The sequence below is a fragment of the Arcicella gelida genome, from assembly GCF_034931025.1.
Taxonomy (GTDB): Bacteria; Bacteroidota; Bacteroidia; order Cytophagales; family Spirosomataceae; genus Arcicella; species Arcicella gelida.
Genome location: NZ_JAYGIL010000002.1, coordinates 1 through 115,343 on the forward strand (window position 1 = coordinate 1; position 115,343 = coordinate 115,343).

The window sequence follows — 115,343 nt, forward strand, 5'->3', positions numbered from 1 at the left end:
ATCGGTTATCGGTTATCGGTTATCGGTTATCGGTTATCGGTTATCGGTTATCGGTTATCGGTTATCGGTTATCGGTTATCGGTTATCGGTTATCGGTTATCGGTTATCGGTTATCGGTTATCGGTTAAAATGAAGCTAATTCTTAGAAAATTAGTTCGAGTAAATTCAAGTTTTTTTGAAATTCTTTGAATTATTTAGACAAGAATAGATTTAAACAAATAACGGATAACGATTAACTGATAACAGTTAACAAAATTACAATTCATTCATCATCATTTAACTAACAAATCAATGAAAAAACATTTCTTACTTTTATTAATACTCTGTTCCATCAGTTCTTTTGCCCAAGAAAAGACTGAATCAAAACTTAATACTCCCCTTCTCCCTCCTCCTGCTCCAGTTATTACTAAACATCAAACGGTTATTAATGGTCAAACAATTTCATATACTGCCACTACGGGTTATATGGTTTTAAAAGATGAAGCTGGCAAGGCAAAAGGCAATGTATTCTTTATTGCATATACCAAAGATGGCATTACTGATATTACAAAACGACCTGTTACTTATACTTTCAATGGTGGGCCGGGTTCTGCTTCGGTTTGGTTGCACATGGGTGCGATTGGCCCTAAAAGAATTTTGATGTCCGACAAAGGCGATGCTTTAGCTCCTCCTTATAAGTACATTAATAACGAATATTCTTGGTTAGATAAAACTGATTTGGTATTTATCGACCCAATTAATACGGGTTACAGCCGTGCTGTGCAAGGTGAAGACCCAAAACAGTTTTTAGGTTATGTAGAAGACATTGAATCTGTTGGTGAATTCATCAGATTATATACTGTAAAGTACGGTCGTTGGTCGTCTCCTAAGTTTTTGGCTGGCGAAAGTTATGGTACTACTCGCTCAGCGGGACTTTCTGGTTACTTACAAGATAAATTCAATATGTATATCAATGGTATTTCTTTGATTTCTTCGGTATTGAATTTTCAAACCATTCTTTTTGATAAAGGAAATGATTTACCGAACATTCTTTATGTGCCGACTTATACCGCAATGGCTTGGTATCACAAGAAAATCGCTAAAGAATATCAAGGTGACTTACAAAAAACCTTGCGTGAAGCAGAAAGTTTTGCCTTAAATGAATATGCTACGGCTTTAATGAAAGGTGATTTGTTACCAGAAGATGAAAAACAGAAGATTGTACAGAAACTAAGTAAGCTTACGGGTATTTCAGAAACTTTTATTAAAAATGCGAACCTTCGTATTGAAATTAGCCGATTCACTAAGGAATTATTGCGTGATGAAGGCAAAACTGCTGGACGTTTGGACGGTCGTTTTACTGGTATTGACTATGATAATGTTGGTGAACGCTATGAATTCGACCCAAGTTTAGATGCTACCATCTCTGGTCCTTATTCTACGACTGTTAACAACTATTTACGTCAGGAGTTGAAATATGAAAATGATTTGGCTTATTTAATGTTGACGGGACGTGTGCAACCTTGGAATTATAATAATGTACAAAACAAGTACTTAAATGTAGCAGAAACCTTGAGACAAGCGATGGCAAAAAACCCTTATTTAAAAGTATGGATTCCTTCGGCTTATTACGATTTGGCAACGCCATATTTTGCGGCAGAATATGTAGTTTCACACATGGGATTGCGACCAGAACAACGTAAAAACGTTAAGTTTACTTACTTTGAATCTGGACACATGATGTATATTCACAAAGCTTCGTTGATAAAACTGAAAAAAGAAGCCGATGAGTTTTATGATGAGACTTTAAAGTAAAAATTAAAAAGCCTTGACAGAGATATTTGTCAAGGCTTTTTAATTTTTTAGTAAGCAATCCTTTCATTTAAAGGATTGTATTGTTTTTAATTTTCCAATCCCGAAGGGATGAAAGGATTATAGTAATAAATTAAACCTTCTTTGCAAATCACAAACTCCAATAATTGCTTTTTAACCTAAAACTATGAACTGGTGAAAAGATTAGAAATGTTGTTTGGAAAACCCTAAAAGGATGAAATAACACATTCAGTATACCTTTCTTATAATGACAAACAAATAAAACCATTAATCAGAATTATACATTTTTTTCTTGAATGTTAAAATTATTTTATTGTCTGCAAATTTTTTATCTCTAACATTTTCAATATCTTGTCCGTTTATAAACTGAACTTTTCCATTATTGAGTTTCATCATTCTGTTTATTTGCCACATTCCAATACCATCTCCATTTAATTTATACTCTTTAGCAGCTTTTCCAGAGTATCCTTCTATGAAGATTTTCTCAACCTCATCATTATCCACATATAAACTTTTCATTTTAAAATGTACTTCTATTTCATTAACAATTTCTTCAAAGCTTATTTCTACACTAGTATTTGACATAGTATATTTTGAAGCATTTTCAATTAAATGATATAATGCAACTTGTATGCTTTCATAATCTATAAGTACTCTTTCATTAAATGAAGATACATTCACATAAATATTTTGATTTGTAAAATCTACAAAAAAGGTATGCAAAACATTCAGAATTACTTTTCTTATTGGATGTAGAGTAAATTCAAGAGCAGCATCTAATCTATCTAATTTTTTATAAATAGAAAATTCAGTTTTCATGTGTACGTTATGTTTTGCTATACGCAAAAACATAGTTGCTGTATTCTTGATATTCTTCTTAATTTCTACTTGAATAAATTCTAATAATCTTTGATAATTGGTTCCAAGTAATTCTTGTGGAATAAAATCATCTATTTCTTGAATATTATGTGCATTAAGCGATGTTAAATTATGTATGAGTCTATTAACACGCTGTTGTTCTATCTGTTTAGCTTCTATTTCAAATTGCTTTCTTGGTATAAGTAAATCATAAAAAGCATAAGATAAACCTTCTAATTTATCTCTAAATAACTTAGTAGTTTTTGTTTCATCACATAAAAAAGTTATTCCGTTGTTATTTACTACTTTACCTTGACGTCTAATTCCACCATATTTAGGACAATTTTGAACAAGACTACCTCTAGAGTTACAATTTAAGTAACACTCTTTGCATTCAATACCAAGGTTATCGCTTATCAACTCATTGTCATGAGAAGTAATTGAGTAATGTTTTTTCATTAGACTTTCATTAAATTTTCTATTAGGTTTATAAATTGATAAGCATCAGCATTTTTTGGTAAACAATGATCAACTTCTCTTAAAGCTTGATGGAATCTATCGCCTGTAGTTTCAGCGGAATAAATTACAATTTTCTTTTTTGGATATTTCTTTTTTAGTGCAGATGCTAAACCCAGACCTTGATCTTCAAACAATTCTAACCCAACACCATTAATATCAACAAAAATTATATCGCTTTCTCTGACGATTGCAACATCTAAATTGTTTATATCTTTAACAGATTTGGTAAATATCCATCCTGCCTTTTTGAGAATTGAAACAATTTTGTATTCAGTGTGATTATCATCAATAAATAATATTTTTGTTGTTGCTTTCATATTCTCATCACTATTATTTGAGTTCAAAGAACCATTATGTTGTTTTTCGTTATTATTTATGATGTTTGTAATATTTACAGGAACATTAGTTTTATTTGAAAATGTCGAACTGTTATTAAAGCTATTATTACTAAAATTTCCATCATCTTTCTTCTCCTGAGGTTTTTTTTTATAATTTTTATAAGCAATTGTTATACTTACAAAAGTTGCTGATAATGCTACTAAATAATACCAATTAACTGTCCAAAAATTAGAAGTATCCATTTTAATTTGAAAAAACATTATTATTTTATTTTAAAACATACTAACATTAAACAAAATTGTTTTCTGGGAATATGTTAATGTTTCACAAAACACTCCTTTCTCAACTGCAAATCAAAATTTTTCTTAAAAAACTTTTTACTTTTTTATTTTACGGTAAAAACAAAAGCTTAATCAACTAATAATAAACCATTTATAAAAAACAACAATTACCAAAAGATAAAACAATACACTCTCCAATAGCCAACAATAAAAATCGCCAGCCATTGGAAAGGTTCTATAAACAAATTATAAATTTACTCTTTCAGCACTACCAAAAGCTTATTCACAACCCCTCTTTTTACTAGGTAATTCTGTTCTGTGTGGCTTTGATAACCTGTTGCTTGTACGTTTACTTGATATTTGCCGTAACTAATGGGCTTGAAGTTGAAGTTTCCTTCGTCGTCGCTTGTGGCTGAGTAGGTTGTTTTGCCTGTAAGGGTAATCTTGACACCTTGTATGACTGTTCCGTCTTTTGCTGCACTGATATTTCCTTTAATTTGTGTAGTTGTTTTGGTCGGAGCATCTACATGTCGGATACTTTTGTAAGCATTTACAAACTCAGGATGTGCTTTGGTAAAAAATGCCAACAATTTATCTAATCGGTTCTTTAATAGCTCATCGGTTTCCTTAAAGAGATTATTAAGTGAAATAACCACACTTGATTTTTCTGATTTTGTCATTTTTGTTGAGGGCAAAGCATTGGTATAAGCACTCATAGCATCGGCAAATTCTTGTAATTTGGTGGCATCTATGCCATAACTGCCCAAAGAGGCTAAATTTGCCTGTGTGGCATTGAAGATAATTTTAACAGTTGGGATAATTAAATCTTCTCTGAGCCTCCTAAGCTCATTGTAAGTATAATTTACCTCCTGTTTTAATACCTCATTTTTAACAACATTGGCATAAGCAAAAACAAATCCTGCGATTTCGGAAGCAACAGTGCAAAGATTGTGTTTGATTACCGTTTTGTCATTTGTAATGCCACTGGTATGCTTTATATCTGTGGAGACAAAATTGAGGATGTCGCTAATTTTAGCATTTAATTCGTTGAGTCCTTCTGTAAAGGCAGCGTTGCCTGCGGTAATTGTAGGATTGTTTGCACACAACAGTTGTACGCTTTGGTACATACTTAGTTTGGATTCTTGTAACGAGGTCATAAGAAATGGGGTTTAAATGTTAAAAAAAATTGTAGTGTTTATTGTTATTGTTTATTTATCTTTTTTAAAATATTGTAGCGTTAATTTCCTTTAATCCCTTCTTTTCTTTATGTAGCCTGTCTATCTCATTAAAAGGTAAAACTGTTGTATCACATTAGCTCTAAAATTCTAAATAAAGCTTTCCATTAATAGATTTTAAATTGGGTTTTGCATAGTTATTAGGTGGTTTAGCAGAATATTCTTTACTCATTACAAAATCATTTGAGGGCTTCACAAAATATTTTCCCATCATTTCACAACCATCTGAGAGCTTCACAAAATATTTTCCCATCATTTCAAAATCATCTGAGTGCTTCACAAAATATTTTCCCGTCTTTGCACAATCATCTGAGGGATTCACAAAATATTTTCTCATCATTGCACAATCATTTGAGGGACTCACAAAATATTTTCCCATCATTTCAAAATCATCTGAGGACTCACAAAATATTTTCCCATCATTTCAAAATCATCTGAGGACTCCACAAAATATTTTCTCATCATTTCAAAATCATTTGAGGGCTTCACAAAATATTTTCCCGTCTTTGCACAATCATTTGATGCTTTGCTCCATTATTAGCGGACTTCGCAAGTTTACCTCCCGCCTTTGCTTTATCATTAGCGAGCTTCACAAGATTACTTCCCGCTCTTGCTTCATCACTAGTGGGCTTCGCAAGTTTATTTCCCGCCTTTGCTTCATCATTAGCGGGCATCACAAGATTATTTCCCGCTTTTGCTTCATCATTAGCGGGCTTCGCAAGTTTATTTCCCGCTTTTGCTTCACTATCAGCGGGCTTCGCAAGTTTATTTCCCGCTCTTGCTTCATCATTAGCGGGCTTCACAAGATTGTTTTGATGTAATTTTTCTCAATCATTGGGCTTTATTGAGTCGTTATATAGGCTTTTAACATTCTCTTTTTAAGGTATAAATTCTGTTGGATTATCATTTATTTTTCATCTATTTCAAACTTAATTAATAGAAAGGTAAACTCAAAGTAATACTCAGAAAACTTATTAAACGGTAAATCTTGTGAGGGGATTTCAGGAAGAAAACAACCTCATCCCCCAGCCCCTTCTCTTGTAGAGAAGGGGAGCAGACTTTGGTGTTTAAAAAACTCCCTTCTCAACAGGAGAAGAGCTGGGGATGAGGTTGTATTGACAACAAAAAAATACCCTCCTCAGCACGAGAAGGGTAATAGTTACAACAGGTTATTGATAAGAGATAATGCTTGCTATGTTATTCTAATTACTTTTAATGGTTCTAATTTTTTTAGTAGTATTCACAATTAAAAATCTCCGAATTCCTCTACTAAATACCGCTGAACAATGGTAATATCTCCTTTTGATGTTAAATCTGGCACGTTTTCTTCAACGGGAACAGTAATTACTTTTTTCTGATTTTCTCTAGCCATCTTCATTACGGCACTTGGTAATTCACGTTCGTTACGTACTGGATTAAAAGGCTCTTTACTAACATATTCCAGAATATCATCATAATTAAAATGAAATACATTCATGTTTACACCAATCTTTCCGTTTTTATCTCTAGCAGATTCTATCTGTTCATCATTTGGTTTCTCAATGATTTCTACCAAATAGCCTTCTTCATCGGCTTTAATCACAGCAAATGCTTTTACTCTTTCTGGGGCTACGCCCAAAGCGATACTTTCATAAGATACTACTGCATTTTGTACAGGGTTTTCTCTTAATAAAGTAAGTACTTTTACAGAATAAAGATTATCTGAATTGCAAACAGTAAATCTTTCTCCTTTCCATTCAGGTGTTTGCTCTAAAGCTTGTTGAATGGCGTCGGCAGTACCAGCGGGTTTCTCACGGTCGGGAGCAATTTGCTGAGTAGCATATTTAAAAGTAATTCCCCAAGCCTTGTTTTCAGCAACCAATTGATCGTAATAAGGTTTGGTAACGTGGTCTTTAGGGTTCTTTAAAATCAAAACTTCTGTATAACCTGCACGATGTGCGTTATAAATTAAATAATCCATAAATGGGCGACCATCTTTTCCTACACCAATCATTCCTTTCGGAAGTGTATTTGCTTGTTCAATCAATGTAGAATCTAAGGTTTCATTGCCTTCTGCTTTTTTCATTCTTGACGACATACCGCCCGCCATGATTAATAATTTTGCCATTTAAAGATTTTTGTTTTGCTGGTTTGGTTAATTGTCAAAACTTGTGCCTTCGTCGATTTGAATGACATAAGCCTTACCTCCTTCATTTTCAATACTTTTAGCAACTTCTTCAGGGTTTTCTGGTGCATATACAAACATACATCCACCACCACCAGAACCATTTATTTTACCTCCAAATGCTCCTGATGCTTTTGCTGCTGCTAACATCCTATCAATTTTAGGAGTTGATATTTTTAATAATGCTTGTAAATTTAACTGATGTTGATTTAATAATTCACCAAATCTTTGATGATTCAATGTTTTAGCCTTTAACAATGCCAATGCTTCAATCAAAATCTCTCTATTATCAATATTGGCTTTGATTAAATCTAATTCTTCTTTGGTAATCAAAGAGGCAAATTCTTTCGTGTCTTCTTGCTGAACGCTAAATAAAGAAAAATCAGGATAAGCTATTTTAATTTTTTCTACAGCTTCTAAAACACCATATTTTACTCTTTTTAAAATACCTACTGTATCTTTTGGTTCTAAAGAATCTCCTAAAACAAAGCTTCCAAATGTTGGTTTTAGGGTCTCAACCTTAATTACTGGCGTTGATTCCAGATAAATAACATTTCCAACTGCGGTTGAATAATGATCCATCATCCCTCCTGCTTCATTAAACTCTACGACTTCGGCTCTATAAGCAATTTCCGCTATTTCGTTAGCAGTAAGCGGATTAGGTTCATCAGCTATTCTTGATAAAAAATGAATCCAGTTGGCTAATAATGCAGAAGAACTTGATGTTCCTGAATTAATGGGAATATTTCCTTGAACAGTACATTCTAAACCTTTTTTAAAAGTATAGCCTTGTCTTTGTAAAATATTCAAAGCCGAACGAAAATAATCTCTTTTGTGTAAATAAGGTAATTCTGGATAGATTTCGAAACTGATTTCCTCCTCTATATCGGGTAAATGTATAATTGCCTTTCCATCATTTCTATTTTCTCCAGTAATACTTACTCTTTTAGAAATAGCTGCGGCAATTACAGGTAATCCTAGATAATCTTGATGTTCGCCAAAAAGACAAATTCTTCCTGGTGTTGATACTTTAATTTTATTACTCATTAATGTCGGTAATTAATTACTGCAAAAATAGTGAATTGATTTGAAAGTGAGGTTTTTTGATTTGAAAATTTGAAATTATTTGCGTGAAAAGACCTCACCCCCAGCCCCTCTTCGTCAGAGAGGGGAGCTTTCAGTACCAAAGTCATTCCTTTTAGCTAAGGTGAAATAAATTTGAAGAAACATTACTATAAGCACTTGATAATCAACATCAAAACCCTCCAACCACTCCCCTTCTCTACAGGAGAAGGGGCTGGGGGATGAGGTTCTAAACTTAGAATATCTCCTATTGTCAATGGATAAAAAAAACACTTAAACCCATTTTCAAATCTTCAAATTACCAAATTTTCAAATTAGAATCTAATACTCATCCGTTAATCCAAAAATACGTTTATTGGTTTTCCATTTCCCTCTGGTAAAGTCTGGAATTTCTACTGAAGCGGAGTTTTTAGCGATTGAAAGCTCTGATAATGGACTAATTGCTGACCAAACCGCTGCATCATATACATCAATCGGTGGTGCTACCTTTCTTTTGATAGATTCTACAAAAGCTCTTAACACAAAATAATCAATTCCGCCATGACCAGCGTTTTCTGCATCTTTGGCGTGGGCTTTCCAAAGTGGATGGTCGTATTTATCTTGATATTCTTTGAATGGCTCCCAACGGTCGTGGTTTTTGGCTAAACTTTCTAAGTAAATCGATTTGTTATCTTCTGTCCAGATACCTTCTGTGCCTTGTACTCTGAAACCAAGTGAGTATGGACGAGGTAAATTGGTATCATGTGTAATTAAAATACTTTCTCCGTTGGCACATTTTATAACTGTTGTTACCACATCACCTAATTTGAATTTTACTTTGGCATTTGGATGGTCGGCTCCGCCTTTTTTAACGATATAATCATGCAAACCTCTTGCTTTTGTAGCAGTTGAAGTAAGCGAAAGGAATCTATTTCCACGGTTAATATCAATCATTTCTGCCACTGGGCCTAATCCGTGCGTCGGATAGACATCTCCATTTCTATCAACTGAGTGTTGAGTTCGCCATTTTGCTTCTGAGAAACCTTTTTCGCCAAATTCTACTCCTCCACCATAAGCTTGCTTACCATCATTGAATTTTACCCCTCTTAAATCATGTTGGTAGCCACATTGCAAGTGAATTAATTCGCCAAAAAGATTCTGACGCACCATGTTTAAGACCGCCAACACATCACGACGATAACAAACATTTTCCAGAATCATACAATGCGAACCTGTTTTCTCGAAAGTATTCACCAAATCCCAAGATTCTTGCAAAGTAACCGTCGCCGACACTTCAACACCAGCATATTTTCCAGCCTTCATCGTAGCAAGCGACATCGGAACGTGCCATTCCCAAGGCGTAGCGATAATAATACCGTCTAAATCATCTCTTTTAACCATGTTTTCAAAGTCACGGTCATTTTTTTGATAAACTGCAGGTTCTTTTCTTCCTTTATCTTTTATCATTTTCAAAGAAATAGCAATAGCATTTGGGTCTATATCACAAATAGCGTTGATTTCAACGTCGTCACGGTACATTGCCATTTCGAGATGATTTCTTCCACGAAGTCCAACACCAATAAACCCAAGGCGAACCTTTTTTTCTTCTTGTTTAGCACCGAAAATAAAATTAGGAATTGTAAGAGCAGCAGTACTAGCCAGCGCAGTGGATTGAATAAATTGACGTCTTTGCATAGTTGGAGTTTGATGAATTCATTAACAGATAATTATTTGACATCTATTCTAGTTTTTTGAACCTAGATAGCTGAAATTATGTTGTAACCTAAGAAAATATTTTGAGAAAAAGAACCATATTTTCTTACATCAATTAAGTTTAACAGATATTATTTGTCAAATCATCCTCAATAAGTAATTGATTACTGATTAATTTTGTTTTTCTTAATGATGAAGCATGATAACTCAACACACAAATACATTTGTTTAATTATTTTATAAATTACTTAAACAAAACTTTTATTCAACGTGTTGATAGTAGTGAGTAAGATAAACGCTGATTTAGTTTAATAGTGTTGCTGACAACCTTTCAGACGGCTTTTAAACTTTGAGACTAAATTCCGCATAATTGTCTCCAACTTTTAAATGATTTGTGATACTTTTTCACCCATTCAAAAGTTGAAATTTATTTAATCAACAAAAACATGATGCCAAAAAGAGTGTCGGTGTTTAGAAAAGAGCATTTTAATGCTGCACACCGACTGAATAATCCGAATTGGTCGGATGAAAAAAATGAACGTGTCTATGGAAAATGTAATAATTTCAATTATCACGGTCATAATTATGAACTAATTGTACAAGTAACGGGAGAAATAGATGCTGAGACGGGTTATGTGATTGATATGAAAGTATTAAGCGAACTTATTAAGGTAGAAATCCTCGATAGATTTGATCATAAGAACTTAAATCTGGACACAGAGGAATTTAAAGACCTCAATCCATCTGCTGAAAATATCGCAATTGTGATTCATGACAAACTAAAAACCAAAATCAACTCAAATTTTGACCTTAAAATTAGACTATATGAAACCGAACGAAACTTTGTTGAATACCCTGTTAGTTGATAACAATAATAAGATTAGGTTTACGGATGATGAAATCGGTGATGAGCATATCATGACATCGGTGGATACTCCCATGCGTGAAGATGCTTTTGATATGAGCGATGAAGAGAAAATGGCTCAGATTGAATACCATTTCAAACAAATCATGGAAACATTGGGTCTTGATTTGACGGATGATTCATTAAAAGGTACACCTAAAAGAGTAGCAAAAATGTATGTAAAGGAAATTTTCAGTGGTCTTGACCCTAAAAATATGCCTTCAGTTGCTCTGTTTGAGAATAAATATCAATACAATGAAATGTTGGTAGAAAAAAACATTTCATTTTACTCGAATTGCGAACATCACTTTGTACCAATATTCGGAAAAGCACACGTTGCCTATATTGCAAACGGACAAGTAATTGGTTTATCTAAATTAAACCGAATTGTTCAGCACTTTGCGAAGCGTCCACAAGTCCAAGAAAGACTTACGATGCAAATTGCCAAAGAATTACAAAAGCTTTTAGGAACTGAAGACGTAGCCATTATGATTGATGCCAAACATCTTTGTGTTGCTTCAAGAGGCGTAAAAGATGATACTTCATCAACCATAACAAGTTTTTATGGCGGTAAATTCGCAGAAGAAGCTACAAAAGCTGAATTCTTGAAATACATCACAGCATAAATCAAATAATTGGTTTAACAAAAATCCATTCAGTTTTTGAGTGGATTTTTTGTTTTAAGAGTAGCTTGAAAAGCTTTTTTTAGGTTTAGCTGAAATTCAATAAAGCTAAATACAATTCGCTTTACATTTAGTTTTTATGCAAAAATTAAAGAACATTCAGCCCCGATAAACGTTTTAAGTATATCGGGCTTTTTTATGCAAACTATAATTCAATGATAGAATCACTTATCTTTGCATTGAACAATTCACAAATCCATGTCAACTACTCAAACTTTAAATAACCTGATTGAAAATGGCAATCGTTATGCCAATTCTTTAACTGAATATTCTCGTAGAAAAACGATTACTGTCAATGTTGGCGATGTACCAATGGGTTCTCATTATCCTATCAGAGTACAATCAATGACAACCATTGATACTTTAGATACAATAGGCTCAGTTGAACAGACCATTAGAATGGTTGAATCTGGTTGTGAATATGTACGTATTACTGCACCATCTGTCAAAGAAGCTCAAAATTTAGATAATATCCGTAAAGAATTAAGAGTAAGAGGTTATAGCGTTCCATTAGTGGCAGATATTCACTTTACGCCCAATGCAGCAGAATTAGCAGCAAGGTTGGTAGAAAAAGTAAGAATCAATCCCGGAAATTATGCTGATAAAAAACGTTTCGAAACGATAGATTATACAGAAATTGGTTATCAAGTAGAATTAGATAGAATCAGAGATAAGTTTTTGCCTTTGGTAAATATCTGTAAAGAGTATGGCACTGCCATGCGAATTGGTACAAATCATGGTTCTTTGAGTGATAGAATTTTAAGTAGATATGGCGATACTCCGCTAGGAATGGTAGAATCGGCTTTAGAGTTTTTAAGAATCTGCGAAGACGAAAATTACTTCAATATCGTACTTTCAATGAAAGCTTCAAATACCCAAGTAATGGTGGAAGCTTACAGATTATTATGTAAAAAACTGAATGAAGAAGGTTTAAAAGCATATCCATTACATTTGGGCGTAACCGAAGCAGGTGAAGGCGAAGACGGAAGAATAAAATCAGCCGTTGGCATTGGTACTTTATTAGAAGATGGTTTGGGCGATACTGTTAGGGTTTCTCTAACAGAAGATCCTGAATTTGAAGCACCAGTAGCCAAAGCTTTGATTGATAGATATTCAAACAGAAAAGAAAAATCAACAATTATTCCCAATTTCATTCAGCACTCACAACTCATAACTCACAACTCCTTCGATTCTCCTATTAACCCATTCCAGTATTTCAGAAGAAGTACGCATGAAGTAGCAAATTTTGGCGGACATAATGTGCCAAGAGTCATTGCAGATTATTCACAAATTGAAGTTTCAGAACATGAAGATTTAAAGACGATTGGTCATTTTTATTTGCCTTTGCCAGATAAATGGACGATGAATGATTTGGGTGCAGATTATATTTATACTGCTAAAAATCCTGCTAAATATATGCTCCCAATGGGTTTAAAAGAAATTTTAGACGCATCAGTTTGGGCAGAACAAAGCGATAAAGTGAATAAATTTCCATTATTCAATATTGAAGCTTATCAAGCTAACACAGAAAAACATGAAACGTTAAACTTTTTAAGTATCAGTTTAACAGATTTGACGGAGGAATTAATTCAAACAATAAAAACAGACAAAAGATTAGTATTAGTGGTAGAAACAAGTAATGAACACGCCATGCCAGCATTGCGTCGTTTATTTTTTGAATTGATAAACCAAGAAATTACAACACCAGCAGTGATTTTAAGAAAATATGAAAATCTACCAGAAAGTGATTTTCAATTATTTTCTGCAACCGATTGTGGAGGATTATTGATTGATGGTTTTGGTGATGGAATCTTACTAAAATTACCAGATTTATCAGAAAAAGCTGAACTAATCGCTAAATCAAAAAGTTACAATTCAACAGCTTTTGGTATTTTACAGGCTGCTCGTACACGTATGAGTAAGACTGAATATATCTCTTGTCCTTCGTGTGGAAGAACACTTTTCGATTTGCAAGAAACCACTGCCTTAATTCGTAAAAGAACAGAACATTTGAAAGGAGTAAAAATAGGCATTATGGGTTGTATCGTAAATGGTCCAGGCGAAATGGCTGATGCAGACTATGGTTATGTTGGTGTTGGGAAAGACAAAATCGCATTGTATCGTGGACAAAACGTAGTAAAAAAATCTGTTCATGCTGATAATGCAGTTAATGAATTAATAGAAATCATTAAAGAAGACGGTGTTTGGTTTGAACCAGCAAATATTTGAGTTATGAATTTTGAATTATGAGTGATGAATTAAAGGCAGTAATTCTTGTGCGATTTCTTAATCATTATTCATGGAAAGTAAAAAAGCTTATGGCTTAAAGCCATTCAATTATAAACAAATACAACCATGTCAAAATTGAAAGAACAGTTTAAATTAGGAGAAGCTTTTGGATACTTCTTTAGAATATTCAGCAAACCTGATCCAACAAAGCCGACTAATTTTAACATCAAAACCATGCACATCATCAATAAAATATCAATTTTGATGTTTTTAATGTGTTTGATTGTAATGATTTACAGAGCTTTTTTTAGATGATACACAGATTTGACAACTTTCAGAAAGTTGTCAAATCTATAATACTTAATACCATGAATATTGAAGAATTTAGAGATTTCTGCCTTTCTATGAAAGGTGTAACCGAAGAATTACCTTTCGGACCAGATACTTTGGTTTACAAAGTAATGGGCAAAATATTTGCCTTGACAGGTCTTGATTCTGAAATGTTTACGATTAATCTTAAATGCGATCCAGATAGAGCAATTCAATTGCGTGAAGAATTTCATTACATTATTCCGGGTTATCACATGAACAAAAAACATTGGAATACCGTCAATGCGGACATTGCTTCAACAACACAAATAAAAGAATTAACGGAACATTCTTATCAATTAGTGGTTTCAAGCTTACCCAAAAAAGTACAAGCAGAATTTCAAAATTTATAAGTGTTATGGAATGGATTTTATTATTTTTCTTCCTACCATTTGTGCTGACCATGATGTTTTTCAATTGGTTGGAAGAGAAGCTATTTAACTTTCGTGACCGTGAAAAGTTAGGAGAAGGCGAAAGGTTACTTCATGAAAGCAAATTTGTAGAAGCACAAGCATTCTTTACAGAAAAACTAAAGTACTTCCCAAAATCTTCAAAAGCCTATTTTCATAGAAGCAAAGCAAACTACATGCTTAAAAATTACTTTTCGGCATTGTATGACATCGAACAATCTATTTCGTTTGATAATACCGTTGGAGAAGCCTACGTCATCAAAGGAAAAGTACTTTATCAATTAAAAGAATATGACAAAGCTTTTTTAGAGTTTGATAAAGCAGATTGGTATTTCAGAAGTGAAAATCCAGAAACTTTACGTTGGCGTGGAATGGCTCGTTATTGTATCGGTCAAATAGAAAATGCCATCAATGATTTCAACAGAGCTGTTGATTTAGGTGATGAAGATGCTTCTTACATACTTAGAACAAAATTTGAATATTTAAAAAAGAAGTATTAATCCTATCAGCGATAGATTAAATACTTCTTTCTCATTTCTTTATATTCAGATAATTGAGGTTCCCAAGAATCTTGAATTTCTTTCACTGATTTGCCTTCAATAATTTGCTGCTTAAATGTTGCATTTCCTGCTAAAACATCAATATTAAGCATTTGGTCACTTTGTGATTTATCAAAGAATTTATCTTTGAACGGATAAGCCTGATAAAAATCTATCATCCATTGAATATTAATTCTCTTACTTTTCCTAAGTACTTCAATATCAAAATTTCTAAAATCTATTCCAAAACATTCTTGATTCAAATGTAAAGGTGTTTCGCTCATGCCTTTTATACTTTTGGGCGTAAACGAAAAATCATATTTACCTTTCAAAGCAGGGCTTCCTAAAACGGTAAAAGGAAAATAAGTTCCTCTCCCCTGACTAATAATCGTTCCTTCAAACAAACAAGTAATTGGATACAACATCACACTCTGTTGTGTATTCAAATTTGGTGAAGGTTTTACGGGCAAAGTATAAGGAGTATCATGCGTATAATTTTTTACTGGAATGATTTTGAGCTTACAAATCATTTTATTGGCTAACCAGCCTTCTCCATTAATCATTTGTGCGAATTCTGCAATCGTCATTCCGTGAGCTATTGGAATCGGAAATTTACCAACACCTGACTTATAACGCATATCCAAGATTGGTCCATCCACTAAATAACCATTTGGGTTTGGTCTATCTAAAATCAATAATTCTTTGTTATTTTCAGCGCAAGCCTCCATTACATCTCTCAGAACATTGATATAAGTATAAAATCTACAACCCACATCTTGAATATCAAAAATCATTAAATCGACATCTTTTAAATCATCTGCAGAAGGTTTTCTTTTTGAACCGTACAATGAAATTACTTTAATGCCAGTACTTGGGTCTTTTTCATCGTTGATTTTAACACCAGCACTTGCATTTCCTCTAAAACCATGTTCTGGACCAAATACTTTTAACACATTAATTCCAGAAGCTAATAAACTATCCACCAAATGTCTTTTACCAATAATACTGGTTGGATTAGCTAAAATTCCAATCCGCTTACCTTTTAAATAAGGGAAATATTGATTAGTTAGCTCAGCTGCGGTTTGAACAGGTTTGGGTTTAAATAGCAAAGAAAAGTTGTCTTTCTGAATGGAATTAATTTCTATCCCTGAAAAAAGATTAAGCGTTGAAATAAGGAATATTATTGAAAATATTTTCATAGTTTTTGATGAAGTTGGAAAACAAAATATATTTAGGTCTTATTAAAAGATTATGTAGTTTAAACTTCCTCATTTTTTCAATTAGCTGGTGAATTAATTCACCAGCTAATTGAAATGTATTATTTCTCAAGGTTAAGTAGCCCAAATACTTACCTTTCCATAAAGCAAACACTTCCTCCCACCCAATCAAAATCTTTATTGAAGCGTACCCCAATCATTTCTCCTCTTGAAAGTCTTGCTAAATTGCTTAATAAAATTGGTCTTATTTCGTCTTTTTGCCAGATGTATAACATTCTGATTTCACATTTTACTGAACTCCCATCTGTTGTTTGTATCACAGGTTCATATTTAACCTTTTTCTGCAAAATATAATTTTCAGGGTCGGGAATTGATGTTAAATCACTTTTATCAATATTGATTTTCACGCCTGTTCCTGCAAATGAAAATAAAGGTTTTAGCACATATTCTGCTAAATTTTCAGGAAATTCTCCATCGTAATCACTCAGAAACCTACATTCAGGAATATAAGGATTTTTCAAAAATGGCATCATATATTTACTAATTCTGAAAAACCAATTCGGATGTCCAATCCATTCTACTTCAACATCATCAGTTAAATTAAAATCAGTTTTTAAGTCAGGAAAGTTGGTTAAATCATCAAATATCAAACGATTATAAATTCTATCAATTGGCGTTTTTACACCTTCATTGATATAAAAAAGCTTTTTCCCTTCTTTGATAATTTTGGTAAGACAAACGGCTTTTACACCAATTAATTTTTCAGTTACTTCAAAATCGACTCTTGTTTTTTGTTTTTCAGGATAAATCTCTAAAATAATAACATTTTTAGGTTTTGAATCGCCAACAATTAATTCATGAAGTGCTTTTATATATGCTTTCCTATCAACATCGTTGAATAAAAAATCATAATTTTCAGGAAGTTGATAATGCTTTTGAAAAGTTTCTGAAAGTAAATATTGAAAACCAAAAAGTGAAGGAAAACCTTGTAATTCAATTAATTGAGGAACAAATTCGCCTTGTTCATTTTGACAAACAGCAAAATCTATCGCCAAAAAAGAAGTATGTTTATTTTCATTTGGCACATTTTGATGAACAGGAATCGCTTTCTCTGTTTTAGCCTTAAAATCGTCTTGGGCAATCACCTCTATAATACTTTCACAAGTACTAATAAGCTTATCTTTCAGACTTTTAGGCACAAAAACTGGCGTTTCAGCGACTCTGAATTCTATTGAATCTTGAGTCGCTGTATTCAAATCTGCTAAAAAATCTTGATATTTTTCTTGAGAAAAAGATTGGTTAAATGAAGCTCTAATGTCTTTTTGCATAAAAAGAGTAAGTTTAAAACAATTTATGCCATTTCCCCCAGAATTAATTGTTGACTAATGGTAGAATAGGCTTTTTCAAGAAATGTTGGAATGATGATAGATTCTGTCAACATGATTTTATCTGGGTCATCAAGCTTTGTAATCATGTCGTTATACTTCTCAATTCCATGCGTTTTTATTACTGCTTTGCGTTTTTCATCAGATAACAGCAATTTTAACATTCCTTGTGCATCAGCTTCTGGATGAAATTGCGTTCCAAATACTTCTTCTGAAAAACGAATTGCCATAATGGCACGCTCTAAATTTATGTGCGGACGTTCTTTTTCCATCCGTAAAATCTGTACTCCTAATTCTTTAATAATTTTCAAATTCGGACTAACCAATTGATAATCACGAGAATCAACTACAAAAAATGGGTCTGGCAAACCTTCAAATAATATTTCTTTATTTGTCGTGTCAATTGGATGCACTGGAAAAACACCAAATGAAGTACTTCTTCGTTTGGTTACTTTTCCAATTTCTAAATGACGAGCCACTAATTGAAATGAATGGCAAATCAAAAATAGGAATTTAGGAGTACTTTCTCCGCTTGAAACCTCTTCTGATTTATTATGTTCAAAAATTGAATCAATCAAGACAAAATAAGGTTTTTCCCAAGCTTCATCTGAAGGAAGAGGACTTCCCGGCCCGCCCGAAGAAATATAAATATCGTGTTCCAAACTTGGAATTTCAGTATTGGCACGAACATTAAAAACCTCCGTAATTACGTCAATATTCTTTTGTGTTTTGAATTCGTTTATCAAATTAATGATACAACGCATGCCTTCTCCGGCTACGTTGTCGTACATATCTAAAACGGCTATTTTTAGTGGTTTTTCAAGCGAAATATTTTGCATCGTAAATTTGTTGATGTGGAAATTTATCAAAGATTTAATCTTTAATTAATCATAAAAACATCGCAATTTACAAAAAACAGCCTTTAAATCAATCAATTACAAAAAACAACGATAAATTTAACATTGGAATTAGAAGACCTTAAATCCCAAATTTTGTTTCCTGAACGATATAATCTACCACACTTTTCAAATCGTTGGTTTCATCAAAAACAGCCAATTGGCGGTCGGCACCAGTTCCATTTTTTAGAATTTCTTTGATATAAGCTACTTCATGACGGCTACCTAATTCGTCTAGTACATCATCGACAAAATCTAATAGCTCATCGCATAAATCGCTATATGGTACCTCTTCTTGTTTTCCGAAATCAATCAATTTTGCTTGGATTCCGTAACGAGCCGCTCGCCATTTATTTTCGTTAATTAGTACTTTACGATACGACCTAAAATTGAGATTTTGTTTCATCAATTTATAAATCTTAGCGACCAAAGCCTGCATTAATGCTGCCAAACAAATGGTTTCATCCACTCGCATCGGAATATCACAAATCCTAAATTCAATCGTATTAAAATGGGGATGTAAACGAATATCCCACCAGATTTTCTTGCCACTATCAATACATTTTGTTTTCACTAATAAATCAATGTATTCGTCGTACTCATTGGCAGAAGCAAAAAATTCAGGAATACCAGTTCTTGGAAATTTATCAAATACTTTCGAACGATATGATTTAAAACCTGTATTTCTACCACACCAAAAAGGTGAATTCGTAGAAAGGGCATAAATATGTGGTAAAAAGTAACGAACGGCATTTAAAATTTGAATGCCTTCATTACGGGTTTGGATACCTACGTGAACGTGCAAACCAAAAATTAAATTTCCACGAGCCACATCTCGCATTTCATCAATTAATGAATCATAATGCGGACTTGGCGTAATGAGTTGGTCTTGCCAATCTGAAAATGGGTGTGTTCCTGCGGCAGCGACTAGAAGGTTATTTTGGTCTGCGAGGTCAATAATATGTCGTCTTAATTCGGTTACTTCAGCCCTTGCCTCTTGAATATTATGACAAATATTCGTTCCAACCTCCACAACAGCTTGGTGCATTTCTGCTTTTACTCTTTCTTGTAGGATAATCTGACCACCCTCAACAATCTTACTCATGTGCGAGCGCAATTCACGGGTTACGGGGTCAATTGTTTGAAACTCCTCTTCAATTCCAATGGTAAATAATGGCATAATTTAGAAGGTTTAAGGGCTTTAAAGGGAATCACAATGATTCCCTTCTTCAACATGATTATTTTTTGCTTTCAATGATGCTTGTTCTTAGACTTCCTGCAATCGACGAAGTGAGAAATGTTCCCCAAGTAAGATTGTCTTTACCAGGTTTATGCTTTTTAGCACGGTCAATCGCAACTTTTGCAGCAGTTTCTACTACCCAATCAAAGTTTTCTTGCCCTACAGAATTAATATCTGCATCTGGAGCAGGATTACAAAAATCAATGGCATAAGGAATTCCATCTTTTATCGCAAATTCAACGGTATTGAAATCATAGCCAAGTGCTTTATTTAATCGAATTACATAATCTTTCACCGTTGCCAATAATTTCTTGGCGGCTGGTCCAGAAGGCATATCAGCAACATAGCGTAAATGATGTGGATTTCTGGGTTCATAAGGCATTATTCTTACTTCTTTTCCACCAATACAATAGCAACGGAAGTAATCAGTAAAAGTAATTTCTTCTTGCAAAAGCATCACCAATTGGTCGGTTTCGTCGTAAGCTGAAAATAATTCATCTGGATTTCTTACTTTATAAACACTTTTCCAGCCTCCGCCAGAATGCGGTTTCATATAAGCTGGGAAACCGATATAATCAAACATTTCACCCCAAGGTAAAGGAAATTTCAGGTTTCTAAATGAAGATTCAGCGGTATCTGTCGGGCGTTCTTTGGAAGGTAATAATACTGTTTTAGGAACTGGAACACCCACACTCAATGCCAAGGCATTATTGAAAAACTTCTCATCAGCCGACCACCAGAAAGGATTGTTGATAACTGCTGTTCCTGTCAGGGCTGTATTTTTAAGCATCGCTCTATAAAAAGGAACATCTTGAGAAATACGGTCGATAATTACATCATATCCGCTAGATTCCCCTTGTATTACTTTTTCTACCACCATTCGCTCTGCCATAATGCCCGTAGGTGCAATTTGATTGACTCTTTCCACAAACGCTTCTGGAAAGGAAGATTCCATTCCGTGAAGGATACCAATTTTTTTCATAATGTTTAAATTCAATTTTACAGGTTTGATGAATGAAATTAGTTGAGCGATTTCATCACTCTGATAATTATTAATTAAATTCTGTTTAAATATTCTGGAAACATTTCTCGCCAAATATCCCAATCGTGTGTGCCATGCCAACGAATATCTAACCAATGATTGATTTTCTTATTACTCAAAATTTTAGAAAGACGCTCTGTTTCAGGTTTACAAAAATCTGCATTACAAGTTCCTAAAACGATGTTCATTTGCCATAAATCAGCTTGAGTTGCATTAGGTAAATAATCAGGCGGATTATTGAAATATACGTTTTCGTTGTAAAAGCCATTTAAAAATGAGCGAATATCAAAAGCAGCTCCCATCGTAAAAAGATGAGAAACTTTATCAGGATGACGAAAAGCAAAATTTGCAGCATGAAAACCACCAAAACTACAACCCGCAACCGCTACTTTTGAAGTATTGCATTCACGCATGATAGCAGGAATCAATTCCTCATTCAAATATTGATCATAATAAATATGGTTTTGAATACGCTCTGAAGGGTGCAGATGCTTGCCATACCAAGAGTATTTGTCGATACTGTCTGGACAATAAATTTTTACTTTTCCCTCTTCTATTTGCCTTCTTGCCGATTCTATCAGTTTAAAATCTTTTGCTTCATAGTATCGTCCCATAGTGGTAGGGAAAACGATTACTGGATAGCCCCAATTGCCAAAAATCAATAATTCATTATCTGCTCCGAGATGATGAGAATAATACTTGATATAACGTTCTTGCATTTTGATGGTGAGGGTTTTGCATGATGTTAAAAAATATTCACAGCTAGATTTAGAGTATTTTCATATAGCTGTAAAATTACCATTTGTCAAAAATTATCTCTACTTCGGCATTTTACAAAGATTTCCATCTTTATGTAGAATCTTTACTCTAAAATAGAAACTGTTTTTAACTTTCAAAACAAAAATTAGAATAATTTCTCTGTGAAATATTTAACAATTTGTTTATTTTCGAGAATAATCCTAAAATTGGTAATCCTGAAATGACGATATATTCACAAAATACTTCCCCTGAAATCATTCAAATTGAGGATAATATTTATTCTGGCTATTTGAATAGAACAGTTAAGCTCACTTTGATATATCCTAAAAAAAATAATTTACTTCAACTTGTAATTTTTAACGATGGACAAGATTTTGAATCTTTAAAAATCAAACAATGGATTGCTTCATTAAGCGATGAAAACAAAATTTCTCCGATTCTTTGTGTAGGAATTCATGCCAACGAAGAAAGATTGCAAGAATATGGAACAGCTTCGCAAGCAGATTATAAAAATAGAGGAAATAAAGCTCATCAACATTCAAACTTCGTTTTGAAAGAATTGTTACCTTATTTAGAAAATACTTTTTTAGTTTCTCCTGAAAATAAAGTGATGGCAGGCTTTTCTTTGGGTGGACTTTCGGCGATGGATATTGCTTGGAATTCACCAAAAGTATTTACCAAAGTAGGGGTATTTTCAGGTGCTTTGTGGTGGCGACAAAAATCTGAAGAAGATGGATATACCGACGAAAATGATAGAATTATTCACAATATCGTCAGAAAAGGGAATTATCATCAAAATCAACAATTTTGGTTTGAAGCTGGTACAAATGATGAAACTTCAGATAGAAATCATAATGGTATTATTGACGCCATCGACGATACTTTAGATTTGATGAAAGAATTAGAAAAACACGGTTATCAAAAAAACAAAGACATCGTTTACAGACAAGTAGAAGGCGGTGAGCATAATCAACAAACTTGGAGTAAAGTAATGCCTGAATTTCTTACTTGGGCAATCGGCGTGTAAAATCTTTAGTCTAAATCATCAATATGATAAGTATTGATGATTTTTTTTAAACGACTGATGTATTGCGATTTTGGAAGCGTTGTGTAACCTAAATCAACTAAATGTCCCATAAATTTTTCGACTGCCTCCGCTTCTTCCATCCCCTTTTTCATGTTTTCTTGATAAGTCTTAACTGCTGGCGAATAATCATTTCGCCATTTTCCAGTTTTGTGCATCAAAAGTTCTTCCATAAAGAAATCAAAACACTCTTCTCTTGAATTGAATTTTTTGTACCAATTTCCTACTTCACCAGCATAAGCTTGTCGGGTATATTGATAAGCTTGCGTGGGGTCTTTAGTCCAATCTTTCAAGCCAAAAAAGTTATTCGCATTCATTGCTAATTCACTTTTTCCGTAACCACTTTCTAAAGCTGCCATCGCAATGACAACACTGGTCGGAAGATTATTCTTTTTGCAACGTTCAACAAGGTATAATGAAATTTCATTGATAAAAATTTGTGCATCCGAAATTACAGGTTTAGTTGGTTTTACTACTTTTTTACTTTTCACAACAGACTTTTTTGCCACCGTCGTTGGAATACTCTTTTGAGGAATCACCACCACAACTAAACCTTTGATTTTTTTCGTTTGCTTGTTCCCATCTTTCTCCCCAATAAAAACCAATTCTTTTTCTCCTTTGGTAGAAAATTTAATTTTTATAATTGCCTTTTTATTGACAAACTTGGCAGTTCCTAACAAAATATCGTCGTAAAGCACTTTTACTTGGTTTAATTTTTCAAAGGCTTGAAACTGAAATTGAGCAGAATCGCCAAGGTTTACAACGTCTTTATAATTTACCTTGAAATCGCTATTTTCGTTAGCGTACTTCACTATTGTATGCCGATGACAGCTTTGTATCAATAAACCCAATAATAAACTCAATGAAGTATAAACTAAGATTTTTGTACGCATTATTTTTAAATTTAAAATCAACCCATAAAATAACATTTTAATAATTCTGAGGTTAACTACGATAAAACAAGGATTTAAGATTTTTTAAGAAAGCATTTTATACCTTAGCCAAGCTTTTCTTTTAACTTGCATTTTTATAATATAATTAATTCACCTCAAATTGCTGATTATGAACAAGTTTATTAAAAACCTCTCGACTACTTTATTCATTTCGCTCTTTTTCTGCTCCTTTGCATGGAGTGCAGGTATCAAAGGAACCGTTAAAAATACTAAAAATGAATTACTTTCCTTTGCTTCAATCATTATTAAAGAATCTGGTAAAGGCACAATGGCAAATGAAGATGGCAAGTACGAACTTACTTTACCCGCTGGCACATACACCATCATCTTCCAATTTTTAGGGCATAAAACACTTGAAAAGAAAGTAACCGTTGCCAATGAAATTATTAATATTGATGCCGTTTTAGAAGAGCAATCCATCAGTCTAAAAGAAGTAGAGTTTTCTGCAAAAAGCGAAGACCCAGCTTATACTATTATGCGAAAAGCCATTTCGATGGCACGTTTCAAAATTCTTGAAATTAACGAATTTTCTGCTAGAACTTATGTAAAAGGCACTGGACAAGTAAGCGAAGTATCTGCTTTGATGAAGGCTATCGCAGGAAAAAAGATTGAAAAAGAATCTGGTTTGAAAATCGGACAAGTTTATGTACTGGAATCAATTAATGATATTACTGTTAAACAACCTTCAGTAGTGAAGGAAAAAGTAGTTTCTACCAGAAATAATTTACCGAAGCAATTACAAAGCCAAGGTACAAACTTCATTCCTGTTTCTCGGACAAATTTCTATCAACCAAAACCTTTTGGCGATATGATTTCGCCACTCTCTCCTGTGGCATTAGCGTATTATAAATTCAAATACGAAGGTTTTTTTACTGAAAATGGACAAACTGTTAATAAAATAAGAGTAACACCTAAATCAAGAGATGGAAATGTGTTTGAGGGAATTATCAACATCATCGAAGATTCTTGGTACATCCATAGTTTAGATTTACGCTTTAGCGATGATAATACTTCAAACACCGTAAAAATGATTTATGCACCCAACAAAGAAATTTGGTTGCCTATTAATTATACTTTCCGTTCAGATTTTGATGCTTTTGGTTTCAAGGGATTCTTTAATTATGTAACCAACGTTAGAAATTATACGGTGACAGTAAATGAAAAATATCATCAAAGACCAGTTGTAATTGACGAGAAAATTGATAAAGCCGAAGCAAAGTCTTTGAAAGGTGAAAAAGTAAATAGTAAAATCGCACTCAGCCAAAAACAAGTAACTCGAAAACAACTGAATAAATTCTTGAAAGAAGCTGAAAAAGAAGACAAAAAAGATAGAAAGAAAAAGGGCGAAGATGTTGATTTGGTTCGTTCTTATAACATTGAAATTGATAGTCTTCATAATAAAAGAAATGCTGATTTCTGGAATGAAGAAAGACAAATACCTCTCACTCCTTTGGAAATAAAAGGCTACGCTCAGGCTGATAGCATCGCAACAACTAATGAAGACCAATTCAAAAAAGATTCGGTTAGAAATCTACCCGCTTTCAAATTTTCTCATTTGATTTTTGGCAAAACTTATAATTATGGTAAAAGAGATAATCTATTCGGTTTTCATCAGAAATCTCTTACTTATAGTTCTCCACTAAATCAGCTTCCTGCTTTAGATTTTGTGAATACCGTTGATGGATATTTCCTACAAGGTTCTTTGAGATACGACATTCGTGAAAAACTAACCAGAAGAGAATCCTTTTATGGAGATTTAAGATACGCTTTGGGCAGAAAAGCTTTAAACTGGAATCTTGGATATTATTATCTAAAAAATCAACATACCATCGAAATCAAAACGGGTAGATATATTCAACAATTTAATAACGAAAATCCTATTTCTACGCCCGCAAATACCATTTATACAATGTTGGCTGAGAGAAACTATCAGAAAATTTACCAGAAAGATTATATCAGTGCTGAATACAGAAATCGACTTTCTGAAAAAATAACAATCGTAGCAAGTGGAGAATATGCTGAAAGGAAGGCTTTAGAAAACCTAAGTACTTTCAAGCCTTGGATTGATGTAAAAGATAGAGATTTCAGTCCGAACAATCCCACAAATACTGAATTGACTAATACTGCTTTCAATACGCACAAAAGCTTTTTGGCAGAAGGAATTATTGCCTGGAGACCTTTTGCGAAGAAACGCAAGTTCAATGACAGAGAATACACAATCAATGAAGGGAATCCTATTTTCAGAGTAAAATCAACCAATGGTTTATTGACAGAAAGTAAATTTTCTCGTTTACAAGGTTCTTATGAACAGTTTTTTGATTTAGAGAAATTAGGAAATTTACATATCCTTGCCAATTATGGCGGATACTTACAAAAGCCAACCTATTTTATCGATTATCGTCATTTTAATGGAAATCAAACTATTCTTCGTTCTTTTAGATTTGATGCTTACAGAAATTTAGATTATTACTTGCACAGCACTACTGGCAATTATTTAGAAGTGTTTGCTCAACAAGATTTTAATAAATTATTGCTGACACAAATTACTCCTTTAAGAATTTACGGGTTGAAAGAATCAATCTTTGCGAATTATTTAAAAGTACCTAATCAGCAATTTGAATACTTAGAAGTTGGTTATGGCTTGTTGGGGCTTGGAAAATTATTTGGATTAGAAGTAGTTGGTAATTTTGTGAATGGGAAATATGATGCTACTGTATTGAGAATTAAGTTTAATAGATAGTTGTCAGCGATGAGTAAAGAGCTTTGAGATTCAACATGAAGTATTGCAAATAGTAAAACCTCAAAAAGCGGTCAAAAAACTAATTTTGACCGCTTTTTTATTGCTAAAATTCGGGATGATTAGTATTAGTAAATTACAGATACAAGAAACGGTAACCGTAAAGGCTACCGCTACACTTTTTTTTATTAACATGAATATGACTAAAATATCACAGCTAAAAAGCTATTGTAAAATTAATTGTCCACGGATTTCGCCTCCTGGTTTTGAAGCACTGTGGATGTTTACATAATAATTACCTGCCATTAAATCTGTTTCTTGTTCTGCTGTTAATGCAGCTGTTTTGCTACTAAAAGCAGTATTGAATGTTGTTCCCAAAGCAAAGATTACTCCTCCATTTACTCCAACCGCACCTTTATGAATATGCCAAGCAGTTGGCGTAATTCCGTTGTAGTTTATCGTGTAAGAAATAACTTTTGTTGTTTTATTATAAGTACCAACAAACGAACCTGTGGCTGTAGAAGTATTGGCGGGTACTTCTAATGAGCCATTGAGACTTACATTGAATTTTACTTCTGGGGAAACTTCGTCTTCGCTTTTACAAGATGAAACTAGGAAAAAACTTGAAAGCAAAAGAGATAAGAGAATTCTTTTCATTTTAATAAGAGTTTAAGTGTTTGTAAAGCATTTAGTCTTCACAAACACTTACGACTCTTATTAAACTTTAGTTGCGTCTTCAAAAAATTATTTACCCGCTGAAATCAAATTAGCAAATAATCTGTACGCTCCAGATACACCCGCTGGCAATTGACGAAAGAAAGCATATCCTGTAAAAATATAATTCCCTTTTCCATATTTTGCATATAATAAACCGCCATTTGCTGGTGCTTCATTCGGGTCGTTTGATGAAAGAATGGCATCGTATTTTCCATCCCATTCGTTTGAGAAATACAAACCTCTTTCTTGAATCCAACCATCAAAATCTTTTGAAGTAATCTTATTTGGACTATTCAATAAAATGCTTTCTGGTTTTAAGAAACGAACCTCCGCTTCTTCCACAGTTACTCTATCTCTTGATAATTTGAAAGGATATGGACCAATGCCCATTTCTAATTTTTGCAAATTGCTATTCACTTGGTATTGAACAACCATGTTTCCACCTTTCTCAACATATTCCATCAGTTTTTTCTGATAATAAGTAATGCGTTCTTCGGTATTATAAGCTCTTACACCAACAACGATGGCATCAAACTTTGATAAATCTTCGTTTAATTCTTTCTCTGTTAAAATCGTTACATTATAACCAATTTGGCGTAATGCCATTGGTACATCATCTCCTGCTCCTACGATATAACCAATGTTTTTACCTTTCGTTTTAATATCTAATTTTACTACTTTAGCTTCTGCCACAGGGAAGAGTGTTTGCGGAGGAATGTGGTCATAAGCAACAGTTAAAATTCCTCTATCATAAGTTCCATTGGCTGTTTTTACAATGGCTTTTACTGTTCCTTCTGGTGTTGTGCTTGAAGGAGTAACTTTAAATACCAATTTCATTTCTTGATACTTATTTGCCAAATTAAAATCTATATTGGCAGGATTTGCTTTCCAACCTGTTGGTAAATCTAAACTTACTGTACCTGAAGTTTTACTCTTTCCAGCTTTTAAAGTTACTTCTACTTCTTTGGCTTGGTCATTCGCAAAAACATATACTTTATCTGAAATATTCGCCGTTACTTCTGGACGAATTTCAAAAGTACGATAAAGCTCTCCACGAGTTTCATCTGTATATTTATAAATCACTGGCGTGCTAAAAGTGAAAGACTGATTATCAATCACGAAAGTAAATTCTGCTTGTAAATCTGCTGGTTTTTCTGGTAAACCAATCAAAGTTTGCTCATCTACACGATACATTCCTTTTCCCATTTTCTTTTCAGCCAACCAAAAAGGTTGTGTCAATGGCTGATTCTTAGGAATTTCTACTGAGAAATTAATGCGTTGCAATTCATTATTGGCTAAACTAACATTGAAAGTGCTGTCTTTTCCCAAACCAACTAATTTGATTTTCTGTAAGTTTATAGCAAAATCCGAACGTTTTACGGCTGTAGCAAGAATATTGATTTTCTCTCCCGAAGAAGCAGAATATTCATTTGGATTGGCTTCAAAATACAAACCTGTACAAGCAATAATCAGGTTTTCTATTTCTTTTTTCTTCTGTGTTTTCCAATACTCATCGCCAATTTTATCAAGCGTTTTGTAAGCTTCTAACAAAGAAGGAACAATCGTTGAAGGATTTTCTGGATTAAAGCTATTGATTGCAAGATTAATCCAAGATTCTACTTCTTTTCCGCCTTTTACTCTACTCCAAGTTAAATCAACGCCATCAAAAACATCTTTTTGAGCAAGTTCACCGAATTTATGAACAAAATACTCTGGACGTAAACCACGAGTACGAGGAACACCGAAACCTTGAGATTTATGTTGTGAACGGCTTTCAGCAGCAATTTCAGAATAAGCTTTTCCCAATAAAGGATTATATCCGCCAATTTCCACTTGAATAAAAGTACCTTCTGTAGGCTTTTGTGATACTGCTCCGAAATTGAAAGTATTCCAAACTACTCTTTTCGCTTGCCAAGGTTTTACGTATTTTAATTGTTCTGGAAATTTAGTTGGGTCGCCAGAAAGTTTGAAAGCTTCTTCTGCTAAAGCTGCCGAAGCAGAATGATTTCCATGCCCTGCACGAGCATCAGGAGGGAAACGGCAAATGATTACATCTGGACGAAGATTTCTGATTCTCCATACCACATCAGCTAAAACAGCATCTTTTCCCCAAATCTGAAGAGTTTCTTCGGTGTTTTTAGAAAAACCAAAGTCGTTGGCACGAGTAAAATATTGTTCTGGTCCATCAATGGCACGTGCCGCCAATAATTCTTGTGTACGAATCAAGCCTAATAAATCACCTAATTCTGAACCTATTAAATTTTGTCCGCCATCTCCACGAGTAATTGATAGATAAGCAGTTCTTACTTTACGCTCTTTGGCAAGCCAAGAAAGCATCACCGTATTTTCATCGTCTGGGTGAGCAGCTATGTACATGGCTGTACCAAGAACATTTAATTTTTTGAGATTCAATAAAAGCTCACCAGTCGGCATGGGTTTAATGGGCTGAGCATTACTATTGAAAAAACAACCAAGCAGTATTAGGAATAGGAAAATGTTTTTATTCGATTTGATATTCATTGGAGAAATTTTATAGTTCAACGTGAAATTAATGGAAAACATTAAGAATATTAAAGAGAGAAAAATAATGGATTTAACGTCAGGAATAAAATTAATTCGCTGAATGACGTTAATGGCATTGAAAAAGGCAAAAAATACAACAAATCTATATTCTCAATATTTTACAATTATGCTACATCAATACTCCAATTCAACAGCTTCTCTTATTTACCTAAAAATATTTTAATATTTTACATATATTGCCGATTACAAAATAAAAGTTAAGTATTCTTGCTTATTTTAAACGAAATCTTACAATAAAGTACAATAATCCAAAATATTTTGTATTAAATTTAGCACATCATTCATCAGCAATGAAGAAGGCTTGGCTTTTATCATAAACGTCGAGCAACTGAGTACTTCTAAAAATATTAATAATTTTCATTCTTACTATGTCCAATTTTTTAAAACTAAATCTCAAGCAATTTCATCTTATTTTGATGTTATTGTTTGTCCAACAAATCCAAGCACAAAATCAGTACGAACTGAATAGTGCTTGGAAATGTAATCCCATTAAAAGCACCAAAGAAAGTGGTGAAGTAATCTCCTCTCCTAGCTTTTCACTTAATAATTGGAAACCTGCCGTTGTGCCTGGAACAGTGCTTACAAGTATGCTGGCTAATAAAGAAGTGCCAGATCCTTTTTATGGCATGAACAACGAGAAAATTCCAGATATTTATAATACTGGTCGTGATTATTACACTTATTGGTTTGCCAAAGATTTTAAAGAAAGTATTCCTGCCGATGGCTCTGAAGTTTGGTTAAAGTTCAGAGGTATTAATTACGCTTGTGATGTTTTCTTGAATGGTAAAAAAGTAAACCAAAAAGTATTTGAAGGAATGTTTTTGCGTCAGTCTTTCAACATTACAAAATTCTTGGCAAAAGATGGCAACAATCGTTTAGCTGTAATTGTTTATCCTCCTTACACTGTCGGAAATGCCAATGGTGGACAAGGCGGTGATGGAACTATCGCCAAGAACGTTTCGCTACAATATACTGCTGGTTGGGACTGGATTCGCCCAATCCGTGATAGAAATACAGGTATTTGGGATAAAGTTTATATCGAAAAAACAGGAAAAGTAAACTTAAAAGACCCGCATATCATTACGCTAGTTCCTGAAAAAAGAATGCCTGATGCCATTCAAAAACCTGCCATCATCAAAGCTTCTGCCGATTTAGAGAATCCTTCTAGCCAAAAAGTGGAAGGTACTTTGGTTTATACAATGGATGGAATGAAAGTATCAAAAAAAGTAATTCTTCCTCCGAATAGCACAACTACTGTTTCTTTAGCTGATTTATCTTTAAAGAATCCCCGTTTATGGTGGCCTGCTGGTTATGGAAAACAAGAATTGTATGATACCAAATTTGAATTTATCGTCAACAATAAAGTATCTGACCAAGAAGCTGTAAAAGTGGGTGTCCGTGAAATTCAGACTGATTGGAATGCACATACGGCTAGTCGCCAGATTTATGTAAATGGACAAAAAGTGTTTATCAAAGGTGGTAACTGGATTATCTCTGATGCGATGTTACGTTTTACCGACGAGCGTTATGATGCAGAAATTCGTTTTCATCGTGATATGAACTTGAATCTTATTCGTATTTGGGGCGGAGCTTTGGTAGAACGTCCTGAGTTTTATGCAGCTTGTGATAAATATGGCATGTTGGTTTTTCAAGATTTCTGGATGTCGGGCGATTGTAATGGTCGTTGGGTTGACCCAATGAAGAAAGAAGACCAATGGACTAGAAGAAATTATCCTGATAATCATCAATTATTCTTAGAATCTGCCGCCGACATGATTAAAATGGTAAGAAATCATGCTTCTTTGGCAATATGGTGCGGTGGAAATGAGATTACTCCGCCTGAAGACATCCTTGTTCCTTTAAGAGATGAGATTTTGCCTAAACTAGACGGTACTCGTTGGTTTATAGATTATTCCAATTCTGATGAAATGTCATTTAATTCATTAGGTGGTAATGGCGATGGTCCTTATGGTATTCAACCGCTTGATGTTTTCTGGAATCAGCGTACTTTTCCTTTCAATTCAGAAGTTGGTTCAGTAGGTACGGGTGATTATGAATCTTTGAAACGCTTTATTCCTAAAGAAAACCTTGTTGTTCCTTATCATGATGCTAATCAAAAACCTGATTCTGTTTGGACATATCATACTTATACAGGCGTTGGTTACAATGAATTTATTAATCCTTATGGAAAACCTAAAGACATTAAAGATTTTGGTTTGAAAGCACAATTAGTCAATTATGATCAATATCGTGGCCTGATTGAAGGTTTCTCTTCTCATATTTGGGATTGGTACACAGGCGTAATCATTTGGAAAACACAAAATCCTTGGACAGCCATGCGTGGACAAATGTATGATTACTATTTAGATCCTAACGCTTGTTTGTATGGTTTAAGAAATGGTAGCGAATTGGTACACATCATGGCAAATCCTGTAGATGGAATGTTGATGATGGTAAACAATGATTTCAAAGCTCGTAGAAATTTAATGCTAGTAGCTAAAGCGTATAAGATAGACGGTACTGTAAAAGAAATAACCCAAGTGTTTACTTATATTGAAGCAAGTTCTGTGAAAAAGATACTTTCTGTAAAAAAGGTTTTAGATGAAATTGGTGCTGAAGATGGTTCGTTTTTGTCTTTACAATTATTAGACGAAAATAAACAAATAGTGAGTGATAATATATACTGGTATCCAAACGCAAAAGGAGAATATTCTGGTTTACAAAAAATGAAAGCTGCTGAAAATTTAAAAGTATCCGTAAAAAGTATTGCATCAGGTAAAATAGAAGTAAGATTAACCAACCCAGCGAATAATCCAATTGCTTTCTTTAACAGAGTATCTTTAGTAGATGCCACGAGTAAAGAGAGAATCTTACCAGTATTTTATAATGATAATTATGTTTCGATTGCCCCTGGTGCTGAGAAAACCATTATCATCGACAACGTTCCTTTACAAACAAAACCACAAGTATCTATTGAAGGCTGGAATTACGCTTTGAAGTATTTCAATGTTAATTAATGTCTATGAGGTTATGAGTTTAAAGTTGATGAGAAGAGTTTTTTGTTTGATGTTAAGTATTCTTATAAATCGTTAGCTTTTATCAATGAATATTTTTCTATTAGCAGGCGAATTAATTCGCCTGCTAATAGAAAAATAACTCCGCTGTTGTCCGTGTCTCACGGACAATTGCAGAGAATACTTCTCATAAACCTTAAACTCATAAACTCAAAATCAACTCCTACACATCTTCTTTATCTCTAAGTTTACTAAGTACTTCAGTCATTTCTCTGGTATAAATATCTAATCTTTCCGCAGCGTGTTTAATGGCATTGATAAAAGTAGCATGGTCTTCTTGTGAAAGAGAAGTATCATCATATAAATTACAGATTCCCAACATCAACGTAACTGGATGACGTACTTCATGCGAAATCTTAAATAAAAGCCCTTCTAAATCCTTAATACGCTGTTCTCTATCTTCCTCTGCTTTTTTACGTTCATCAATAGGAATTCTGATAGAAAAATATTGAATAATATTACGACTTTCATCAAAAACAGGAAGAATGATACTATCCTGCCAGAAATAAGTACCATCCTTAGCAATACTTTTCACCTCACTTCTCCACATTTCTCCCGCAGAAATTGTTTGCCACATTTCTTTAAAGAATGCTTTAGGATGATAATTAGCACTTAAAATCCTATGATTTTGCCCCAACAACTCTTCTTCCTGATATTTACTTACCTCACAAAACTTTTTATTTACATAAACAATAACTCCATTTGTATCAGTAACAGAGCAAATGATACTTTCGTTAATTGCCATTTGATATGCCTCCAGAAATCGTAATAACTCCCGTTTAGACTTATCCTTAAAAGTATAATTATCTGCCATAATGTGTGTCACCTTTAGATAGATTTAAAAAACAAAATTAAGTATTTGAACTACAAAGCCTAAAAAACTGATAAAAAGCAGTTTTTCGAATTGATAAATCTAATTTTCAGCAATTTAAAATTTATCAAGTTACGTTAAAAGTATTTTATAACCAGTCATTTTAATAAATGACATTTATCATTTTTATGAGCAATTATACTCACAAAAGTATCTGGTAATTGTCATTCAGTTGCCTTCACAAAAGTTATAATTTTGAATATGAAATTTGATAAGGCATTAGCAATCAAGCTCATGAACATTGCAAGTAGTATTCATTACCGCCAATAATTTATATTACTTGCTGTTTCTTAAAGAATACAAGCACATTAAAACCGCCACTAATAACTCATAACCACTATTTCTTAATAAAACAACCTCATACATTTACGACCGCCATCGTATTGTATGAAGGTTGTTTACTTTTTTAGGCTTGTTTATTATCTTTAACAAAGGCGAAACGCTTAATGAAATCATCGTAGCGGTAACTCTTCTAGTTACCGTTTTTTATTCCAAGCAATAAAGACAACCGCAAGGAATTGCCTCTACAACAAACTAACTACTTCTAAAAATTGTAAAATAATGAAGAAATTAAAGCCAAATAATTATCTTTATCAATTACATAAGTACTAAGAATAAATTAATTGAGGATATAAACCTATAATGATTTGAGGTTAAAGCTCTTATTATTAGTCAATCATATAAATCCTTATAGGTTAATTAAAAACTTCTGAATACATACAAACAAATAAACTGCACAAAACAATGACAACAATTTCAACACAAAGACATCTGTATAGATTTTACATCATCCTTACCACAACCTGTGCTTTCTTCCTTTTCTATGGTTCAACAATCTTACTATCCACAATTGATAAGCTCATAGATGATGAGCTAGAAGGGGCTAATTGGATATTCTTTCTCTTAGGATTAGGAATGGTTGCATTCTCAATTCATCACACATTTATTTATTTCAAAAAAACGCCTGTAGTTACTATCAAAAATGATGTTATTACTTTTGGCGATAGTGAATCATTCCTTATCAAAGACATTACAGACATTACTTTTTCTACAAAAATACCTTTTAGTAGCACCTATACCTATAGAAATGAAATGGAAGGGATGATTATTGAGTTTAAAAACGGAACAGAGAAAGTACTCTATGATGATTTATATGAGAATTTATGGGAAATAAAATCTTTCCTTTATCAAGTGGTAGAACAACAACAAGCCTATCAATCGTTTGAAGTAAATCAGTATGAATTTATTGATTTAACATCAACAGAAACGAAGGTTTTTGATGGAAATCAATTTACGAGTTTCAGAGGAATCATACTTTGGTTTTTTGTTGCCTATTTTGTTTATTCAATCTATTCAATGACGAGCAATTCTTACTCGCCCACAATAATATACAGTGTATTATTTTTAATAGCAGGCATTTTATTTTTTTCTTGGATGATGAATTACATCATCATTACCAACGATTATTTGGTTATTAAAAATCATAATATCTGGTTTTGGCAAAATATTTATGCTCTAAAAGACATCGAAGAAATAGTCTTTGAAACTGCCAGAAAAAGCCCTAATGCTATCAGAATCATCACTAAAGACTTTAAATCGAATTCATACAAAGCATCCACACTAAGCGATACTACTTGGCTACAATTAAAAGAGCAATTAAACATAAAAGGTATTGAAGTAAGGAATGAAATTATTTGAAATGAATGAGCTGACTTAAAAATCTCTTGTCAACATAGATAAATTTTCATTAAAATCATTGTAACAGTAACGCTTGCAGTTACCGTTTACTATTCAAAACTATAATAAAAATGCAAAGTGTAAGAAAGGAATTATTTGATATTCTTAAACCCTATTTCAATGACAGGAAATATAAATTGATGAATAATATGGGCGCTCCTCAGTTTATAAGATTTGTAGAAAGTGATTATGTAATACATTTTTATATGAATTTCTTTTCTACAAATACAATCTTTTTTACAAGATTCAATATTTCTCATTGGGATGTGGAGAATGTTATTCTTGAAATAGGTTTACCCAATATTGGCTTGGACTCATATATAAATAAAGACAGATATTTTTTACCTACAATTGTAGATAGAAGTGTAATTAATATTAATGAAGACCGACCTTTAGAAACCAAAAAACAAGTACAAGAATATGCCAAAGCTATTAAACAATATACCGAAACCAATGGTAAGGCTTTTCTTGATAAATATAGTTATTTGCCTAATTTGCTACTTTTGATGAACGCATTAGAATCAGAAGATCTGAACTGGAATAATAGAGAAAAAGGAGGATTACATGGTAGTTTAGATGCTTATTTTAGAGGATTAATTATTTCAAAATTATGCAATGACCCAGACTTCGAAAGTAAACTAAATAGAATGGACAAAAAATTTAATGACCCATCAAATGAAGAATGGCAACCCTATTACGAGCAACTCAAATTAAAGCTATCAGCATTAAGTCCAAAATATAATTTATAAAACAAATAAAGACTTATTTGCCTTTGTTGAAACGATCCCCTCCTTGATTATTTTTAACAAAATCAGAATGCTTATTAAAATCATTGTAACGGTAACGCTTGCAGTTACCGTTTTTTTTTTTGACACTTTCTCGTATTTTGTGTAAGTCTATTTTATAGTTTTTACATCTTACAATTAGCTATTGTTATATCAAAATACAATTTTAACGTATAACAATTAGTCATTGTTATACTACAATAAAGTTGATATGTATTACAATAAGCCAATGTTATACTACAATGCAATTTTTACGTATCACAATTACTGATTGTTATACTAAAAGATATTTTTTGCGTGTAACAATAAATCATTGTTATACTATTTTATAATTTTTACGTGTAACAATAAATCATTGTTACACTACAACAAAATTTTGTAAACAAGCAAAAAAGAGAAATTACTAAGAGATAAGCCTTTGTTGAAAAATTATCAATCAATTTTCTAAAGAAAAATTTTAGCTAAATATTCAAAAAAAACTTATCTTTAAACAAATATTTCAAGATTAAGTCACTACAAATCAGCACTTTAATCATCTACTTTATTTCATACATGTTCAACATTTAAAACACCCATTGATATGCCTAAAATTACTATCCTCAGAAGTTTTAAAAGATGCAGAGAAGATGAATTAAACATCAAGACTTTAGCAATTATTCAAAGCTTAACATCAAACGCTCATTTTCCAGCTCCGCAACCCAGTTTAGAAGAAATTAATCAAAGCAGAATCGCTTTTCTGGATGCTTTGATTTCTTCAAGAACTGGAAGTAAACAAGCAACGCTCTATAAAAAAGAATGTAGAAGTATTTTAGAAGAACAATTGGAATTATTGGGTTTGTATGTAAATATGAATTGTTTTGATAATGAAGCAATAGCCCAAAGTTCAGGATTTGAGGTTAAAAAGAAAGGAAAGCCTGTTGGTATTTTAGCCAAACCCAGCAATTTGACAGTAGTCAACAGTCCAGTAAAAGGTACTTTAATCGCCAATATAGACAAAATACACAGAGCCAAAAGCTATATTTATCAGATTACGACTGCTCCCATCACAGAAACAAGTATTTGGGAAACACATATTAGCAGTCGCAAAAAAATGGTATTTGAAAACCTACAATCAGGCACAGAATACGCCATCAAAGTAACCGCAAAAGGCAAAGAATCTGTTTTGGTGTATTCAGATGTGGTGTTTAGTTATGTTTTGTGAGACTTCAAACACATATAATTAAAAAAGGGATTGATGAAAAAACTTTCATCAATCCCTTTTTGGTATGCTTGTATATTTTCTTTTATCGCCAAATAGTTACTTTAAATTCATATTTCATTAAATTTCTGCCCTTGTTGGAATTATTTCCAACAAGACAGGCGTCAGCAACGCATCATTTCGTCTATAATTGATTTTGTCTGTCTTGTTGGTGAAAAAACACCAACAAAGTCAGAGTGCCTTCAATCCAGTAAGGTTTTAAAAACCTTATTAGGATTATACTTAGCTCTCATAATAAAAATTTCTTATAATTCAATCGTAAAAGTAGCACTTACACTCAAGATTTAATTATCTTTATCAAACCAATTAATATTTCTAAACATTTCAATAAAATACACAAAACATGAAAAAATTACTACTCACCGTTTTTGCCTCTTTTGCACTCTCAAGTACTTTTGCTCAACAAACAGAATTACATTTCGCCTTAAATTCTGGACTTTTTTCATTTCATGGCGATGCGACTAATGCTAATTCAAATATTAACTACAGTGCAGATATTAAAAGAGGGTACACCAATAATCCTTATGGCACGAAATCGGCACTTTCGTATGGTTTCTCTGGGAATTTAAAGAGAGTTACCAAAAAGAATTTTATTCTTGGTCTTGACCTTGGCTATGAAAGTCTGAGAAGTAAAGTAAATCTTCTTGGAGTATATGGAAGTCCTCAATCTCCTGGTAATCTTCTTACAACCGAAGGGAGTACAATTTTAAGTGCAGATTTTATCAATATCTTTCCATCTCTGGGTCATCGCTTTCATACTAAGAAATTAGCCCTTGATTTAACTGGAGGCTTTGATATTGGTACCAATCTTAAAACGCATGAAAACGGAAAAGCAACAGCTGTGGACGGTACAGTATTTACTACTGATATTGAAAGAAAAACCATCAATACTGAAGTTAGACCAAGAATTCAACTTGCAGTAAATTATAACAAAATGGGCGTTTATGCAGGTTATTCTTATGGCTTTATGAGTTATAAAGCAGGTTATGTTGGTGGTTCAACAGAATGCGTTTCAAGACTAATACGCTTTGGAGTAACTTACAGGTTTTTGTAAGGAAAAGACATACAATAAAAAAGCGTCTTGAAATTGAATTTTCAAGACGCTTTTTTATGTGTTTATGTGCTAACTTATTTACTCTTTGCATCCCAAAGAGCGGCTTTTGCTAGAGCTGCTTTATCGGAGCTTCTGGCTTTAATCCAGTTGCTCAAGAATTTGTATGATTTCTTATCAGTTGTAGCATCCACTAAGCTATCTAACACAGCAAGAGCTTTAGGCACTTGTCCTTCACGGAAATAAGCTGTTGATTCTTCTCTCCACACCCTGCCATTAATTGACTTTTTATCAACGCCTAGTTTAGCCAAATTTGCTCTGACTTTGTTGATTTTTGCCACAGAATACTTACTACCACGACTACTATACAAAGAATACATGATAATATTTTCAGCTGTTTGTTTTACCAAGTTTTTATCATATTTGGCATTAAATTCTCCTAAATGGCTAATCATGTATTCAAAAATATCATTCTCATCATCCATGATTACTTTCTGTAATAATAAAAAGCTGGTATTATTGCCATATTGTGTTGCAGGAACGATTTTAGCATAATTATTCATCACATTGATGTTATCAAGTGTATCACGCATGATTCTCGCCATAAAACCATATTCTATCAAAAAGTTGGCATCACGATTCCCCGAACGATAGCTTGCTTTGTAATTACTGGTGCGTTGTTTAGGGTCAAGAGCTTTGTTGGCTGCTTCAATTAATGCTTGTGGAGTATTGTAGTTTTCGCCCAAAACGGTGATGTGCATTAATTTTACATCTTTATCAAAAAACAAAAGCGTTGGTGTTGAAGGAATCCAAATACCTTGTTTGTTCAAAAAAGCTGCACCTTCAGCAGAAGTAATATCTAGCTTGTAATTGACAAAGTTTTGATTGTAGAGACTTCCTACTTGAGCATTTTCAAAAGTAGGTTTAAAGGCATTACAAACATGACATGTGGGTGCATACACTTCTAAATGAACAGGTTTGTTTTGAGCTTTAGCTAAATCGAAAACCGTTTTTAGATTACCACTTTGTAAAAAAGCTGTTCCTTTTTGTGCAGTAACTAAATGCGTGAGGAATACAAAAAGAGAGAGAATAAAGAATTTTTTCATGGTTAAAAATGGGGATTGAAATAAGAACCTCACCCCCTGCCCCCTCTCCTGTTGAGAGGGGAGAAAACTCTATGAATAAAAGCTCCCCTTCTCAACAGGAGAAGGGGCTGGGGGATGAGGTTTTTCTTACTGCTGTTGTTCAGCAGCCTTAATTTCTTCTTGTAGGTTTTTAGTTAAAGTTCTACAAAGGTTATCAATTAAAGTTGACATCTTTTGGTCGCCAGTGGCATCTACTAAGGTATTTCCAATACTTCCGATTACTTCAATGTAAAAACGTTTCATTTCTAAAACGTCCATATCTTTTGTCCAAAGTGGTAAAGCTAACGTTCCTTTGTGGTAATGATCCCAAACACCTACAAAGATTGATTTTGTTTCTTCAATACCTTCATTTGGGTTGTCTGTTGCAGACCATTGAATTTGTTCAGGGATACTTTGGTCGTCTAATGTTACTTTAAAATTAATTTCAGAATGTTTCATTATAAAAGATGGGTACTTTTTGTATAATTGTTTTAAAAATTGAATCGTCTCAAAAACTGATAGCTAATAGACTATTGATTTGCAAAGACTTTTTTCAATAAATCCGATACACGAGCAGCAGGATTTTCTCTGATTTTCTGTTCTTCTTGAGCGACTAAAAGGAATAACCCATCAATTGCTTTTTGAGTTGCATATTGTTTTAAATCTGGGTTTACTTTTTTTGTAAAAGGAATTTTATTGTACGTTGTAGCAATATCTCCATACAATTTTGTAGCACCTGTCGAATTGATAGATTCCTCCATTACTGGTGCAAAAGCATTGGTTAAAGCCACAGAAGAAGTTCTTTTCAAATAATTGGTTGCGGCATCTTTATCGCCTTTCAAAATACTCAAAGCATCTTGAATCGTCATTTTAGTAATAGCATCCACAAAGATAGGAACAGCTTTTTCTGCTGCTTTTTCTGCTCCACGGTTTAATGCAGTAATAAATTTATCGCATTGTGCACCCAAACCAATCTGACGAAGCTTCTGTTCTACATTTTGTGCCTCTGGTGGAAACAATAATTTAATCGTTTGATTTCCAAGATAGCCATCTAATGCAGAAGCTTTTGATGAACTGTTTTTAATACCAACAGTTAAAGCCTCTTTCAAACCTTTACCGATTTCATCTGTTGTTAAAGCACCTGGTGTTCCGCTCAAAACATCATTTGCTTGTTTGAGGATATTACCAATATTCTGTGAATTACAACTACTCACAGAAAACAATAATGATAGGCCTAAGAAAATTCTTTTCATTTTTTTAAATTTCAATGTTTAACAATATGAAAACTGACAAAATTTTATGGAAAGTCATTGCCATTTAAACGCCAAAACACTTGAATTTGTGTAATTTTGAACAAAAATAATCAATTAGGACTAAGCCTTTAGCTAAAAGGTAAAAATAAAAATGATTCGAGCAGAGATAATTACCATTGGTGACGAGATATTATATGGACAAATTACCGATACTAATACGCAGTGGATTAGTGCTGAACTTGATAAAATAGGGATTCGCACCGTTAGAAAATCATCCGTTGGCGATACAGAAGAAGCCATTTTACAAATCTTTCAAGAAGCGACAGAAAGAGCAGATTTAGTGATTGTAACGGGTGGACTTGGACCAACAAAAGATGATATTACCAAAAAGACATTCTGTAAATACTTCAATACAAATCTTGAAGTACATCAAGAAGCTTTGACTGATTTAACAGAATTCTTCAGAAAAAGAGGAAGAGAAGTAACAGGCTTAAATCTTGGTCAGGCAGAATTACCAGCCAATGCTACTTATATCAAAAATACCATGGGAACAGCTCCCGGCATGTGGTTTGAACAAAATGGAGTAGTTTATATTTCAATGCCAGGCGTACCTTTCGAAATGAAAGGTTTGATGACAATCTCATTATTACCTAAAATTCAAGAGTACTTTAAAACACCTGTAATTTTCCATAAAGTAATTCGTACTGTTGGTATTGGTGAATCATTATTAGCAGAAATGATTGATGCTTGGGAAGATGCACTTCCTCCGCACATTAAATTAGCTTATTTACCTTCAATGGGAAGTGTGAAGCTCAGACTTACTGGTTTCGGCGAAGACATTAAAGCACTTGAAAAAGAAGTAGAAGACGAATTTGAAAAAGTATTGCCCATCATCAAAGACTATGTATATGGTTTTGGAAACGAAGAACTAGAAGAAGCCATCGGTCGTTTATTAAAAGAAAAAGGCTTTACAGTTTCTACTGCTGAAAGTTGTACTGGTGGCTATTTAGGGCATCAGTTCACTAAAGTATCAGGAAGTTCAGCCTATTTTATGGGTGGAATTATATCGTATGACAATGCTGTTAAAATCAATCAATTAGGTGTAAAAGCTGAAACATTAACACAATTCGGAGCAGTTTCAGAGCAAACAGTTATCGAAATGTCAGAAAATATTCGCAAATTATGCCATACAACTTTTGGATTAGCAACTAGCGGAATAGCTGGTCCAGATGGAGGAACAGCTGACAAACCAGTAGGCACTATCTGGATTGCCATCGCTTCAGAACAACAAACAATCACAAAGAAATTGCAATTGGGTGGATTTCGTGAACAAAATATTCATCTTACAGCAATCAACATCCTGAATTTATTAAGAACAACATGGCTTTAATCAAAGTAATTATGCCCAAAATGGGCGAGAGTATCATGGAAGCTACTATTTTAAAGTGGCTTAAAGGCATAGGCGAAAAAATTGAAGCCGATGAATATTTATTAGAAGTAGCTACTGATAAAATTGATACAGAAGTACCTTGCACTGAATCGGGTATCATAACTGAAATTTTGGTTCAAGAAGGAGAAATTGCAGAAATCGGAAAACCTATTTGTATCATTAATACTGAAGGTGAAGAAGTAGATTCTTTACCAAAAGTAGAAGTTATTTCAGATAAACTTGCTCAAGAAATTGAAGAAATCAAAACCTTGACAGGTATTAATCTTGATCCAACGGCTCAAGAAACAGTTTCAAATACAGGTGCTAGATTCTATTCTCCTTTGGTATTAAGTATTTCTAAAGAAGAAAACATTTCAACGGCTGAACTAGACACAATCGTAGGTTCGGGAGCAGACGGAAGAGTAACCAAACATGATATTTTAGCTTATTTAGAACATAGAAAAACGGCTAAAGTAAATATCCCAGCAGTAAAAGCTCCTGAAAAAATTGTTACAAGCCCTACTCCTGTTTTAACTTCTGGTACAGATGAAATTATTCAGATGGACAGAATGCGAAAAATGATTGCAGAACGTATGATAGAATCTAAAAGGGTTGCTCCACACGTTACTTCATTCGTTGAAACAGATATGACGAATGTGGCAATTTGGAGAAACAACGCTAAAGATGCTTTCAAAAAACAATATGGCGAAAACATTACTTACACACCAATTTTGGTGGAAGCCATTGTAAATGCTATTAAAGATTTCCCACAAATTAATGCTTCTGTGGATGGTGATAAAATCATCTATAAAAAGAATATCAACGTTGGAATGGCTGTTGCTTTGCCGAATGGCAATTTAATCGTTCCAGTGATTCACAATGCTGATTCTTATAATTTGATTGGTCTAACAAAGAAAATCAATGATTTAACCAAAAGAGCGAGAGAAAATAAACTAAAGCCAGAGGATTTAGAAGGTGGTACTTATACTTTCTCTAATATCGGTACTTTCGGAAACATTATGGGTACTCCTATTATCGTTCAGCCACAAGTAGCAATTATGGCATTTGGAGCAATCCAGAAAAAACCAGCGGTAATTGAAACACCTCAAGGAGATTTATTAGGTATTCGTCACAAAATGTTTATTTCTCATTCTTACGACCATAGAATTGTTGATGGTTCATTAGGCGGGCAATTTGTAAAAAGAGTGTCTGATTATTTAGAGGCTTTTGAGATTGAGAGAAAGCTTTAGTAATTATTATCGGTTATCGGTTATCGGTTATCGGTTATCGGTTATCGGTTATCGGTTATCGGTTATCGGTTATCGGTTAAAATGAAATAGATTAAGAAAGTAATAGTTCATAATATTTTAAAATCTTATGAACATAAAAAAACCTGATTGAAATAATTCAATCAGGTTTTTTATTGATTATATCAAATATTGAGAATCACTCATTCATTAATTCACTCAATATCTAAAACTCAGCATCAGCAGGTTTGCTTAAATTTGGTTTGATAATTCTTAACCAGATTAATAATTTAATCATTGGGTAAGTTGGGTCAAATTCATACCATTTTGAAGCAAAATTCATGCTATTAGGTAATTTATGATGATTATTTTGGAATAACTCTCCCATCATCAAAAAGTCAAATATTAAAGAATTTCTAGATTTATCTTTATTATCATGATTTTGATAACCATATTTATGTCCTGACCAATTTACAATTGCACCATGAACAGGTCCCATCAAAAAGTGAATAGGCAATAAAAAAAAGAATGCCCAGTGCATGTCAAAATAAACAAAAGCTACTATATACATCACAACATAAGCAATACCCCAACCAATTCTTGAAATCCAGTGATCTCCCAATTTCTCTATAGTCTTTGAAAAAGGATAATTATGGTCAAAACGCTCTTCTATCTTAGAACTGTTATTTAACAGAGCATTATAAATATCTTTTGTCTTCCACATCATTGCAAATACATTATCCGAAAAATGTGGTGAATGTGGGTCTTTTTCAGTATCACTGAAAGCATGGTGCATACGGTGTAAGATTGCGTAAGCACGTGGACTTAAATAAGATGAACCTTGAGAAACGTAAGTGAGGAAATAGAAAAATTTCTCCCAAAACTTATTCATGGTAAACATCTTGTGTGCCGAATAACGGTGTAAAAAAAACGTTTGGCTAAATAAAGATAAGTACCAATGAATGATAAAAGCGGGCAATACCAACTGCATGATTATATTATTATTTTAATTTGTTCTTGTGATTGAGAATTAAAAAGACAGCTACTGTATAAGTTATTTAAAACTTATACAGTAAAACCTTAACAAAGTTACCGAATGTTTATTAAAAAGGGTTTAAATATTTTTTATTCTGACATTTGCAAGCTTTAGAAGGAAGTAAGCGAGTAAGCCAATAGATTTGCACCCATCTGTAAAGCTTTCAAACGAATAGTTTCTGGGTCTTTATAAACAGCTTGATCTTCCCAACCATTTCCTAAATCGCATTCAAAACTATAAAAACAGACTAATCTACCTTCATAAATCAAACCAAAACCTTGTGGTGGTTTATTGTCATGTTCGTGTATTTTGGGTAAACCATTGGGAAATTTGAATTTCTGATTGTAAATAGGATGATTAAAAGGCAACTCTACAAAACTTAATTCTGGAAAAACCTTTTTCATTTCTCTACGAATAAATTTATCTAAACCATAATTATCATCAACATGCAAAAAACCTCCCCCTATTAAATATTTTCTAAGATTAGCCACATCTCCATCACTAAACAGCACATTTCCATGTCCTGTTAAATGCACGAAGGGATAAGTAAATAATTCAGGGCTTGAAGGTTCTACAATATCTTCTTCGGGAGCAATATTCGTTCTAAGGTTACTATTGCAGAACTTGATTAGGTTCGTCAATGAAGTCTTGTTACAATACCAATCTCCACCTCCACCATACTTCATTTTGGCAATTTTAAATGAATATTGAGCAATACTTTGATGATTAAAAACCAAGAAAAAAATTAACAATAAAATACTAGCAATACTTTTACGGATATTCTTCATTGTTGAATTACTTGATTGATTAAATACTTCATTATTGATTAATTAAATTCAAGGTAAAACAAGCTGCTAAACCAGCGGTTTCAGTTCTTAATCTACTTTTCCCTAGAGTAACAGGTTGAAAACCTTTTTTCAAGGCTTGTTCTATTTCATCTGTATTAAAATCACCTTCTGGCCCAATTAATACTGCATAATTCCCTTTTGGAGTAGCTAAATCTTGAATTAATTTTCTATCTCCTTCTTCCAAATGAGCAATCATTTTCTGAGATTCAGCTACTTCTTTTTGCAAAAAAGCTTTCCAAGTAATCATTTCGTTGATTTTTGGCAAAAATGCTTTTAAAGATTGCTTCATCGCTCCTATCGCAATTTTCTCAATTCTAGCCGTTTTAATTTCCTTACGTTCTGAATAACGAGTTTGAATAAAAGAAATTTCATGAATGCCCATTTCTACACATTTTTCAACCATCCATTCAATTCTATCCATGTTTTTGGTTGGAGCAATAATTAAATGAATGTAAAAATCATGGCGTTCATAATTTTGTTGTTCTTCAACAATTTTTACTTCACACTTTTTTTCGTGTGCAACCCTAATTTCACATGTATAAAAACCACCTTTACCATCTACAACATACAATTTACTCCCGACCGACAAACGAAGTACTTTTATGGCATGGCGAGATTCTTCTTCATTCAACAGTAAAGTTTGCTTGATATTCGGTTCGTAAAATATATTCATGGAATTTGTCTTCTTATAATTCTGAAAATCATTTAATGTTCTCAGCAGAAGTGTTTGAATTGCGATAAAAAAAGTAAATAAATGCAATACCAAGTATTACAATGGGTAAAGCAACGATTGAACCTTCAAAGCCAAAAGCTCCGCCAGTCCATATAATGTCGCCCTGTACGTTTTGAGAAACGATTCCTTGAATATCATGTCCAGATACTTCAAAGCCAAAGACTGCTCCTTGAAAGAAATTCCACGTAAAATGTAGCCCAATCGGAAACATTAAGTTTTTTTGGAAGATGAAATAAATTCCCAATAAACAACCAGCTAAAGTAAGATTGACAAGAGGAATGAAGCCAATGTGATTGTTCATCAAATGTAAACCTGCAAAAATAAATGCAGAAGTACTCAGAGCAATATACTTATTGGTGCCTTCCATTAAAGTACTCAGCACGTATCCACGAGCCATAAGTTCTTCTGAAACGGCAACTGCTAGAAAAAAGAAAGTATATGAAACGAAAATTATGGGATTAAATTCAAGCTTTACAACTTGAACGAATCCCATAATTTTCAATATAATAAATCCAGTACTTATTAAAAAAATGCCAATAATACATCCAAAGGCAAAATCTTTACTTTTGTTTTTCCAATCTAACCCCAAACTTTTGAGTGAAATCCTTTTCCCAAGCATTCTTGGATAAAGCCAAACGGCTAATATTTCAAAGAATAGTCCCCCTATTTCATACACTAATAATTTATCATAGTGCTGAGGCAAAATAATTATTTCATAAAGCTTGTCGAAGTCGATTTGATAAACGAAAGTCAACAGAAATACAGTGAAAGTTCTTCCAAGTCCAACAAAAAAGATGAAGAACAACAGAAATCCAAAGACTTTAATAAGTGACTTAAACCAAATTGGAGAATTACTAAACATTTATAAACGAAATTAGTCTTCAGCTTCAGTTTTGAAAGAAAACAAAGTTGGGTTTAATTTGAAGTTCCCAGACAAGTAATCGTCCACAAATTTAGTAACTACTTTATCATTTACTTCTTCAACATTCAAGCATACTTCTAATCCGATTCCGAATTCAAAATCTTCATCAATTTCCAAATGCTCTGAAAGTTTAATTTCTTCGTTTTCTTCAATTTCTTCAATCAATTCAGTAATGAACAATTCTACTTCTTCATCCATTGCCTCATTTGAAGTATAAGTCTCATCTCGGTTCTCTACAGGAACATATAAAGGAAAAGACTTCATCGCTTGTCGCTCGGCAGTTTCATAAACAATACTGTTGTAATGCAAACGAAGTGAGTAAATAACAGCATCAAAAATTGCTTCTTGACCTTTGTATTCACCTACAAACTGAACGTGAACAAATTCTTCAACGTTATCAGGTTCATCATTCAGTTCGTCTTCAAAATAAACGAACTTCTTTCCTGCTTCTTTGCATTCCTTTTTTAACTGTTCAATTTCTTTAGGGTCTAGTCCCGGATTCGATTTTAATGACATATTACAATAGATTAATTTATGACTCAAAGATAACAAAAATGCCCACTAACACAAAAGTGCTGTGGGCATTTTCAGGCTTATTGTTTACTTATCTTATCAATAGTAATTCTCTATATTTTGGTAAAGGCCATTCATCATCATCAACGATAAGTTCTAATTTATCTACACAATAACGAATTTCCTCTAAGTAATTCTTCACTTTAGTACTGTAAAGTCTTGCTCTTTCAGCGGTATCTTCAACATTATTAGCTTCTTTTCTAGCTTCTGTCATTTCATCAACTAAGTTGTTGATTTTGGCAGTATAGATAGATATTTTCTTGATGATTTCAATTGTCGGAGCATAATACTGAGGATCAATACCAATCTCTTTTTGTCCACGAACATTATCAACTAATTGAGTTTGATACTTCAAAGAAGTTGAAACAATGTGGTTGATAGCTAAATCTCCAACAACTCTTGATTCAATTTGGATTTTCTTAATATAATTTTCAATCTCGATTTCATAGCGTGCGTGCATTTCAATTTCATTGAAAATACCATGTTTCGAGAATAAATCAATCGCCGATTTATCCAAATATTTTCTAAGTGCCTCAGGAGCAGTTTTTAGATTTGATAATCCTCTTTCAGCCGCTTCCGCTGCCCACTCTTCCGAATAACCATTTCCTTCAAAAAGAATTTTTCTTGATTGTTTTACATACTTTTTCAATACTTCAACAATTGCTAATTCTTTTTTGATGCCCTTTTCCAAGTAAACATCCACTTCTTCACGGAATTGTAATAATTGGTTAGCCACAATCGTGTTAAGGATTGTCATTGGTGCTGCTGAATTAGCAGAAGAACCAACTGCTCTAAACTCAAATTTATTACCCGTAAAAGCAAAAGGTGATGTTCTATTTCTATCAGTATTATCTAATAAAAGTGCTGGAATTTTATTGATTCCCAATCTTAGATAAACGTTATCTCCTTTTTCTAATTTAATATCGTGCATTTCTGAAAGGTTTTCTAAATCATTCAATACACGAGTCATTTCTGTTCCGATGAAAATTGAAACAATGGCTGGAGGAGCTTCATTAGCACCTAAGCGATGTTCGTTCCCAGCTGTTGCGATAGAAGCACGCAATAAATCAGCATAATCATGAACAGCTTTAATAGTGTTCACAAAGAAAGTAAGGAAACGTAAATTTTCTTTTGGTTTAGTTGATGGACCTAAAAGATTTACACCTGTATCTGTAGCCAAAGACCAGTTATTATGCTTACCAGAACCGTTGATACCAGAAAATGGTTTTTCATGAAAAAGTACACGCATTTTATGTTTTGCAGCTACTTTATTCATCAAATCCATTAAAAGAGCATTGTGGTCGCAAGCTAAATTTGCTTCTTCAAATGTTGGAGCAACCTCAAATTGAGCTGGAGCAACTTCATTATGACGAGTACGCACTGGCATGCCTAATTTCAAAGCTTCTAATTCAAAATCAACCATGAAAGCATTAACTCTTGAAGGAATTGACCCAAAGTAATGATCTTCCAATTGTTGCCCTTTAGCAGGCGAATGTCCAAAAACTGTTCTTCCAGACATCATCAAATCTGGACGAGCATTGTACAATGCTTCATCTACCAAGAAATACTCTTGTTCAATCCCAACAGAAGCCGACACTTTTGATACTTCACGACTAAAGTATTCATTCATTACTTTAGTTGCAGCTTTATCAATCAATTCACTTGATTTCAATAAAGGTGTTTTATAATCTAAAGCCTCGCCAGTATAAGAAACAAAAACCGAAGGAATACACAAAGTAGCAGTTCCTGCAACATTTTCCATAATGAAGGCTGGAGAAGAAGGATCCCAAGCTGTATAACCACGGGCTTCAAAAGTAGAACGAATACCACCATTTGGGAAAGATGAAGCATCAGGTTCTTGTTGAACTAATGCTGAACCTTTAAATTTTTCAACTGCTTTACCTTTACCAGTAATGTCAAAGAAAGCATCATGCTTTTCAGCAGTAGTACCCGTCAATGGCTGAAACCAGTGTGTATAATGTGTTACTCCTTTCGACAAAGCCCATGATTTCATCGCAGCTGCAACTTCATCAGCGGCTTCTCTATCAATTTTCTTACCATCTTCAATCGCATTTGTAATTTTCAGATAAGCTTCAGGACTTAATAAGGAACGCATTACTTCATCATTAAAAGTATTACTTCCGTAATAATCGGTTACTTTTTCTGTCGGTATTTTTACCGGTACAGTCGGACGTGACTGAGCTAACTCAAGTGCTTTAAATCTTGCAATTGCCATATAAAATTTTTCAGATTATTTTTTTAATGTTAATGGATATTTCACTCAGGGTTTTGACTGAAGCCTCAAGCAAACTACTTATTACATTTCAATCTCTACCTTTTAATTCCACTAAATAATAAACTCACGCATAAATGTAATTGAAATTTATTTTTTATTAATTAATCCCTCTTAAAATTTAAAAAAATAGCCCAAAATCAACTTTTTCATTAAAAATCAATAACCTTCAAATATCACAATTTTATCAACATTAAAATAACTAAAGAAAAAATTTAACTATTTCAAGAACTTTATATTTTATTCTGCAAAAATTTTGATTTACAAAATAAAGTATTGTAATTTTGATAATAACAAAATATAATTTCATCAATTGAAATATGGCAATTGTTTAACGCATTAGAATAGTTCAAATCAATCGAAAAAACATAGCCATGTTTAAAAATTTCATAAAAATCATTTTTTTCTTGTGAAATTCAACTTTTGAAGTATAAATTTGTAGCAAGAAATAAGGAAATTAACCAAATAAATAAAAATCCAATAACAAAATCATGGCAAAAGCTAAACTTGAGTACATTTGGTTGGACGGTTACAAACCAACTCAGAGCCTTCGTAGTAAAACTAAAATTGAAAATAATTTTAGCGGTAAATTAGAGGATTGCGATATGTGGTCATTTGATGGTTCATCAACAGAGCAAGCTCCAGGTGGTTCTTCTGACTGTCAATTGAAACCTGTTTTCATTTGCAAAGATCCTGAACGTTCTTTATTGGGAACTCCATCATATCTTGTAATGTGCGAAGTTTTAGATTCTGAAGGTAATCCACACGAGTCTAACGGTCGTGCTACGATTGAAGATGATGATAATGATTTCTGGTTTGGTTTTGAACAAGAATACTTCTTATACGATTTAGCTACAAATCTTCCTTTAGGTTTCCCTTCAAACGGATACCCTCGTCCACAAGGACCATATTATTGTTCAGTTGGAGCTAAAAATGCTTACGGACGTAACATCGTTGAAGAACACTTAGAATATTGTCTTCAAGCTGGTTTAAACGTAGAAGGTATCAACGCTGAAGTTGCTGCTGGTCAATGGGAATTCCAATGTTTCTCTAAAGGTGCAAAACAAGCTGGTGATGAAATCTGGGTTGCTCGTTATTTATTAGAAAGAACTTGTGAGAAATACGGTGTTTGGGTTAACTACCACTGTAAACCTCTTGGTAATACTGACTGGAATGGTTCAGGTATGCACGCTAACTTCTCTAACACTGCTCTTAGAACAGCTGGTAAAAAAGAAACTTACGACATCATCTGCCAAGCATTCGCTCCTTTCGTGAAAGAACACATCGAAGTATATGGTGCTGATAACCACTTACGTTTGACTGGTAAACACGAAACTCAATCTATCGATCAATTCTCTTATGGAGTTTCTGACCGTGGTGCTTCAATCCGTATTCCAATCGCTGCAGTACAAAAAGGATGGAAAGGATGGTTGGAAGATCGTCGTCCAAACTCTGCTGCTGATCCATACAAAGTGGCTGCTCGTATCATTAAAACTGTTAAAACTGCAGTTATCTAATTTTGATACAGCATATAATATCAAGGAAGCTCGACTAATTTAGTCGAGCTTTTTTATTGTTATATCAGATAATCAGCTAATTATGAATCTAATATCTAGCTAGTTTTACTTTTTTAGCTACAAATTTCAATCTTGATAACTATCTTTGCAGTATGAAAAAAGTAGCATTTTATACATTAGGCTGTAAACTTAACTATTCTGAGACCTCAACTATCTCAAGAATGTTTGAGCAAAAAGGTTATCAAAAAGTTGAGTTCAATCAAAAGCCAGACATATTCATCATCAATACTTGTTCAGTAACCGAAAATGCTGACAAGAAGTGTAAGAAAATTGTAAAAGAAGCCAATAAAATAAATCCTGATGGTTATGTAACAATCATTGGTTGTTATGCACAATTAAAACCTCAGGAAATTGCCAATATTGAAGGAGTAGATGCGGTATTGGGTGCAGCAGAAAAATTTCAATTGATAGATTTATTAGACGGTTTTGTAAAAGAACCTTCAGGCAATAAAGCCAAAGTTTATAATCAAAATATTGAAGAAGCTGTAGAATACCATACTTCGTATTCATTAAACGATAGAACCCGTACTTTCTTAAAAGTACAAGATGGCTGTGATTATCCATGTGCTTACTGTACAATTCCTTTAGCTAGAGGAGGAAGTCGTTCTGACACTATAGAAAACGTATTAAAAGCGGCTCGTGAAATCGCTGAAAGTGGTGTAAAAGAAATCGTTTTAACTGGCGTAAACATCGGTGATTTTGGTCTTCAAAATGGAAAAAGAGAAAATACGTTTTTAGATTTAGTAAAAGCCTTAGACGAAGTTGAAGGTATTGAACGTTTTAGAATTTCTTCAATTGAACCTAATTTATTGACTGATGAAATTATCGCTTTCGTAGCAAGCTCAAAACGTTTTGTACCTCATTTTCATATTCCATTACAATCGGGTTCAAATAAGGTATTGGCTTTAATGAAAAGACGCTATAAAAGAGAGCTTTATGTAGATAGAGTAAATAAAATAAAGGAATTAATGCCTAATTGTTGCATTGGCGTTGATGTAATTGTAGGTCATCCAGGAGAAACGGACGAAGAATTTTTAGAAACTTATAATTTTTTGAACGAATTACCAATTAGTTATTTACACGTTTTTACTTATTCAGAAAGAGAAAACACCTCAGCATTGGCTATCAAACCTGTAGTGTCAATGAGTAAAAGAGCTGAACGCTCGAAAATGCTTCATATTTTATCTGATAAAAAAAGAAGATTTTTTTACGAAGAACATCTTGAAGATTCATTTACAGTACTTTTTGAAGAAGATGTTGAAAATGGACAAATGCAGGGTTTCACTGAAAATTATATCAGAGTAACAGCCAAATATGACCCAATCTTGATTAATGAAATAAAAAAAATAAAGCTTTCGAATATCAACGAAAACATGCTTGTAGAAGTTGAAGAAGTTGAGGTTTATGAAACACATTAATATTCATTGATATTACAATATTTTAGCGAGGCTATTCTTAAAAGGATGGTCTCGTTTTCATTTTACTCCTAAACTGCTGACAAACAAAGCCTATAATTGTTTCTAACTCATAAAAAATGACAAAAAGCATTTTTGGAAATTAGAAATTTCTGCGTCAAAACTCCCCTTTTTCGTATCTTTGCACTCGCTTATTCGTTTTAGTATCTCTTATCAAATATTTTAGGTCACGAATAAGTTTTTTTGATAAGAATACATTCACGCTGTAAACTCATGTTGAAGATGAAGCCATACAGAGTAATTCTTTATTATAATTACACTCCTATCCCCGATGCGGATATTTACCGAGAAAAGCATCATTTATTTTGTTTAGAAAATCGTTTATTAGGTCGTATCATTGTTGCTTCTGAAGGACTAAATGGTACTGTTTCTGGTTTGGCTGAAGACTGTGAACGCTATATGAATTGGTTAGAAAATGACCCAATTTTTGCAGGTTCTGATTTCGATTTTAAAGTTGAAGAGCATGAGGAACACGCTTTTGCTAAGCTTCATGTAAGAGTAAAAGAAGAAATTGTCAATTCTGATTTACCCGTTGACCCAAGAGTGAGAACAGGAAAGCATTTAGAGCCAGCAGATTTCAAAGAAATGTTGAAAAATGACCCTGATGTTGTTTTGGTTGATATGCGTTCTAACTATGAACACAGTATCGGAAAATTCAAAGGAGCAGTAACATTTGATATGGAAACGCTTCGTGAATTGCCAGAACACGTGCAAGAAATTGAACATTTGAAAGATAAAAAAATCATTACTTATTGTACTGGTGGAATAAAATGCGAAAAAGCTTCTGCTTATTTAATTGAACGTGGTTTCGAAAATGTTTATCAATTGCACGGTGGAATTATTAAATATGGTTTAGAAGAAGGTGGTGAAGACTTTGAAGGAAAATGCTACGTGTTTGATAACAGAGTAAAAACAGAAGTAAATACTGTAAACCCTGTCATCATTTCAAAATGCCATATTTGTAAAACAGATACTGAAGATATGGTAAACTGTGCTAACCCAGAATGTAACGAACATTTACCAATTTGTGCTACTTGTTTGTTAGAAATGGACGGAGCTTGTTCTGAAGAATGTAAAAATCATCCACGCAAACGTCCTTACAATTTAAAAGGATATTACTCTAAGCAGTCGGATAATTATACTCCAGAATTTGGTTTCAAAAGTAGAAAATTAACAAAAAGTCCTTTGGAACAAAACGCTTAATTTATATATTTGACGGATATATGCAACTAGAGGTATTGTAGTAATTACAATACCTCTAGTTTTTTCATTTAAAATCATTCAGACTATGTCCATTTCACCAACCGATTTAATTACAAATGCTGATGGAAGTATATATCATTTGAATCTTCGTCCAGACGATATTTCTGATACTATCATTACAGTTGGTGACCCCGAAAGAGTAGAAAAAATTTCTAAATATTTCGATAGCGTTGAAGTAAAAATTAGTAAACGAGAATTTGTTACTCATACTGGCTATCTTGGCAAAAAACGTCTTAGCGTTATTTCTAGTGGAATTGGTACTGATAATATCGAAATTTTAATGAATGAACTCGATGCCTTAGCGAACATCGATTTAGCAACAAGAACACCATTTAACGAGCATAAATCATTAAATATTATTAGATTAGGCACCTCTGGAAGCTTACAAAAAGAGATTTCTCTGGAAAGTATCGTAGTTTCTAAACTAGGTATTGGCTTTGATGCACTAGGTTATTTTTATACTTCGCAAAATAATTCTATCACCGAATCTATCAAAAAGTATTTTGCTTTAGATTTTATGCCTTATGCTAATGCAGGAAGTGAGTCTTTGTATAATCTGTTTATGGAAGATTCTCCAGTCGATTGGTTTGAAGGCAATACCGTTACTTGTCCAGGATTTTATGCTCCACAAGGTAGAGTTTTGAGATATAGTCCTAAAGTTGAAAATCTGTTAGAAAATTTTAATTCATTCAGACATGATAATTTATCATTGACTAATCTTGAAATGGAAACGGCTGGCTATTATTTAATGGGAAAAGTACTAGGTCATGAAGTATTATCAATCAGTGCTATTCTAGCCAGTAGAATGACGAACGAATTTGCTAAAAACCCTGAAAAGTCGGTTGATAATTTAATCAAACTAGCGTTAGAAAAGCTCTCAAAATAACATAAAAAAGCTGTTTCTATCAAAATTTTGAAGAAACAGCCTCTTTATAAAATCTATCAGTGAATTGAGTAATTAACTATGAGTTAATTTTTCCTCTTAAAGCACGTGGGATGTCAATTGTAGCAACTGGAGCCGAAGGATTATTTAAAATCGCAACGTTTTCAGCTTTCAATTTAGCAACTTTCAATGTTTGTCCTAAGTCTAAGCCAGTAATGTCAGCTTCGATAAAGTCAGGAATGTTATCTGATAAACCTTTCAATGTTACTTTACGTAATTTTTGAACCATTTTACCCCCTTTACGAACGCCTGGTGCATCACCAATAACTTTCACAGGAACGTCAATTTTGATTTCTTTACCTTCAACGATTTCTAAGAAATCGACATGAAGAAGAAGTTCTGATACTGGGTGGAATTGTGAATCTTGAACGATAGCGTGGTGAATTTCACCTTCGATATTTAAAATTACTTCTGATACTTCTGGAGTATATAATAATTCACGGAAAAGAATCATTGGTACAGCAAAGTGAATTTGTTTTTCACCACCGTACAATACACATGGAGCTAAAGATTCGTTACGAAGATCTTTTGCTGATTTTGTTCCAAGGGTTTCTCTGTTATACCCTACGATTTCAATCTTTCTCATTTTTGAGTGATTTGTGTTGAAAGCCTGTCGATTTCAAGGAAATCATTCCTTGTCATTCCTTGAGCACTATCCTCAATCAACCGTTTAAATTAATTTTTTATAAATAATGAACTGATAGACTCATGGTCACGAATTCTGCCAATTGCTTTGGCGAATAATTCTGCTACTGATAATACTTTAATTTTATCACTAGCTTCTTTTAATGGAATTGTGTCTGTTACAACCAATTCAGTCAATACTGAATTGTTGATATTTTCATACGCTTTTCCAGAAAGTACTGGGTGTGTTACGATGGCTCTTACAGATTTAGCACCTTTGTCCATGATTAACTGAGCGGCTTTACACATTGTTCCTCCAGTATCAATTAAATCATCGACTAAAACGACATCTGCACCAGTAACATCACCAATTAATTGCATTGTTGCTACTTCGTTAGCACGTTTACGTTGCTTATCGCAAATTACCATTTCTGCATTGAAGAACTTAGCAACATTACGAGTACGAACCACACCACCAACATCTGGCGAAGCAAACAAAATATTATCTAATCCTAATGATTTTAAATATGGAACGAAAATAGCTGTTCCTTCTAAGTGATCTACAGGAAAATCGAAGAAACCTTGAATTTGTCCAGCATGTAAATCTAAAGTCATTAATCTATCAGCACCCGCAGCAGTTAATAAATTAGCTATCAATTTTGCTCCGATACCTACTCTTGGCTTGTCTTTTCTATCCTGACGAGAATAGCCAAAATAAGGCATAACAACCGTAACATAGTGAGCAGAAGCACGACGAGCACCATCAATCATTAACAAAAGCTCCAGCATATTATCCGCTGGTGGGAAAGTTGATTGAATGATGAATACATCACATCCTCTGATAGATTCGTTAAAACTTGGTGACATTTCACCATCTGAGAAACGTTGAACAGAAGACAAACCTAAATCTTTTCCGTAAAAGCGAGCAATTTCTTTTGCTAAATATTCGGAAGATGATCCTGTGAAAATCTTAACTTGATTGATAGCAGCCATTTTTTTGGAGAGTTTTCTAAAGCTCTCTTAATTCAAAATTATCTTGGAAATACTTTTTCTGAAATTTACCGCAAAAGTACGAAAAATCATTTGCTTAAACAGCACTCAACATACGATTTTTCGAACAATAAATAATTACAACCAAATCACCAAAACAAAATACAATATTTTATTGGTAAATCACCTTTTTGGCTGAAAGTAAAGTATTTTTCATCAACGAAACGATAGTCATTGGACCAACTCCTTTAGGAACTGGCGTGATGAAAGAACACTTCGGAGCTACCTCATCAAATTTCACATCTCCCTTCAAAGCAAATCCAGACTTCTTAGTTGGGTCTTCTACTCTAGTCAAACCTACATCTATTACTACTGCACCTTCTTTTACATATTCAGCCGTGATAAACTCTGCACGACCCAAAGCTGCAATTAAAATATCGGCACTAGCACAAACAGCTGGTAAATCTTTAGTTTTTGAATGTGTAAGCGTTACTGTACAGTTACCAATTTTAGTATTGCGTTGCATCAAAATTGACATCGGTAAGCCTACAATCTGGCTACGTCCCACCACGACACAATGTTTCCCTGAAGTTTCAATATTATAATACGCCAATAAGTCTAATACTCCTTGAGGCGTTGCAGAAATATAAGCAGGAAGACCTTTTGCCATTCTACCAATATTGATTGGATGAAAACCATCAACATCTTTACTTGGTGCAATCGTTTCCATTACTTTATCAGGATTGATATGGTCTGGAAGTGGTAATTGAACAATCAATCCATCCATATCATCATTATCATTTACTTTTTGTACTTCAGCTAATAATTCAGCTTCAGTGATACTTGGGTCGAAACGAAGTAATGTTGAATTAAATCCTAATTCTTGACAAGATTTTACTTTGTTGGCAACATAGGTTTCAGAAGCACCATTATTTCCCACCAAAATGGCTACTAAATGTGGTGTTTTACCACCAGATGCTTTGATTTCAGCTACTTCCAATGCGATTTCTTTCTTGATTTCGTCAGCAACTGCTTTCCCGTCTATAATTTGCATGGTTCTGTTTTTTGTAATTTTGAAGCCACAAAATTACGGCTAGTTTTTGGTTAAGCAAAAGAATTTGGTTTATCTGTACACTACATCTCAATCATTTACTAGAATATCCCACAATTTAGCCAAGCCAACACTGCCTATATATTCAATAAAAGCCATGTTTTTTCTAGTGGCTGTTTCTGGTTTTTTGGGGTCGATAATATAAATAGGTACAAAACCAGCGACATAATTTACCAAGCCAGCCGCAGGATATACTTGTAAAGAAGTCCCTACAACCACAAAAACATCTGCACTTTCAACGATTTCAATGGCATTATGTATTAAAGGAACGTCTTCGTGAAACCAAACAATATGTGGACGAAGCTGAGAACCCTTTTCACATTTATCACCTAAATTGATTGCTTTTGTGCCAATTTCATAGACCAAGCTACTATCAAGCGTTGAACGAGCTTTGGTCAATTCACCATGCAAATGCAATACTTTTTTTGAACCCGCTCTTTCATGAAGATTATCTACATTTTGTGTGATGATTTGAACATCATAATATTTTTCTAAACGAGCCAAAATTTTATGCCCTTCATTTGGTTCTACATGATCTAATTTAGCTCTTCGTTCGTTATAAAAACGCAATACAAGTTCAGGATTTTTCTTAAAGCCTTCAGGAGTAGCCACATCTTCAATGGCATGATTTTCCCAAAGCCCATCCGATGCTCTGAAAGTAGGAATGCCACTTTCTGCTGAAATACCAGCACCAGTTAATACAACTAATTTCTTTTGGGTAGATTTCATCTTAGATTTTAAATTTAATTTTCAAATCAAAAAACATGAGTCATCCCGAATTTTCTCCTAAAATAGCGAGTTTAGAAGATTTAAAAGCTTTTTGGATTTGTTCTAGTCCTTACTTTTTGTCTTGATACAAAAAGTAACAAAAAAATCAAGACTTCCTAAACTCGCTTCGCTCAAACAGTAGGAATTCGTTACCCATCAATCACAAAAAAGCGGTCGAAATTAGTTTTTCGACCGCTTTTTTGTGATTTTAAAATTCGGGATAACTCATGTTTCTTAATAATTATATAAACTATAATTGTTTCAATGAACTGAGTTATCTAAATAATGATAATTCAAAATTCAAAACTCATATTTATTTCTTCTTTCCTCTCGCAGAAGGAGCTGGGGCTTCCTCTCCTAGTTTGATACAATCCTCTAATGTTAAATCTTCAGGTTTTGTATCTTTTGGAATTTTGATATTTCGTTTACCAATCTGAATATATGGTCCATACATTCCATTAACTACTTTTATAGAATCATTTTCAGGGAATTCTTTCAAATACTTATTGGCTTCACTATCACGTTTCTTGATAATAATCTCAATCGCTCTTTCTCCAGTAATGGTATCAATATTTTCGCCTCTTCCCAACGAATAGAATTTACCATTATGTTTTACATAAGGACCAAATCTACCTTTCCCAGTTGTGATTGGTTCTCCTTCAAAAGTACCGATAGCACTTCCCACATCCGCTTGACGTTTTTCCAAAATCAATTCAATAGCTCTTTCTTCTGAAACAGTAAAAGGATCTTCGTTAGGCGGAAGACTTGTGTATTTATCATCATGACGAATATAAGGACCCATTTTACCAGCACCAATCACCATTGGTTTATCTTCAAAGAAACCAACTTCTCTTGGTAGTTTTGGTAATTCCATCAAAGCCAAAGCCTCTTCTAAAGTAATGGTTGTTACCAATTGGTCTTTTTTTAGATTGAAGTAAACCGGTTTTTCGTCGTCTTTAGTTTTGGCTTCTCCTAATTGAACATAAGGACCAAATTTGCCTAATCTTACAGAAACAGGCTTTCCTGTTTTTGGGTCAATTCCTAAATCACGAGATGAACCTACTGTATTTCTATCAACGTTCTTACTATCTTCTATTGTTTGATGGAAACCTTGATAAAAATTATCAATCATTTTCGACCATTCTACTTTCCCTTTGGCAATTTCATCGAATTCATCTTCCATATCAGCAGTAAATTTAAAATCTACTACTTCCTTGAAATTTTCAACTAAGAAATCATTTACTACCATTCCTACAGAAGTAGGGAAAAGTTTAGCTTTTTCTGTCCCGTAAGTTTCTTTACTTGTCTTTTCAGAAATTTTATTATCTTTCAACACAATCTCTTTGAAACTACGCTCCTTGCCTTCTCTATCTTCTTTTACAACATACTCTCGCTTAATAATCGTTGAAATCGTTGGAGCATAAGTAGAAGGACGACCAACCCCTTTGTCTTCCAAAGCTTTTACCAAACTTGCTTCGGTGTAGCGTGCAGGAGGACGAGAAAAACGTTCTGTTGCTTTTAAAGTATCTAAATTCAGAATTTGACCAATATTTAAAGGAGGCAACATTTTTGAATTATCCTCATCTTCTTCATCGTCTTTACTTTCTAAATATACTTTCAAGAAACCGTCGAATTTAATGACTTCTCCTTGAGCAATTAATTCTTCCGCAGTAGTTGAAATTCCGACAGTAGCCGTAGTTCTTTCCAATTGTGCATCCGACATTTGCGAAGCAATAGCACGTTTCCAAATTAATTCATACAAACGTCTTTCTTTGGCATCACCAACGATAGTACTCTCAGCAAAATCAGTCGGACGAATGGCTTCGTGAGCTTCCTGAGCCGATTCATCTTTGGTTTTATACTGACGGGTTTGTACATAATCAACGCCATACGCATTGGTGATGGCTTCTTTTGCTTTGCCTATTGCTTCATCAGAAAGACTGGTTGAGTCGGTTCTCATGTAAGAAATCTTACCTGCTTCGTACAACTTCTGAGCGTACATCATCGTTGAAGCTACAGAATAGCCTAATTTACGAGAAGCTTCTTGTTGTAACGTAGAGGTGGTAAAAGGAGCCGTTGGAGATTTCTTGGCAGGTTTAGTTTCTAAATTCTTAATCTTGAATTCAGCACCAATACATTTCTCTAAAAATGCTTTCGCCAAAGCTTCTGTTTCAAAGTTTTTAGGTAATTCAGCCTGTAAAACTCTTCCACCTGCTAAGGGAAATAAAGCAACGATTTTGAAAGAAGATTTTGAATCAAAATTTTCAATATCTCTTTCTCTTTCAACCACAATTCTTACTGCTACAGATTGTACTCTACCTGCTGATAAACCTTTTTTTACTTTCGACCAAAGTACTGGTGAAAGTTCAAAGCCAATTAATCTATCCAATACTCTACGAGCCTGCTGTGCATTTACCAAATCCACATCAATCGTTCTTGGGTTTTGAATGGCATTCTGAATTGCCTTTTTCGTGATTTCACGAAAAACAATTCTTTTAGTACTGTCTGCTAGCCCAAGAGCTTCTTTTAAATGCCATGAGATAGATTCACCTTCACGGTCATCATCCGTTGCCAGCCATACTTCATCTGCTGATTTAACGGCTGATTTAAGTTCGTTTACTACTTTTATCTTTTCTGGAGAGATAATATAAGTAGGTTTGAAACCATTTTTTATGTCGATGGCATCATTTTCTTTAGGTAAGTCTCGGACATGACCAAATGAAGATTTTACGGTAAAATCTTTTCCTAAATATCCCTCAATGGTCTTTGCCTTTGCTGGAGACTCTACTATTACTAAGTTTTTCGACATTAATTATTTTGATTGGTGGAGTAAACAATCGAAATTATTTACGAAATATTATTCTTTAGGGGCTAAAATCCTTCAATTTTGATGCCCTATTGGGTATAAAATGCCTGATAAGAAAACCACTACCTTTTATATTTTGCCAAATATATAAACTTCATTTCAAAATGTAGTCCATTTTTTTGATTACAGTAATAAATTTGCGGAATTCCATTATTTATTCGAAATGAAAATTCACCAATCGACTACATTAGTTTAACAATTTGTATAAAATAAATTTTAGATAGCTTCAAAATACGTTCTCATCTATATAAACAACAAAAAGCCTGAGTTGTTACTCAGGCTTTTTGTTGTTTATCTGTTATGCTATTATTTCACCAACTTTAGGTGTGATGGAGAAAATTTAGTCAAATTGATACCTTCAACTGCTTTCACATATTCTTCGATAGTTGGAGTTCTACCAAGAACTGTAGAAAGAACTACCACTGGTGTTGATGAAAGTAAAGATTCACCTTTTTTAGCATCTGTATCTTCTACTACACGTCCTTGAAACAAACGTGTAGATGTTGCCATTACTGTATCACCTTTAGCAGCTTTTTCTTGGTTACCCATACATAGGTTACAACCAGGACGCTCTAAGTATAACATTTTTTCGTAAGATGTACGTGCCGCTGCTTTAGGAGCATTGTCATCGAATTCGAAACCAGAGTATTTTTGTAATACTTCCCAGTCGCCTTCTGCTTTTAATTCATCTACGATATTGTAAGTTGGCGGAGCAACAACAAGTGGTGCTTGGAATTCAACTTTACCATTTTGAGCTTCAATGTTTTTCAACATTTGAGCCAAAATTTTCATATCGCCTTTGTGAACCATACAAGAACCAATAAAACCAAGGTCAACTTTTTTGTCGCCTCCGTAGTAAGATAATGGTCTGATTGTATCGTGGGTATATCTTTTAGAAACATCTGCATTGTTTACATCTGGATCAGCAATCATTGGTTCAGCGATTAGGTCTAAGTCAACAACTACCTCAGCATAATATTTTGCATTAGCATCTGGTCTAAGTGCTGGCTTTTCACCAGATTGAATTTCTGCAATTCTTTTGTTTGCTTTATCAATCAATCCTTGAAGCACTTGGTTTTTGTTGTCCATGCCCTTATCAATCATAATCTGGATTCTGCTTTTGGCAATCTCCAATGACTCGATTAAAGTAGCATCTTCAGAAATACAGATAGAAGCTTTTGCTTTCATCTCCGCAGACCAGTCTGTAAATGTAAAGGCTTGGTCGGCAGTAAGTGTACCAATATGAACCTCAATAATTCTACCTTGGAACACGTTTTCTCCACCAAATTGTTGAAGCATTTGAGATTGCGTAGCATGAACTACATCACGGAAGTCCATGTATTCTTTCATGTTACCTTTAAAAGTAACTTTTACAGAATCAGGAATTGGCATAGAAGCCTCTCCAGTAGCAAGAGCCAAAGCAACTGTACCAGAGTCAGCACCAAAAGCAACACCTTTAGACATACGAGTATGCGAGTCACCACCGATGATAATTGCCCAATCGTCAACCGTAATATCATTCAATACTTTGTGAATTACGTCGGTCATTGAGTGATACACACCTTTAGGATCACGAGCCGTAATTAAACCAAACTCGTTCATGAATTTCATCAATTTAGGAATGTTAGCTTGTGCTTTTTTATCCCAAACTGAAGCTGTGTGACAACCTGATTGATAAGCACCGTCAACCGTAGTAGAAATGGTTGTAGCAGCCATCGACTCTAATTCTTGGGCTGTCATCAAACCAGTAGTATCTTGCGAACCTACGATATTTACTAATACACGAACGTCAGAACCTGCATGTAAAACTTTGCCTGGCGTAGCACCTACTGCGTTTTTATTGAAGATTTTTTCAACCGCCGTCAATCCTTGTCCCTCGATTGAAACTTCTTTTGAAGGAGCAAATACTGGAGCAATCGCAATTCCTAACAACTGAGAAGCGAAAGTCTGGATTTTTTTACCAAATACGATAGCATAAGAACCACCAGCTTTGATAAATTCCAATTTTTGAGGAGTGAAAGCTTTAGAAATATCAATCAACTCTTGCTCACCATTGTATAATTTTTTCGTTTTTGTATTAATCGTAAGTACAGTACCTGTTGCTACAGAATAAGTTTGCTCAAGTATAGGTTCGTTATTTTCATCACGAATTACGTTACCGTCTGCATCAACTTTTTTAACCCAGTTTTTAAGGTCAATTCCGATACCTCCAGTTACATCAACTGTTGTAAGGAAAATTGGAGAAATACCATTTGTACCACCTACAATTGGAGCAAAGTTCACAAAAGGAATGTAAGGACTTGCTTGCTTACCTGTCCAAAGTGCCACGTTATTTACGCCTGACATTCTTGAAGAACCTACGCCCATTGTTCCTTTCTCAGCAATTAACATCACAGATTTATCTGGGTGTTGAGCTTTCAAAGCTTCGATTTCAGCTTGAGCAGCTGGAGAAATCATACATTTTCCGTGCAATTCACGGTCAGAACGTGAGTGAGCTTGATTTCCTGGAGAAAGTAAATCTGTTGAAATATCACCTTCACCAGCGATAAAGGTAACTACTTTAATTTCTTCTGGTATTTCTGGAAGTTTTGTAAAAAACTCTGCTTTAGCATAGCTCTCGATAATGTCTTTAGCTGTTGCATTACCGATTTCAAAAGCACCTTTCAGACGTTTCAAATCGGCATCGTATAAGTAAACTTGCGTTTTCAATACATCACCAGCTTGTTTTGCAATGGCAGCATCATCGCCCAAAGCCAAATCTAATAATACTTCAATTGAAGAGCCACCTTTCATGTGTGACAATAACTCAAAAGCAAAATCAGGCGTTATTTCTTCTACAACAGACTGACCAAGTATAATCTCTTTTAAAAATTTAGCCTTCACACCAGCTGCAGGAGTAGTTCCTGGCAAAGTATTATAAATGAAAAACTGAAGTGAATCAGCACGGTGTTCGTTGCCTAAAACTTTAATTTGTTCAATGATTTCACTTACCAATTCAGCACTATCAATTGGCTTAGGATGAAGTCCTTGTGTTTTTCTTTCCTCGATTTCTTTAAGGTAATCGTTATAAAAGTTCATATTGAATTATTTACAGTTATTATAGTATTTATCCTTGAATGTATTTTATATTGTAAGACTTCTTGTGAGAATCAAAATAGCGTTTTTCTATGAAGAAGTTGTACCACAAATTTATAAAAAGCAAGTTCGATTTAAAAATTTTTTATTGAATAGGCTTTTTTGACATATATTTTCTTTGTTTTATGTTATTTTTATATGTTTTATTCGATACTTGAGACAAGTAGCATGAGTTTTATCTTAAATTCAAATCAACAAAAAAACTTACTGCCTTAAAGTTACCATTTTTGCTCTTGCGAGAATGACCAGAGCCTGCAAAGAACTTAAAATAATTGAAAATTGTTGTTAAAACATATACATATCAATAGAAAATAGTAATTAGATTATATAAGATTTAAGTATTCATATCTATTTCGTTCATGGTTTATGAATAAAGTTTCTGAAAATCAATTTATAAATTTGTATTTTTCTTTTAAACTCATAAACTTGTACTCATCAACTATTATTCTTTAATTCTTAAAATTTTAAGTACTCAAAAAAAACATATTATGGCTTTTGACATTGAAATGATTAAAGCAGTTTACGAACGTATGCCAGCTCGTGTTGAAGCAGCTCGTAAACTTGTTGGCAGACCGCTTACCCTAACCGAGAAAATCCTTTATTCTCATTTGTGGGAAGGGACTCCTACAAGCACTTTTGAAAGAGGAAAGTCTTATGTTGACTTCGCACCAGATCGTGTAGCGATGCAAGATGCCACTGCACAAATGGCTCTTTTACAATTTATGCAGGCTGGTCGCCCGAAAGTAGCTGTACCTTCTACCGTTCACTGCGATCACTTAATTGAAGCAAAAGTAGAATCAAAAACTGACCTTTCTGTTGCAGTTAATAAAAATAAAGAAGTTTATGACTTCCTTTCTTCTGTTTCCGATAAATATGGTTTAGGTTTCTGGAAGCCCGGTGCAGGTATTATTCACCAAGTGGTGTTAGAAAATTACGCTTTCCCAGGCGGTATGATGATTGGTACTGACTCTCACACAGTAAATGCTGGTGGTTTAGGCATGATTGCCATTGGTGTTGGTGGAGCTGACGCTTGCGACGTAATGGCTGGTTTAGCTTGGGAATTGAAATTCCCTAAACTTATTGGTGTAAAATTAACTGGTAAATTAAACGGTTGGACTTCTGCAAAAGATGTAATCCTAAAAGTAGCAGGTATTCTTACGGTAAAAGGTGGAACTGGTGCTGTGGTAGAATATTTTGGCGAAGGCGTTACTTCAATGTCGTGTACAGGTAAGGGTACAATAGCCAACATGGGGGCTGAAATTGGTGCAACCACTTCAACTTTTGGTTACGATGAATCAATGGCTCGCTACTTGTCTTCTACTGGTCGTGCAGATGTAGCTGCTTTAGCTGATACCATCAAAGAACATTTGACTGCTGACCCAGAAGTTTATGCTGACCCAGCTACCTATTTCGACCAAGTAATTGAAATAGATTTAGATACTTTAGAACCACACTTGAATGGTCCTTTCACGCCAGATTTAGCAACTCCTATTTCTCAAATGAAAGCATTAGCCGAGAAAAACGGCTGGCCAACTAAAGTAGAAGTAGGTTTGATTGGTTCTTGTACAAACTCATCTTACGAAGATATTTCTCGTGCAGCCTCATTAGCGAGACAAGTAGCGGCAAAAGGCTTAAAAACGAAAGCAGAATACACAATCACACCAGGTTCTGAACAAGTACGTTATACAATAGAACGAGATGGTTTTATTGATACTTTCGAGAGCATTGGCGGCAAAGTATTCTCGAATGCTTGTGGTCCTTGTATTGGTCAGTGGGCTCGTCCGGGTGCTGAGAAAGGTGAGAAAAACACTATCGTACATTCTTTCAACCGTAACTTTGCTAAACGTGCCGACGGAAACCCCAATACCTATGCTTTCGTAGGTTCTCCTGAATTAGTAACGGCTTTGGCGATTGCAGGCGATTTAACTTTCAATCCTTTAACAGATTATTTGACTAACGAAGCTGGCGAGCAAGTAAAATTAGACGCTCCGACGGGTGATGAATTACCAACAAAAGGATTTGCCGTAGAAGATGCTGGTTATCAAGCTCCTGCTGAAGATGGTTCTTCGGTAGAAGTAAAAGTTTCTCCAACTTCTGACCGTCTTCAATTATTAGACCCATTCTCTCCTTGGGAAGGTACGGACTTAAAAGGTTTGAAATTATTAATTAAAGCCAAAGGAAAATGTACCACCGACCATATCTCAATGGCTGGCCCTTGGTTGAAATACCGTGGTCACTTAGATAATATTTCTAACAATATGTTGATTGGTGCGTTGAATTACTTCAACGAGAAAACAGACAATGTAAAGAACCAATTAATCGGTGAATACGGTCCAGTTCCCGCTACACAACGTGCTTATAAAGCAGCAGGTATCGGAACAATCGTAGTAGGTGATTCAAACTATGGTGAAGGTTCATCTCGTGAACACGCAGCCATGGAACCTCGTCACTTAGGAGTTCGTGTAGTATTAGTAAAATCTTTTGCTCGTATTCATGAAACTAACTTGAAGAAACAAGGGATGTTAGCGATTACTTTTGCCAATGAAGCAGATTATGATTTAATCCAAGAAGACGATACTATCGATATCATTGGTTTAACAACTTTTGCTCCGGGTGTTCAATTGCAAGTAGTGTTAAACCATGCCGATGGTTCAAGTGATACCATTGCAGTAAATCACTCTTACAACGACCAACAAATTGAATGGTTTAAAGCGGGTGGTGCATTGAATATTATTCGTGCCAATGTAGGGAAGTAAATATTACATCAATATGCAAAACAGCCTTCAGCAATTTACTTGTTGAAGGCTGTTTTTGTTTTAATTAATTTTGTAACGACATCTTTTCAATAAATTCTTTTTCTCCAATTATTTGAACATTATATCCTTCTAACGCCAGTTGCTCGGCTTTTTGAATTTTCGATGATTTAGTTCTATTAACATCATACTGACCAACTACAAGATATTTTGTTCTACTGCTGATAAATTGAGCAGGAAACCCTCCTATTCTTTTCACTAAAGCCTCAGCTTCTTTTCTGACAAAATACTCTAATGTTCCTGTAAAAACAACTTCTTTCTTTCTAAAAGGATTATTTAAGCCTTCATTGATAATTCCTTCGAAAACTTTCTTGACAGTCTTTTCCCTTGACGAACGTTTAATTTGTAGCCTACTAGATTTATAATATTGAATTTCCTGAATACTTGATAAAGAAAGTACGTTTAGCACTTTAAGCACCAATTGAGCACACGCTTCAGCATCGGCTAAAGCATCATGATGGTTAAAGCTGTAATTATCAAGTTTAGATTTCACTAAAGTACTTAAACCATAACCTCTTTCATTGTGCCAAGCCATTCTGGATAAAGCAATCGAACACATTTTAGTAAACTTTATTGGCTTAATATTATAATGCAAGCAAACACTATTTAACACTCCAAAATCAAAACTAGCATTATGAGCAATTACTACTTGGTTTTCCAAATATGGCTTTAGTTCATCCCATATTTCATCAAAAGTAGGTTTTTCTACCAAATCCATTAATTCAATTTTATGAACCTTATTTTGATAAAAGCCCATTTCAAAAGGCGTTGGTTTTATTAACCATTCTCTTCTTTCAACAATTACGCCACTCTCCACTTTCACAAGTCCCAAAGCACAAGCACTACTTTGAGCGTTATTAGCAGTTTCAAAATCTATTGCAACAAAATTCATTTTATGGTATTTATAATTATGGATAGGTCTAATGATTTTAAACAGGACTAATTTACTAATTAAAACATAAAAAGCCTTTTTATAATTGTATAATCACAAAACTATCAATTTTCGAAACTATACTCGTTCGATGAGTCTAGAAATATTGATGCTGAACAAAAATATTTTGAGTATTTATTGAGGTTTTTTAGAAAGAAATAGTTATTTAAATTAAAAATCAATTTATAGTTTACGAGTTTAGGAAAACTTGAGACTACGTATCTCAACAACAAGTAAAAAGAGTAAAAAGCCCTCAAATATTATCTGAGGGCTTTCTTATAACAAAACAAAACCACAAGAAACCAAACTTGTGGTTCGCAAAGATATTGAATATTTCTTACAAAAGCCGTTAGCAAATTGTTGCTAATAAAAAATTGGGATAAGAAACAATATTGCATCCTATAAAATATAAAAAGTTGCCCGCCATAAGCAGACAACTTTCCTTCTGAAACAAAACCACAAGAACCATTACTTGTGGTAAAGTTTTAATATTTTATGCTTCTGCTAGGAATTCATCGTGTTGAGAAATATCCAAGCCTACTCTTTCTTCTTCTTCAGTTACACGTAATGGAATAATTTTATCAGTAACGAATAATAAGAAATATGAAAGACCAAATGCGAAAGCTGAAACAACTACGAGAGCTACTAAGTGTTTGATAAATAAAGCTGGGTCACCAGTAATAAACAAACCTTGCTCAGTATCAACTACAGCTCCGTTAACAGCTTTGGAAGCAAACAAACCTGTCATTACCATACCTACCATACCACCTACACCATGGCAAGGGAATACATCTAAAGTATCATCTAATTTAGAATTTGCTCTCCAGTGTGCTGCAATATTTGAAATGATTGCTGCAATAGTACCGATAGTAATAGCCGCTGTTACAGAAACAAACCCAGAAGCAGGAGTAATAGCTACTAAACCTACAACCGCACCAATACTGAAACCTAAAGCAGATACTTTACGTCCACGAGTTACATCAAATAAAATCCAAGAAAGACCTGCTGAAGCTGCCGCTACGTGAGTAGTTGCGAAAGCAGAAACTGCTAATGGACTAGCACCTACTGCTGAACCAGCATTGAAACCAAACCAACCGAACCAAAGTAAACCAGTACCTAACAATACATAAGGAATGTTTGCTGGAGGAAGAATATTAGCTTCAACGTGTGATTTACGACGTTTCAAGTATAATGCACCTGCTAAAGCAGCCCAACCTGCACTCATGTGTACAACAGTACCACCAGCGAAGTCAAGAACACCATATTTGAACAACCAACCTTCTGGATGCCAAGTCCAGTGTGCTAATGGAGCATAAACTACTACACAGAAAAGCACCATAAACAATACAAATGCACGGAAATTAATACGTTCTGCTAAAGCACCAGAAATAAGTGCTGGTGTAATTACAGCGAACTTCATTTGGAAAAATGCAAACAATGCAAATGGAATTGTTGCTGCTAATGGCCAAGGCTTACCATCAAATACTCCTTGGAACATGAAGAAAGTAGTTGGGTTACCAACAAAACCGCCGATAGTATCACCGAAAGCTAAACTGAAACCAAATACTACCCAAATTACAGTAATCACACCCATTGCAATGAATGATTGCAACATAGTAGAAATTACGTTTTTGTGGTTAACCATACCTCCGTAGAAATACGCCAAACCAGGTGTCATCAATAATACTAAACCAGAAGATACTAGCATCCAAGCAGTATCACCTGTATCAATGCCTTCTGTTACTGCAGCACCCGGAGCAGGAACAAAAGCCGCTGCAATAGCGATAATAAGCAAAATAAGAATTGGAATAAATGTTGGTTTTTGTGTCATTGTGATTAGTGTTTTAGGGGTTTATTATGGAATTGTTTACAGAAACTAAACTACTCATAATCAGCTATGATATAGCCGATTATGAGTAAAATTATCATTAAAACTTATAAATCATTGCCCAAGTAAAGGTAGATTGAGATTTTGTTTTAACACCATCTCCATCAGTAAAGAAGTTTTTATCAAATGAATCAACTCTGAATTCAGGCTTTAACAATAAATGACCATCTGCTACTGTGAAAGATGGAGTAATAGTGAACGAGTTAACTGTTACACCGTTTCCATCATAGTCAATAAGAGCAGTAACTCCATTTGTATTAGAGAAAGATTCATATCTAGCACCTAAGCTGAATGTACTTGTAAAATCATATTTTGGATATACTGCGAATCCTCCCCAAGTTTTACCATCGCCAGTAGCATAGTTTTGTTTACCAGTTGCAGCGTTTAAGCCTAATAAGAATTTCTCAGTTACTTGATAAGTAGTTGTTAAATCTAACAAATTGTATGTTCCAGCATCTGTAGTACCAGTAGTAGCATCTTTGGTATTACGATTAGCAGTGATTCCGTTTACATATACGTTCCATCCGCTAACTGGTTGAACAAATACTTGAGCAATTAAACCTGGTTTCTCGTTATTACTATAAAGTTGGTCAACACCATTTACGATACCGCCCATTAAAGCAAATTTATCAGAAACTGCATAAGCTGCCTTCACACCAACGTGGTAGAATGGGCCATTGTTGAATAAGTTAGAAAGCGAGTAGTGATAGTTTACTGGAGCATCAATTACTTCATAACCGATGTGAGTACCAAATTGACCAGCTGTCAATGTTAATTTATCTGTAGCCTTCCAGTTGAAATAAGCTTGTTTGATAACTAAAGAAGAACCATTCCCTAATGGTCCCAATGCGTTACCATAGTTACCTAAGTCAGCGTTTGGACCGAATGCCAAGTCAACAACTACATCAGATTTAGCAGTAGCATATCCAATTTTAGTTTGAACAAGACCTAATGAAAAACCAGTTTTTTGGTCAAATGCTCTAGCTGTCCCAGATGCACCTGTGTTCTTCATATCTCTAGGATTATTGAAGTTCGCTAAGTAGTAAGAATCAATGTATCCAGAGAAAGTAAACTTACCTTTGTCTTCCTCTTTATCTTGAGAAAATGCAGGAACTGCTAAAAACAAAGAAAATAACGTGATTAAGGTTTTTTTCATAATAATCTTTGGTTGAATGTTTAAATATTAATGCTTGATTACAGTGCAAATATTATAGGTAATATTTACTATTCCAAATTTTATGTGCAAATTTTTAACCTATTTTGGGCTTTTTTTCAAAAAATAGTACAAAACAGGCATAATTTAAACCATATATCTCGAAATAAAGTCAATATTTTCAAACAACAAGTTCATTTTTAACATATTCTGAAATATCGACCAAAAACCAAATATTCTTAAAGTAAAATACCCAGAAAAAATATAATTTTTCCAATAAAAAAGCCCTGACTTATTGCTAAATCAGGGCTTTCGAATAAATTAAAATCTAACTATTCAGCGTGCAACCATGCCTTTTTTGCATAAAGCGTTTCTTCATCTTCTTCATGGTCTGGATCAGGAACGCAACAATCTACTGGACAAACCGCAGCACATTGAGGCTCTTCATGGAATCCCATACATTCAGTACATTTATCTGAAACGATGTAATAAAATTCATCTGAAATGGGAGTCATTGGGTCTTTCCCTCCAATAACTGAACCGTCTTCTAACTCAACGTCCACTAATTTGGTTCCTCCAGCCCAAGTCCATTCAACACCACCTTCATAAATTGCTGTATTAGGGCATTCTGGCTCGCAAGCACCGCAGTTGATGCATTCTTCGGTTATGATAATTGCCATAAAAACTTCGTTTTAATTGTATATGCTTTCTTAAAATTGATTTAATACCTCTGTCAGAATCCAAAACATTGAATTTCCTTAAATCATTCACAAAATTAACAGTTAAACCTTGAATAGCCTATAAAGTTTAAAGACTATTGAAAAAAATATTTCAAAGGATTTCTGTAAATTTGTAAAAAAAGTACAAAAATGGATTTACAAGCAAGAATTGACGCATTCGTAAGCTTAGGAGATTTTCTAAGAAACGAAGACAATCAATCAGTAATTGAGGAATGGGCAGATAGAGCTTCGCATCAAAACAATTGGTTTACACTAGAAAATACCAAAAAATCTATTCAATCAATTGCTGATTATTATTTGAATAGGAATTTGTTGGAAAGTTGGGCAGGTTTATATGAAATCCCAGACAGACCACAAATTATTAAAAGTATTGGTGTGATAATGGCTGGAAACATTCCAGCAGTTGGATTTCATGATTTGTTGACTGTTGTTATTTCAGGGCATGAATGTGTAGCTAAGGTAAGTTCACAGGACTCTGTTTTAATGTTGGCTTTGATTGAAAAATTACTTGAAATCAATCCAGCTTTAGGAATTAGAATTAGCGATAAAATGAACGAAGTTGATGCATTAATTGCTACTGGTTCTGATAATTCAGCTCGTTATTTTGAATATTACTTCAGGAATAAGCCACATATCATTCGTCAAAATAGAAGTTCTGTAGCAATATTAAATAGTAAAGAAATCGAGGAAGATTTTTTTAATCTTGGTAAAGACATTACTGATTATTATGGCTTAGGTTGTAGAAATATTTCTAAATTTTACGTTCCACAAGAATACGATTTCGTAAATTTCTATGATAGTATTGAATCGCTTGGTGATATTTTCTATCATAATAAGTATAAAAATAATTACGACTATAATAAATCTATTTATTTAGTCAACCAAGTACATCATTACGACAATGGTTTTTTGATTCTAACAGAAAATGATTCTCTAGTATCACCAATTTCAGTGATTTTCTATGAAACGTATCAGAGTGAAGAGGATTTAAAACAAAAAATTACAGCTAAAACAGACAAAATTCAGTGTATTGTTTCAAAAGAAGCTTGGTTTGAGGGAAGTATTCCTTTCGGAGAAACACAAAAACCCAAACTTTGGGATTATGCAGATGGAGTTGATACGATGTTGTTCTTATTATCCCTGAATGATTAAACAAAAAGCGTACTCATTTCAAAATCAATGAGTACGCTTTTTATTTTTACTCTGCTCTGATTAATGTTACAGTTTTTCCAAAAATTGGATTCCCCAAAAAGCCTCTTACATCTAACGTATTTTTATTTTTCAGTGATAATTTGCCAGAAACAGTTCTTCCCGATCTTACATCATAAATTTCGCCTTTCGCCCAACTGTTTTTTCCTTCAAAAACAAATCTGTTAAAAATTGACAAACCTAAAACTGCTCTTGAACGAAGTTTTTCTTCTGGATTTTTTTCATCTACAATAGCTTTCCCATTTACAAGAGGAGATTTTAGCCATACAATTTTGCCAAAATACAGATTATCGTGTTTGAAAATTTGAATTTTAGATGCTTTATCCTGCGTAAACCACATTCCTACTATTTCTTCTGAACCGTCATTACTTTTAAAGGAACACAACAAAAAAAGTAAAGGCAATAACTTATGAAACTTCATGAACATTTTTAGATAAATAGAATTGGTAAATTTTAAAAGAAATAAATGCCGACAAAACGCCTACTCCAGCCCCAGACAATACATCAAGCGGGTAATGAACACCAACATAAATACGACTATACGAAACAATTATTGCCCATACAAAAAGATATTTAACCCAAGTATATTCTTTCCCTACTAATAATAAAAGGCTCATTGCCAAAGTAAAAGAATTGGCAGCATGTGATGAACAAAAGCCAAATTGTCCGCCACAATTGCCTACAACATGTACTAAATGTTGAATGGCTGGTTCATGACAAGGACGAAGCCTTTCTACAAGCGGTTTAAAAAATGATGAACAAATCTGATCTGCCAACGCTACGCTTACAATGATAGTAAGTAACATGGGCAAAGATTGTTTTTTGTATCGCCAAATAATTAAACTAATAATGGCTAAATAAAGCGGAATCCAAGAATTTCGTCCTGAAATCCAAGCCATTATTGGGTCGAAAGTATTGTTATGTAAAGCATTAAGCCATAAAAATACTTCTGTGTCAAGTTGATTCATCTGAATTATTTTATGACTTTAAAAATTCATTTTTTCACGAACTCTTTCCATCGTAGCTTTAGCAATTATTGTTGCTTTGGCTTCTCCTTCTTGCAATTTTTGTTCTAATTCAGGAATATTGTTCATATAATAATTAAACAATTCTCTTTCTTTGGCAAATTCACGTACTAATACTTGATGCAAAGCTTGTTTTGCATGTCCGTAACCGTAACCGCCAGCTAAGTAATTTGCTTTCATTTCTTCAATTTCATCATTGGTCGCTACCAAAGAGTAAAGCTTGAAAACATTATCTGTTTCAGGATTTTTAGGTTCTTCTAGTGGAGTAGCATCAGTAACAATCTTCTTCACAGATTTTAGCAATTCTTTTTCATCTAAGAAAATATCAATGTAATTTCCATAAGATTTCGACATTTTTTGTCCATCCGTTCCAGGTATCACCATTACTGTTTCATCAATTTTCGCTTCAGGAATTACCAGCGTATTTTCGCCATATTGATTATTGAAAGCTCCGCCCAAATCTCTTGTCATTTCAAGATGTTGACGTTGGTCACGACCTACTGGAACCAAATGAGCATCATAAAGCATTATATCAGCAGCTTGTAAAACTGGATAAGTAAATAAACCTGCGTTTACATTGGCTAATTTTTCAGATTTTTCTTTGAAACTATGTCCATTTGCCAACATCGGAAATGGTGTAAAACAGCTTAAATACCACATTAATTCTGTATGATAACCTGCTAATTTTGATTGACGATAGAAAAAATTCTTATCAGCATCAAAACCGCAAGCTAACCAAGCTGCCGCAATTGCATAAGTATTTTCACGAAGTTGCTTACCATCTTTTAATGAAGTAAGCGTATGCAAATCAGCAATGAATAAAAAAGATTCGTTGGCTGGATTTTTTGATAATTCGATGGCTGGACGAATGGCACCCAGAACATTCCCTAAATGTGGTCTGCCTGATGCTTGTATGCCTGTTAGAATTCGCATTTTAAAAAGGGTATAATCGTAAACTGTTTTGTGTAATTATTGTTATTATTCTACAAAATTGATTAAAATCCACGAATCCATCAAATCAAGCTTACTCGATTTGATGGAAATCATGAATTAAGTATTTTTATTGGTCTAAATTATTATTTCAACGCTTTTAAATTACAAACAATGTCTGTTCCTTCTTCCACTTTCGATTACCTGAATCAACTTAAAGAAAACAATACTCGTGAATGGTTTCATGCCAACAAAAAAACTTATGATGGCGTAAAAGCCAATTTCGAAGTTACCATTAAAGAATTGATTGGTTCAATTGCAGCTTTTGAAGATATGACTGGCGTTGAAGTAAAAGACTGCAATTACAGAATAGCAAGAGACGTTCGTTTTACTAAAGATAAAGCACCTTATAAAACGTGGCTATCTGCTAGTTTTTCAGCAGGTGGAAGAAAATCTGGCAAAATGGATTATTATCTGCATATCGAAGACAATAAATCTTTTCTTGGCGGTGGAATGTACTCGCCTACTCCAGAACAATTAGCAAAACTTCGACAAGAAATTGATTATAATGCTCAGGAATTAAAATCAATTATTTATAACCCTGAATTTGTAAAAGTATTTGGAGAAGCAGAAGGAGAATCTGTAAAATCTGCCCCAAAAGGTTATTCAAAAGAACATCCAGAAATTGAATTACTTCGCAAAAAGCAATTATTCTTTTGGCATCAGTTTTCAAATGAAGAAGTAAGTGCTGATAATTTTGTTCAAAAAGTCACTGAAGTATGTTTTACCTTAAAACCTTACTTAGACTTTTTGAACTATGTTTTCTTTGATGACCAAGAACCTGAAATAAAATTATAGTTTACAGAATTGAGGCTAATATGTTGTTTGTAGATTTATTCGGCTTCTTCAAAACATATTCTGCCATCACAGGAAAATGGTCTGACATATTAATATCAGACATCGTATAACAAGATTGTACTTGCCATTCTGAACTAAAGAATTGTTGGTCTATTCTTACACAATATGGTTGTCTGTTTAATGTAAAGCCCAGACCTTTTCCTACTTCTTCAAAGGCATTTTTAAAGCTTAAACTTAATTTTCCATAAGCATATCCAAAAGGTGTTTCATTAAAATCTCCACAAATAATTACTGGATATTTACTTCCTGACACATACGATTCTATTTCTTTCAATTGGTCGTTACGATATTCAAAACCTTCTTTCATTTTTTGGAAAGTATCCACAATTTCAAATGCAAATTGTTTGAATTCTCCATTTTTCAAAGCGTCGATACTTTGGTTAATCCTCACTCCCATCGACCATAAATGTGCATTTACAACTCTTACTGTATCATTTCCATAAGCGATGTCTGCACAAATAAATCCATTGATTTTAGGGCCATAAGCTTTATCCCAAATTTTACTGTACTGATTCACAATTGGATATTGCGAAAACAAAGCCAAACCAACAGAACGACATTCATCAAATTCCGTTAATTTTTCAATTTTATTTTTGAACTGAATCTCAACATTCTGATTAGGAGAATACTCTTGAAAACAAGCAATATCAGATTTCAAAACTGCCCATTTATTATTCCCTTCATTATTTTCGGCAAAACATTCTCCGTTAAAACTTAGTACTTTCAGGGTGTTTAATGAAGTAATTTGTTCGGTATTTTGATTAATTCCAACCAAACGTTTGATAATTGGAAAAGCCAGCAGCACCCAAATAAACCCAATTGTTGCTACCATTTTCTGATTTTTATACAACAAATAGCTACTTCCGCCCAAACCAAAAATAATAGCTAATGGTAAACTCATCATGATGAAACCAGTTACCCAATGGTCAAAAATCGGATAATGACAAAACGCCATCGTAATAAACAAGTACAGCAATGATGTATAAGCAATTGGAAATTCGCTGAATTTGTGGTAAGCAATTCGTAGCCAGTCGATAACCATTGAAAAAATAAGACTTGGCAACACGAAAAGTATTTGGAAGAATCTGATGTATAATATCATGGTATTAGTGGGTTTTGGGTGTGTTATCAAAAACAATTATGCTGAACAAAATCAACATTACTTCTTTAAAAAACAAAGACGATGTTTGTTCAACATCGTCTTTTAGTTTTACTCATTCCATTGATTACTTAACTTGAAATGAACCATTTCCGATTTTGAACCCTTCAGAATATAACTCAATGCTATATTTACCTGATTGATAAGGAGCACTTTTTCCGTAAATGATGTCCACTTTTTGATCATTGTTTTCAAATGGAACACTTTGTTTGAAGCTGTACCCTATCTCTTTTCCATCATTGCTAACTGTACCTGCTGAACCGTCTTCACTAACAACAGCTCCGTTTTGGTCAAGAATTCTAACAAAAATCTCTTTGTTGTTTTTCTCAGCCACAGGATTTGAAGGCATGATAAATGAAATCTTTAATTTATTGATTTTCGATGCTTTGTATAAACCACCCTCACGAACTTTACCATTTGATGCTAAAGCTGCAACTTGAACGTTGATTGCTTTCATAGCACTTGCTAAAGTTACTTTACGTTTCAAATCATCATTTTGTGAAGTATATTCAGAAACTGTTTGAACTAAACTAGCTTTTTCAGTTTTTAAACCAGTATTTTCAGTCAATACCTGTTGTTTTTCTTCTTCAAGTGTTTTTGTACGAGCTAACAAAGTACCATTCTCTTCTTGTAATTTGCGAATGTCTTCGTCTTTTACAACTAAGAAGTTTTCATACTCCTTTATTTTGGCGTCATATTTCTGAACAGAAAAGTTAAAATCAGATTTTAGCTTCTTTTTATCACTTTCTAATTGAGCTTTTACGTTTTCTAATTCTGTAACATTTCCACCTAATTTTTGAATTTCAGCAATCTTTTCATTCAAAACGATAGAAATAGAATCTAGCTTAATTTGAGTACTTGATAACTGTTCAACTTTTGAAGTAATTGATTGTTGAAGCTCAAAAGTTTCATTTCTTGCTCCCATAAATAAGTAACTCAATAAAGCTACAACTCCGATTAAAACACCGATGGCAATTTTAAATACACCTTGATTGTTGTTTGATTCCATGATTGTTTCTGATTTAAGTAATTGTTGTTGTTTTGATGATACAAACTAACTACCCTTAACTTAAACAAGAATTAAACTCACCTTAAATTTACCTTAAAATTACTCGGTGACTTTTGGAAACCATAGAGTGAAGACCGTTCCGTTTTCATCAGAAACTACTTCTACTTCTCCTTTGTGAAGACGAGTAACCTGAGAAACGATTGCCAAACCAACACCATGACCTTTTGTGGCTTGTGCTGTGGCATTACTCCGATAGAATGGATGGAAAATAAATGGCAAATCTGCCGCAGGAATGATAGAACCTTTGTTCATAAAAGATATTTTAATACCGCTCTTATTTGCCAAAAAATTTACGACTACAGTATTATCATCAGAAAATTTACAAGCATTATCCATTAAATTTATTAGAACAACCTTTAAAGAAGCTTCATTTCCTTGAAGTATTAAAGCTTCTTCATCGTCTGGGAAATCTAAGAAATTAATTTGAACGTTATAATCTTCATGCCATTTTTGAAGCTGTCCTTTGGTTTCCCAAAGTAATTCATCAATTCTGATAGGTGTTTTTTGAACACTTTCTGAACTAACAATCGTATTGGCTAAATTCAACAGTGTATTCGTTAATTGAATTAAAGTTGTGGTGTCTTCTTTTAAAGAATTTAAACTTTGTTCATATACTTCTGGGCTACGCTTTTGCATCAAAGCAATATCAATTTGCGAATAGATTTTGGTGAGTGGATTCTTCAATTCATGCGAAACATTGGCGATAAACATTTTTTGCATCACCAAAGCGTCTTCAATTCTATCTAATAATTGATTGAAAGTAGCCACCAACAAACCGATTTCGTCTGAACGATTTGGATGTTCTACTCTTTTGGCAACATATTCTGGGAAAATACCATTTACTTGTTTAATAATGCCAGACATTGGTGCAAGCGCCCTTCCTGCAAAAAACCAACCAGATAAACCTAATAATAAAATACCAGCTAAAATCATGATTAAGAGTATTCGTCTTAAATCATCAAGTGCTTCGGTACCATTTTTATCAATCGCACTAACAATTACCCAATTATCAGCACTTCCTTTTTTAAGGTGAATTCCTAATACTTTATAATCACCAATTTCAGTAAAAGTAGTTACTTGATCAGATTTCATCAAAGGCAAAAGCTGTTGATAAGAAAACATTTTACCATTGTTGGAAGAAAAAATAATGGCTTTAGTATTTTTATCATAAACAGAAATACTTTCATCAATCAATAATTCTTTATCCGAAATATTAACCAATTTTAGCACCGTAGAATCGGTTGCTTGTAAATCAAAGAGTAAAGTGGTAGTCGTAATGGCACGGTCTTGAAGACGCTTGAAGAAACGTTTTTCAAGATAAAGTTTACTAAAAAAATAAACTCCTACCGAAAAAAGTAGCAAAATAGCCGTTACCAATGCCATGAATTGGTAAGTAAGTCTTGAGCGAATATTAATCATCAATTTGGCATTTTCAGTACGTAACCCATTCCAATTTGCGTGTGTAATAGCTTGGTATCGAAATCTTTATCAATTTTCTTACGGACAAAATTCACATATACTTCAATCACATTCGTGCCTGTATCAAAAGTAACATCCCAGATTTTTTCGGCTAATTCGGCTTTAGAAATTACTCTTCCTTGATGTCTGATAAAGTATTCTAATAATGAAAATTCTTTAGCAGTTAATATGATTTCATTGCCAGCTCTCGAAACACTTTTGGTATCTAAGTCCATTTCTAAATCAGCAATTTTCAACACATTCGCTGTTTGAATTGAACCAATACTTCTACGTGTAAGCGCACGAATCCTTGCCATTAACTCCTTAAATTCAAAGGGTTTTACCAGATAATCATCTGCTCCGCTATCTAAACCAATAATTTTATCGTCGGTTGTGCCAAGTGCTGTAAGCAAAAGAATTGGGAAAGAAATGCCATTTGCTCGTAGCTTTTTACAAAGTTCTAAGCCATTGATACCCGGCAAGATTATATCAGAAATGATTAAATTATAATGATTGCGTGAAGCCAATTGAAAACCCATCAATCCATCATAGGCAACATCTACTTCACATTGCTGTTCCTCAAGCCCTTGTTTGATGAGCTGCACCGTCTTTATTTCGTCCTCTATTACTAATATTCTCATACGATGTTAATTTGCTTTAATCAAAATTAAGGAATATTAAGCAGAAAGAACTACTCTAAAAACTGTAAAGAGTGCATTTTAAGGGAATTTTAATGTTTAGTTAGGATTTTATCAAATAGGTAAAATTGGCAATTCATTACTTTTCCAACAAAATAGATTTTACAATATCAAACCTTTCTATCGTTAATAAATGTCCATTTTCTGGTAAATAAATTAAACGTCTCGGAGCATTTTTTAAAGCATCAGATACAAATTGTCCGTTGGTTGTTTCAATAACCCAATCTTTTCCGCCTTGTAAAATGGTTACGGGACAAGTAATTTTCTCCCAAGACGGTAGTAATTTCCTTAATTCAGCTACGTGACTAAACTTTTCGTTACTTGCAGTATTAATATATTTGGGTAAAAATAACCTTGCAAATTTGGTATTGACAGGTTTAGAAAACCACCAAAATTTTTCAGTGGAAGGGTCACAAGCGGGCGAAACTACGATTAATTCTTTGATTAGTTTGGGATAATCGGCTGCCATTCTTGCCGCAATTCCTGCACCATAAGAACGCCCAAACAACACTACTTTTTTAGGATTTTTATACTTAATAATTTCGTACAATATTTTAGCTTGTTCTTCGATAGAAGTAACGGTTTTGCCTGATTTGTTATAACCAGCACGATCTGGAACAACAATTTGATATTTTTTCAGCAACAAACTATCCGATAAAAACTCTTTATAACCAAACCACGCACCAGGAGCACCATGAATCAAAAAAAGCATCGGTTTGGTGCTATCGCCAGCGGAAGCATAAAAATACTTTTTACCTGCAAAATTTAAGTATGAAAATTGAGGTTTCGGTGGATGTTCAATATAATACTTATCGACTGCTTTGTCGTTCATTTTGAAACCCTTCAAACATGAAAAACAGCTAAATACCAATAATAGTAAACTTACGTTATGAAATGTCTTCAAGAAAATGTTTCTGATTTAATGATAAATTTATTTTGTTCCACTCAATTGTTTTGGTTTGTGGAAACTGCCTGATGGCACAATCTTGAATTTTACAATGATGACAACAATCTGGCAAACAAGGGTCTGCATGAATGAAAAACTCAACGTTTGAATCAAATTCTTTCCCTAAAATCTCTTCAAATTCATGCACGGTGTCATGTACTCTATCCAAAACCCAATAATTAGGAAGTGTCAAATGGCAATCAATATGCAAATCAGCACCATATTGTTGTATTCTAAGGTTGTGAACATCAATCCATTCCGCTTTTTGATTATTTTTTAAAATTTCAACAATGCTGTGGAGTGTGCTATCATTCGTTTCGTCCATCAAACCACCGATAGATTTCCTCATGATTTTAATACCACTAATTCCCATAAAAATGGCAAAAATAATCGAAGCAACGCCATCAATCCATGAAGCACCTGTCAGAATAATTAAGCCAATGGCAATAATTAAAATAATTCCACTCAAAGCATCTAATTTCAGGTGTTTTCCATCGGCAATAAGTGTGGGAGAATTTTGTTTTTCACCTTCTTTTTCTATCACATAGCCTAAGTAAAAATTGATAATTGCACCTGCGGAAATGATGATAATACCAATATTAAGGTCATTCAAAGGCAAAGGATTCACAAAACCTTGTACCGAGTGAAAAATGATAAAAACACTTGCCAAAGTAATCAGTACTCCTTCTAGTCCTGCTGAAAAAAACTCAATTTTTCCATGACCATAAGGGTGATTCAAATCTTTCGGTAGCGATGCTAAAAAGACAGCGTAAAAAGCAAAACCACTGGCTACTACGTTAATGATAGATTCTAGAGCATCCGTTAAAATAGCACTAGAGTACGTTAAGTAATAGGCAATAAATTTTACAATCATCAATATTGTACTTACTACAAATGATGTAAGGATTAATCTATATTTAGGGGACATTATTCGAATATTTAAGCACAAAGGTACGAAATTCATATTTTAATTTTAGAACATACTATTATACCTTTGCAAAATGACAAACTTTGAAAATCCTTGGAAGACGGTTTCGTCTCGTGAAGTATATGATAATCCGTGGGTAAATATTCGCCACGAAGAGGTAATAAAACCTAACGGCGAAGCTGGTATTTATGGTGTAGCACATTTTAAAACAAGAGCTGCCGCAATTTTACCCCTCGACGACAACAACAATACTTGGCTAGTTGGTCAATACAGATACACATTAAACGAATACTCTTGGGAAATTCCGATGGGTGGAGGTTCTTTTGAGGAAGATATTCAAGCATCGGCTCGTCGTGAATTGAAAGAAGAAACTGGAATAGAAGCTAAAAAATGGACTGATTTAGGAAGACTTCATACTTCAAATTCTGTAACTGACGAAGTTGGTTTTATGTTTTTGGCAGAAGATTTAACTTTTGGAGAATCTGAACCAGACGATACAGAAATTTTAGTGTTAAAAAAAGTAAGTTTAGAAGAAGCAGTTAGAATGGTAATGGATTCTGAAATCACAGACTCATTAAGTATTGCGACAATTCTGAAAGTGGCACGTTTGAAAGGAGTCTAATTTTATGATGAATGCGGTTATTTTTGGTTTTCTTTATGGATTCCTTTTATGCTTTACTTTTGGTCCAGCTTTTTTCAGATTAATACAGACAAGTATTGATAATGGTTTTAAAAGAGGTATTTTGATTGCTGGAGGAGTAACAGCTGCAGATGCTATTTTGATGTTTTGTGCAGTATTTGGGACAAGCTTTTTACCAAAACTTCAATATTTTAATGTCACTATAGCTTTAGTTGGTGCGTCTATTTTATTTATTTTAGGTTTCAACAGCTTGTTTAAACAGCAAACGCAATTGGTATATCCTAAATCTAAATTTGGCTCTTTTCTATATTACTTTACTTCTGGAGTACTTCTAAATTTACTAAATCCTTCTAATTATATTGCAGTTTTTGCTACTTCTACTTATCTCAGTAATGTAGAAGGATTTTCAATCAATGAAACTATCGTTTTTTTTGTAGCAAGTTTATTTGCCACAATGTTAGCGGAATCGCTTATTGCATTCTATGCTCAGAAAATGAAAAGAGTTTTAACTGCTAAAATCTTAAAAAGAATCAATCAAGTAGCAGGTATAATTTTTATTATTTCTGGAATTCTGATACTTTGGAAGCAGTTTTTGTAAGTGAAGTATTAGAAGCATTAAGAACATAAAATCACATCATCCATTTTTAGCTTCTTTATTTAATAAGCCATTTCGCACATTTGAGCGTTAATGTTGGGTGGAGGAGGTACTTTTGTTTTCCCTAACCCATGAGTGTCAAGTCCTCCCCCACATACTCTTTCAAAATGATGTCATCATAAGCAATCCTGTAGCATTCTTTGTTGGTAATCCATCATTAAAGTGCTTAATTTTTCCATTTGTTGCTGAATTTCCATTCCTTTAATATTCTCTTTTAATTTTCTGCCATCGGTTCTGTAATTTAACCAAAGTGTTTGTTGCCTACGGTTACAGTTGAGTTTTTTATTCAATGCTTTTCGCTGCTCTGGGTCTTGACTTTCAGATAATTCAATTTCTAATCTTCTTGCTTCAATTCTAAGACTAATATCCATTGTTTTGTACTTAATATCTGGGTTTAAAGCGTTTTCTATCATACCACGACTTATCTCTGAAACATCATTAAGCATTGCTCCATTGGCGCTAGTTTCCATACTCTTGGTTTGTAACTCTCGGTCTATTTTAGCACTTTCCTTGTAGAGGGCAATCAATTGAGGGTCAGTTTCATTTACCAAATTATCCTTTAAGGTTTGGGAGATTTCACTCAGATTTTCTTGATGAGATTCTTTGATATGTGTCATCATAATATCTCCCATTGGTTTATAACCTGAGCCTGAAAAAGTCTTTTTTTCTGGAATGAGTCCAGCCAGACGGCAACCAGCTTTAGTGGCAACGTTTTGGATGTGATAAACCAAATATACATGATTATTTTGCTTGTTGTAAATCCAGCCTAAACCAGCCAAACCAACGGCTGCATAATTACTTTTTAGAGGTGCGTACTGTCCTTTTGCCTCTCCTAAGTCTCTGACAATAGCTCTTATTTTACCTTCTTCGCTCGGAAATTCATACACATCAGCCATGAATCCCTCCGATTCAAAATTCTTGGAGGTGGTTAAATCTCCTTTACTAATTTTAATGCTTTTTGTTTTTTTCGCACTTCTCCAAAAAATCTCTCCCTGCATCATATTATCAAATTTTGCCATTGTGTTGGTGTAATTACCATCACCAGCGGTCATTTCTATGACAACTTTTCCATTCTCCTCCGTATTGACGTAGTAGAGTTGCTTTTTATTCGGTAGTATTGCCCAGTAGTCTAGCTCTTTAGCATCGAAAGGTAATTCACTCATCACTTGCCACTTTTTCAGTAATTCTTTGGGGATGCCAACCACTCCATTGGTTTGATTGATATACTGATGAATTACACTTCCATCACCATCATGAGAACACACCGAAATCATCAAATGGGTAGTTTTAAATACCTCATTTGCTTTCGGAATCGGGTCTGGTTTGACAGCGAAAGATGGATTTTTAAGGTCAATTTCTTTAAATCCTTCTCTGGGATTGATAAATTCGATTGCTTGGGCTTTGCTCTGCATTATCCCAATATAAAGCATAAATACGAGTAATTTCTTCATCATTTATTTACATTTATTGATTACTTCCGTGGCGAGTTTTTTGGCCAAAGTGATGTTTTCATCTTGGTTGGCACTGATGTGAGCTATTACTTGAAATGAAACATTACCTACTAAGACAATCAGACTCTTTTCTTTGATATTCCAAACGGCGGCTTCTCCGATACCTTCTACGGTTTTATAATCTATATTTCCTGTGGACATTTCTTTGCCAATCCCTACGGCTTCATCGGTTGTTTTTGCCCCATGACCTTCTTGTTTAATCTGAGTAGCTGCTTTGTCGAGATTACTATTTTTTTCTGCTTCGCTCACATTTCTGTAAAAGAATACAAAATTTTCCTTCGGAGTCGCTTTTCGAGGCATCATGAATAAATCGTTTCCCACCCATGTCAGTCCAATTTCATTTGACACATTTTGCTCAATTTCTCTTGATAAAAGTTTTATTTTTTCTTTTCGCTCGGCTTTCCATCGGTAAGAATACCTATCCACATTAAATTTTTTGCTCATTAAACCAGGTAGATAATTCATTTTAGCCGTGGCGGGTACTGAATAATATTTATTAATGGTTTCGAGTGGTAAAAGTTGGTTGTATTTCGGCATAAATGACCTAATACAATTTGCAGTGCTTGAAGTGGTATTTTGTGCCATGATGCTGTAAAAATCAAGACTATATATCAGCAACAGCGTGAGGAAAAATAAGCGATATTTTTTCATTATTTTACTTGCTTAAATTTGTAATGTTTGACTTCAAACTGGTACGGGTTATTCTCGTAAGTGAGTAGTTTTACAGAACTATACTTTGAAAAATAATGTGTAATAAATTGATTTTTAGGAACTAGACCACATAAGTTAAATGTATGGGGCAATTTAATGTCACCTTCAAGCAAGCTGAAACCGTACAAAACATTAGCATTTCCAAAGATTTGAGTACTTAAAAATAGCGTATCAACTTCGGCAGATTTTAAATAACTAAGCGTGAAACCCTTAGCTATGATTTGACCTTGCGAACCGTCTATTTTTTTGGTTTGGTTAATTGATTTTAAGAGTTTATGCTTATCTGATTTTTCCAATACTTGATAAATCTTTTGTTTAATCGCCGTTTTTTCACCCTTTTCAGTTTCAGTAAAAATTGTATAAATTCCTTCAGGAGTACCCAAAACTGCTTTTACCATGTCATCGTTGGGAACGTAGAGAAACTGTCCCGTTTGAGGATTATGATAAATCCATATTTCGCTTTTTTCAATGCCATTACCCACCTCATAAATAAAAGCATTAGGAAAATTTAGGATTGATTTTGATGATTGGGCAATTCCTTTAATTGTACATAAAATACAGATTAACAGCAACTTAATATTATTTTTCATTTACTAACATTGATAGGATTGTTCTCTTTGTTGATATTGAAATCAACAAAGATTTTAAATAAACTTCTCATCTAATTATGTGTTTAAAGTTTTATAAACTCTACTCGGCGATTGTTGGCTTTCCCTTGTGGAGTAGTGTTAGGGTCTGAGGGTTGAGTTTCCCCTTTGCCATCGGTTTCTAAGCGGTTAGATTCGATGCCAAATTCTATATTTAACGCATTTTTAACCGAAGCCGCACGGCGTTTCGATAAATCTAAGTTTTGGGTGTCTTCTCCATCTGAATCAGTATGTCCGATAATTTTTACTTTCACAGCCGGATTCTCTTTCAAAACCGTCCCAATTTCTTTTAAAATTCCATACGATTCGGGTTTGATTTTATCTGAATTTATATCAAATAAAATTCCACGAGTAACCAATTTTCCTTCGGTAATGAGCTTATTACGGGTATCGGGTGCACCTACTGCATAGCGAACGTTTGATACCATAAATTCATCGTCATGATCTCTTTCTGTAACATAGTTGACGTAAGAAGCCCCAAATTTGAAAACATTATACTTCAACTTTGCATCAAAAGCCTGCGGAATATCCAATACTTTTGTTTGGTTTACATAGATTCTCAAGCGAGACTTTTGTCGCCAAATAGAAATTTTAGTAGATACTGGCTCTGCTATTTCAGTTGCCTCAAATTGCTCTATGTTGAGTTCCTCATTTTTTCCAATCTCTTCATTATTTTCATACACAATGTATCCACCCGATTTTATGCCAGGTCTCCAATTAAAATATACTCCATTAGTAATGTATTTATTAGCTAAATCTTTTTTAACATTACCTTCTACTGATGATAAGTATAAAGAATAGTTTAGTAGATTATTGGAATTATAGCGAGTCTGTAAATCAAATTCCAAAGTGAAATTTTCTGGCATATCTTTTACATACTCAGGCTGAAAAAAACCATCTTTCGACATCAACAGCCATTTATTCGGATTGCCTTCAACCGTTACGATTTCGGCAGTAGAATTGGTATTCCAACCCAGCGGAAAATCGCCAACATTGGTCGTTGAAAAATCATCAAAAGCAAGTACTTTCTCTCCCGATACAAAATCAAATTTTGAATAGATTTTCATAATTGACTTTGAAGAAGAATTTGACTCTGTTGTATTATCCGATTTTTTTTCTGAACTCGTTGTTTTGCCGTTTTGATTATTTTCCTGATTATCGGTACTTTCTTCCTTTTTTCCAGTCTTCTTTTTTTCTTTCTTCTTGAAGATATTTCCGATTCCCTCCTCAATTTTATCGAATCCTTTATTGATTCCTTCGTCAATCTTGGAATTTGTACGATTTTCAGCTGAACGCTTTGCTGTTTGTTTGGGGTCGATGACTTGTCCAGAAAGACTACTCATTGATATAAATAAAAAGCCAGAGAGAAGAAGTAATGTTTTCATGTTTTAAATTGTTTTTATTTATTTGTGTCTGAAAGCCAAAAAAGTAAACTCATTATGAAATATTTTTTTCTGACGTTTACTTTTTAAGAGAATCAGCACTAAAAAATAGCAGCGGTGATAGACTTAAACTTATTGAAAATAGCAGACCCAAAAGCGATTGAACAAGTTTACAAAACACATAAAAAAGCGTTTATGACTTTCGGTTCTAAATATGGTTTGGTAGAGGACGAACTGTTGGATGTTTATCAAGATACCATCATTGCATTGATAGAAAATATTCGAAAAGGACATTTAAACAACCTTCAAGTAGAGCTTAAAACATACCTTTTTTCGGTTGGTAAATACCTGATATTCAAAAGAATGAATTCAATTAAAAAGACAGATACAATAATTGAAAATCTGCCAAAAGATTTTGTATGGGAAGATTTTGATGATGAAAAGGAAGAGCTACTGTCTAAAATATCTACCAATTTAAAACTATTGGGAGAACAATGTTATAAAATTTTAACGTTGTTTTACTACGAAGAAAAGAAATTGGATGAGATTCAAAAAACACTAAAATATGAAAATAAAGATGTCTTGAAAAGTCAAAAATCAAGATGTTTAAATCATCTAAAAAAACTTTTGAATAAATGAGTTTAGAAAATGAAATATTGATAGAAAAATACTTTGAAAATCAGCTATCAAAGGAGGAAAAGCTAATTTTTGAGGAGAAAATAATTAATGACGAAAGATTTAGCAAGGCATTTGAATTTGAAAGAAACATCAAAAAGAGTATTCATCTTACTGAAAGAGAAGCGTTGAAAGTCATGCTCAAAGGTTTTGATGAAAAACCTCATAGACGAGTAATTTCATTTAGAAATTGGTATTGGCTGAGTGCTGCGGCGATGATTATTTTGGGCGTTTTGTTTTGGTTATCAACTGAAAATAAACCCAATAATGAAGATTTGTACTTGAGTTATTACCAAAATTATCCTAATGTAGTTGAGCCAATTGTACGTGGCGAAGGTAATCAAGGCGATAAAAATGAGGCGTTTAAGGCTTATGAACAAGAAAAATATCAAAAATCAAAGGTACTCTTCCATAATATTTTTGATAAAACTAAAGCTGAGTACGCACTTTTTTACGAAAGTCAAAGTTATTTTGCCTTAGGAGAAACGCAAAAGGGAATTGATATTTTGGAAAATGCATCGTTTACAGATGATAAATATCAATTTAAAACTCAGCAAAAATGGTACTTGGCATTGGCATATTTGAAATTGAATAAGATTGAAAATGCAAAAAAGTACCTCTACATTTTGGCTAAATCTGAAAATATTCAGCAAGAAAATGCGTCGAATCTATTGAAATTGTTGCCTTAATTTTGACCGAAAAACAAATAGAAAAACAGAGAGTATTCCCAAAATTCCGACCACAGTATAAACCAACCAATTCTCTTCTGAAATGGGACTAGGATTACCGTTTAAAACGAAGCCTGCCCAATAATATGGATGTATTTTTGATGGATTATTTTTGATAAAGATTCGTTTTGCTTGTGCTAGTGCTTCAACTTTTGACATTTTATTAGCCAGATTCTGGTAAAATAAAGTCATCAACTCTGCTGTTTCCTTATCTGGAACTTGCCATAAACTATGGATAGATGCTTTTACTCCTGCATAATTCAAGGCACGTGAAATACTCATCAGTCCTTCACCATTTAAAAGATTACCAACTCCTGTATTACAAGCACTTAATACAACTAATTCAGACGGGAAGTTGAGGTTATAAAGTTCGTGAAAGTACATTTTTTCCTCATTCTGAAATATCAAATTTGAATATTCGTAATCGGATTTATTGAGGTTTGAGTGCATCGCTAAATGATGTATTTTGCTCATTCCTACAGTTTTAATAAAATTTGCCTTGGTTGCCTTTTCATCTAAATAAATACTGGATTTATTGAAAGAACTTGCTATTTCTGAAATCTCCCGACCAGTATAAAAAAGTTGACCATTCTCACTTCGATTTAGAGCAATTTTATCGTTATATTTTGGGGCAAAACCTGTTAAATTGAACTTAAAATCATCATTTGTATTGGCATCAATACTCATAAATTTAAGGGCGTGTTCGTAGGATATATTTTTTGATTTTGCTAATACTTCGTTTTTTTCAGTGACTAAGGTTTCAAAGGGTAATGCACTTAAAAAGCTATCTGTTATAAAAGTATAGTTTTTTATTGAATTGATTTTTAGAGAATTAACTAATAGTTGGTAGATTTTTTTTGATTCAATTTGATAGTTAAAGTCAATATTTCTGAGTTTCTCATTATATGCTTTACAAATGGTTTCTATTTGTTTTTTTGAGCCTAATAGTCTGACTTCAATACTTTTCTGATTGATGATATGTGCATACACCGAACTATCAGTGATGGTATATTTTACAATAATATTATCGTCTTTGATTTTTTCTTGGATAGGTTTTAGGCTAAATTCAGACTTTGAAAAGCGTTTTAATTGCGGACTTTGCTTAAAAACTTCTTCATTCAAGCGAATCAATTCTGATTTTAGATTTTGAAGCGTTTGTTTATCTTGCTCTGTTTTTTCGGATTTACGTTCAAAGTCATTGATTTGTAGTTGAATATCATTTTTCTTCGCAATAATTTCTTTCGGGAAATGCAAGTTTTCTTCGTTGCGAGCTAAAAATTGTTTCCATAAATGCTGAGAACTAATTCTTTCCAAAGTGTTGATAGTTTCTTCAATTTCACGATGATGATTACCAATTCTTGCATCGGCATATAATAGACCTTCCTTAATATTTCGTAAATACTGGTCGAGCGTTGGGTTGAAAATTCCTTCATTATAATAGCGTTCAAACATGGCAGAAGCCATTTTATAAAAGCTTTTCATCGTTTTTAAATCCGCTATTTTCTTGCCATTACGCTCATAAATTTGCCGATAAGCTAATCCAGAATGGATAAAAATATTAATGTGATAATAGCCTGAAATATCTCCAAAATCAGCAATAGAGAAAGATGATAAATCTTTGTTTTTATCAGTCATCAATTTATATGCGTATTTTAGGGTTTTAATACTTTCGGCAGGACGATTGAGATTGGCTAACAACTCTGCTTTCAAGACATTTAGGGTAAAAATACTGCTTCCTTTGCCTTGATAAGCCATTGCTTTTAGGCTTTTTTCGGTGTACTTTAAAGCTTGTAAATAATCTCTTTTTTCGTAATAAAGCATAGCATAGCCCGCTTGAGATTTCATTTTATAGAATTCATCACTTGCCAGCATTTCTTGTAATCCATTGTACTTCAAAGCTTTATCATAATATTCTTTGATGCGATAATAATAATAAGCGGCATCATAACTTGATAATAACATTCCTATTTCGCTCTGATACCAACTTTTTGGGGACTTTTTATACAGTTGTTCTATTTGCTGAATATGATATTCTATTTTGACAGGCGTAAAAACTTCACCATAATATCGAATACTGTTTAAATGAAACATTGCACGGGCTTGGGCATCATCATCTGCCCCTTTTGGAATAAATTTACCCTGTTTCATTTTCAAAAAATGTGAATTCATGAGTGCTTCAAACTTTTTTTGAAGTATTCCTGCTTGCACCAAATCGCCGTAGTCTATCAGTTCATAAATAGCATTATTGTAGGCAGTAGATAAAATACTTATATCATCTTGGTAGTATTTTCCCCAAATCTCGAGTGGTTTATAACGGTAGGCGTTGCATTGGCTCATCATATTGGCTTGCCAATAATTATAAGCCAAATTGGTGTAAGCCAAAGCATTGATATAATGATTATTTAAATTATTTTTTTCAAAAATTTGAATTGCCTGTTTGTAACATTTAATTGAAAGTGTGAATTGGGCATTATCAGAGTAATTTTCTCCCAATTGTACATAAATTATTCCTTCGTAAACATTAGTATTTTTTTTACTAAGTAATAAATTATTTAATATTTTGAGAGCTTCATTATGTTTCCCTTCATATCTAAATATCTTAGATTCTGTGATTTTTAACCAAAAACCAAAGCTTGTTTTTGGGTACTTTTTTGGTATTGTGCTGCTAATTTACTGAAGGAAACCTTTGCTTTTTCTAAATCATTTGCTTGAAGGAAAAGATTACATTGAGTATTTTCAAGCATAAAAATATGCTCAAGTTTATTCGTCACATCAGAGCTAACTGCTAACTTTTGTCTCAGTTGAAGTTCTTCCTTGAAGTATCCTGCAAAAAATAGACTATCTGCACTTTTAGATTCAAACGAATTTTGTGCAAAAATCACTTTTGGTATTATAATGAAGTATAATAAAAAAATTATTTTCATCGATTTAAGGAAATTGGATTCAAAGGAGGGATTTAGATTCAAAGCCTTAATGTTCGTAATCATTCATAAGATTAGTTTAAATTTAAAGTATTTTGAACAAATTACCGAATTCCAATTCCAGATGGTAAAAGCAAAAGTGTTTTCAAAATGTTTAATATTATAAAAAATACAAAGCCTAATTAAAAAAAAGGCTGTCTCAAAATGAAGACAGCCATAAATTCTAACTAATATAATTTTCCCACTCAGCAATTAAATCTTTCTTCTTCAACACTCTTGGGAATTTATGTTGTCCGCCAGTTTTACCTTTTGATTCCATAAAATCATAAAATGTTTTTACTGGTAAAACCGTAATTTCTAGTCCTTTTAAAGCATGTTTTCTTTCTACAGGATAATCATCATTGATTTTGCAAAGGGTTTCATCGATGAACTTCAATAAGTCCTGAGCATCAACTTTATCATCTGTACCAACGTACCAATGATGACCGAAAGTTTCTTCTAGTCTTTTACCTACCACAGTAAATTCTCTGACGTCGATGTTGAAATTTTTACAAGCCAATTCAATGGCTTTATTCATATTATCTACCGAAAGGTGTTCTCCACAAAGACTTAAAAAATGCTTTGTTCTACCAGTAATGATAATTTCTGCATTTTTCTTATTGGTAAATTTAATGGTATCGCCAATTAAATAACGCCAAGCTCCCGAAACCGTAGAAATCAACAAAGCGTATTCTTTGCCTTCTTCTACTTCATCAATCATCAACGTTTCTGGATATTGAACCATACTTCCATCTTCATCAAAATTTCGGTCATTAAATGGAATAAATTCAAAGAAAATACCATTGTTTAATACCAATTGCATATCGCTATTGGGATGCGTTTGATATGCCAAGAAACCTTCGGAAGCCAAATAAGTTTCGATATAAGTGATTGGGCGACCTAACAATTTTTCAAATCCTTTCTTATAAGGTTCAAAACTTACACCACCATGACAGTAAATTTCTAAATTTGGCCAGATTTCATGGATGTTTTTCAAATTATACTCTTTGATGATTTTTTCCATCAAAATCTGAATCCATGCGGGTACTCCTACAATAAAACCAATATCCCAATCTTTGGCTTTCTTCGTGATTTTATCAAGCTTTTCACTCCAATCAGCCGTTTCTGCAATGGTTTTACCTGGTTTATAGAAGCGTTCAAACCAAAAAGGGATTTTCCCTGCGGTTATTCCGCTTAAATCACCTTCAAAATAATCACCTTTGTCTTGTAGTTTTGTACTTCCTCCTAACATCAAATAGCCTTTTTCATACAATTGAGAAGGCAAATTTTTATAGGCTGATAAGGCTAAAATCTGACGAATGGAAGTTCTATGAATGGCTTTTACCATATCCTTTGTAACAGGAATATGTTTTGACGAAGCTTCGGAAGTACCCGAACTCAAGGCAAAATACTTTACATTCCCAACCCAAGAAACATTCTTTTCTCCTGCCAAAGTTTTATGCCACCATTCGGCATACATTTTATTGTAATCGTAAACAGGGACATGTTTTTTATATTTTGTATAGAATTCTTTATCGTCTGAAAACAAAGCAGCATTCATAATTTCTTCAAAATGATACTTTTCTCCAAACTGAGTAAAACGTCCTTTGTTCAATAACTTCACAAGGGTTTTACGTTGAAGTTTCGCTAAATTAGATTTTGGGCGTTTCATCAAACTCGTTAACCCAATACCTCTTTTTAAAATATTTCCGACTATAGCCATTTTGAAGGAATTAATACGTAAGAAAAATATTCATTTTGGTACATTAAAACCATTCTTTGATGGTATCAAGTGCTTGATAATCTGTCAAATCAAATTTTGCAGGAACAATTGAAACATAGTTTTCTGCCAAAGCATCTTCGTCATTTCCTCCTGCGGTATCATCATTTTGAAGGAATCCGTCCATCCAATAATATTTTTTGCCATAAGGATCTTGTCTTTCTTGAAAGGTCTCACGGTACAAAGCATCCGTTTGGCGACAAATCTTAATTCCTTTAATCGCTTCATCCGATTTCTTCGGAAAATTCACATTCAAAGCTATACCTTTAGGTAAACCATTTTGAAGTACTTTGTTCGCAATCTGAACGATATATTCTTCCGTATGTGAGAAATCTGCATCAGCACCAAAATCACATAATGAAAACCCAATTGCTGGAATTCCTTCAATCGCCGCTTCAATCGCCGCCGACATTGTTCCACTATAAATCACTGAAATAGAAGAGTTTGAACCATGATTAATGCCAGAAACTACTAAATCTATTTTTCTACCTTTCAACAAAAAGTGTTTTCCGAATTTGATACAATCAGCCGGAGTACCGCTACATTGATAAGCTTCTACGTTTGGTAAAAAATCTTTTACTTGGTTTACTCTGAGGGGTCTGTCTAAAGTAATAGCGTGTCCCATACCAGATTGGTGGCTATCGGGTGCTACTACGACAACCTCCCCGATTTTCGACATAATTTCTGCTAATGTTTTTATCCCTTTCGCCGCTATTGAATCATCATTAGCAATCAATATGAGTGGTTTTTGCATTGTTTGTAAACAGTATTTTAAAATTCTATGCTTGCTGGATCAAATTTAAATTTTGACATTCTAACATTCTAATTATTATCATTAAATATCCAATAATAATACTAAAATATCTTTACTTTTGAATCTCAAATCAAATATAGGTAGTTTTGTTGTGGTGACGAAATTACAATAATCATTCATGTTAAAATTCATAGGGCAACTCATTCTACAATTTTCAGGCTGGAAAGTTATTGATAATACTCCTAAAGGCGTAAAATCTTATCCTCGTGCGGTCATCATCGCAGCACCTCATACTTCCAATTGGGATTATCTTTTTTGCATGGCAGCTATCTATTCTGTAGAACTTCCCATTCGGTATTTGGCAAAAGATTCGCTCTTTAAATTTCCTTTAGGAATACTTATGCGTGCTTTAGGTGGCATTCCTGTCAATAGAAAACAAAAAAATAATTTGGTGGATGAAATGGCTAAATTATTAAGCAATACAAACAAAAACGTACATTTGATAGTTCCTGCTGAAGGAACACGCTCATACACAAGCGAATGGAAATCAGGATTCTATCATATTTCTGTAAAAGCACAAGTACCAATTATATTAGGCTTTTTAGATTTTAAGAAAAAAGAAGCTGGCTTTTTAGATGTGTTTTATCCAACAGGAAATTATGCAAAAGATTTGGTTGCAATTCAAAAATATTACTTGAATATTACACCAAAATATCCTGCGCTATTTTCATTAAAAGACCAAAAAATTGATTAAAATGAGTAATTATAACATCCAAAAAGCTCAATTACAAGATTTGCCCATCATTCAACAAATTGCGAATGAAACTTGGAGACCTACTTACGGAAGTATTTTAACAGAAGAACAAACTTTGTTTATGTTAGAAATGATGTACAGTACGGCATCATTAACGAAACAATTTGAAAGTAATCATTTTTATATTTTTACAGACAACGAAAAACCTGTAGGATTTTCAGGCATTGAAAAAATTGGGGAAATGATAAAACTACACAAGATTTACTTCTTGCCTGAAACACAAGGAAAAGGCTTTGGAAAAATCATGATTGCTGAAATTGTAAAAATAGCGGAAACTGAAAATTGTGAATTCATCGAATTGAACGTTAACAGAAACAACAAAGCAAGAAATTTCTATGAAAAATTGGGTTTTGAAGTATTCAAAGAAGTAGATGTTAATATTGGAAATGATTTCTGGATGAACGATTATGTAATGCGTAAAACCGTTTGATAAGTCAAGTAAATGAATTTAAAAGCCATTAATACCAAAGGAAAACTAAGAATTTATTCAATTTCTAATGAAACCTCTTTAGCCTTGCCGCTCATTGAAGGAGGCATTAGTGCTGGTTTTCCTTCGCCCGCAGCAGATTTTTTAGATTCTACTATCGACCTCAATAAATACTTAATCAAACATCCTTCTACTACTTTTATTGCTATTACAGATGGCGTTTCTATGACAGACGCTGGCATTGCTGATAAAGATTTGCTAATCGTAGATAAATCACTTGAACCATCAGATGGTAAAATTGCGGTTTGTATTTTGAATGGTGAATTTGTTTTGAAACGCTTGAAAGTTGACAAAGACGGCATTTGGCTCATGCCTGCCAACGAAAACTATAAACCTACAAAAATTACAGAATATCACGATTTTGAAATTTGGGGAATTGTTACTTTTTCCATTCAAAAGCATTAAAATATGTTTGCTTTAGTTGATTGTAATAATTTTTACGCATCCTGCGAAAGAGTTTTTCAGCCCAAACTGAGAAACCAACCTATTGCTGTGCTATCAAACAATGATGGTTGTGTGATTTCCAGAAGTAACGAAGCCAAAAAAGCAGGAGTACCAATGGGTGCGCCAGCTTATAAATTCCAAGATTTTTTCGAGAAAAATAAGATTCATGTTGTATCGTCAAATTACGCTCTTTATGGTGATATGAGTAACAGAGTGATGAATCTATTATCAGAATTCACACCAGACATTGAAATTTACAGTATCGACGAAGCTTTTTTGAAATTTGAAGGTTTTGAAAAATACTTCGATTTACAGGAATATGGAAAACAAATTCGTTACAGAGTAACCAAAGGTACAGGAATTCCTATCAGCGTTGGCATTGCCCCTACTAAAGCACTTTCAAAAGTGGCGAATAATATCGCTAAAAAATTCCCAGAAAAAACAGGTAACGTATATGTAATTGATACAGATGAAAAACGTATCAAAGCTTTAAAATGGCTGGCGATAGAAGCTGTTTGGGGAATTGGCTATAAACTTGCCAAACGTTTGAAAGCTGTAGAAATACAAACCGCTTTTGATTTTGTAAATTGTAAAGAAGAATGGGTAAAAAAAGAAATGGGAGTTGTTGGACTTCGTTTGTACAAAGAATTACAAGGTATAAATTGTTTAGACCTCGACGAAGTAGCTGACAAAAGGAACATTGCAACCACTAGAAGTTTTGAAACCAATTATAAAGACTACGAACTTATCAAAGAAAGGATAGTCACTTTTACAGTAAGCTGTGCTGAAAAATTAAGGAAACAAAAAGCTTATTGCAATGCGATTGTAGTTTTTCTTCGTACCAATAGCCATAGAAAAGAATTAGCACAATACAACAGAAGTCACTTTCTGGCTCTACCTTTTCCAACAAATTCCAACATTGAATTAGCCAAATTTGCGACAGAAGCATTAGATAAGATTTTCAAAAAAGGTTTTGAATACAAAAAAGCAGGTGTAATTCTAACAGATTTTAGTCCAGAAGGCTCACAACAGATGAATCTTTTTGAAAACAGTAATCCCAAACACAAAAAACTAATGGAAACTGTTGATAACATTAATAGAAAAATGGGTACAATCAAAGTAAAATTAGCTACACAAGATTTAAAACGTACTTGGAAAATGAAGCAAGAGAAATTATCCCCAAAGTACACCACCAAAATTGCCGATGCAATTAAAGTAAAGGTTTTAGATTTTTAATTTCTCTTGCTTAATCACTTTTCTTTATTGAGCTTTTCCTGAATATTTTTCACGAAATCCAGTGAGACGTTGGCAAGTATTGAACATTGCTCAAAGGTAAGTCCCATATTTAAACCATTGGTAACGGTTTCTATTTTATCAACTAATCTTATCTCTTCAATTTTTTTATTTTCATTTTTAACGGCTAAAGCATTTGCTGAAATTGCCATTTCAAAAGCTAATTTTTGCTCCGCTGTCATAGCTCTTAAATCGACTTCATGTATAGCTTTTTTAAGCCATTCCTCATCCCAAAATGCAGGAAACTGTGATGTCTCTGTAACTGTGTGCAAAGTTTTCATTGTATAAATTAGTTTCTCCAAATCTGTTTGAATATCAGCTATTGGCTTAGTAAACTTAGCTAATTCTATTGTAATAAACGTCATTTGGTCATCAATAATTTCATTTTTATCATTTCTCAATACAGCAATATTATGAAATTGTTTTATTGAAGGAAAAATATTAACAGCCAAAATCCCGATACAATAAATCTTAGACAAATCTTCAAATTTATATGCCCCTTTCTTGACCATCGTATTAAAGCGATGTAAGGCATAAAATTTCATTCGTTGAATAAATTCTGGATAATCACTTAATTGCATTTCTACAACAAAATGGTTATTGTATTCATCAATACAGGCGATGTCATAAATACCACTACGACTATCAATTGTTATAGCATTCATCTCATTTTTAATAAACTCAATTGTTTTAATTGGTATAGGTGAATCAATTAGGGCTTGTAACGCTTTTTTAAGAAAAGTGGTATCTTCTTCATTCCCAAAAGTTACCTTAAAGCCGTAATCAGATAAAATTGAAATAAATCGGCTATTAGCATTATATATTTCCATAAGCTTAAAATTAAAAAAGGTTCTATTTTAATTAAGTAAAAAGAGAGTCTGTTACCCTAATTAATCTACTTCACAAAACTAAATCCACTATCCAAAATTTTCAATACTCTTTGTTTTTTCCATGCTTCTACGTCGTTCATTGCCACTTTTTCAACGATATTTCTTTCGTCTAAATTTGAAATATCTGAACTCCCAGATTCTGACAATACTTGTTCTATTGCCTTTTTTAATACTGCTAAAGAACCACTTAAACCACGATTTACTGCTAAATCTACTCTGAAAGCAATTCCGCCTTCTGTACTCATTATTTGGTTTAATGAATAAGCATTCCCAAAAATTGAAATCATTACCGAAGATGCTACTGCTTTGAAAACGTACTCTTCTAAAGCAATTTCTACTTGCACGCAAATCATAGTTGGTCTGAAAGCACTGGCAATAAATGCACCTGTCAATCTTAAATCGTTGGCTACTTCTAAATATGCTGCATCGCCTTCTTTCGTACCGCCATTAGTTTCCACTTGAAAAATTGGCGTTCCAAAACCTTGAATATCCATTCCATATTGCGTGAAACATTCATTAAAAACATCTTCGTCTCTTTCTTTCAAGCGTGCCAATACTCTTGTAAGCATCGAACCGCTCGCAACAGCTCCTGTAAACTGAATAAAACCAAATGAAAAAATAGCTTTATCATAACTATTTACAGCATCAAAACAGCCTTCATTTTTTGAAATATATTTCAGAATATCTGCATAAAATGGTTCTTGGCAAATATCTAAAAACATATTTTTATTTTCATCAAAGCTAGATTTTCCTGCATAACTTACTCCTCTAGGATTTACTTGATTGGGCGAAGGATAAACATCTCGCATGGTTCCAGTTTGCATAAACCCATCTGGACTTGGGAAACTGATTACATAAGTACTGTAAGAACCTTTGTTTTGTTGCTGTATTTGAAATACTTGTCGGCGTTGAAAAACTGAGCTTCCATAATCGACTGAATTATTAAATGATTCATTGTTTGAGGAATTGTCATCTGAAAAAGAATCTGACGAATCAACTACCAAAACCTGTCCAATAGACAGGTTTGTTGAAGCTAAACCATTCAATTCTGTAAGTTGATCTACAGAAATTCCGTATTTTTTTGAGATACTGTAAAGCGTTTCCTTGGGCTGGACTGTGTGTGTCATTTTGTCATAGTTAGTTTTAAGATTGTAGTTAAAATTAGCTAAAATAAAATTTCGAATGAGTCTAAGTTTAGAATAATTATTAAGTGGTAAATCTTCATCAAAATCAATATTATTTTTTTACATAAAATGTAATATATTTCCGATTATAAAAATAAATTAAATATTTTCGTAATTTAGTAAATCAAAACAGGTATAATATTATCAAATACTCTTTAGTTAAGGAGTCTATTGATTAACGACAAAATATAAGTACGGCTTTTTTTGTCATATTATCCTTTATAAAATCTATCGTTATGTTAAAAAAAATAAGTATTTTACTTAGTCTTTCTTTTTTGATTCATTTCCAATCATCAGCACAAGGAAATATTCACCAAGCTTCAACGGAGTACCAATATCCAACAGATCCATTGGTGAAAGCAAAATTAGAAACTTGGCGAGACCAAAAATTCGGAATGATTATTCACTGGGGTTTGTATGCCGTTCCGGGCATTATTGAATCTTGGGAATTATGTTCGGAAGACTGGATTAACCGTGACAGTACTCAAACCTATGATGATTATAAGAAATGGTATTGGGGTTTGAACAAAAAGTTTAACCCAACTAATTTCAATCCAGACCAATGGGCGGGTGCTGCCAAAGATGCAGGAATGAAGTATGTGGTTTTTACGACAAAACACCACGATGGGTTTTCCATGTTTGATACCCAATACTCTGACTTTAAGATTTCAAACGGACCTTTTGCACAAAATCCTAAAGCAGACGTTGCCAAATATGTTTTTGAGGCTTTCAGAAAACAGAATTTTATGATTGGGGCGTACTTCTCGAAACCAGATTGGCATTCAGAATACTTCTGGTGGAATCGTTATGCTACACCAGACCGTAATGCCAATTATGATATTCGTAAAAATCCTTGGCGTTGGAATAAGTTCAAGGAATTTTCTTATAACCAAATCCAAGAATTAATGACTCGCTATGGAAGTATGGATATTCTTTGGCTTGATGGCGGTTGGGTGCGTCCTTTAGAAACCGTAACGGATGAAGTAAGAGCTTGGGGAGCAGCAATTCCAGCTTTTAGTCAAGAAATTGATATGCCAAAAATCGCTGCCATGGCTCGTAAAAATCAACCGGGTTTATTAGTGGTTGATAGAACTGTTCACGGAGAATTTGAAAATTACAGAACGCCAGAACAAAGTATTCCTGCGACCAAATCCGACACTCCTTGGGAAAGTTGTATTACTTTAGGCGGGGCTTGGGGCTACGTCCCGAATGATAATTTCAAATCTTCTACCAAAGTAATTCATACTTTGATTGAAGTAGTAGCCAAAGGCGGAAGTTTATTATTGGGTGTTGGTCCCGGAGCAGACGGTACTTTAAATGATATTCAAGTGGCTCGTTTAAAAGAAATTGGAACTTGGTTAAATGCCAATGGAGAAGCCATTTATAATACCAGAACTACGGATTTTTACCGTGATGGCGAAACATTTTTCACCAAAGGAAAAGATAATTCAATCTATGCTTTTGTAAGATTGCCAGAAGACCAAGCCATTAACCAAACTATTACTTGGACGGGCAATGTACCAGCAAAAGGAGCAAAAGTAATTTTAGTAAGCGAAAAAGTAGCGGTAAAATGGAAAGCTGAAGGCGATAAAGTAACGGTTACTTTACCTGCTTCTTTCTTGAAAAAGTATAAAAATTATCCAAGTTTGGCTTTTAAATACTAATAATCCAATGAAAAATGCTTTGATTTTATCCATCCCTTTTTTACTATTTTTTCAACAAAACCATGCTTCAACTTTGCCCAAAGTAAATGAGCCAATTATAAAGAAGATAAGTAAAAAATCAGTTTCAGCTCCAAAACCAGTGTATCCAATTCCTACCAAAGACCAATTGGCTTATCAGGAAATGGAAACCAATGCTTTTATCCATTTTACAACGAATACTTTTACAGATTTGGAATGGGGAAATGGCGATGAAAGTCCAGCGATATTTAATCCAACGTCTTTGGATGCGAACCAATGGATAAGTACCTTAAAGGAAACTGGTTTCAAAGGAGCAATTCTTACTTGTAAACATCACGATGGTTTCACGCTTTGGCCAAGTAAGTTTACAGAGCATTCTATCAAAAACAGTCCTTACAAAGGTGGGAAAGGCGATGTAGTAAAAGAAACGGCAGAGGCTTGTAAGAAGTTTGGGGTAAAATTTGGCGTTTACTTATCTCCATGGGATAGAAACCATGCTGATTATGGCAAACCTGAATATATTACTTATTACAGAAACCAGTTGAAAGAATTGTTTAGCAATTATAAGCCTGTCTTTGAATTATGGTTTGATGGTGCGAACGGCGGAACTGGCTATTACGGCGGAGCAAGAGAAGCACGCAAAATCGACGGGAAAACCTATTACGATTGGCAAAATACAATTCCGCTGGTAAGAAAAATGCAACCTGATGTTATCTTTTTTAGCGATGCTGGACCAGAAGTACGTTGGTGTGGAAACGAAAAAGGTATTGCAGGCGAAACCAATTGGAATAATATTACGCCTGATACTTTGTATGCAGGAAAAGCTGGAATCGAACAATTATTGAATACTGGCTCAGAAAATGGTACGGCTTGGATTCCGAGTGAAATAGATGTTTCAATTCGTCCGGGTTGGTTTTATCATGCCAAAGAAGACGATAAAGTAAAATCTGCGGAACGATTATTTGAAATTTATTTGAGTTCAGTAGGTAGAGGTTCAAATTTATTATTGAACATTCCACCAGACCGCCGTGGACTTTTCCATGAAAATGATGTAAAAGCCTTGAAAGGTTTTAAAGCTTTATTGGACAAAGAATTTAAAACGAATTTAGCCTTAAAAGCCAATGTTAAAGCAAGCGAGGTTCGTGGAAATGCCACTCAGTTTTCAGCAAAAAATGCGGTTGATGGCAACAAAGAAACCTACTGGACAACCGATGACGAAAAGAAATCTGGTAGTTTAGAAATTAATTTAGGAGGAAACAAAGCCGTAAAATATGTACTCTTACAAGAATACATCAAACTCGGACAAAGAGTAAAAAGCTTTACTGTAGAAGTTTGGAAAAATAACGCTTGGCAAGAAGTTGCCTCTGCAACTACGATTGGTTATAAAAGAATCTTAAAATTAGATGGCGTTGAAACCAGTAAAGTTAGAATCAATATCAAAGATGCAAAGGCTTGCCCTGTGATTTCAAATGTGGCGGTTTATTAGGCTTTCGGCTGTCAGTCATCAGATTTCAGCTTTGAGATTTTAAAAATGTTACACGACTGGTTTTTAAACAATCAGTCGTTTTTTTACGCTTGATTTTAGTTCAAAGATTAAATTAGTTAGATGTAGCGGCAACCCTTGCGGTTGCCAATCATTATCTTACACATGGCAACCGCAAGGGTTGCCACTACATTTATATTTTTATGAATAATTAGTCAATTACAATTTGAAAAATCACTCATTCACTAACTCACTCATTCACAATTAAATGAAATCCCTAACCTTACTTTTCCTATGTTTTTCGTTCAGTGTGTTTTCGCAACCGAAAGCAACATTGGTGAAGGCTGAAAATATTTTCAATGTCCCTCCTACTCCTGCTTGTCATGCTTCCACGATTGTTGAATTATCTAAAAATACCTTCATGGCTTCGTGGTTTGGTGGTAAATATGAAAGTAGCCCAGACGTTGGAATTTGGATTGCTTTCAACGAAAAGGGCAAATGGAGTGAAGCCCAACAAATTGCTGATGGAGTAATCAACGATACGCTAAGATACCCTTGTTGGAATCCAGTTTTATTCAAAACCAAAGCAGGTAAACTTTTACTTTTCTATAAAGTAGGTAAAAATCCAAGAGAATGGTGGGGAATGAAAATGACCTCAGACGACAACGGTAAACATTGGAGTAAAGCAGAAAAACTTCCAAATGGAATATTAGGACCAATCAAAAACAAACCTTTTCAGTTAGCTAACGGAGAGATACTTTATCCTTCAAGTACCGAAAGTTTGGATGAAAAAGTATGGAATATTCATCTTGAGAAATCAGATAAAAATGCTAAGACCTTTAAAAAAATCAATATTGCTTGCGATACTTTTGGCGTAATTCAACCAAGTATTTTACAATATTCAGAAAATAAATTACAGTTACTTTGTCGCTCAAGACAAAATGCTGTCGTGCAAACTTGGTCGAGCGACAATGGAAATACTTGGTCGCCATTAACGCTTACAAATTTGCCAAATCCAAATTCTGGAACAGATGCCACTACTCTAAAAAATGGTTTACAGATATTGGTCTATAATCCACTCAAAAAAGGAGCAGATTGGTTTAATGGTCGATATAAATTGAACGTTGCCGTTTCAAAAAATGGCAACGATTGGCAAGATGTTTATACTTTAGAGGATGAAAAAGAAGGCGAATTTAGCTATCCAGCCATTATTCAAAGTACAGACGGATTAGTACATATTACTTATACGGCTAATCGAAAAAATATTAAACATATTGTTTTAAAAATTGATTAACAGTCTTTCAACAAAAAAGGTGTTGCCGATTTGAGCAACACCTTTTTGTTTTTAGCGACGACGTCCACCTCCACTAAAACTTCTTCCTCCACCGCCTCCAAAACTACTTCTATTTCCTCCGTTAAAGCTTCTATTTTGATAACTATTATAACTGCTGCTATTACTTTGTCGGTAATTTTGATTACCACGATTATAATTTCCGTTGCTTCGATAAGCATTATAATAATTGCGTGAACCAGCTACCATGCCATTATTCACATAACGTGGCTGACGAACAATTACGTTACGATAGTAATTTCCAAAATGGTTGTATAAATAAGGATAATTCATGTAATATCCTCCATTAAAAAACCAATTTGAGAAACCAAAAGCAGGAAAAAAAGCTGGAGTAAAAACCATTCATTTAACCGAAAAACCAGAAGACAAACCGAAACTTCCCCAATAAGCACTCGGATACCAAAGTGCTGAACCGTACCAATAAGGATAACCAAACCAATAGGAATATGGATTAGCATAGCCATAATTATAATTGCTACCGTAGGCTACTTGTCCATTTGGTAAAATATAGCCGTTACTTCTAGCAAAATCTTGTGCAGCTTGATTTAACTCTTGTTTTGCTTGAGGATTATTTGCTAATTCTTTTTTATAAGCTGCCATTTGAGCTTGATTCTGCACTGCCAAACTATCATGTAAACTTGCCAATTGGCTTGTAAAACCATCTTTATCAGCTAAATATTGCTGTCCTAATTTAGTTGTCAAATCAAGATTATCTGTCAATAAAGCTAATACATCTGGATATTGAGCAAGTTTTCGGAAAGCATCTTGGGTTGAATTATCCAAATTTTGAATCGCTTTATCGAAACTTTCTTGGGCTTGACTATTTAATTTATCAGCTTCAATCAAATCATCTTTGTGATGACGATACAAGCGCCAAGCTGCTGTTTCTAGGTTTTCGTCATTATTAGGCAATAGCTTTTTGATGTCGTCTCTGCTTTGTCCTGAAGGTAAAGTAGCTAAAGTATGGGCTAATTCAGGAAAACGAGTAAGTTCATAAAACCACCCTTGCTTTTTCTGGCTAAAGTCACTGATAAGTCCTTGAAAAGAAGCTTGTGTTTGGTTTTTCTCTTGCTGTAATTGAGAAAGCGTTTGTGGATATAGACTCGCCAATAAAATTGCCTGACGCACATCTGCATTATAAGACGCAACAGAATTCTGCATTCCTTTATCAGTTTCAAGTTGATTGGCTTGGCTAAAAGCATTGATATTAATGGATAATATAATTGCCATTAATAATGAAGTAGGAAGAATCCAACGCAATTGTGCGATTCTTCTAGTGGCTGTGCCACCAAAAATCATGTTAGTTTTCATACTCTCTTTCTTTATTAAACGTTGTTTTAAATCAAATACTGCAATGTTATTTTTCCTCAATCCGACCATCTTATAAATAATAATTTGCATAAAATGCTATGTATTCAGAAAGACTTTAGAAAAATTTGATGTTAAAAGGAAACGTTTTTTCAAAGATGAAAGAGTATGAATTAATGCTTATTAAGTGGTTAATCAAATAAAAAACGGACATTCTCTCCGCTTTATTTTGAAATTGTAACAAAATTATTTTCTAAGCAAATTCTAATCTTAGATTAAGCTGACATTAAGTTGCGAGATTCAACTTTACATCGTCAAAAACGATTTTACCTCAACGTTTAATTATTTTCCAACCTAAAAACTCATACAATTATGGATACATTAGCAGTTCAGAAAATACTTGTTCCGATTGACTTTAGTGATGCTTCAATGAATGCACTTCATACAGCTATTAGAATGGCAAAACGCCAACATGCACAATTAATTTTAGTCCATATCATCAATATCAACCCATTATTAGATATTGACAGTGATAAAATGATTAATGATTTAAACGTACAAAATCATGTAGATACACATCAAAACAATCTTAGAAAATTAGCAGATAAAATTACCAACGAAGAGTTCATTGATTGTAGAGTTTGTATCAGAACAGGCTTAGTACACATTGAAATTGTGAGAGCTGCCATTGACTTTTATGCCGATTTAATAATAATGGGAAAACAAGGCGTTTCAGGTATTAGCGAATTCTTGATTGGCTCAAATACATTTAATGTATTGAAAAATGCTGTTTGTCCAGTCTTGACGATACCTTCACATCAAAAATTTGAAGATTTCAAAACAGTAGTATATCCTATTCGACCAGTAACTGGTGCTATAGAAAAATATGATTTGGCTAGAAATATTATTCGAGAAAACAATGCCGAGTTAGTAATAATTGGTTTATTAGAAAATACTGATAAAAAGAGTTTTGAAACGCTCAATACTGAAACGGCACAGCTTAATAAAAAGCTCAAAGAAGATAAAATGGAAGCACAAACTTATTTTTACTTTAGCAATTCTATTGCTGAAAAAGTACTGGAAAAAACAAGTGATTTCATGGCTGATTTATTAATAATTACTGCTACAATCGACCGTCAAATTCAAGATTATGTGATAGGCCCCTTTGCTAAACAAATTCTTCATTATGCAAGAATACCTGTATTATCAATTCGTTCGAAGTCTTCAAAAATTGTAGATAAAGGTTCAGTTGATAGCCCTGATAATCATTATCCTGTATCAATGCTTGGAATTATATAATAAAATCAGCACAAGAACCATTAATTAGTTATAATTTAATTATCAAATTATCCTCAGAGTGATTAATACCACCTTAAATTTCTAAAGTCATGGAAAATCTTAGTATCAACAACATTTTAGTTCCTATTGACTACAGCAAAACATCATTAAATGCACTGGATTATGTTGTCAATTTGAGTCACAATTATCAATCAACACTCCATTTATTACATATCATTGACCCTGATACTTATCTGAGTATTACAGAAAATGGATTAGAACTTGATTTAAGTCAAGAAAGTATTATCCAAAGAGAAAAAAAGAAATTGGCAAAATTGGCTGACTCGATTGCAGAAAAAGAGCAATTAACTGTTTATTGCCATTGTATAGTAGGAGAAGTAGTCAGAGAAATTATTCACATCGCCGAACAAATTTCGGCTGATTTGATAGTAATGGGTACGCATGGCATTTCTGGTTTCAAATCATTTTTTATGGGAACGAATGCTTTTGAGGTAAGTAAAAAATCATCTTGCCCGGTACTCACAATTCCTAATAATAAAAAATGGAGAAATTTTGAAAAAGTACTTTTCCCCGTTCGAACAATTCCGAATGCTTTACATAAGTATGAATTCGCAAAAAAAATTATCGCTAAACACCAATCAGAATTGATTATTTTGGCTTTGTTAGATAACGATAATGCGAAAAAAACAAATTACTTAGACGAAGAATTGAAATCTTTGAATGAAAAATTAGTGGAAGATAATATCAATGGTTATTCTATTTTCACTTATACAGATTCGGTTGCTTACACAGCCCTGAAAAAATCGGATGAATTAGAAGTAGATTTGATGATAATTACGGCAGATTTCAATTACTCAATAGAAGATTATTTTGTAGGTCCTTTTACTCAGCAAGTGCTGAATCATGCTAAAATTCCTATTTTGTCGATTAGACCACAGGAAAGTACTTTAGTAACTGAAAAAATATTAGTTAATGAAAATCATGATAAGCAGTAAATAGAAGACAAGCTTCATTCCGATTTTTTAAAATCACAAAAATCGGAATGAAGCTTGTTTTTATTCAATATTAATATCCACGTGCTAAATTAGCAATATTTACCAAAGTTTCTCCTTTTTCAAATCTTTCAAGATTTTCGGTAAAAAACTTAATTTTATCCAAATTTTCCTCAGCCCAACCACCAGAAGTATGTTGTGTTAGCAAGACATTTGGCATTTGCCAAAGTGGATGTTCAACAGGAATGGGTTCTTTTGCTGTTACGTCCAAAACTGCTCCATAAATTTGGTCATTTTTCAACATTTCAATCAAAGCTTCTTCATCTACTGCCGAACCTCTTCCTACATTCACAAAAAGCGCTGAGGATTTCAATAATTGTAAACGAGTTTTATTCAACAAACCGATAGTTTCGGGCGTTTCGGGCAAAGTTGCTACTAAAATATCAGTTGTTGGTAAGTACTCATCCAAATTTACTACCGTTTTAGAATCCAAAACCGTAGTTTCACAATTAAAACCAACCAATAAATCCTTTACTTTTTGTCCGATAGCACCTGCACCCAAAACTAATACTTTTGCATTACTCAATAAATGTAAACTTGAACGCAAAGGAGTACCAATCCATTTAGATTCAGTTTGTAATTTTGATAAATGTGCAACACCTCGATACATCGCCAAAATACCTGCCACAGCAGTCTCTGCTACTGATTGCCCGAAAAAACCTTTCAGGTTTGTAATCTGGAAAGTATAGTTTTCTAATTGTTGGTAAGGGTCAAGACCAGCCGAATGTAATTGTAACCATTGTAATTTACTGGTTTTTTGTGCCCAAGCCAATGGCACATTTCCAAAGCAAATTGTTGAACTCAGAAATTGGTCTTCTCTATTCTCAAGTGAGATTTCTTCTCCGATAACAAGTTCATATTTCCCTGCTAGTTTTTCTTTGATAACTAAAACCTCACTGGCTTCAAATTTTGTATGAATGTATATTTTCATTATAAAATGGTTGGTTTCAATTTCTATGGTATTATGTCAGTTTAGGAAAACATTATCTGCTACTATGACAATTCAAAAAAGCAGTTCTGCCATTATGGCACAAAAAATCCCTAAAAAAACTACTGGCATCAAGATTGTTGAAAGTAAGGAAATCTCTATCTGTTGATGCAATGACTTAAAAGATTCAATGCTTAAACAGAAGAACAAAAATAGGTAAACATTCTTGTAAGCCTCTTTATTGTAAAATTAAAAATCTTATTCATATACTTAATTAAAATTAAAAATGGGAAAAATTATCGGTATTGACTTAGGAACAACCAACTCTTGCGTATCAGTAATGGAAGGTAACGAGCCAGTCGTAATCGCTAACTCAGAAGGTCGTCGTACTACACCTTCAATCGTTGCATTCTTAGATAATGGTAACGGTGAACGTAAAGTAGGTGACGCTGCCAAACGCCAGGCTATCACTAATCCTAAAAACACAGTTTCTTCTATCAAACGTTTCATGGGTAAACGTTATTCAGAAGTAGGAAGCGAACTAAAAACAATTGCTTATACTGTTGAGCAAGGTTCAAACGATACTCCACGTGTTCGCATCGGCGACCGTCTTTATACGCCTCAAGAAATTTCGGCGCAGATTTTAACGAAAATGAAACAAACTGCCGAAGATTATCTTGGACAGACTGTTACTGAAGCTGTTATTACTGTTCCAGCATATTTTAATGATGCAGAACGTCAGGCTACGAAAGAAGCTGGACAAATTGCAGGTTTAGAAGTAAAACGTATCATCAACGAACCTACTGCGGCAGCTTTAGCTTACGGTCTTGACAAAGGCGGTAAAGATATGAAAATCGCTGTATTCGACTTAGGTGGTGGTACTTTCGATATTTCAGTATTAGAATTAGGTGATGGCGTATTTGAAGTAAAGTCAACTGACGGTGATACTCACTTAGGTGGTGACGACTTCGACCAAGTAATCATTGAATGGTTAGCAAACGAATTTAAAAACGACGAAGGTGTTGATTTGCGTAAAGATGCAATGGCTCTTCAACGTTTGAAAGAAGCTGCTGAAAAAGCAAAAGTAGAATTATCTTCAAGTGCTTCTACTGAAATCAACTTGCCATATATCTTCCCTGTGGACGGTATGCCTAAACACTTAGTACGTACTTTATCTCGTGCTAAATTTGAGCAATTGGCTGATTCATTAATCCAAAGAATGCTTGAGCCTTGTAAACGTGCGATGAAAAATTCGGGCTTTACAAACTCTGATATCGACGAAGTTATCTTGGTAGGTGGTTCAACTCGTATTCCAAGAGTAGTAGAAGAAGTAGAGAAATTCTTCGGAAGAAAACCTTCAAAAGGTGTTAACCCTGACGAAGCTGTAGCAATCGGTGCGGCTGTTCAAGGTGGTGTTTTAACGGGTGAAGTAAAAGACGTATTATTATTAGACGTTATTCCTTTATCGTTAGGTATCGAAACAATGGGTGGCGTTTTCACTAAATTAATCGAAGCTAACACAACAATTCCTACGAAGAAATCTGAAACATTCTCGACTGCTTCAGATAACCAACCTTCAGTAGAATTGAACGTATTACAAGGTGAGCGTCCATTAGCAACACAAAACCGTTCATTAGGACGTTTCCACTTAGACGGTATTCCACCAGCACCACGTGGCGTGCCTCAAGTAGAAGTAACTTTTGATATTGATGCTAACGGTATCCTTCACGTATCTGCAAAAGATAAAGGAACAGGAAAAGAAAGCAATATCCGTATCGAAGCTTCAAGTGGTTTGACGGATGCAGAAATCGAAAAAATGCGTCAAGAAGCGAAAGCTCATGAAGCAGAAGATAAAGCTGAACGTGAAAAAATCGAAAAAATCAACCAAGCTGATTCATTGATTTTCCAAACAGAAAAACAATTGAAAGAGTACGGCGAGAAACTTTCGGAAGGAAATAAATCAGCGATTGAAGGAGCTTTAGCAGAATTGCGTACTGCACACGGTTCACGTGATGTAGCTTCAATTGACTCAGCGCTTGAAAAATTGAACAACGCTTGGGCAGCAGCTTCGCAAGAAATGTATGCACAAAGTAGCCCAGAAGGAGCTCAACCAACTGGTGATGCAGGTCAACAAACTGCTGATTCAGGTTCTTCTTCACAAGCAGAAGATGTTCCTTTTGAGGAAGTGAAATAAGTAATAGCTAAAAAACAATAAAAAAAGGCAGGAAAATTCCTGTCTTTTTTTATTTATTAAAGGAAAAAATATAAATTAGTATAATGACAAATTTAGCTGCCAAGTAACTTGTAAAAAATAATAAAACCCAATATGAAAATTATTACTATTCACGGAATTAGAAGAGAAAAAAGATGGTACAACGACTTAAAGAATTTACACATTTGGAGTCAACAAAAAATCGAAGTAATACCTTTTGAGTATGGTTATTTTAGTCTTTTTCAATTTCTATTACCGTGGAAAAGGAAGTCTGTGTATAATAAATTTTTAGAATTTTATAAAAAAAATGTAGAACAAAATGAACCAGCACCAAGTCTTGTATGTCATAGTTTTGGAACTTTAATTTTTTTCAATTGCTTAAACAAACACTCTTCATTAAAATTCGACAATGTGATTTTGTGTGGTAGTATAGTTGACCCTCATTTAGATTGGGACAGCTATTTTAAGAATGGACAAATAAAAAGAGTTAAAAATGATTATGGAATTGATGATTGGGTAGTTAATTTATCAAGTTTTGTAATTAAAAATTGTGGTGCCAGTGGTAAGAATGGATTCGAAAATATTCCTCAAAGCTTAATTAAAGATAAGAAATTCATACAAGAAAGAAATTATTTTAATCACAGTGATTATTTCTACACCCCCCACATGGAAAAGAATTGGGTAAAATTTTTACTGGAAGGTTCAGTGAAATTTAATTTTAGAAAAGATATTTTACGTGATGATATTATTGAGAGAATCTATGAAAATGAAAAGGAAAATGATGTAGAAGTCTCAAAAATTGTATTCAAATCTAGAGTCGATTTCTTCAAAACAACTGGTAATTACTATGGAAGTTATACAATGGATTGTATTAACAAACAAAGTTCAATTTTAAATTGGTATAGAATAACAACAACTGCGGATTCTATTGAAGATGCCAAAGAGATGGGGTTTTCCGCTTTTGTAAATAATCAAAAAGCTCAGATAGAATTAGAAGATGAAAAAATATGGAAAAAGAATTTTAAAATTGGTCTTCTAGATGGCATTCAACCAGAAGAAACATTTAATTTAAACTATCGTTTTACACTAAGAAATACTATGAACAAAAGAGGTGATACTGACCATTATCTAACAAAAAATATAAAATATGTAGATATCTATATTAACTTTAAAGAGACTTTAACTGCTCCAACATTTATTTTTATTAAGAATCAAATTATAATACATTCTATAAAAGCTCAAAAAAAAAATGAAAAAGATAATTCAATAACTTATTGGCTAAACCATTATAACGAACAAAATTTTGATGGCATAATTTTTTATTATGAAGGTATTGTTGTAGAAAACCATCCTCCTAAAGTAAAAATACCAATTCAAAACATGAAAGATTATTTTATAGAGTCTTGTTCAGAACAAGATATAAAGCATATTTATGCAATTGAAAGTAAAATTGAATTTGAGAATGGAGCATCTGAAGCTACTCTATTAGAGAGAAGAAAAATGTTCAATCAAGGTTTTTTAGTCTTAAAAAAAGGCAATAAAATATTAGGCTACATTGAAACAACTATTTGGAAGTATAGAGATTTTGAATCATTTGATGAGATTAAAAATTTTCCTGTTTTTCATAATTCAGAGGGAGATACTTTGTACGTAATATTCCTCGCAATTGATGAATATGAAAGGTTAAAGGGATATGGTTCAGCATTATTAAAGGCTGTCGAAAATACAATATCCCAACACTATAATATTAATAAGATTGTTCTGGTAGCAAAAGATGGCTTAGTCAAGTTCTATAAAAATAATGGGTATAAAGAGGTTAAGGAATTACCACATTTCTTAAAAAACAGGAATTATAAATCTGTTTTAATGGAAAAAAATATTTCTAATAATTCAAAAAACAAGAAAATTAAATTTAGGGAAGGAAGTCAAAAAAGGATTATTGAAAAAATTGTAGAACATAATAAAATTTAGAGCCACCTCCAACTATCGTAGTATTATACTACTCACGCTGTTCGAGATGTTCTAAAGAGCATCTCGAATTATTAATAAAAAGGACTTCTAGTACGATAAAACTTACCCACTAGCAAAAGTAAGTGTTAAGTAAAGCGTTCATTATACTAAACTTTACTATAGTTTGAAATTGAAGTAGATAAATATTAAGCTTTCCTAAATCTCTCATTTTACCCCAACTAGCTGTTAAGCGAAGCATCACTTGTGCTAAACCTTAATTCAGTTTGAAACTGAATTAAACAAAGGTCTAAGACACAGTCTTGAACGAGCTTCTGAGGAAAAGTAAAATAGCTCTGCGGAAAAATATTTATGGATTGTGGAAAATTCAAAGCCTTCTGAGGAAAATATAAATGGCTCAGAGGAAGATTATTTTTGAGTTGTGTAAGATTAAATATGAATTGCGGAAAATGTAAATGCCTCTGAGAAAAATAAAAATAGCTCTGCGGAAAAATATTTATGGATTGTGGAAAATGCAAAGCCTTCTGAGGAAAATGTTACGGCTAATTTTTTATAAAATCACCAATCTCCCATTTTACCATATCAATATGGCTAGATGGGAGATTTTTTATTGCCAATTTTTCTCTATTTTTGAATGAATCAAATAGAAAACTAAATCACACAAACAAAATACCTCTGTCTAACAAACATGGAAAGTGAAAACTTAAATTATCCTAATCAAGCAAATAATACTAAAGAACAAGAAATTTTACTGGAAAGAGTCGATAGGAAATATGCAGTGGAGGAATTCCTAAACCTAATTGGTTACGAACGAGGTTTGTTGTTTACCGTTCGTGAATTGTTGCTTCGTCCTGGTAAACTGGTTCATCATTATCTCAACACTGATAGAAATGCTTGTACCAAGCCTGTTACTTTTTTGATTCTCTGCTCGGTGGTTTATAGCTTAATTACGGGTTATCTAGATGTTGATGTACTCAGCGAAGAACAACTAAAGAAACAATACGGTACTACTGGAGGAAATAGCGTGATACTTTGGATTCAGAATAATTACGGATATGCCAATATTTTGATGTTAATTTTTATAGCATTCTGGACGAAGATTTTTTTCAAAAAGTATTCTTATAATATTTATGAAATCGGCGTAATGCTATGTTATATCATGGGTGAAGGGATGTTATGGTTTTCGGTGCATCCTATTATTGCGAAGTTTGTTACCAATACTATTTTTGATACAGTCTTTTATTCTGCTATTTTGTTATATGTTGCTTGGGCTATTGGACAGTTTTTTGGTGGAGGTTTTAAAAATTACTTCAAAGCTCTCTGTGCCTATTTAATAGGCTTTGTCTCGTTTGAAATCGTAGCGATACTAATAGGTGTGGCGATGGATTTAATGGCAAAAAAAATATAATTATAGAAAACAAAAAATCCCATTCTACTTAATCAAAAGTAAAATGGGATTTTTATTATATCACTGTAAATTAAATACTTCCAATTGGGAAGCTTACTCCTACATTGATTCCTAAATTTCTGTTCATGCTATTACTTGTGGTTGATTTAGTCGCATCTGTTAAACCTAAGCCATAACGAGCATCTACGTTCAACCAAATTTTTTCCGCTAAAGCATAATTAAAGCCACCGCCGAAAGTCACACCCAAATCTGAACTTGAGTAAAACTGTCCGTTAGGGTTTAGATTATTGCCATCCTTATCTTTTGCGTTTAATAGGAAGTCAACGTGTGGGCCAGCAAATAATTTAGGACGAAATGAACCTACTTTATTTCCACCATTAAAATAATAAGTAAATAAAACAGGTACTTGGATATAATTTAAGTTGATAGAATTATCAGTGTTTTTGAGTTTCGCACCCAATTCACTGTATAAAACCTGTACTCCTACACCAAACCACTCTTTGCTACTATAATTTA

The 115,343-nt window shown here is 33.6% G+C and carries 100 protein-coding genes (1 of these 100 running past the window's edge); 40 read left to right on the top strand and 60 right to left on the bottom strand.

What is annotated here, in order from left to right; genetic code table 11:
- A partial coding sequence (locus VB776_RS00035; RefSeq protein WP_407653768.1) for a hypothetical protein occupies positions 1-189 on the top strand: 189 nt, incomplete at its 5' end.
- Between the two features lie 102 nt (positions 190-291).
- A complete protein-coding gene (locus VB776_RS00040; protein WP_323324775.1) occupies positions 292-1,794 on the top strand; it encodes a S10 family peptidase in 1,503 nt (500 codons plus the stop codon).
- 285 nt (positions 1,795-2,079) lie between these two features.
- On the opposite strand, the gene VB776_RS00045 is transcribed toward VB776_RS00040, so the two are convergent.
- From VB776_RS00045 to VB776_RS00080, 8 genes are all read right to left on the bottom strand, one after another.
- The gene (locus tag VB776_RS00045; RefSeq protein ID WP_323324777.1) at positions 2,080-3,129 is read right to left on the bottom strand and encodes a histidine kinase; all 1,050 of its coding nucleotides are present in this window, start codon (positions 3,127-3,129) and stop codon (positions 2,080-2,082) included.
- Positions 3,129-3,788 (bottom strand): hypothetical protein, encoded by a 660-nt coding sequence (locus tag VB776_RS00050; RefSeq protein WP_323324779.1) that lies wholly within the window; start codon positions 3,786-3,788, stop codon positions 3,129-3,131. Before VB776_RS00050 ends, VB776_RS00045 begins: the two co-directional genes overlap by 1 nt.
- Before the next feature lie 275 nt (positions 3,789-4,063).
- Positions 4,064-4,966 carry a carboxypeptidase-like regulatory domain-containing protein gene (locus VB776_RS00055; RefSeq protein WP_323324781.1) on the bottom strand — a complete coding sequence of 301 codons (903 nt, stop codon included), beginning with the start codon at positions 4,964-4,966 and terminating at the stop codon, positions 4,064-4,066.
- 160 nt (positions 4,967-5,126) lie between these two features.
- Positions 5,127-5,384, bottom strand: coding sequence for a hypothetical protein (locus tag VB776_RS00060; protein ID WP_323324783.1), 258 nt, complete (start codon positions 5,382-5,384; stop codon positions 5,127-5,129).
- A 145-nt stretch (positions 5,385-5,529) separates the two neighbouring features.
- On the bottom strand, positions 5,530-5,847 hold the full coding sequence (locus VB776_RS00065) for a hypothetical protein (protein WP_323324785.1): 318 nt from the start codon (positions 5,845-5,847) through the stop codon (positions 5,530-5,532).
- Between the two features lie 443 nt (positions 5,848-6,290).
- Positions 6,291-7,151 carry a sugar phosphate nucleotidyltransferase gene (locus tag VB776_RS00070; RefSeq protein WP_323324787.1) on the bottom strand — a complete coding sequence of 287 codons (861 nt, stop codon included), beginning with the start codon at positions 7,149-7,151 and terminating at the stop codon, positions 6,291-6,293.
- Between the two features lie 27 nt (positions 7,152-7,178).
- The gene (locus tag VB776_RS00075) at positions 7,179-8,255 is read right to left on the bottom strand and encodes a GHMP family kinase ATP-binding protein (protein ID WP_323324789.1); all 1,077 of its coding nucleotides are present in this window, start codon (positions 8,253-8,255) and stop codon (positions 7,179-7,181) included.
- Positions 8,256-8,612: 357 nt separating this feature from the next.
- Entirely contained in the window at positions 8,613-9,965 is a 1,353-nt protein-coding gene (locus VB776_RS00080; RefSeq protein ID WP_323324791.1) for a Gfo/Idh/MocA family protein, read from the bottom strand.
- A gap of 464 nt (positions 9,966-10,429) precedes the next feature.
- Here VB776_RS00080 and VB776_RS00085 point away from each other — a divergent pair, with 464 nt between their 5' ends.
- The 6 genes from VB776_RS00085 (at position 10,430) to VB776_RS00110 (ending at position 15,078) form a co-directional block, all read left to right on the top strand.
- Positions 10,430-10,849, top strand: coding sequence for a 6-pyruvoyl trahydropterin synthase family protein (locus VB776_RS00085; RefSeq protein ID WP_323324793.1), 420 nt, complete (start codon positions 10,430-10,432; stop codon positions 10,847-10,849).
- Positions 10,809-11,513, top strand: a complete 705-nt coding sequence (gene folE / locus VB776_RS00090) for a GTP cyclohydrolase I FolE (protein ID WP_323324795.1) — start codon at positions 10,809-10,811, stop codon at positions 11,511-11,513. The genes VB776_RS00085 and folE overlap by 41 nt, the downstream gene beginning before the upstream one ends.
- A 255-nt stretch (positions 11,514-11,768) precedes the next feature.
- Positions 11,769-13,799 carry a (E)-4-hydroxy-3-methylbut-2-enyl-diphosphate synthase gene (gene ispG, locus VB776_RS00095; protein ID WP_323324797.1) on the top strand — a complete coding sequence of 677 codons (2,031 nt, stop codon included), beginning with the start codon at positions 11,769-11,771 and terminating at the stop codon, positions 13,797-13,799.
- Positions 13,800-13,925: 126 nt separating this feature from the next.
- The gene (locus tag VB776_RS00100; RefSeq protein WP_323324799.1) at positions 13,926-14,114 is read left to right on the top strand and encodes a DUF6728 family protein; all 189 of its coding nucleotides are present in this window, start codon (positions 13,926-13,928) and stop codon (positions 14,112-14,114) included.
- Positions 14,115-14,167: 53 nt separating this feature from the next.
- Positions 14,168-14,521 (top strand): MmcQ/YjbR family DNA-binding protein, encoded by a 354-nt coding sequence (locus tag VB776_RS00105; RefSeq protein ID WP_323324801.1) that lies wholly within the window; start codon positions 14,168-14,170, stop codon positions 14,519-14,521.
- A 5-nt stretch (positions 14,522-14,526) separates the two neighbouring features.
- Positions 14,527-15,078 (top strand): tetratricopeptide repeat protein, encoded by a 552-nt coding sequence (locus VB776_RS00110; RefSeq protein WP_323324803.1) that lies wholly within the window; start codon positions 14,527-14,529, stop codon positions 15,076-15,078.
- 5 nt (positions 15,079-15,083) lie between these two features.
- On the opposite strand, the gene VB776_RS00115 is transcribed toward VB776_RS00110, so the two are convergent.
- From VB776_RS00115 to VB776_RS00140, 6 genes are all read right to left on the bottom strand, one after another.
- Positions 15,084-16,316, bottom strand: coding sequence for an exo-beta-N-acetylmuramidase NamZ family protein (locus VB776_RS00115; RefSeq protein ID WP_323324805.1), 1,233 nt, complete (start codon positions 16,314-16,316; stop codon positions 15,084-15,086).
- A 149-nt stretch (positions 16,317-16,465) separates the two neighbouring features.
- Positions 16,466-17,662 (bottom strand): hypothetical protein, encoded by a 1,197-nt coding sequence (locus VB776_RS00120; RefSeq protein ID WP_323324807.1) that lies wholly within the window; start codon positions 17,660-17,662, stop codon positions 16,466-16,468.
- 23 nt (positions 17,663-17,685) lie between these two features.
- Entirely contained in the window at positions 17,686-18,558 is an 873-nt protein-coding gene (locus tag VB776_RS00125) for a type 1 glutamine amidotransferase (RefSeq protein ID WP_323324809.1), read from the bottom strand.
- A 139-nt stretch (positions 18,559-18,697) separates the two neighbouring features.
- The gene (locus tag VB776_RS00130) at positions 18,698-19,795 is read right to left on the bottom strand and encodes a carboxylate-amine ligase (RefSeq protein WP_323324811.1); all 1,098 of its coding nucleotides are present in this window, start codon (positions 19,793-19,795) and stop codon (positions 18,698-18,700) included.
- Positions 19,796-19,853: 58 nt separating this feature from the next.
- Positions 19,854-20,837 (bottom strand): ATP-grasp domain-containing protein, encoded by a 984-nt coding sequence (locus VB776_RS00135; RefSeq protein WP_323324813.1) that lies wholly within the window; start codon positions 20,835-20,837, stop codon positions 19,854-19,856.
- Between the two features lie 74 nt (positions 20,838-20,911).
- Entirely contained in the window at positions 20,912-21,616 is a 705-nt protein-coding gene (locus tag VB776_RS00140) for an esterase family protein (RefSeq protein ID WP_323324815.1), read from the bottom strand.
- 218 nt (positions 21,617-21,834) lie between these two features.
- Here VB776_RS00140 and VB776_RS00145 point away from each other — a divergent pair, with 218 nt between their 5' ends.
- Positions 21,835-22,683, top strand: a complete 849-nt coding sequence (locus VB776_RS00145) for an alpha/beta hydrolase (RefSeq protein WP_323324817.1) — start codon at positions 21,835-21,837, stop codon at positions 22,681-22,683.
- 5 nt (positions 22,684-22,688) lie between these two features.
- Here the strand turns inward: VB776_RS00145 and VB776_RS00150 are convergent, their stop codons facing one another.
- On the bottom strand, positions 22,689-23,633 hold the full coding sequence (locus tag VB776_RS00150) for a glucosaminidase domain-containing protein (protein ID WP_323324819.1): 945 nt from the start codon (positions 23,631-23,633) through the stop codon (positions 22,689-22,691).
- 169 nt (positions 23,634-23,802) lie between these two features.
- Here VB776_RS00150 and VB776_RS00155 point away from each other — a divergent pair, with 169 nt between their 5' ends.
- Positions 23,803-26,433, top strand: coding sequence for a DUF5686 and carboxypeptidase regulatory-like domain-containing protein (locus VB776_RS00155; RefSeq protein WP_323324821.1), 2,631 nt, complete (start codon positions 23,803-23,805; stop codon positions 26,431-26,433).
- Between the two features lie 222 nt (positions 26,434-26,655).
- Here VB776_RS00155 and VB776_RS00160 read toward each other — a convergent pair whose 3' ends face one another.
- Complete coding sequence (locus tag VB776_RS00160; RefSeq protein WP_323324823.1) at positions 26,656-27,087, bottom strand: CHRD domain-containing protein; 432 nt, start codon at positions 27,085-27,087, stop codon at positions 26,656-26,658.
- An 87-nt stretch (positions 27,088-27,174) separates the two neighbouring features.
- A complete protein-coding gene (locus VB776_RS00165; RefSeq protein WP_323324825.1) occupies positions 27,175-29,667 on the bottom strand; it encodes a PIG-L family deacetylase in 2,493 nt (830 codons plus the stop codon).
- Positions 29,668-30,098: 431 nt separating this feature from the next.
- Between VB776_RS00165 and VB776_RS00170 the strand changes: the two genes are divergently transcribed.
- A complete protein-coding gene (locus tag VB776_RS00170; protein ID WP_323324827.1) occupies positions 30,099-32,747 on the top strand; it encodes a glycoside hydrolase family 2 protein in 2,649 nt (882 codons plus the stop codon).
- A gap of 220 nt (positions 32,748-32,967) precedes the next feature.
- Here VB776_RS00170 and VB776_RS00175 read toward each other — a convergent pair whose 3' ends face one another.
- Entirely contained in the window at positions 32,968-33,618 is a 651-nt protein-coding gene (locus VB776_RS00175) for a PAS domain S-box protein (RefSeq protein ID WP_323324829.1), read from the bottom strand.
- A gap of 801 nt (positions 33,619-34,419) precedes the next feature.
- On the opposite strand from VB776_RS00175, the gene VB776_RS00180 reads away from it, so the two are divergent.
- The 4 genes from VB776_RS00180 to VB776_RS00195 all read left to right on the top strand — a co-directional run bounded on the left by VB776_RS00180 (position 34,420) and on the right by VB776_RS00195 (position 38,509).
- The gene (locus VB776_RS00180; protein WP_323324831.1) at positions 34,420-35,373 is read left to right on the top strand and encodes a hypothetical protein; all 954 of its coding nucleotides are present in this window, start codon (positions 34,420-34,422) and stop codon (positions 35,371-35,373) included.
- Positions 35,374-35,483: 110 nt separating this feature from the next.
- Complete coding sequence (locus VB776_RS00185) at positions 35,484-36,161, top strand: hypothetical protein (RefSeq protein WP_323324833.1); 678 nt, start codon at positions 35,484-35,486, stop codon at positions 36,159-36,161.
- 616 nt (positions 36,162-36,777) lie between these two features.
- Positions 36,778-37,398: a hypothetical protein gene (locus tag VB776_RS00190; protein ID WP_323324835.1), complete on the top strand. Its 621-nt coding sequence runs from the start codon at positions 36,778-36,780 to the stop codon at positions 37,396-37,398.
- Between the two features lie 400 nt (positions 37,399-37,798).
- Positions 37,799-38,509, top strand: coding sequence for a hypothetical protein (locus VB776_RS00195; protein ID WP_323324837.1), 711 nt, complete (start codon positions 37,799-37,801; stop codon positions 38,507-38,509).
- A gap of 74 nt (positions 38,510-38,583) precedes the next feature.
- Here the strand turns inward: VB776_RS00195 and VB776_RS00200 are convergent, their stop codons facing one another.
- From VB776_RS00200 to VB776_RS00210, 3 genes are all read right to left on the bottom strand, one after another.
- Positions 38,584-39,612 (bottom strand): thioredoxin family protein, encoded by a 1,029-nt coding sequence (locus VB776_RS00200; RefSeq protein ID WP_323324839.1) that lies wholly within the window; start codon positions 39,610-39,612, stop codon positions 38,584-38,586.
- A gap of 126 nt (positions 39,613-39,738) precedes the next feature.
- Complete coding sequence (gldC, locus tag VB776_RS00205; protein ID WP_323324841.1) at positions 39,739-40,089, bottom strand: gliding motility protein GldC; 351 nt, start codon at positions 40,087-40,089, stop codon at positions 39,739-39,741.
- A gap of 71 nt (positions 40,090-40,160) precedes the next feature.
- On the bottom strand, positions 40,161-40,883 hold the full coding sequence (locus VB776_RS00210) for a DUF4197 domain-containing protein (RefSeq protein WP_323324843.1): 723 nt from the start codon (positions 40,881-40,883) through the stop codon (positions 40,161-40,163).
- Positions 40,884-41,034: 151 nt separating this feature from the next.
- Here VB776_RS00210 and VB776_RS00215 point away from each other — a divergent pair, with 151 nt between their 5' ends.
- Entirely contained in the window at positions 41,035-42,273 is a 1,239-nt protein-coding gene (locus VB776_RS00215) for a competence/damage-inducible protein A (protein ID WP_323324845.1), read from the top strand.
- Positions 42,264-43,562 (top strand): dihydrolipoamide acetyltransferase family protein, encoded by a 1,299-nt coding sequence (locus VB776_RS00220; protein ID WP_323324847.1) that lies wholly within the window; start codon positions 42,264-42,266, stop codon positions 43,560-43,562. Before VB776_RS00215 ends, VB776_RS00220 begins: the two co-directional genes overlap by 10 nt.
- 223 nt (positions 43,563-43,785) lie before the next feature.
- Here the strand turns inward: VB776_RS00220 and VB776_RS00225 are convergent, their stop codons facing one another.
- The 6 genes from VB776_RS00225 to VB776_RS00250 all read right to left on the bottom strand — a co-directional run bounded on the left by VB776_RS00225 (position 43,786) and on the right by VB776_RS00250 (position 49,907).
- Complete coding sequence (locus VB776_RS00225) at positions 43,786-44,550, bottom strand: acyl-CoA desaturase (protein WP_323324849.1); 765 nt, start codon at positions 44,548-44,550, stop codon at positions 43,786-43,788.
- A gap of 155 nt (positions 44,551-44,705) precedes the next feature.
- Positions 44,706-45,383, bottom strand: coding sequence for a DUF4159 domain-containing protein (locus VB776_RS00230; RefSeq protein WP_323324851.1), 678 nt, complete (start codon positions 45,381-45,383; stop codon positions 44,706-44,708).
- Positions 45,384-45,414: 31 nt separating this feature from the next.
- Complete coding sequence (locus tag VB776_RS00235; protein ID WP_323324853.1) at positions 45,415-46,116, bottom strand: 16S rRNA (uracil(1498)-N(3))-methyltransferase; 702 nt, start codon at positions 46,114-46,116, stop codon at positions 45,415-45,417.
- A 28-nt stretch (positions 46,117-46,144) separates the two neighbouring features.
- Positions 46,145-47,038, bottom strand: coding sequence for a CPBP family intramembrane glutamic endopeptidase (locus tag VB776_RS00240; RefSeq protein WP_323324855.1), 894 nt, complete (start codon positions 47,036-47,038; stop codon positions 46,145-46,147).
- Positions 47,039-47,050: 12 nt separating this feature from the next.
- Positions 47,051-47,614 carry a hypothetical protein gene (locus VB776_RS00245; RefSeq protein WP_323324857.1) on the bottom strand — a complete coding sequence of 188 codons (564 nt, stop codon included), beginning with the start codon at positions 47,612-47,614 and terminating at the stop codon, positions 47,051-47,053.
- A gap of 88 nt (positions 47,615-47,702) precedes the next feature.
- Entirely contained in the window at positions 47,703-49,907 is a 2,205-nt protein-coding gene (locus tag VB776_RS00250; RefSeq protein ID WP_323324859.1) for a glutamine synthetase III family protein, read from the bottom strand.
- Positions 49,908-50,455: 548 nt separating this feature from the next.
- Here VB776_RS00250 and VB776_RS00255 point away from each other — a divergent pair.
- The 4 genes from VB776_RS00255 to VB776_RS00270 all read left to right on the top strand — a co-directional run bounded on the left by VB776_RS00255 (position 50,456) and on the right by VB776_RS00270 (position 55,165).
- Positions 50,456-51,481, top strand: coding sequence for a glutamine synthetase beta-grasp domain-containing protein (locus tag VB776_RS00255; RefSeq protein WP_323258982.1), 1,026 nt, complete (start codon positions 50,456-50,458; stop codon positions 51,479-51,481).
- Positions 51,482-51,633: 152 nt separating this feature from the next.
- A complete protein-coding gene (mtaB, locus tag VB776_RS00260; protein ID WP_323324861.1) occupies positions 51,634-52,959 on the top strand; it encodes a tRNA (N(6)-L-threonylcarbamoyladenosine(37)-C(2))-methylthiotransferase MtaB in 1,326 nt (441 codons plus the stop codon).
- A gap of 279 nt (positions 52,960-53,238) precedes the next feature.
- Entirely contained in the window at positions 53,239-54,219 is a 981-nt protein-coding gene (gene trhO / locus VB776_RS00265; RefSeq protein WP_323324863.1) for an oxygen-dependent tRNA uridine(34) hydroxylase TrhO, read from the top strand.
- 85 nt (positions 54,220-54,304) lie between these two features.
- Complete coding sequence (locus VB776_RS00270; protein WP_323324865.1) at positions 54,305-55,165, top strand: nucleoside phosphorylase; 861 nt, start codon at positions 54,305-54,307, stop codon at positions 55,163-55,165.
- Positions 55,166-55,241: 76 nt separating this feature from the next.
- On the opposite strand, the gene VB776_RS00275 is transcribed toward VB776_RS00270, so the two are convergent.
- The 6 genes from VB776_RS00275 to VB776_RS00300 all read right to left on the bottom strand — a co-directional run bounded on the left by VB776_RS00275 (position 55,242) and on the right by VB776_RS00300 (position 64,659).
- Positions 55,242-55,808, bottom strand: coding sequence for a 50S ribosomal protein L25/general stress protein Ctc (locus VB776_RS00275; RefSeq protein WP_323324867.1), 567 nt, complete (start codon positions 55,806-55,808; stop codon positions 55,242-55,244).
- A gap of 89 nt (positions 55,809-55,897) precedes the next feature.
- On the bottom strand, positions 55,898-56,839 hold the full coding sequence (locus VB776_RS00280; RefSeq protein WP_184137720.1) for a ribose-phosphate pyrophosphokinase: 942 nt from the start codon (positions 56,837-56,839) through the stop codon (positions 55,898-55,900).
- Positions 56,840-57,008: 169 nt separating this feature from the next.
- A complete protein-coding gene (locus VB776_RS00285; protein ID WP_184137723.1) occupies positions 57,009-57,890 on the bottom strand; it encodes a bifunctional 5,10-methylenetetrahydrofolate dehydrogenase/5,10-methenyltetrahydrofolate cyclohydrolase in 882 nt (293 codons plus the stop codon).
- Between the two features lie 87 nt (positions 57,891-57,977).
- Positions 57,978-58,676, bottom strand: a complete 699-nt coding sequence (locus VB776_RS00290; RefSeq protein WP_323324869.1) for an SIR2 family NAD-dependent protein deacylase — start codon at positions 58,674-58,676, stop codon at positions 57,978-57,980.
- 352 nt (positions 58,677-59,028) lie between these two features.
- Positions 59,029-61,524: a type I DNA topoisomerase gene (topA, locus tag VB776_RS00295; RefSeq protein WP_323324871.1), complete on the bottom strand. Its 2,496-nt coding sequence runs from the start codon at positions 61,522-61,524 to the stop codon at positions 59,029-59,031.
- A 363-nt stretch (positions 61,525-61,887) separates the two neighbouring features.
- A complete protein-coding gene (locus VB776_RS00300; protein ID WP_323324873.1) occupies positions 61,888-64,659 on the bottom strand; it encodes a bifunctional aconitate hydratase 2/2-methylisocitrate dehydratase in 2,772 nt (923 codons plus the stop codon).
- A 545-nt stretch (positions 64,660-65,204) separates the two neighbouring features.
- Here VB776_RS00300 and VB776_RS00305 point away from each other — a divergent pair.
- Positions 65,205-67,472, top strand: coding sequence for an aconitate hydratase (locus tag VB776_RS00305; RefSeq protein WP_323324875.1), 2,268 nt, complete (start codon positions 65,205-65,207; stop codon positions 67,470-67,472).
- 64 nt (positions 67,473-67,536) lie between these two features.
- On the opposite strand, the gene VB776_RS00310 is transcribed toward VB776_RS00305, so the two are convergent.
- The 4 genes from VB776_RS00310 to VB776_RS00325 form a co-directional block, all read right to left on the bottom strand.
- Positions 67,537-68,421 carry an exonuclease domain-containing protein gene (locus VB776_RS00310; RefSeq protein ID WP_323324877.1) on the bottom strand — a complete coding sequence of 295 codons (885 nt, stop codon included), beginning with the start codon at positions 68,419-68,421 and terminating at the stop codon, positions 67,537-67,539.
- A 532-nt stretch (positions 68,422-68,953) separates the two neighbouring features.
- Complete coding sequence (locus tag VB776_RS00315; protein ID WP_323324879.1) at positions 68,954-70,291, bottom strand: ammonium transporter; 1,338 nt, start codon at positions 70,289-70,291, stop codon at positions 68,954-68,956.
- A 97-nt stretch (positions 70,292-70,388) separates the two neighbouring features.
- A complete protein-coding gene (locus tag VB776_RS00320; protein WP_323324881.1) occupies positions 70,389-71,504 on the bottom strand; it encodes a porin in 1,116 nt (371 codons plus the stop codon).
- Positions 71,505-71,833: 329 nt separating this feature from the next.
- Positions 71,834-72,181: a 4Fe-4S dicluster domain-containing protein gene (locus tag VB776_RS00325; RefSeq protein ID WP_184137806.1), complete on the bottom strand. Its 348-nt coding sequence runs from the start codon at positions 72,179-72,181 to the stop codon at positions 71,834-71,836.
- A gap of 189 nt (positions 72,182-72,370) precedes the next feature.
- On the opposite strand from VB776_RS00325, the gene VB776_RS00330 reads away from it, so the two are divergent.
- Positions 72,371-73,393, top strand: a complete 1,023-nt coding sequence (locus VB776_RS00330; protein ID WP_323324883.1) for an acyl-CoA reductase — start codon at positions 72,371-72,373, stop codon at positions 73,391-73,393.
- A 46-nt stretch (positions 73,394-73,439) separates the two neighbouring features.
- On the opposite strand, the gene VB776_RS00335 is transcribed toward VB776_RS00330, so the two are convergent.
- From VB776_RS00335 to trpS, 3 genes are read right to left on the bottom strand one after another with little or no spacing between them, the layout of a single operon-like run.
- On the bottom strand, positions 73,440-73,871 hold the full coding sequence (locus VB776_RS00335; protein WP_323324885.1) for a DUF2147 domain-containing protein: 432 nt from the start codon (positions 73,869-73,871) through the stop codon (positions 73,440-73,442).
- The gene (locus VB776_RS00340) at positions 73,858-74,418 is read right to left on the bottom strand and encodes a phosphatase PAP2 family protein (protein WP_323324887.1); all 561 of its coding nucleotides are present in this window, start codon (positions 74,416-74,418) and stop codon (positions 73,858-73,860) included. The genes VB776_RS00335 and VB776_RS00340 overlap by 14 nt, the downstream gene beginning before the upstream one ends.
- Positions 74,419-74,436: 18 nt before the next feature.
- Complete coding sequence (gene trpS, locus VB776_RS00345) at positions 74,437-75,408, bottom strand: tryptophan--tRNA ligase (protein WP_323324889.1); 972 nt, start codon at positions 75,406-75,408, stop codon at positions 74,437-74,439.
- Positions 75,409-75,579: 171 nt separating this feature from the next.
- Here trpS and VB776_RS00350 point away from each other — a divergent pair, with 171 nt between their 5' ends.
- Positions 75,580-76,263, top strand: a complete 684-nt coding sequence (locus tag VB776_RS00350) for a DUF2461 domain-containing protein (RefSeq protein WP_323324891.1) — start codon at positions 75,580-75,582, stop codon at positions 76,261-76,263.
- A 1-nt stretch (position 76,264) separates the two neighbouring features.
- Here VB776_RS00350 and VB776_RS00355 read toward each other — a convergent pair whose 3' ends face one another.
- The 6 genes from VB776_RS00355 to VB776_RS00380 all read right to left on the bottom strand — a co-directional run bounded on the left by VB776_RS00355 (position 76,265) and on the right by VB776_RS00380 (position 82,581).
- Positions 76,265-77,425 carry an endonuclease/exonuclease/phosphatase family protein gene (locus VB776_RS00355; protein WP_323324893.1) on the bottom strand — a complete coding sequence of 387 codons (1,161 nt, stop codon included), beginning with the start codon at positions 77,423-77,425 and terminating at the stop codon, positions 76,265-76,267.
- A gap of 124 nt (positions 77,426-77,549) precedes the next feature.
- On the bottom strand, positions 77,550-78,491 hold the full coding sequence (locus VB776_RS00360; RefSeq protein WP_323324895.1) for a hypothetical protein: 942 nt from the start codon (positions 78,489-78,491) through the stop codon (positions 77,550-77,552).
- Positions 78,492-78,590: 99 nt separating this feature from the next.
- Positions 78,591-79,970 carry a sensor histidine kinase gene (locus VB776_RS00365; protein WP_323324897.1) on the bottom strand — a complete coding sequence of 460 codons (1,380 nt, stop codon included), beginning with the start codon at positions 79,968-79,970 and terminating at the stop codon, positions 78,591-78,593.
- The gene (locus tag VB776_RS00370; protein WP_323324899.1) at positions 79,970-80,650 is read right to left on the bottom strand and encodes a response regulator; all 681 of its coding nucleotides are present in this window, start codon (positions 80,648-80,650) and stop codon (positions 79,970-79,972) included. Before VB776_RS00370 ends, VB776_RS00365 begins: the two co-directional genes overlap by 1 nt.
- Before the next feature lie 136 nt (positions 80,651-80,786).
- Positions 80,787-81,539 (bottom strand): alpha/beta fold hydrolase, encoded by a 753-nt coding sequence (locus tag VB776_RS00375; protein ID WP_323324901.1) that lies wholly within the window; start codon positions 81,537-81,539, stop codon positions 80,787-80,789.
- A gap of 55 nt (positions 81,540-81,594) precedes the next feature.
- Positions 81,595-82,581 (bottom strand): cation diffusion facilitator family transporter, encoded by a 987-nt coding sequence (locus VB776_RS00380; RefSeq protein WP_323324903.1) that lies wholly within the window; start codon positions 82,579-82,581, stop codon positions 81,595-81,597.
- 73 nt (positions 82,582-82,654) lie between these two features.
- Here VB776_RS00380 and VB776_RS00385 point away from each other — a divergent pair, with 73 nt between their 5' ends.
- Together VB776_RS00385 and VB776_RS00390 are read left to right on the top strand one after the other, a co-directional pair.
- Positions 82,655-83,203, top strand: coding sequence for an NUDIX hydrolase (locus VB776_RS00385; RefSeq protein ID WP_323324905.1), 549 nt, complete (start codon positions 82,655-82,657; stop codon positions 83,201-83,203).
- A gap of 4 nt (positions 83,204-83,207) precedes the next feature.
- Positions 83,208-83,819, top strand: coding sequence for a LysE family translocator (locus tag VB776_RS00390; protein ID WP_323324907.1), 612 nt, complete (start codon positions 83,208-83,210; stop codon positions 83,817-83,819).
- A gap of 173 nt (positions 83,820-83,992) precedes the next feature.
- Here VB776_RS00390 and VB776_RS00395 read toward each other — a convergent pair whose 3' ends face one another.
- From VB776_RS00395 to VB776_RS00410, 4 genes are all read right to left on the bottom strand, one after another.
- Positions 83,993-85,330: a hypothetical protein gene (locus VB776_RS00395; protein ID WP_323324909.1), complete on the bottom strand. Its 1,338-nt coding sequence runs from the start codon at positions 85,328-85,330 to the stop codon at positions 83,993-83,995.
- Positions 85,331-86,038: a hypothetical protein gene (locus VB776_RS00400; protein ID WP_323324911.1), complete on the bottom strand. Its 708-nt coding sequence runs from the start codon at positions 86,036-86,038 to the stop codon at positions 85,331-85,333.
- A complete protein-coding gene (locus VB776_RS00405) occupies positions 86,038-86,688 on the bottom strand; it encodes a hypothetical protein (protein WP_323324913.1) in 651 nt (216 codons plus the stop codon). The genes VB776_RS00400 and VB776_RS00405 overlap by 1 nt, the downstream gene beginning before the upstream one ends.
- Positions 86,689-86,771: 83 nt before the next feature.
- Positions 86,772-88,130 carry an OmpA family protein gene (locus tag VB776_RS00410; RefSeq protein WP_323324915.1) on the bottom strand — a complete coding sequence of 453 codons (1,359 nt, stop codon included), beginning with the start codon at positions 88,128-88,130 and terminating at the stop codon, positions 86,772-86,774.
- Positions 88,131-88,244: 114 nt separating this feature from the next.
- Here VB776_RS00410 and VB776_RS00415 point away from each other — a divergent pair, with 114 nt between their 5' ends.
- Both VB776_RS00415 and VB776_RS00420 read left to right on the top strand, forming a co-directional pair.
- Positions 88,245-88,766, top strand: a complete 522-nt coding sequence (locus tag VB776_RS00415; protein ID WP_323324917.1) for an RNA polymerase sigma factor — start codon at positions 88,245-88,247, stop codon at positions 88,764-88,766.
- A complete protein-coding gene (locus tag VB776_RS00420) occupies positions 88,763-89,491 on the top strand; it encodes a tetratricopeptide repeat protein (RefSeq protein WP_323324919.1) in 729 nt (242 codons plus the stop codon). Before VB776_RS00415 ends, VB776_RS00420 begins: the two co-directional genes overlap by 4 nt.
- Here VB776_RS00420 and VB776_RS00425 read toward each other — a convergent pair.
- From VB776_RS00425 to surE, 4 genes are all read right to left on the bottom strand, one after another.
- Entirely contained in the window at positions 89,471-92,023 is a 2,553-nt protein-coding gene (locus tag VB776_RS00425; protein WP_323324921.1) for a CHAT domain-containing protein, read from the bottom strand. The two genes, VB776_RS00420 and VB776_RS00425, sit on opposite strands and share 21 nt — an antisense overlap.
- A gap of 122 nt (positions 92,024-92,145) precedes the next feature.
- Positions 92,146-92,454 carry a hypothetical protein gene (locus VB776_RS00430; protein WP_323324923.1) on the bottom strand — a complete coding sequence of 103 codons (309 nt, stop codon included), beginning with the start codon at positions 92,452-92,454 and terminating at the stop codon, positions 92,146-92,148.
- Between the two features lie 220 nt (positions 92,455-92,674).
- Positions 92,675-94,213, bottom strand: a complete 1,539-nt coding sequence (locus tag VB776_RS00435) for a GH3 family domain-containing protein (RefSeq protein ID WP_323324925.1) — start codon at positions 94,211-94,213, stop codon at positions 92,675-92,677.
- A 43-nt stretch (positions 94,214-94,256) separates the two neighbouring features.
- On the bottom strand, positions 94,257-95,024 hold the full coding sequence (gene surE / locus VB776_RS00440; RefSeq protein WP_323324927.1) for a 5'/3'-nucleotidase SurE: 768 nt from the start codon (positions 95,022-95,024) through the stop codon (positions 94,257-94,259).
- Positions 95,025-95,202: 178 nt separating this feature from the next.
- On the opposite strand from surE, the gene VB776_RS00445 reads away from it, so the two are divergent.
- Genes VB776_RS00445 through VB776_RS00460 form a run of 4 tightly spaced genes read left to right on the top strand, consistent with a single transcriptional unit; the run spans position 95,203 to position 98,005 of the window.
- Positions 95,203-95,778, top strand: coding sequence for a 1-acyl-sn-glycerol-3-phosphate acyltransferase (locus VB776_RS00445; RefSeq protein ID WP_323324929.1), 576 nt, complete (start codon positions 95,203-95,205; stop codon positions 95,776-95,778).
- A gap of 1 nt (position 95,779) precedes the next feature.
- The gene (locus VB776_RS00450) at positions 95,780-96,268 is read left to right on the top strand and encodes a GNAT family N-acetyltransferase (protein ID WP_323324931.1); all 489 of its coding nucleotides are present in this window, start codon (positions 95,780-95,782) and stop codon (positions 96,266-96,268) included.
- Positions 96,269-96,280: 12 nt separating this feature from the next.
- A complete protein-coding gene (locus tag VB776_RS00455) occupies positions 96,281-96,730 on the top strand; it encodes a LexA family protein (protein ID WP_323324933.1) in 450 nt (149 codons plus the stop codon).
- 3 nt (positions 96,731-96,733) lie between these two features.
- Positions 96,734-98,005, top strand: coding sequence for a Y-family DNA polymerase (locus tag VB776_RS00460; RefSeq protein ID WP_323324935.1), 1,272 nt, complete (start codon positions 96,734-96,736; stop codon positions 98,003-98,005).
- Between the two features lie 14 nt (positions 98,006-98,019).
- Here VB776_RS00460 and VB776_RS00465 read toward each other — a convergent pair whose 3' ends face one another.
- Entirely contained in the window at positions 98,020-98,892 is an 873-nt protein-coding gene (locus VB776_RS00465; protein WP_323324937.1) for an Rpn family recombination-promoting nuclease/putative transposase, read from the bottom strand.
- 65 nt (positions 98,893-98,957) lie between these two features.
- Entirely contained in the window at positions 98,958-100,079 is a 1,122-nt protein-coding gene (locus tag VB776_RS00470) for a LysM peptidoglycan-binding domain-containing protein (RefSeq protein ID WP_323324939.1), read from the bottom strand.
- Between the two features lie 293 nt (positions 100,080-100,372).
- On the opposite strand from VB776_RS00470, the gene VB776_RS00475 reads away from it, so the two are divergent.
- The 3 genes from VB776_RS00475 to VB776_RS00485 all read left to right on the top strand — a co-directional run bounded on the left by VB776_RS00475 (position 100,373) and on the right by VB776_RS00485 (position 104,595).
- On the top strand, positions 100,373-101,800 hold the full coding sequence (locus tag VB776_RS00475) for an alpha-L-fucosidase (RefSeq protein WP_323324941.1): 1,428 nt from the start codon (positions 100,373-100,375) through the stop codon (positions 101,798-101,800).
- A gap of 7 nt (positions 101,801-101,807) precedes the next feature.
- The gene (locus VB776_RS00480) at positions 101,808-103,304 is read left to right on the top strand and encodes an alpha-L-fucosidase (RefSeq protein WP_323324943.1); all 1,497 of its coding nucleotides are present in this window, start codon (positions 101,808-101,810) and stop codon (positions 103,302-103,304) included.
- 265 nt (positions 103,305-103,569) lie between these two features.
- A complete protein-coding gene (locus VB776_RS00485) occupies positions 103,570-104,595 on the top strand; it encodes a sialidase family protein (protein ID WP_323324945.1) in 1,026 nt (341 codons plus the stop codon).
- A gap of 51 nt (positions 104,596-104,646) precedes the next feature.
- Here VB776_RS00485 and VB776_RS00490 read toward each other — a convergent pair whose 3' ends face one another.
- Together VB776_RS00490 and VB776_RS00495 are read right to left on the bottom strand one after the other, a co-directional pair.
- Positions 104,647-104,994 carry a hypothetical protein gene (locus tag VB776_RS00490; protein ID WP_323324947.1) on the bottom strand — a complete coding sequence of 116 codons (348 nt, stop codon included), beginning with the start codon at positions 104,992-104,994 and terminating at the stop codon, positions 104,647-104,649.
- Positions 104,995-105,963, bottom strand: a complete 969-nt coding sequence (locus VB776_RS00495) for a DUF3300 domain-containing protein (RefSeq protein ID WP_323324949.1) — start codon at positions 105,961-105,963, stop codon at positions 104,995-104,997.
- A gap of 369 nt (positions 105,964-106,332) precedes the next feature.
- On the opposite strand from VB776_RS00495, the gene VB776_RS00500 reads away from it, so the two are divergent.
- Together VB776_RS00500 and VB776_RS00505 are read left to right on the top strand one after the other, a co-directional pair.
- Positions 106,333-107,259: a universal stress protein gene (locus VB776_RS00500; protein WP_323324951.1), complete on the top strand. Its 927-nt coding sequence runs from the start codon at positions 106,333-106,335 to the stop codon at positions 107,257-107,259.
- Between the two features lie 89 nt (positions 107,260-107,348).
- Complete coding sequence (locus VB776_RS00505) at positions 107,349-108,254, top strand: universal stress protein (RefSeq protein WP_323324953.1); 906 nt, start codon at positions 107,349-107,351, stop codon at positions 108,252-108,254.
- Positions 108,255-108,324: 70 nt separating this feature from the next.
- Here VB776_RS00505 and VB776_RS00510 read toward each other — a convergent pair whose 3' ends face one another.
- Positions 108,325-109,242, bottom strand: a complete 918-nt coding sequence (locus VB776_RS00510; RefSeq protein WP_323324955.1) for a D-2-hydroxyacid dehydrogenase — start codon at positions 109,240-109,242, stop codon at positions 108,325-108,327.
- A gap of 283 nt (positions 109,243-109,525) precedes the next feature.
- On the opposite strand from VB776_RS00510, the gene dnaK reads away from it, so the two are divergent.
- From dnaK to VB776_RS00525, 3 genes are all read left to right on the top strand, one after another.
- Complete coding sequence (dnaK, locus tag VB776_RS00515) at positions 109,526-111,433, top strand: molecular chaperone DnaK (RefSeq protein ID WP_323324957.1); 1,908 nt, start codon at positions 109,526-109,528, stop codon at positions 111,431-111,433.
- A gap of 132 nt (positions 111,434-111,565) precedes the next feature.
- Positions 111,566-113,422, top strand: a complete 1,857-nt coding sequence (locus tag VB776_RS00520; protein ID WP_323324959.1) for a GNAT family N-acetyltransferase — start codon at positions 111,566-111,568, stop codon at positions 113,420-113,422.
- A 685-nt stretch (positions 113,423-114,107) separates the two neighbouring features.
- On the top strand, positions 114,108-114,827 hold the full coding sequence (locus tag VB776_RS00525) for a DUF3667 domain-containing protein (protein WP_323324961.1): 720 nt from the start codon (positions 114,108-114,110) through the stop codon (positions 114,825-114,827).
- Positions 114,828-114,897: 70 nt separating this feature from the next.
- Here VB776_RS00525 and VB776_RS00530 read toward each other — a convergent pair whose 3' ends face one another.
- Positions 114,898-115,343 carry the 3' portion of a porin family protein gene (locus VB776_RS00530; RefSeq protein ID WP_323324963.1) on the bottom strand. The gene runs 163 nt beyond the window's last position, so only the last 446 of its 609 coding nucleotides appear in the window; its start codon lies beyond the right edge, outside the window; its stop codon occupies positions 114,898-114,900.

What these genes read in the sequence shown, in the direction of transcription:
- VB776_RS00150 (WP_323324819.1), bottom strand. Translation starts at nt 23,633, where the DNA reads ATGCGTACAAAAATCTTAGTTTATACTTCATTGAGTTTATTATTGGGT.
- VB776_RS00100 (WP_323324799.1), top strand. Translation starts at nt 13,926, where the DNA reads ATGTCAAAATTGAAAGAACAGTTTAAATTAGGAGAAGCTTTTGGATAC.
- VB776_RS00130 (WP_323324811.1), bottom strand. Translation starts at nt 19,795, where the DNA reads ATGCCATTATTTACCATTGGAATTGAAGAGGAGTTTCAAACAATTGAC.
- VB776_RS00340 (WP_323324887.1), bottom strand. Translation starts at nt 74,418, where the DNA reads ATGAATCAACTTGACACAGAAGTATTTTTATGGCTTAATGCTTTACAT.
- VB776_RS00490 (WP_323324947.1), bottom strand. Translation starts at nt 104,994, where the DNA reads ATGGTTTTTACTCCAGCTTTTTTTCCTGCTTTTGGTTTCTCAAATTGG.
- VB776_RS00155 (WP_323324821.1), top strand. Translation starts at nt 23,803, where the DNA reads ATGAACAAGTTTATTAAAAACCTCTCGACTACTTTATTCATTTCGCTC.
- VB776_RS00200 (WP_323324839.1), bottom strand. Translation starts at nt 39,612, where the DNA reads ATGAAAAAATTCTTTATTCTCTCTCTTTTTGTATTCCTCACGCATTTA.
- VB776_RS00255 (WP_323258982.1), top strand. Translation starts at nt 50,456, where the DNA reads ATGGCAAAAGCTAAACTTGAGTACATTTGGTTGGACGGTTACAAACCA.
- VB776_RS00445 (WP_323324929.1), top strand. Translation starts at nt 95,203, where the DNA reads ATGTTAAAATTCATAGGGCAACTCATTCTACAATTTTCAGGCTGGAAA.
- VB776_RS00050 (WP_323324779.1), bottom strand. Translation starts at nt 3,788, where the DNA reads ATGTTTTTTCAAATTAAAATGGATACTTCTAATTTTTGGACAGTTAAT.
- VB776_RS00520 (WP_323324959.1), top strand. Translation starts at nt 111,566, where the DNA reads ATGAAAATTATTACTATTCACGGAATTAGAAGAGAAAAAAGATGGTAC.
- VB776_RS00400 (WP_323324911.1), bottom strand. Translation starts at nt 86,038, where the DNA reads ATGAAAAAATATCGCTTATTTTTCCTCACGCTGTTGCTGATATATAGT.
- VB776_RS00495 (WP_323324949.1), bottom strand. Translation starts at nt 105,963, where the DNA reads ATGAAAACTAACATGATTTTTGGTGGCACAGCCACTAGAAGAATCGCA.
- VB776_RS00120 (WP_323324807.1), bottom strand. Translation starts at nt 17,662, where the DNA reads ATGCAAAAAGACATTAGAGCTTCATTTAACCAATCTTTTTCTCAAGAA.
- VB776_RS00165 (WP_323324825.1), bottom strand. Translation starts at nt 29,667, where the DNA reads ATGAATATCAAATCGAATAAAAACATTTTCCTATTCCTAATACTGCTT.
- VB776_RS00450 (WP_323324931.1), top strand. Translation starts at nt 95,780, where the DNA reads ATGAGTAATTATAACATCCAAAAAGCTCAATTACAAGATTTGCCCATC.
- VB776_RS00175 (WP_323324829.1), bottom strand. Translation starts at nt 33,618, where the DNA reads ATGGCAGATAATTATACTTTTAAGGATAAGTCTAAACGGGAGTTATTA.
- VB776_RS00225 (WP_323324849.1), bottom strand. Translation starts at nt 44,550, where the DNA reads ATGCAGTTGGTATTGCCCGCTTTTATCATTCATTGGTACTTATCTTTA.
- VB776_RS00135 (WP_323324813.1), bottom strand. Translation starts at nt 20,837, where the DNA reads ATGAAAAAAATTGGTATCCTTCACGGAATGGAATCTTCCTTTCCAGAA.
- VB776_RS00310 (WP_323324877.1), bottom strand. Translation starts at nt 68,421, where the DNA reads ATGAATTTTGTTGCAATAGATTTTGAAACTGCTAATAACGCTCAAAGT.
- trpS (WP_323324889.1), bottom strand. Translation starts at nt 75,408, where the DNA reads ATGCGAATTCTAACAGGCATACAAGCATCAGGCAGACCACATTTAGGG.
- VB776_RS00390 (WP_323324907.1), top strand. Translation starts at nt 83,208, where the DNA reads ATGATGAATGCGGTTATTTTTGGTTTTCTTTATGGATTCCTTTTATGC.
- VB776_RS00325 (WP_184137806.1), bottom strand. Translation starts at nt 72,181, where the DNA reads ATGGCAATTATCATAACCGAAGAATGCATCAACTGCGGTGCTTGCGAG.
- VB776_RS00220 (WP_323324847.1), top strand. Translation starts at nt 42,264, where the DNA reads ATGGCTTTAATCAAAGTAATTATGCCCAAAATGGGCGAGAGTATCATG.
- VB776_RS00215 (WP_323324845.1), top strand. Translation starts at nt 41,035, where the DNA reads ATGATTCGAGCAGAGATAATTACCATTGGTGACGAGATATTATATGGA.
- VB776_RS00430 (WP_323324923.1), bottom strand. Translation starts at nt 92,454, where the DNA reads ATGAAAATAATTTTTTTATTATACTTCATTATAATACCAAAAGTGATT.
- folE (WP_323324795.1), top strand. Translation starts at nt 10,809, where the DNA reads ATGAAACCGAACGAAACTTTGTTGAATACCCTGTTAGTTGATAACAAT.
- surE (WP_323324927.1), bottom strand. Translation starts at nt 95,024, where the DNA reads ATGCAAAAACCACTCATATTGATTGCTAATGATGATTCAATAGCGGCG.
- VB776_RS00375 (WP_323324901.1), bottom strand. Translation starts at nt 81,539, where the DNA reads ATGAACGACAAAGCAGTCGATAAGTATTATATTGAACATCCACCGAAA.
- VB776_RS00305 (WP_323324875.1), top strand. Translation starts at nt 65,205, where the DNA reads ATGGCTTTTGACATTGAAATGATTAAAGCAGTTTACGAACGTATGCCA.
- VB776_RS00105 (WP_323324801.1), top strand. Translation starts at nt 14,168, where the DNA reads ATGAATATTGAAGAATTTAGAGATTTCTGCCTTTCTATGAAAGGTGTA.
- VB776_RS00230 (WP_323324851.1), bottom strand. Translation starts at nt 45,383, where the DNA reads ATGAAGAATATCCGTAAAAGTATTGCTAGTATTTTATTGTTAATTTTT.
- VB776_RS00080 (WP_323324791.1), bottom strand. Translation starts at nt 9,965, where the DNA reads ATGCAAAGACGTCAATTTATTCAATCCACTGCGCTGGCTAGTACTGCT.
- VB776_RS00245 (WP_323324857.1), bottom strand. Translation starts at nt 47,614, where the DNA reads ATGTCATTAAAATCGAATCCGGGACTAGACCCTAAAGAAATTGAACAG.
- VB776_RS00240 (WP_323324855.1), bottom strand. Translation starts at nt 47,038, where the DNA reads ATGTTTAGTAATTCTCCAATTTGGTTTAAGTCACTTATTAAAGTCTTT.
- VB776_RS00180 (WP_323324831.1), top strand. Translation starts at nt 34,420, where the DNA reads ATGACAACAATTTCAACACAAAGACATCTGTATAGATTTTACATCATC.
- VB776_RS00330 (WP_323324883.1), top strand. Translation starts at nt 72,371, where the DNA reads ATGGATTTACAAGCAAGAATTGACGCATTCGTAAGCTTAGGAGATTTT.
- VB776_RS00290 (WP_323324869.1), bottom strand. Translation starts at nt 58,676, where the DNA reads ATGAAATCTACCCAAAAGAAATTAGTTGTATTAACTGGTGCTGGTATT.
- VB776_RS00270 (WP_323324865.1), top strand. Translation starts at nt 54,305, where the DNA reads ATGTCCATTTCACCAACCGATTTAATTACAAATGCTGATGGAAGTATA.
- VB776_RS00405 (WP_323324913.1), bottom strand. Translation starts at nt 86,688, where the DNA reads ATGAAAAATAATATTAAGTTGCTGTTAATCTGTATTTTATGTACAATT.
- VB776_RS00070 (WP_323324787.1), bottom strand. Translation starts at nt 7,151, where the DNA reads ATGGCAAAATTATTAATCATGGCGGGCGGTATGTCGTCAAGAATGAAA.
- VB776_RS00140 (WP_323324815.1), bottom strand. Translation starts at nt 21,616, where the DNA reads ATGCAAGAACGTTATATCAAGTATTATTCTCATCATCTCGGAGCAGAT.
- VB776_RS00365 (WP_323324897.1), bottom strand. Translation starts at nt 79,970, where the DNA reads ATGATTAATATTCGCTCAAGACTTACTTACCAATTCATGGCATTGGTA.
- VB776_RS00315 (WP_323324879.1), bottom strand. Translation starts at nt 70,291, where the DNA reads ATGACACAAAAACCAACATTTATTCCAATTCTTATTTTGCTTATTATC.
- VB776_RS00190 (WP_323324835.1), top strand. Translation starts at nt 36,778, where the DNA reads ATGCCTAAAATTACTATCCTCAGAAGTTTTAAAAGATGCAGAGAAGAT.
- VB776_RS00525 (WP_323324961.1), top strand. Translation starts at nt 114,108, where the DNA reads ATGGAAAGTGAAAACTTAAATTATCCTAATCAAGCAAATAATACTAAA.
- VB776_RS00185 (WP_323324833.1), top strand. Translation starts at nt 35,484, where the DNA reads ATGCAAAGTGTAAGAAAGGAATTATTTGATATTCTTAAACCCTATTTC.
- VB776_RS00210 (WP_323324843.1), bottom strand. Translation starts at nt 40,883, where the DNA reads ATGAAAAGAATTTTCTTAGGCCTATCATTATTGTTTTCTGTGAGTAGT.
- VB776_RS00500 (WP_323324951.1), top strand. Translation starts at nt 106,333, where the DNA reads ATGGATACATTAGCAGTTCAGAAAATACTTGTTCCGATTGACTTTAGT.
- VB776_RS00075 (WP_323324789.1), bottom strand. Translation starts at nt 8,255, where the DNA reads ATGAGTAATAAAATTAAAGTATCAACACCAGGAAGAATTTGTCTTTTT.
- dnaK (WP_323324957.1), top strand. Translation starts at nt 109,526, where the DNA reads ATGGGAAAAATTATCGGTATTGACTTAGGAACAACCAACTCTTGCGTA.
- VB776_RS00360 (WP_323324895.1), bottom strand. Translation starts at nt 78,491, where the DNA reads ATGGAATCAAACAACAATCAAGGTGTATTTAAAATTGCCATCGGTGTT.
- VB776_RS00040 (WP_323324775.1), top strand. Translation starts at nt 292, where the DNA reads ATGAAAAAACATTTCTTACTTTTATTAATACTCTGTTCCATCAGTTCT.
- VB776_RS00055 (WP_323324781.1), bottom strand. Translation starts at nt 4,966, where the DNA reads ATGACCTCGTTACAAGAATCCAAACTAAGTATGTACCAAAGCGTACAA.
- VB776_RS00470 (WP_323324939.1), bottom strand. Translation starts at nt 100,079, where the DNA reads ATGACACACACAGTCCAGCCCAAGGAAACGCTTTACAGTATCTCAAAA.
- VB776_RS00355 (WP_323324893.1), bottom strand. Translation starts at nt 77,425, where the DNA reads ATGATATTATACATCAGATTCTTCCAAATACTTTTCGTGTTGCCAAGT.
- VB776_RS00480 (WP_323324943.1), top strand. Translation starts at nt 101,808, where the DNA reads ATGAAAAATGCTTTGATTTTATCCATCCCTTTTTTACTATTTTTTCAA.
- trhO (WP_323324863.1), top strand. Translation starts at nt 53,239, where the DNA reads ATGAAGCCATACAGAGTAATTCTTTATTATAATTACACTCCTATCCCC.
- VB776_RS00505 (WP_323324953.1), top strand. Translation starts at nt 107,349, where the DNA reads ATGGAAAATCTTAGTATCAACAACATTTTAGTTCCTATTGACTACAGC.
- topA (WP_323324871.1), bottom strand. Translation starts at nt 61,524, where the DNA reads ATGTCGAAAAACTTAGTAATAGTAGAGTCTCCAGCAAAGGCAAAGACC.
- VB776_RS00395 (WP_323324909.1), bottom strand. Translation starts at nt 85,330, where the DNA reads ATGATGAAGAAATTACTCGTATTTATGCTTTATATTGGGATAATGCAG.
- VB776_RS00300 (WP_323324873.1), bottom strand. Translation starts at nt 64,659, where the DNA reads ATGAACTTTTATAACGATTACCTTAAAGAAATCGAGGAAAGAAAAACA.
- VB776_RS00170 (WP_323324827.1), top strand. Translation starts at nt 30,099, where the DNA reads ATGTCCAATTTTTTAAAACTAAATCTCAAGCAATTTCATCTTATTTTG.
- VB776_RS00285 (WP_184137723.1), bottom strand. Translation starts at nt 57,890, where the DNA reads ATGCAAATTATAGACGGGAAAGCAGTTGCTGACGAAATCAAGAAAGAA.
- VB776_RS00410 (WP_323324915.1), bottom strand. Translation starts at nt 88,130, where the DNA reads ATGAAAACATTACTTCTTCTCTCTGGCTTTTTATTTATATCAATGAGT.
- VB776_RS00455 (WP_323324933.1), top strand. Translation starts at nt 96,281, where the DNA reads ATGAATTTAAAAGCCATTAATACCAAAGGAAAACTAAGAATTTATTCA.
- VB776_RS00060 (WP_323324783.1), bottom strand. Translation starts at nt 5,384, where the DNA reads ATGATGAGAAAATATTTTGTGAATCCCTCAGATGATTGTGCAAAGACG.
- VB776_RS00350 (WP_323324891.1), top strand. Translation starts at nt 75,580, where the DNA reads ATGTCTGTTCCTTCTTCCACTTTCGATTACCTGAATCAACTTAAAGAA.
- VB776_RS00380 (WP_323324903.1), bottom strand. Translation starts at nt 82,581, where the DNA reads ATGTCCCCTAAATATAGATTAATCCTTACATCATTTGTAGTAAGTACA.
- VB776_RS00160 (WP_323324823.1), bottom strand. Translation starts at nt 27,087, where the DNA reads ATGAAAAGAATTCTCTTATCTCTTTTGCTTTCAAGTTTTTTCCTAGTT.
- VB776_RS00085 (WP_323324793.1), top strand. Translation starts at nt 10,430, where the DNA reads ATGATGCCAAAAAGAGTGTCGGTGTTTAGAAAAGAGCATTTTAATGCT.
- gldC (WP_323324841.1), bottom strand. Translation starts at nt 40,089, where the DNA reads ATGAAACATTCTGAAATTAATTTTAAAGTAACATTAGACGACCAAAGT.
- VB776_RS00045 (WP_323324777.1), bottom strand. Translation starts at nt 3,129, where the DNA reads ATGAAAAAACATTACTCAATTACTTCTCATGACAATGAGTTGATAAGC.
- VB776_RS00115 (WP_323324805.1), bottom strand. Translation starts at nt 16,316, where the DNA reads ATGAAAATATTTTCAATAATATTCCTTATTTCAACGCTTAATCTTTTT.
- VB776_RS00275 (WP_323324867.1), bottom strand. Translation starts at nt 55,808, where the DNA reads ATGAGAAAGATTGAAATCGTAGGGTATAACAGAGAAACCCTTGGAACA.
- VB776_RS00235 (WP_323324853.1), bottom strand. Translation starts at nt 46,116, where the DNA reads ATGAATATATTTTACGAACCGAATATCAAGCAAACTTTACTGTTGAAT.
- VB776_RS00485 (WP_323324945.1), top strand. Translation starts at nt 103,570, where the DNA reads ATGAAATCCCTAACCTTACTTTTCCTATGTTTTTCGTTCAGTGTGTTT.
- VB776_RS00195 (WP_323324837.1), top strand. Translation starts at nt 37,799, where the DNA reads ATGAAAAAATTACTACTCACCGTTTTTGCCTCTTTTGCACTCTCAAGT.
- VB776_RS00320 (WP_323324881.1), bottom strand. Translation starts at nt 71,504, where the DNA reads ATGAAAAAAACCTTAATCACGTTATTTTCTTTGTTTTTAGCAGTTCCT.
- VB776_RS00280 (WP_184137720.1), bottom strand. Translation starts at nt 56,839, where the DNA reads ATGGCTGCTATCAATCAAGTTAAGATTTTCACAGGATCATCTTCCGAA.
- VB776_RS00475 (WP_323324941.1), top strand. Translation starts at nt 100,373, where the DNA reads ATGTTAAAAAAAATAAGTATTTTACTTAGTCTTTCTTTTTTGATTCAT.
- VB776_RS00370 (WP_323324899.1), bottom strand. Translation starts at nt 80,650, where the DNA reads ATGAGAATATTAGTAATAGAGGACGAAATAAAGACGGTGCAGCTCATC.
- VB776_RS00110 (WP_323324803.1), top strand. Translation starts at nt 14,527, where the DNA reads ATGGAATGGATTTTATTATTTTTCTTCCTACCATTTGTGCTGACCATG.
- VB776_RS00125 (WP_323324809.1), bottom strand. Translation starts at nt 18,558, where the DNA reads ATGCAAAATATTTCGCTTGAAAAACCACTAAAAATAGCCGTTTTAGAT.
- VB776_RS00435 (WP_323324925.1), bottom strand. Translation starts at nt 94,213, where the DNA reads ATGGCTATAGTCGGAAATATTTTAAAAAGAGGTATTGGGTTAACGAGT.
- ispG (WP_323324797.1), top strand. Translation starts at nt 11,769, where the DNA reads ATGTCAACTACTCAAACTTTAAATAACCTGATTGAAAATGGCAATCGT.
- VB776_RS00510 (WP_323324955.1), bottom strand. Translation starts at nt 109,242, where the DNA reads ATGAAAATATACATTCATACAAAATTTGAAGCCAGTGAGGTTTTAGTT.
- VB776_RS00465 (WP_323324937.1), bottom strand. Translation starts at nt 98,892, where the DNA reads ATGGAAATATATAATGCTAATAGCCGATTTATTTCAATTTTATCTGAT.
- VB776_RS00420 (WP_323324919.1), top strand. Translation starts at nt 88,763, where the DNA reads ATGAGTTTAGAAAATGAAATATTGATAGAAAAATACTTTGAAAATCAG.
- VB776_RS00250 (WP_323324859.1), bottom strand. Translation starts at nt 49,907, where the DNA reads ATGGCAATTGCAAGATTTAAAGCACTTGAGTTAGCTCAGTCACGTCCG.
- VB776_RS00335 (WP_323324885.1), bottom strand. Translation starts at nt 73,871, where the DNA reads ATGAAGTTTCATAAGTTATTGCCTTTACTTTTTTTGTTGTGTTCCTTT.
- VB776_RS00385 (WP_323324905.1), top strand. Translation starts at nt 82,655, where the DNA reads ATGACAAACTTTGAAAATCCTTGGAAGACGGTTTCGTCTCGTGAAGTA.
- mtaB (WP_323324861.1), top strand. Translation starts at nt 51,634, where the DNA reads ATGAAAAAAGTAGCATTTTATACATTAGGCTGTAAACTTAACTATTCT.
- VB776_RS00460 (WP_323324935.1), top strand. Translation starts at nt 96,734, where the DNA reads ATGTTTGCTTTAGTTGATTGTAATAATTTTTACGCATCCTGCGAAAGA.